The following is a 115,343-nucleotide window of genomic DNA, read 5'->3' as shown; positions in this document are numbered from 1 at the left end:
GCTGTCCACCACCGTCACGTTCTGGCAGGTGGCCGAGCCGCTCGAGCTCGTCCAGCAGCAGCTCGCGAAGATCGGTGTGGACCTCCAGCTCAAGCAGGTCACGGTCGCCGAGTCCACCGAGCTCAAGAAGTCCGGAGACTTCGACTTCGACTACTACAACCTGACGCGCTCGGACCCCGACGTGCTGCGCACGATCTTCTCGGCCAACGCGCGCAACATCAACAAGCGGGCACCCGAGGAAGTCGACGTGCTGCTCGATCGCTCGGCCGCGTCGACCGACCCGGCCGAGCGGCAGGAGCTCGTGACCCAGGCTGCGCGTCTCCTGGTGCAGGAGGGCCACGCGATCCCGGTCTACGAGCTCTCGACGACGATCGCGGCGGCCGACACGGTCCACGGCCTGGGCTTCGAGGCGTCGACCCGCCTCGACTTCTACGGCGCCTGGGTCCAGCAGGACTGAGGTAGCGGCTCGGCGGGACGCGTCGCGTGTCCCGCCGAGCCGGCGCTCCCGCGACCGATCCGTCCAACCGCGCGTCACGACCTGCACGTCACCACCCGAGAGGAGCCGACCATGGGCCGGTACATCGCCCGCCGCCTGGGGCAGGGAGGCTTCGTCCTCTGGGCGGCCTTCACGATCTCCTTCTTCCTGCTCTACGTCCTGCCGAGCGACGCGGCCTCGATCAAGGCCGCCGGAGCCGACGGCGATCTCTCGGACCCCGAGCTCGTCGCGCGCCTGCGTGCCGAGCAGGGGCTCGACCGCCCTGTCCTGGTCCAGTACGCGCACGGTCTCTGGGGCGCGCTGCACCTGGACTTCGGGCGCTCCTTCTCCTCGGGGGCGCCCGCCACGAAGCTCCTGGCCGAGGCCCTGCCCCCCACGCTGCAGCTCACGGCCCTCGCGCTGGGTCTCGCGCTCGCCGGGGGAGCGGCGCTCGCGCTCGCGAGCACCTACCCGCGTGCCCGCTGGCTCCGGCACACGCTCACGTCGCTGCCTGCCCTGGGCATCTCGTTGCCGACGTTCTGGGTGGGGCTGCTCCTGCTCCAGTGGTTCTCGTTCGAGCTGAGGCTGTTCCCCGCCATGGGGAACGAGGGCTTCGAAAGCCTCGTCCTGCCGGCGTTCACGCTCGCGATCCCCGCGAGCGCCGCGTTCGCGCAGGTTCTCTCGCGCAGCCTGCGCCAGACCCTGGCCGAGCCCTACGTCGAGACCGCCCGGGCCAAGGGGGCGGGGCGGGCCCGCGTGCACTTCGGTCACGCCCTGCGCAACGCCTCCATCCCGGCGCTCACGGTGCTCGGGGTGACGGTCGGGGGGCTCCTGGCCGGTGCGGTCGTGACCGAGACGGTCTTCTCCCGGGCCGGCGTCGGTCGGCTGACGGTGACCGCGGTCAACCAGCAGGACGTGCCCGTGGTCCAGGCGATCGTGGTCTTCTCGGCCGTGGTCTTCGTCGTCGTGACCCTGCTGGTGGACCTGCTCTACCCCGTGCTCGACCCCCGGATCACCACCCGCCAGCCCTCCGCCGCGGCGTGAGGGCACGGAGGAGGACATCATGACCGCACGACTCGACACCTACACCGTCCCGGAGACGCTGCCCCCGGACGTGTCCGCGCCGGACGGGCCGGACGCGCCGGCCGGGCCCGATGCGCCGCACGCGCATGCGGCCCTCGCCGGCCCGGCCCCGCTCGAGGCCGCGCACCGGCGTACCAGGGGAGTGCGCTCGTCGGCGCGCACGCTCGGCCGGTCGGGGCTCGCGGTGCTGCGCCGCCCCGGCCTGCTGCTCGCGGTGCTGTTCCTGCTGCTCGTGGTCGCGTGGGCGCTCGCGCCGGGCGTCTTCGCGGCCCAGGACCCGATCACGGGGGTCCCGACGGACCGCCTGCAGGCGCCGAGCGCGGAGCACCTGTTCGGCACGGACCACCTGGGTCGCGACGTGTACGCCCGGGTCGTGCACGGCTCGTGGCTGTCGCTGAGCGCGACCGTGATCGCGGTCGCACTGGGACTGTCGGTCGGCTCGTTGCTGGGCCTGCTCGCAGGCTTCCTGCGGGGGTGGGTCGACGACGTCGTGGGGCGTGTCGTCGACGTGCTGCTCGCGGTGCCGAGCCTGCTGCTCTCGCTCGCGATCATCACGGTGCTGGGGTTCGGCACGGTCAAGGTGGCGATCGCGGTCGGCATCACGACGATCGCGGCGTTCGCGCGCGTGATGCGTGCGGAGGCGCTGCGGACGTCGTCGACGACGTACGTCGAGGCCGCCCGTGCGTCGGGCGTGCGCTGGTACACGGTGCTGCGCCGTCACATCCTGCCCAACTCGGCGGGCCCGGTGGTCGCGCTGACCGCGCTCGAGCTGGGGTCGTCCGTCCTCGCGATCTCGGCCCTGAGCTTCCTGGGCTACGGGGCCGCGCCGCCGACCCCGGAGTGGGGCGCGCTGGTGTCCGGCGGCCGCGACTACCTCGCGTCCGCGTGGTGGCTCACGACGCTGCCGGGGCTCGTGATCGTCGCGGTCGTGCTGTCGGCCAACCGCATCTCCCGATCGCTCGAGAAGGACGGAGAGGACCGATGAGCGTCCCCGTGCACGACGACGTCCTGCTGGACGTCCAGGACCTGCGCGTCGGCTACCGCACGACGGCGGGAGGTGACGCGCCCGCCGTCGACGGGGTCTCGCTCCAGGTCCGTGCGGGCGAGGTCGTCGCGCTGGTGGGCGAGTCGGGGTCCGGCAAGAGCACCACGGCCCACGCGGTCGTCAACCTGCTGCCGCGCGGTGGTCGCCGCACGTCGGGCACGATCCGGTTCGGCGGCCAGGACCTGACCGGGCTGAGCGAGGGCGAGTGGCGCGAGGTGCGCGGGCGCAGGATCGGCCTGGTCCCGCAGGACCCGACCGTCTCGCTCAACCCGGTCCAGCGCGTGGGCGACCAGGTCGCGGAGGTCCTCGTGATCCACGGCCTCGCTCGTCGTCGCGAGGCGCGCAGGCGCGCGGTCGACCTCCTGGAGAAGGCGGGCCTCGACGACCCGGCCGCTCGCGCCAGGCAGTACCCGTCGCAGCTCTCGGGCGGCATGCGCCAGCGCGTCCTCATCGCGATCGCGATCGCCGCCGGGCCCGACCTGGTGATCGCCGACGAGCCCACGAGCGCGCTCGACGTCACGGTCCAGCGCCGCATCCTCGACCACATCGAGCTGCTGCGCTCGACGCTCGGCACGGCGGTGCTCCTCATCACGCACGACCTGGGGGTGGCCGCCGACCGCGCCGACCGCATCGTGGTCCTGCGGCACGGCCGGGTCGTGGAGGAGGGCCCCGCGCGCAGCGTCCTCACGGACCCGCAGCACCCGTACACGCGCGAGCTCATCGCGGCCGCGCCGAGCCTCGCGAGCACCCGCCTGGGGTCGGGGGCCGCCGTGCTTCCCACGTCACGGCCAGCCGCCGGGCCCGACGACGGCACGCAGGTCGCGTCGTCGGCCCCTCTGCTCGAGGCGCGGGGGCTGCGCAAGGAGTTCCCGCTGCCGCGCGGCGCCGCGGCGCGCTCGCTGGTCGCGGTCGACGACGTGAGCTTCGACCTGCACGCCGGGCAGACGTTCGCGCTCGTGGGCGAGTCGGGCTCGGGCAAGAGCACGACGGCGCGCCTGGTGCTGCGCCTCGAGCAGCCGACGGCCGGTTCGCTGTTGCTCGACGGGACCGATCTCACGGCGGCCCGCGGCGAGGAGCTGCGCAGGCTCCGTCGACGGTTCCAGGTCGTCTACCAGAGCCCGTACGCGTCGCTCGACCCGCGCTTTACGGTCGAGCAGATCGTCGAGGAGCCGCTGCGCGCGTACAAGGTGGGGGACGCCCGCGCGCGCCGGGCCCGGGTGCGCGAGCTCGTCGACCAGGTCGCGCTCCCGGCGACCGCGCTCGGACGGGGGCCGCGGGAGCTGTCGGGCGGGCAGCGTCAGCGGGTCGCGATCGCGCGCGCCCTGGCGCTGCGTCCCGACCTCGTGGTCCTCGACGAGCCGGTCTCGGCGCTCGACGTCTCGGTCCAGGCCCAGATCCTCGACCTGCTGAGCGCGCTCCAGGCCGAGCACGGGCTGGCGTACCTCTTCATCTCGCACGACCTCGCGGTGGTCCGGCAGGTCGCCGACCACGTGGGCGTGATGCACCGGGGGCGTCTCGTCGAGACGGGGACGGCCGACCGGATCCTCCTCGACCCGCGCGAGGAGTACACGCGCGAGCTCGTCGCGGCCATCCCCGGGCGACGCGCGCTCGCGGACGCCGGGACGCCGTGACCGCCGAACGCTCTCGAACCCCGCTCCAGACCCGTGTCCTGCTCGTCTGCCTGGCCACGGGCTTCACGACCCTCCTCGACTCCGCGGTCCTCACGGTCGCGGCGCCCGCGCTGCGCGACGGTCTCGGGGCGAGCACGGCCCAGCTCCAGTGGATCCTCGCGGGATACTCGCTGACGTTCGGGATCGCGCTGGTGCCTGCCGGGCGTCTGGGGGACCGGTACGGGCGCGCGTGGTTCCTCGTGACCGGGCTGGTCCTGTTCGCGCTCACGAGCGTCGTGAGCGCGAGCGCGCAGGACGCGGACGTGCTGGTCGTGGCCCGCCTGGTCCAGGGGATCGGGGCGGGCATGGCCAACCCGCAGGTGATCGGGCTCCTCCAGGACCACTTCGCGGGCCCCGCCCGTGCGCGCGCCCTGGGTGCCTATGCGTCGACCGGGGCGTTCGCGGCCGTGATCGCGCCGCTCGTCGGCGGGCTCGTGCTCGCCGTGGCGGGGCCGACGGGCTGGCGGGTCTCCCTGGTGCTCACGCTCCCGTTCGCGCTCGCCGCCGCGGCGCTGTGCGTGCGCTTCGTACCTCGCACCGGTCGACGGCCCGGAGGGGCTCCTGGGCTCGACCCCGTGGGCCTGGTGCTCCTCACCGTGACCGCGATCGGCCTGCTCGTGCCGTTCGTCCTGCCCGGTTCGTCGACGGCCCGCGCGCCCTGGGTGGGCGTGGCCGTCGTGGGTGCGGCAGCACTGTTCGGGTGGGAGAGACGGCACGCCCGCGCGGGCAGGAGCCCGGTGCTCTCGCCCGAGCTGCTCCGGGCGCCGGGGTTCGCGCTCGGCTGCCTCGTCGCGACGTGCACGTTCGGCTCGGCGCTCGGGTTCTCGGCCATCCTCATGATCTACCTCCAGGAAGGGGCGGGACTCACCCCGTTCGAGGCGGGGCTCGTCACGACCCCGGGCGCCCTCGCGTCGGTCGTCGCGGCGAACCTGTCGTGGCGGCTCGTGCGACGGTTCGGGCGGGCCGGCGTGAGCGGCGCGATCGCCGCCAAGGTCCCGGTCGCGGTCGCGATGTTCGTGGCCGTGCTGCTCCTGCCGGACCGGTTCGTGGTGGTGAGCCTCGTCGTCGGGCAGGTGCTGACCGGGGTCACCGGCGGCCTGAGCATGTCGACCAACCAGGCCCTGACGCTCGACCGGGCCCCCGCCGGGCAGCACGGCGTCGCCGCCGGGATGCTCCAGGTCTCCCAGCGGGTCTCGGCGACCGTGTGCATCGCCGGGATGACCGGGGCGTTCGTCGGGGGCGTCGCGACCCGGGGGTACGACGCGGCGCTCGCGGGCGCGATCGCGGCCACCGCGCTCCTCGCGGTGGCGGCCACGGCGTGCTCGGTGCTCGACGACGTGCTCGCGCGGCGCCGTCGGGCCGCGCCGTCGCCTGCCGAGGCCCCTGCGACCGAGGCCTCCTTCCAGCCTGCGTGACCCCGGCCCTCCTTCTCGCGATGTGAGAGAGGTGGGGAAAGGGGTTGCCACGGGGGCCGCGGGGTGATCGGGTGCGTGCCATGAGCCTTCCCACCCGCACCCTCGGCGGCGCTGCGCCCGCCGGCCCGCTCGTCGTCTCGGCGATCGGCTTCGGCGGCATGTCCGTGACCGACGCCTACGGTGCGGCCGACGAGCGCGAGGCGACCGACACCCTGCACGCGGCCCTCGACGCGGGTGTCACGCTGTTCGACACGGCCGACGTCTACGGTGACGGTCGCAACGAGGAGCTGCTCGGGCGGGTCCTCGGGCCGCACCGCGACGCCGTCGTGATCGCGTCCAAGCTGGGTCTCCCGCCTGCCGGTGGGCACCCCGACGGGCGGCCCGTCGACGGGCGTCCCGCCTACGTGCGCCGCGCGATCGACGCGAGCCTGAGCCGCCTCGGCACGGACCGGCTCGACCTCTACTACCTGCACCGCGTGGATCCCCAGATACCGGTCGAGGACACGATCGGTGCTCTCGCCGAGCTCGTCGCGGCGGGCAAGGTGCTCCACGTCGGGCTCTCGGAGGCCTCCGCCGAGACGGTCCGCCGCGCGCACGCGGTGCACCCCGTGACCGCGGTCCAGAGCGAGTACTCGCTGTGGACGCGCGACCCCGAGGACGAGGTGCTGCCCGCGCTCACCGAGCTCGGCGTCGGGTTCGTGCCGTTCTCGCCGCTGGGACGCGGCATCCTCACCGGGACGGTCGACGGGACAGAGGGCTTCGCGGCCGACGACGTCCGGCGAGCCCACGCTCGCTACCGCGGCGAGGACTTCGCGCACAACCGGTCGCTCGTCGCGCGCCTCGAGGAGGTCGCGGCGTCGCTCGAGGTGACGACGGCGCAGCTCGCCCTCGCGTGGCTCCTCGCGCAGGGGGAGCACGTCGTGCCCATCCCCGGGACCAAGCGCCGGACGTACCTCGAGCAGAACGTGGCCGCCGCGCGCGTACGCCTGAGCGCGGACCAGGTCGAGGCGATCGGCGCGCTCTGGCCGCGGGACGACGTCCGCGGGCAGCGGCACCCCCAGATGGAGCTGCTCGGCGGATGACCGCGGTCAGCCGTCGGACGCCGCAGACAGGCGCGGCGCGTGCGTCGTAGGCTCGTCGCATGACCGCGCTCAGCCCCGCCTCCGACCTCGACCAGCCCGCGACCACCGTCACGGGCGCCCCGCAGGCGAACGACCCCACGGCCCCCGCGCCGTCCGTCGCCCGCGACGTCGAGGACACGGCTCGTCGCGCCAAGACGGCCTCCCGCACGCTCGCGACCGCGACGCGAGCCACCAAGGACGCCGCGCTGCACGCGCTCGCCGACGCCCTGGTCGCGGCCACCGAGGAGATCGTCGCGGCCAACGCGGAGGACCTCGAACGCGGACGGGAGAACGGCACGTCCGCCGGGCTCCTCGACCGCCTCGCGCTCACGCCCGAGCGGATCGTCGCGATCGCCGACGCGTTGCGCGAGCTCGCCGCGCTGCCGGACCCGGTCGGCGAGGTCGTGCGCGGCTCGACGTTGCCCAACGGCCTGCGCCTGCGCCAGGTGCGTGTGCCCATGGGGGTCGTCGGCATGATCTACGAAGCACGCCCCAACGTGACCGTGGACGCCGCGGGCCTCGCGCTCAAGAGCGGCAACGCCGTCATCCTGCGCGGTGGCTCGGCCGCCGCACGTTCGAACGAGGTGATCGTCGAGGTCCTCGGGCGCGCGCTCGCGGCCCAGGGGCTGCCCGCGGACCTCGTCCAGTCGATCGACCGGCACGGGCGCCCCGGCGCTGTCGCGCTCATGCACGCGCGCGGCCTCGTCGACGTGCTCGTCCCGCGCGGGGGAGCGGACCTCATCCAGACGGTCGTGCGCGAGTCCACGGTGCCGGTGATCGAGACCGGCGTGGGCAACTGTCACGTGTACGTCGACGCGTCGGCCGACCAGGCCAGCGCGCTGGAGATCCTGCTCAACTCCAAGACCCAGCGCGTCGGGGTCTGCAACGCCGCCGAGACGCTGCTCGTCCACGCCGACGCCGCGCCGCAGTTCCTGCCCGCCGCGCTCACGGCCCTCGACGGGGCCGGTGTCGTGCTGCACGGCGACCCCCGGACGGCCGAGCTCGCCCCCGACGGCATCGAGATCCTCGCCGCGACCGACGACGACTGGGCCCGCGAGTACCTCGCGCCCGAGATCGCGGTGCGCGTCGTCCCGGACCTGGACGCCGCGCTCGAGCACATCCGGACCTGGACCTCGGGGCACACGGAGGCGATCGTGACCCGCGACCTGGCCTCCTCGGAGCGGTTCGTGGCCGAGCTCGACTCCGCGGCGATCATGGTCAACGCCTCGACCCGGTTCACCGACGGCGCGCAGTTCGGGCTCGGTGCCGAGATCGGCATCTCGACCCAGAAGCTCCACGCGCGCGGCCCCATGGGTCTCGCGGAGCTCACGACGACCAAGTGGGTCGTGCACGGCGACGGCCACGTGCGGCCCTGATCACATGCTGCTCACCGTCCTGCACGACCGTGAGAGACTGGACGACGATCAGCGCCCGGCGCCGATCACCCGCTGACCACGTACCACGCTCAAGAACCCGTAGGAGGACATCGTGCTCGCTGCTGCCGCACAGGTTGCCCAGGAGAACGCCGAAGCCGTCACCCACCTCCCGATCCCGCCCGTCGGGTTCGGTGTCGTCGCCTTCGGTGTGCTCGTCGGCCTGCTCCTCGTGACCTACGCCTTCCGTAGCGTCGGTACCCGCCACTGACCCCGGCCCTGGTGGATCCTTCGGAGATGACGGCGAGCAGGCGGCCCCGGCTCGGGGTGATGGGTGGCACGTTCGACCCCATCCACCACGGCCACCTCGTCGCTGCGAGCGAGGCCGCGGCCCGCTTCGAGCTCGACGAGGTCATCTTCGTCCCCACCGGCAAGCCCAGCTTCAAGCAGCACCAGAAGGTCACCGCACCCGAGCACCGTTACCTCATGACGGTCATCGCGACGGCCTCCAACCCGCGCTTCACCGTGAGCCGGGTCGACGTCGACCGCCCGGGGCTCACCTACACCGTGGACACGCTGCGCGACCTGCGTGAGCAGCGACCCGAGGCGGACCTCTACTTCATCTCCGGCGCCGACGCGATCGAGCAGATGCTGACCTGGAAGGATGCCGACGACCTCTGGAAGATGGCACACTTCGTGGCGGTCTCCCGTCCGGGGCACCGGCTCAGCGTCGACAGCCTGCCGCCCGGGGTCGTCTCCACGTTGGAGATCCCGGCGCTCGCCATCTCGTCGACCGACTGTCGGCAGCGGGCGGAGGCCGGCCAGCCGGTCTGGTACCTGGTGCCGGACGGAGTCGTCCAGTACATCGCGAAGCACGGCCTGTACAGAGGATCAGCATCATGAGTGATCAGCACGGGAGCATGCAGCCCGTCCGCCCGTTGACGCGCCGAGAGATCCGCGAGCGTGAAGCCGCGGCGGCCGAGCAGGCGGCAGGAGCTGCGCCGTCCGCACCAGGCGGCTACGCACCGCCGCCGGCCCAGGCCCAGGCCCCGGCAGGCCCACCGCCGTCGAGACGGTCGATGCGCGACGTGTCCGCACCGACGCCCGCCGACGGGCACGCGACGCAGGCGCCTGTCGTCCGACCGCCCTCGATGACGGGCGGCATGCGTGGCGTCGACGAGACCGGTCGGCTCACGCCGATCCAGGAGACGGCCGAGCGGGTCGCGATCCGCCCCGCGCAGACCCCGCCTCCCGGGATGACGCCCCCGGTCCGCCAGAGCATGCGGGCCCCGTCGACCTCCCCGTCGCCCTTCGCGACGTCGACGCGACCGCCGGTTCCGGAGCCGGCGCCCCAGAACGCGCCGGCGCCCTTCCCCCCGGCGCAGCCGTCCTCGCCCTTCCCGCCCGCGCGGGAGTCGGTGGCCTCGCGTACCCCGGCACCCGAGACGCCGCGTGCCGCCGCGACCCCGGCCCCCGCCCCCGCGGCGCTGCCCTGGGAGCAGAGCACGCCGAGCGGGCTCGCGCAGCAGTCCCCGGAGCCCACCCGCGCCGCCCTCCCGTGGGAGACGCAGGCGTCGGCCCCGAGCCAGCAGCCAGCACCGGCCTCCCCGTTCCCGGGGGCGCCGAGCGCCGGTTCCCAGGGACCTGACGAGGCCTCGCCGTTCCCCCTCGCCGGGAGCGCCCGCCAGAGCCCTGCGGCTCGTGGCGCGGACGACGACGAGGACGACGCGGTCGACGAGCGGCCTCCCGGGCACGCGTACACCTGGCTGCACTACCTGATCCTCATCGCCGTGGCCTTCGTCCTCGGACTGCTGATCTGGAAGCTCCTCCTGGGCGAAGGGCCGAGCATCGCCGAGCCCGCCGCCCCGGTCGGCATCGAGGCGCTGGCCTCGAGCCCCACGTACCACCACGGCCTGTCCTCCTGACAGGCCCCGAGACAAACACACGGAGAGTCGTGACTGCAACGGAACGCGCTGTCGAGCTTGCGGTGATCGCGGCTCGCGCCGCATCGGACCGCAAGGCCGAAGAGATCATCGCCCTGGACGTCAGTGAGCAGCTCGTGCTCACCGACGTCTTCCTGATCGCCTCGGGGACGAGCGAGCGGCAGGTGTCCGCGATCGTGGACGCCGTCGAGGAAGAGCTGCACAAGGTCGGGGTCAAGCCCATCCGCCGCGAGGGCAAGTCGGAGGCTCGCTGGGTCCTGCTCGACTTCGGCGACATCGTCGTGCACGTCCAGCACTCGGAGGACCGGGTCTACTACGCGCTCGAGCGCCTCTGGAAGGACTGCCCCGTCATCGAGCTGCCCGAGGACGCACGAGGCGGAGACGGGTCCTCGTCCGAGGACGCCGTGTCCGACGGCTCGATCCACCTCGCGGAGGACGCGCAGGCGTGAGCGCTCGTACCGTCGTCTTCCTGCGCCACGGGCGCACCGAGTACAACGCGGCCATGCGCCTCCAGGGGCAGGTCGACATCCCGCTGGACGCCGTGGGCCACTGGCAGGCCGAGCAGGGGGCACGGTCGCTCGCGGCCGCGCACGCTGCGACGGTCGTCGTCGCCTCGGACCTGACGCGGGCTGCCGAGACCGCTGGGTACTACGGGAAGGCGACGGGCCTGCCCGTCGCGCTCGACGAGCGTCTGCGCGAGCGCGGGTTCGGCGAGTGGGAGGGCATGACGGGCGAGGAGCTCGCCGAGCGCTGGCCCGACGAGTACGCGGCGTGGCGCCGAGGCGAGGAGCCGGCACGAGCGGGGGCCGAGTCACGGGCCGACGTCGCGGCCCGCATGGTCGAGGCCGTCGCCGAGCATGCCGACGCGCTGGGCGAGAAGGACACGCTCGTCGTCGTCTCGCACGGCGCGGCGATCACGTTGGCCATCACGGCCATGCTCGGTCTGGACCCGACGAGCTGGCGGGGGATCTCCGGGTTGAACAACGTCCACTGGTCGCAGCTCCAGCGCTCGGGGGCCAACGCGCACCCGGCGTGGAGGCTCGTCGCGCACAACGTCGGGGCCGACTTCTCGCTCGACGAGTGGGCGTCCGGACCCGATTGGATTTTCCAGCCGACTTCGGCATAAACTAGCGATGCTTCCGAGGGGGAAAACCTCACGGAAGCACGGGGCCAGCAATGGTTCTGGGGCTGTGGCGCAGCTGGTAGCGCACCTGCATGGCATGCAGGGGGTCAGGGGTTCGAGTCCCCTCAGCTCCACCCGACACGAAGGCCGTCTCCCACGAGGGAGGCGGCCTTCGTCGTTCCCCGGCGACTCTTTTCACCCGTTACAGGTCGAATGTGTCGCACGTCACCGGGTGGGTGATTCGCCCCCTCGCCGACCGTCCACGGGCTCACCGGTGCCGCAGAGGCGCGGAGGGACGGGCCGAGCAGGCTCTACCGGGTCACCGCCGTTCGTTGCCCCGACGGTAGTTCCCGGTCGCTCGCGCCAGGAGCTGCTGCGTCCGGTCCGCGTCGGCGGTCTCCAGAGCGGCGATCAGCCGTCCGGCCCGGGAGCCGGAGATCGTCGCCACCAGCCGCCCGCCCCGGTAGGCCAGGACGGTCCCGGACGCCGTGACCCGATGGTCGAAGGGGTCCTCGACGAGTCGCCCGCGTGCGTCGGGTGGGCCGGAGGCACTCATCTCGCGACCCTAGCCAGCAGCGAGCGGGAGGCGCCAGGTGATTGGCGCCGTCGGGCGGGGCGGCTGCGGCGCTGGTGAGACGGGTGCTCCCGTCCGAGACGGGTCTCCGGGCCGCCGGCGCACGCACCCGTCTCGCACCCCGGACCGTGATCCGCGTGGACGACATTCGTCCACGATGCGTGCCTTGCGGCGGATCCTTTGCCGTACCGATACCGTGCAGCCATCCGAGCAAGGAGGTCAGCATGCGCATCGGCGTGCCCAGAGAGACCCGTCCCGGCGAGCGGCTCGTCGCCGCGACGCCCCGTACGGTGGCCCAGCTCGTGGGCCTCGGGTACGACGTCGTGGTCGAGCACGGCGCCGGTGAGCGCGCGAGCTACCCCGACGAGGCGTACGCGGAGGCGGGCGCGAGCCTGGGCGACGCGACGCAGGCGTGGGGAGCGGACGTCGTCACGGCCGTCAACAGCCCGTCGGCCGAGCAGGTCGCCTCGCTGAGCGAGGGCGCGACGCTGGTCGCCATGCTGGCCCCCGGTGCGAACGAGGCCCTCGTCCAGGAGCTCGCGGACCACGGTGTCACCGCCCTGGCCCTTGACGCCGTGCCGCGCATCTCGCGCGCCCAGTCGCTCGACGTCCTCAGCGCGATGTCCAACGTCGCGGGGTACCGCGCGGTGATCGAGTCCGCGGAGGAGTACGGCGGCATGTTCGCCGGCCAGGTCACCGCGGCAGGCAAGACGGCGCCCGCGACCGTGTTCGTGATCGGTGCCGGCGTCGCAGGTCTCGCCGCGATCGGTACGGCCGCGAGCCTCGGCGCGCAGGTGCGCGCGTTCGACGTGCGGCCCGAGGTCGGCGAGCAGATCGAGTCGATGGGCGCCGAGTTCGTCCAGGCCGAGGGCGCGCGCCAGGAGGTCAGCACCGACGGCTACGCGAGCGCGCTGACCGCCGAGCAGGAGCGCCTGACGGCGCAGATGTACGCGGCCGAGACGGCGCGCGCCGACATCGTCGTCACGACGGCCCTGGTGCGGGGCCGCGCGCCGCGCACCATCAGCGCCGAGATGGTCGCTGCGATGCGGCCCGGCAGCGTGATCGTGGACCTCGCGGCCTCGGGCGGCGGGAACTGCGAGCTCACGGTGCCGGGGGAGCGCGTCGTCACCGAGAACGGCGTCGTGATCCTCGGGTACACCGACCTCACGAGCCGCATGCCCAAGCACACGTCGCAGCTCGTCGGGACGAACATCGTCAACCTGCTCAAGCTCCTGACCCCGGGCGGCGCCGGACAGGTCGTGCTCGACCTCGACGACGAGGTGCTGCGCGGCATGACGGTCGCGAGGGCCGGCGAGGTCCTGTGGCCCCCGCCTCCGGTCGCGGTCTCGGCCGCGGCCCCCGCGGCTCCGGCAGCAACGGTGGTCGACGAGGCCCAGGCCGCGCTCGACGCGGCGACCGCGCTGGACGCCGCCCGACGGCGTGGCACCCGCCGAGCGGTCGGCTACGCCCTGGCCGCGGTCCTGGCAGCGCTCGCCATCACGTTCTCGCCGCCCGCGTTCGTGGGGCACTTCACGGTGTTCGCGCTCGCGGTGGTCGTGGGCTACTACGTGATCTCGAACGTGAGCCACTCGCTGCACACCCCGCTCATGGCCCAGACGAACGCGATCTCCGGGATCATCCTGGTCGGCGCGCTCCTGCAGATCGGCGACTCGAGCTGGGTGGTCACCACGATCGCCTTCGTCGCGGCCGCCCTGGCCTCCATCAACATCTTCGGTGGGTTCCTCGTGGCCTACCGCATGATCGGCATGTTCCGGAAGGAGGCCTGACCCGTGCTGACCTCCCTGGTCCAGGCTGCATACGTCATCGCAGCCGTCCTGTTCATCCTCAGCCTCGCGGGCCTGTCCAAGCAGGAGACCGCCCGTCGCGGCAGCCTGCTCGGCATGACCGGCATGGGGCTGGCCCTCGTGGCCACGGTCGCGCTCGCGATGAAGGACAGCGAGCGTCCCGTCATGGTCACGCTGCTGCTCATCGCCATGGTGTTCCTGATCGGCGCGGTCGTCGGGACATGGCGGGCCCGCAGCGTCGAGATGACGCAGATGCCCGAGATGATCGCGCTCCTGCACAGCTTCGTGGGGCTCGCGGCGGTGCTCGTCGGCTTCAACTCGTACCTGACCGAGCAGGGTGACGTCGTGCATCTGGTCGAGGTCTTCCTCGGCGTGCTCATCGGCGCAGTGACCTTCACGGGCTCGATCGTGGCCTACCTCAAGCTGTCGGCTCGCATCCGGTCGAACCCGCTCATGCTGCCGGGGCGCAACTGGTGGAACCTCGGGGCCCTCGTCGCCTCGGGCGGCCTCATGGCCTGGTTCATCGCGGGTCACGGGCTGCTGCCGCTGATCCTCATGACGGTGGTCGCGCTCGCGCTCGGCTGGCACCTGGTCGCCTCGATCGGCGGCGGCGACATGCCGGTCGTCGTCTCGATGCTCAACTCGTACTCCGGGTGGGCCGCGGCCGCGGCGGGTTTCATGCTGAGCAACGACCTGCTCATCATCACCGGTGCCCTCGTCGGGTCCTCGGGTGCGATCCTCAGCTACATCATGTGCAAGGCCATGAACCGCTCGTTCGTGAGCGTGATCCTGGGCGGATTCGGTGCCGAGGGCGGCACGGTCGTCGCCTCGGACCAGGACTACGGCGAGCACCACGAGATCCAGGCGGCCGAGGTCGCGGACCTGCTCAAGCACGCCCGCTCGGTCGTGGTGACGCCCGGCTACGGCATGGCGGTGGCCAAGGCGCAGTACCCCGTCGCGGACCTGGTCCGCCGGCTGCGCGAGCGCGGCATCGAGGTCCGGTTCGGGGTGCACCCCGTCGCGGGGCGTCTGCCCGGGCACATGAACGTCCTGCTCGCCGAGGCCAAGGTGCCCTACGACATCGTCCTCGAGATGGACGAGATCAACGGGGACCTGTCGGAGACCGACGTCGTGCTCGTCATCGGGGCCAACGACACGGTCAACCCGGCCGCGCTCGACGACCCGGGCTCGCCCATCGCGGGCATGCCCGTGCTGGAGGTCTGGAACGCGAAGCAGGTGATCGTCTTCAAGCGGTCGATGGCCACGGGGTACGCGGGGGTCCAGAACCCGCTGTTCTTCAAGGACAACACCGCGATGCTCTTCGGAGACGCCAAGGATCAGGTGGAGAACATCATCCAGGCGCTCTGAGGCCCGGCGCGGGAGTGCGAACCCGCGCGGGGCGAGGGAGGCTGAGGAGGTGGGCGACGTCGTCAGGCAGAGCGACGTGGCTCACCTCCTCGTCGTCCGGGCCCGGCGGCGCCGCGCACCGCGCGCTCGGGGCGCCCTCGACCCGTCGTTCGTCTTGGAGGAACCCATGGACAAGGTCGACCTGCGCAAGGAGCACCGCGAGCTGTACGCGCCGCCCCGGGAGTTCTCACGGATCGTCGTGCCGCCGCTCGCGTACCTGCAGATCGACGGGGAGGGGGACCCGAACACGGCGCCGGCGTACACCGAGGCGGTCGAGGCGCTGTTCTCGCTCTCCTACGCCGTGAAGTTCGCGAGCAAGAAGGACCTGGGCAGGGACTACGTCGTCGGGCCGCTCGAAGGGTTGTGGACCGCGGAGGACCCCGCGGCGTTCGTGCGCCGCGACAAGGACGCGTGGAGCTGGACGCTCATGGTCCTGCAGCCCGACTGGCTCACCGACGCGTTCGTGGCCGACGTGGCCGAGGCGACGCGCCGCAAGAAGGCGCTGCCCGCGCTCGACCGGGCGCGCTTCGCGACGTACGACGAGGGGGACGCGGTGCAGGTCCTGCACGTCGGGTCCTACGACGACGAGGCGCCGACGCTCGCGCGGCTGCACGACGAGTACCTGCCCGAGCACGGGCTGACGTTCAACGGCCCGCACCACGAGATCTACCTCAGCGACGTTCGTCGGACGGCACCCGAGAAGCTGCGGACGGTGCTGCGTCAGCCGGTACGCGCGCTCGACGGGGCGGGGCCCGAGTGACCCGACGTGTCAGAACGAGCGTGACCTCTGCGTCACGCTGGCTCTGACAAGAGCGATGGCGAGAAGGCTCAGACCTTGCGGAGCTGGTTGAACATGGGGCAGTCGAACGGGTCGCGTGCCGCGAGGCCGACGCGGTTGAGGTAGCGCACGACGATCGCGTAGGACGCGAGCAGGTTGGTCTCGGTGTACGGCATGCCCAGGCGCGCGCAGTGCTCGCGGACCATGAGACGGGCCTTGGCGAGGTGGGGGCGGGGCATGCTCGGGAACAGGTGGTGCTCGATCTGGTAGTTGAGCCCGCCCATGAGGACGTTCATGACGCGGCCGCCCGTGATGTTGCGCGAGGTCAGGACCTGCTTGGACAGGAAGTCGAGCTTGCTGGTCGCGGGGATGATGGCCATGCCCTTGTGGTTGGGCGCGAACGAGGCGCCCATGTACACACCGAAGACCGCCAGCTGTACACCGAGGAACGCGAAGGCCATGCCCAGCGGGAGGAACCAGAACACGACGCCCACGTAGAGCGTGAGGCGAACGGCGATCGTCACGAGCTCCATGGTCCGCGCCCGGCTCTTCGCCGACGACAGCAGCGATCGGATCGAGATCATGTGCAGGTTGATGCCCTCGAGCGTCAGCAGCGGGAAGAACAACCAGCCCTGGTGGCGGGTGATGAGGGCGAGGAAGCCCTTCTGCTCGGCCGCGCTCTCCTCGAGGAACGAGATGGTGTCGGTCTCGATGTCCGGGTCCTTGCCGACGCGGTTCGGGTTCGCGTGGTGGCGCGTGTGCTTGTTCATCCACCACGAGTAGCTGATGCCGACGACACCGTTGGCGAGGAATCGCCCGACGCGGTCGTTCGCGGGACCCGACGAGAGGATCGTGCGGTGCGCGGCCTCGTGCGAGAGGAACGCGAACTGCGTGAGGATGAGCCCCAGCGCGCCCGCGATGAGGAGCTGGAACCAGGAGTCGCCCAGGAGCACGAAGCCGGCGACGGCACCTCCGAGGGCGAGCGTGAGGATCGCCGCGACCCAGCCGTAGTAGCCGTGCGTCCGCTCGAGCAGCCCGGCCTCGCGGATGCGCTTGGAGAGCTCGGTGTACGTGCTGGTGACGCTCGTCCCGTCACCGGTGCGCGGCTTCGTCGGGCGGAATCCAGGGCGGACTGCAGTGTCGGTCATACGTCCCTCACAGGGCTGGGTGTCGACTTCCCAGCCGCGGGGTGAGCGAGATGCCCGTTGTACAGATGGTCAGAGTCTACGTGTGACATCGCGATCGGCGTGGAGGAAGCAGGGAGGTTGGGTGCGGATTGGTCAGTAGTTAGGTTAGCCTGGCCTTCGTTCAAGCAGAGGAGAGTCGTGGCCGGGTTCCAGATGGTCAAGCCGTCCGTCGTGCAGGTCATCGCGGCCGAGGTGGTCGGATCGCGCAGGGTGAGCCCCTCGATGGTGCGGGTCACGGTCGGGGGCGACGGGATCGAGCATTTCGCTCCCATGGGTTTCGACCAGTGGTTCCGCCTGTTCCTGCCCCGCGACGAGCAGGAGTCGCTGCGACTGCCGACCGCGACGTCGGCGCTCTGGTACGTGCAGTACCTCGCGACGCCCAGGACGCGGCGGCCGTGGGTGCGCAACTACACGGTCCGCGACGTACGCCCGTCCGTGAGCGAGCTCGACATCGACTTCGTCGCGCACGAGGACGGCGGCCCCGCGTCGGCGTTCGCGCTCGGTGCGAGCGCCGGCCACCCCGTCGGGATCCTCGACCAGGGCGTCGGCTACAACCCGCGCGTCCCGCACGACTGGACGCTGCTCGTCGCGGACGAGACGGGTCTGCCCGCGGTCGCGGGCATCTGCGCCTCGCTGCCCGACGACGCCCGCGGGCTCGCGATCGTCGAGCTCCCGCACGCGGCCGACGCCCAGGAGTTCCGCGTCCCGGCCGGGGTCGAGCTCCGGTGGGTCGCGCGCGACGAGTGCGGCGGCGACCCGCACGCCGTCCCCGGGTGTCTCGCGCTCGACGCGCTGACCAGGGCCGACCTGCCGTCCGGCGAGGTCTACGCGTACGTCGTGGGGGAGTCGGGCCTGGTCACCGGGGCGCGCCGACACCTCGTGAACGAGCGCGGCGTCCCCAAGGCCAACGTCGACTTCATCGGCTACTGGCGGCACGGGCGCGCGGCGGGCTGAGGGCGGCCCGTCCGGCGTGCCCGGCCCGGGTCGGGCCTGCCCGAGTCCGGCCGTCCGAGCCCGCCCGGCCCGCGACCGCTCCGTTCAGTCCGTCCCCGCGTGCGGTGCCCCGAACGCCGTGTAGACCGCAGCGATGTCGTCGCCCCCGTGCCCGCGCGCGGACGCGCTCGCGTACAGGTTCGACAGCGCGTCGAGGAGAGCCGGGTCGAGCCCTGCCCCCTGGGCGGCCTGCGAGATGAGCCCGATGTCCTTGCGCAGCCCGTCGAGCGCGAACTGCGGCGCGAACCCGCCCGTGATCATCTCGGCGCCCTTGAGGTGGGCGTAGGGGGAGTCGGACGCTCCGCCCGCGATGGCGTCGAGGAACAGGTGCGGGTCGATGCCCTCGGCCCGGGCGAGCGCGATCGACTGGGCCGTCGCGGCCGTGATCGCGGCGAGCCACGCGTTGCACGCGAGCTTGAGCGCCGTGCCCTGCCCCACCTCGGTCCCGGCGACCACGACCTTCGCGGAGATCGCGTCGAGCACGGGGGAGATGCCGGCCAGGACGTCGGGGTCCCCGGCGGCGAGCACCGTGAGCAGCCCGTCCTCGGCCGGCTGCCTGGTGCCGAGCAGGTTGGCCTCGACCAGCGTCACGCCGAGCTGTCGGGCGCGCTCGACGATCCGGGCGGTGCCCTCGCGCCCGACCGTCGAGGCCTGGACCCACACGGCTCCGGTGCCCACCGAGGGGCCGGCCGCGTCCAGGACGTCGAGGACGGCGGCGGCGTCGAACAAGATGCTCAGGACGACGTCGGCCCCGTGCGCGGCCTGCGCCGCGGTCGGCGCGACGCGTGCCCCGGCGTCGGCGAGCGGGGCTGCGCGCGACGCGGTCCTGTTCCACACCGTGACCTCGAAGCCCTCGCGCAGGAGCGAGTGCGTGACGCCGGTGCCCATGGTGCCCGTGCCGAGGACGGTGACGGTCGGCAGGTCGCTCATCAGAACTCCTCGTGCTCGTCGGAGTCGCGCGCCGCGTCCTCGCCGCGGTCGAGGCTCGCGATCTGGGTCATGTCGTCGTCGGTGAGCTCGAAGTCGAAGATCTCGGCGTTCGCCCGCTGGCGTTCGGGGCTCGCCGACTTGGGGATGGTGACGATCCCCTGCTGCACGTGCCAGCGCAGCACGACCTGACCGACCGTCCGCCCGTGGGTCGCGGCGATCTCCTGGATCACCGGTTCGTCGAGCACGCCTTCCTCGTGCCCGAGCGGGCTCCAGCCCTCGACCGTGATCCCGCGCTCGGTGAGGAAACGTCGCAGGCCCGTGCGTGCCAGCGCGGGAGAGAGCTGGATCTGGTTCACGGCGGGGACGTGGCTCGTCTCGGCGATGAGCCGGTCGAGGTGGTGCTCGCGGAAGTTCGAGACGCCGACGCTGCGGATCAGGCCTTCGGCGGCCAGGTCGATCATCGCCCGGTAGGACTCGACGTAGCCGTCGAGGCGGGGCAGCGGCCAGTGGACGAGGTAGAGGTCCACGTAGTCGAGGCCCAGGCGGTCGAGGCTCCCGCGCAGGGCGTCGCGCGTCGTGTCGTACCCCTGGTCGTCGCCGCGGAGCTTGGTCGTGACGAACAGCTCGGCGCGGTCCACGCCCGATGCCGCGATGCCCTGCCCGACGCCGATCTCGTTCTCGTAGCGCGACGCCGTGTCGATCAGCCGGTACCCCAGCCCGATCGCGCCCGCCACGGCCTTCGCCGACGCGTGGTCGTCGAGGGGCCACGTCCCGAGGCCGAGGAGCGGCATCTCGTGGCCGGACGAGAGCAGGGTGGTGGGGATGGTCATGTGCGCACCTCACGTCGGACGGGACCTGACCCTCTCGACCCTAGGTGCGTGGCGCCGTCGTGCAACGTGACACGGCCCGACGGCGGAGCGCTGCGTCCCACCGGGGTGCGGGTCAGGACGCGTGCCGGAACGTCTGCCGGTAGTCCGTGGGCGGGACACCGACCGCGCGACGGAAGTGGTGCCGCAGCAGCGCGGCCGACCCGAACCCGCACAGCCGTGCGATCTCCTCGAGGTCGAGCCCCGACTCCTCGAGCAGGGTCCGCGCATGGTGCACGCGCTGGGTCGCGAGCCAGTGCATGGGCGTCGTGCCCGTCTCGGCGACGAACGTCCGCGCGAACGTGCGCGTCGACAGGTGTGCGCGCCGCGCGAGGTCCTCGACCGTCTGAGCCTCGTCGAGGTGCTCGCTCATCCACGCGAGCACGTCGCGGATGCTCTGCTCCTCGCACACCGGCACGGGGCGGTCGATGTACTGGCGCTGCCCGCCGTCGCGCTGGGGCGGGACGACCATGCGCCGCGCGATCGCGTTGGCGGCCGCGCTGCCGAACTCCTTGCGCACGATGTGCAGGCACGCGTCGATCCCGGCGGCCGTCCCCGCGCTCGTGACGATGTCGCCGTCGTCGACGAAGAGGACGTCCGGGTCCACGTCGACCTGCGGGAACCGCGCCCTGAGGTCCTCCGCGTGGCGCCAGTGCGTCGTGATGCGACGCCCGTCGACGAGCCCGGCAGCGGCGAGCAGGAACGCGCCCGAGCAGACGCTCAGCAGGACCGCGCCGCGGGCGTGGGCCGCGCGCAGGGCGTCGACGATCTCCGGCGGGTACTCGTCACGGATGGTGAGCGCGGGGATCGCGACCAGGTCGGCGTCCTCGAGCGCGTCGAGCCCGTGGTCGGGGACCAGGGAGGCGCCCATGCTGGTGCGGACCGGCTCGCCTGCGACCGGGCCGCAGACGCGGAAGTCGACCAGGGGGACGCCGTCGTCCGTGCGGTCGAGGCCGAAGACCTCGCAGACGACGCCGAACTCGAACGGGGCCAGTCCGTCGGCGACGACGGCCGCCACTGTGCGCAACATCCCTCGACGCTACGCCCGTGGCAGGATCTTGTCGACACCTGTCTCTCCTGCCACTCGTGCGTGTCGCCCGGTCGGACCACGCTGGAGGCATGGACATCGTGGAGCTCGTGATGAGGCTGGTCGTGATCGCGGCGCTCGTGGCGCCGCTCGTGGTGATGGCGTTGCGGCGCCCGCCAGCAGGGGGTCGGTTCCCCGCCGGGACGAACGACGGTTGGAGCCTGCCGCCGGCCGGGCGGGGAGACCCGCGGCGGCAGGCCGACCTGGTCGGTGCGCGAGGTCTTCGAGGATGAGACCAGAGCCGCGCCGACCGTCCGGCGTGGCGGGTCGTGCCGAATTGGTGAGGTACGGGAACATTTGCCCATGGCCTCCCGACGACGTGACCATGTCCCTGCCGTTGCCCTCCTGCTGACCGCCTCGCTGCTGGCTCTCGCAGGGTGCTCTGCGTCGCCCGAGCAGGAACCGGCGATCGAGGTCGCCCCGCAGGACGGGGCGTTCGACCCGCTCGCGATCACGCTGACCGGGCTCGGCGCGGGTCGCGAGGTGCGACTGGTCGCGACGACGGAGCTCGAGGGGAGCGCGATGTCGTCGCGTGCGACGTTCGTGGCGGACGAGGACGGACGGGTGGACCTCGCGACGACGGCACCGACCGAAGGGTCGTGGACCACGGCCGACGCGATGGGGCCGTTCTGGTCGATGACCGGTACCAGCCCGTCCAGCCCGGACGCCTTGTCGGTAGACCACGACGTCCGCCTCGTCGTGAGCGTCGACGACGACGTCCTCACCGAGGCCGTCGTCGAGCGGCGCGGCTACGGGGCCGACGTCGATGTCCAGGACGTGACCGACGACGGCATGGTCGCCGCCTACGCCGTGCCCACCGACTTCACCGCCGACGACCCCACGCCTGCCGTGCTCGTCTTCAGCGGGTCTGACGGCGGACTTGCCTATGCTCGTGCGGCGGCGACGCACCTCGCTGCGCTCGGCTACCCCGCCCTGGCGATCAGCTACTTCAAGAGCCCCGGGCAGCCGCCGCAGCTGGAGAACGTGCCCGTCGAGACGTTCCTCACCGGGCTGGCGTGGCTGCGGGCGCAGCCTGGCGTCGACCTCGCCCGGGTGTTCACGTTCGGCGTCTCACGCGGTGGGGAGATGGCACTGTGGCTCGCCGCCACCCGCCCTGACGAGGTGTACGGCGCCTTCGCGCCGACCGGGGCGGGCCGCCTGGGCTGCGGGTATCCGAACGGGCAGGTGTCGGCCTGGACTCTCGACGGTGTCGGCATGCCGTGCGCCGAGTACCGGCGGGACGTTGCGCCGCCTCCGGAGGCGCTCGTGGACGGCAGCACGATCGTCGGCCCGACGGTGCTCGCGTGCGGGACGGCGGACCCCGTGTGGGTAGCGTGCCCGTTGCTCACGGACGCGATGACCCGGTTCGGCGACCCGACGAGGGTTCGCTCGGTCGTGCAGGAGGACGCGGGACACTACATCGCCCTGGCGCCGTACCTGCCCGTGTCGCTGGACGAGTCGGGTGCGGTCCCGGCCGCGACGCACCAGGCCCGCGTCGAGTTCTGGAACGCCGTCGAGGAGGTGCTGGCGGAGGCGCATCACTAGCAGGGGCCCAGGCTCGGGCGGCTCGCGGCTCGCGACGTGCGGCTGCCCGCGGCGGCCTGCGGGACCCGACCCCGAGCGCAGCACGACGCCCCGGTCTCCACGAAGGAGACCGGGGCGCCGGTGCGTTGCGGGGGCGGGGTCAGCGGGCGCCGACCGCCTCCTCCGAGGGACCCGCGGAGGCGGAGAGCGAGTCGAGCTCGGTGGCCTCCCACGTGGCCTGGCCGAGGCTCGGGATCATGGCTCCGAGCGCGGGGCGCCACGTCGCGAACTGCTGCGGGAAGCAGCGCTCGAGGACGTCGATCATCGCGGGGACCGCGGTCGAGGCGCCCGGCGAGGCGCCGAGCAGGCCGGCGATCGAGCCGTCCGCGGCCGCGATGACCTCGGTGCCGAACTCGAGCACGCCGCCCTTGACCGGGTCCTTCTTGATGACCTGCACGCGCTGGCCCGCGGTGATCTTCTCCCAGTCCTTGGGGTGGGCCGTGGGCATGAACGCCTGGAGCGCCGTGAACTTGGCCTCGGGGCTCGCGACGAGCTGGCCGACCAGGTACTGCGTGAGGTCGATGTTCTTGAGGCCCGCGCCGAGCATGGACCCGATGTTGTGGGTCCGCAGCGACGTGAAGAGGTCGAGCAGCGACCCCTTCTTGAGGTACTTGGGGCTGAACCCGGCGTAGGGGCCGAACATCAGGTACGTCTTGCCGTCGACCACGCGCGTGTCGAGGTGCGGGACGGACATGGGCGGCGAGCCGACGTCGGCCTTGCCGTACACCTTGGCCTGGTGCTGGGCGACGATCTCCGGGTTGTCGGTGCGCAGGAACTCTCCGCTGATGGGGAAGCCGCCGTAGCCCTTGGCCTCCTTGATGCCGGCCTTCTGCAGCAGCGGCAGGGCGCCGCCGCCGGCGCCGACGAACACGAAGCGGGCGTTGACGGTGCGCGGCCCCTGCTTGGCGTTCCAGGACACGTCCTTGACGGTGACGTCCCAGGTGCCGTCCTTGCGCTTCTTGAGGCGGTTGACCTCGTGCTGGAGGTTGAGCTCGACGTCGTGGGCCGTGAGGAAGTCGAAGAGCTGCGCGGTGAGCGCACCGAAGTCGACGTCCGTGCCGCTCGTCGCGCGGGTCGCGGCGACGGCCTCGTCGCCGTCCCGGTCGAGGACCAGCAGGGGTGCCCACTGCGCGATGACCGCGGGGTCGTCGGTGAACTCGAGCTCGCTGAACAGCGGGTGGGCGCTCAGCGCGGTGAAGCGGCGCTTGAGGTAGTCCACGTTGGCCGCGCCGCGCACGAACGTCATGTGCGGGGTGTGGCTGATGAATCTCGCGGGCTCGGGCAGGTGGCCCCCGGTGAGCAGGTGGTGCCAGAACTCGCGCGACACCTCGAACTGCTCGTTGATCGCGACCGCCTTGGAGATCTCGACGGTCCCGTCGGCCTTCTCGGGGGTGTAGTTCAGCTCGCAGAGCGCAGCGTGGCCGGTGCCAGCGTTGTTCCACGGGTTGGAGGACTCCTGGGCTACCGCGTCGAGGCGCTCGAAGACCTTGATGGTCCACGTGGGCTCGAGGAGCTTCAGGAGGGCGCCGAGGGTCGCACTCATGATGCCGCCGCCGATGAGGGCTACGTCGATGGTGTTCTGACCCGTTGTCTTCTTAGTCGCCACCGCTCGATTTTACGCTTGTGAAGGAGTGCACATGCTGTGCCGTCCGTCACGGTCGTGCGTCACACTTTTTCGGGACCAAGGTCCCTGGACGTCGCGTCCTAGGTCCCCGCGACGCGCTGATCTGGTGTTTTGACCAGAAACCTCGTATCTATGCGCCAGGATGGTCCTGACGGTCGCACTCGCCCCCCGCGACCCGACTCGCCCCGTCCACGCCCGACCTTTCTCGTGAGGCCCCCCACATGAGCACTCCCACCCCCGGCCGCGTCGTGGTGGTCGGCGCCGGCATGGTCGCCCACCGGTTCGTGAGCCAGATGATCGCACGCTCTCCCGAGGGGGCGTGGCACGTGTCCGTCGTCGGGGACGAGGACCGGGCCCCGTACGACCGCGTGCACCTGTCCGAGTACTTCACGGGACGCTCGGCGGACGACCTGACGATGGAGCCCTCGGTCTGGGCGGACCCGCGCACCGAGCTCGTCACGGGCGACGCGGTCGCTGCCGTGGACCGCGAGACGCAGACCGTCACGACGAGGTCCGGGCGCGTGCTCGCCTACGACCACCTGGTCCTGGCCACGGGCTCCTGGGCCTGGACGCCCCGCACCGAGGGCACCGACCTGCCGGGCGTCTTCAGCTACCGCACCCTGGCCGACCTGGAGGGGCTGCGCGAGTACGTCGGGCTGCGCACCGCGCGCCTGGGGCGCCCGCTGCACGGCGTCGTGGTCGGGGGAGGCGTGCTGGGGCTCGAGGCCGCGGCCGCGCTCCAGACCCTCGGCGCGGCCGCGACGGTCGTCGAGTTCGCCGACCGGCTCATGAGCGTCCAGCTCGACGACGCGGGCGGCGAGGCGCTGCGCGTGCTCGTGACCGACCGTGGGATCGACGTCCGCACCTCGACCGGCGCCACGGGGCTCACCGCCGCGGGCGACGGCGCCGTGGGGGGCATGGACCTGTCGGACGGGTCGCGGGTCCCCGCCGACGTCGTGATCTTCTCGACGGGCATCCGGCCCCGGGACCGCGTCGCACGCGAGGCGGGCCTCGCGATCGGCGAGCGCGGCGGCGTCGTCGTCGGTGCGGCGTGCCACACCTCGGACCCGGCCGTGTGGGCCATCGGGGAGTGCGCGTCGTTCGAGGACCAGTGCGTGGGCCTGGTCGCACCGGGCAACGCCATGGCCGACGTCGTCGTCGACCGCCTGCTCGGCGGCAGCGCGACCTACTCTCCGGCGCCCGAGGGGACCAAGCTCAAGGGCGTCGACATCGAGGCGGCGAGCTTCGGCGACGTGTTCGGGCTGACGCCCGGCGCGCTCGAGGTCACGTTCGCCGACCCGGTCGCGCGGACCTACCGCAAGCTCGTCGTCTCGGACGACGCGCGGACCCTGCTCGGCGGCGTGTTCGTGGGCGACGCGGCCCTCTACTCGTCGCTGCGGCCCCTGCTGGGCCGCTCGCTGGGCGCCGACCCGTCGGCGTTCCTCGCCCCGGAGGGCGGCGCCCCGGCGCTCGGCGGCGACCTGCCCGACGACGTCGTGGTCTGCTCGTGCGCGAACGTCACCGCCGGGACGGTCCGAGGGGCGGTGACCGAGCACGGCTGCACGAGCCTGGGCGAGGTCAAGGCGTGCACCAAGGCCGGGACCGTGTGCGGGTCGTGCGTACCGGTGCTCACCAAGATCGTCAACACGTCGCTCGAGGCGGCCGGCGTCACGGTGTCGAACGCGATGTGCGAGCACTTCACGATGTCGCGCGCCGAACTCTTCGCGCTCGTGCGGCAGGACGGGCTGCGCACCTTCACCCAGATCGTCGCGGCGCACGGCACGGGCCGCGGCTGCGTGGTCTGCAAGCCGGTCGTCGCCTCGATCCTGGCGTCGCTGTGGGGCGGGTACATCCTCGACGGCGAGCAGGCCGCGCTCCAGGACACCAACGACCGCGCGCTGGCCAACCTGCAGAAGGACGGCACGTACTCGGTGGTCCCGCGCGTCCCCGCGGGGGAGATCACGCCCGAGAAGCTCATCGTGATCGGGCAGGTCGCGCAGGACTTCGGTCTGTACACGCGCGTGACGGGCGCCCAGCGCATCGGGCTCTTCGGGGCGCGGATCGACCAGCTCCCGGAGATCTGGCGTCGCCTGGTCGACGCGGGGATGGAGTCGGGGCAGGCGTACGGCAAGTCGTTGCGCGCGGTGAAGTCGTGCGTGGGGTCCTCGTGGTGCCGGTTCGGGGTGCAGGACTCGGTGGGCATGGCCGTGCGTCTCGAGCTCCGCTACCGGGGGCTGCGGTCGCCGCACAAGTTCAAGATCGGTGTCTCGGGCTGTGCGCGCGAGTGCGCCGAGGCGCGGGGCAAGGACGTGGGCGTGATCGCGACCGAGAAGGGCTGGAACGTGTACGTGGGCGGCAACGGCGGCTTCTCGCCCCGGCACGCCGAGCTGCTCGCGGAGGACCTCGACGACGAGACGCTCGTCGCGGTGGTCGACCGCTTCCTCGCGTACTACGTGCGGACCGCCGACCGCCTGCAGCGCACGGCCCCGTGGGTCGCGGACTTCCCTGGTGGGATCGTCGAGCTGCGCAAGGTCCTGGTCGAGGACTCGCTGGGCATCGCGGCCGACCTCGAGGCCGAGGTCGCGCGGCACGTCGAGTCGTACGTCGACGAGTGGGCGCAGACCCTCGACGACCCGGACCGTCTGTCGCGGTTCGTGTCGTTCGTCAACGCGCCCGACCAGCACGACCCCGACCTCGCCTACACAGGCGTGCGCGGACAGGTGCGACCGGCCCGCCCCGGCGAGCCCTCCGACAACAACCCGGTGATCGCCCGCACGGTGGAGGTCCGCAAGTGAGCGCGACGGCATGGACGACGGTCTGCCCCTTCGAGCGGCTCGTGCCCGAGCGCGGCGTCGCCGCGCTGGTCGACGGCACCCAGGTCGCCGTGTTCCGACTGGCCGACGACCGGCTGTTCGCGGTCCAGCAGCGCGACCCCTACTCGGGGGCCAACGTGCTCTCGCGCGGGATCGTCGGCTCGGCGGGCGAGACCCCGACCATCACCTCGCCCATGTACAAGCAGGTCTGGGACCTGACGACGGGGCGGTGCCTCGACCCGAGCGGCAAGGAGCCCGAGGCCCTCGTGACCTTCGAGGTCGCGGTCGAGGACGGGACGGTCCTGGTCAGGGCCTGACCGGCCCTCGGCGACGCACGGGGACTCCCGACGGCCACGGCGCGAGCGGGGGCAGGTCCACGGCGACCCCGCCCCGGTGTGCGACCGGGGCTGTGGGGGTCTCGCGTCCCGCGAGCCACGCGGCGACGTCCGCCGCGGAACCCGTCACGGTCGTGAGCGCGTCGTCGGCCCCCAGGACCGCGGCCCGCACGCCCTCGGGCCCGACGACCGAGCGGTCCTCGTCCTCGTCCCGCACCACGAGCACGGGCTCGGCCAGGCGCAGGCCCAGGAAGTCGAGCAGGTGGTCGGCGAAGGAGAGCCCCCAGGTCGCGGACGGCGTGAGGCCCTGGGCGGTACTGACCTCGCCCAGGTCGGTCGCGTGGATGCGGACCTCGCGCCACCAGCAGTCGAGGACGTCGGCGACCGTCCCGTCGCGATACGTCACGGGTGCGTCCCACCCTGTGCGGTCCGTCAGGTCCCAGGCCGCGTCGAGCCGCGCGCCTGCCGCCCCGAGCGCGTCGAGGTGCTCGTCGCGCGAGCGGGTCGCGCCGTTCTCGATCCCGGCCGCGCGGCCCTCGGCCCCACCCTCGTAGACCTCGGCCGTCTCGCCGCGGGCCGCGAGCTCGGCCTGGCGGGCGAGCGCGTCGCCGACCATCGCGACGTGGGAGAGCACGTGCCCGACGGTCCACCCGTCGAGCGCGCTGGGGGAGCGGAGGGCATCGTCGTCGAGCGTGCGGACGGCCTCGACGAGCCGGTGCAGCGCGGCGCCCGCGTCGGTGCGCGCGGCGCCCGTCGCGTCGGTGGCGGCGTGCGTGCCGGTGGTGTCCGTGCCGGTGTCCTGCGTGGTCCTCGTCATGGCCAGAGCAGCCCCTTCTCCCAGTCGTGGCCGACGGCGCGGTAGCGCAGCCGGGTCTGTCCGCGGTCGTCCGACGCCTGCCAGAACTCGACCGACGTCGGCGCGAGCGCGTACGCGGTCCAGGCGGGCTCGACCAGCGTCGGGTCGCGCTGCACGCGGGCGAGCGCGCCCGCGAAGGCGTCCCGGTACTCCTGCCGGGACGCGAGCGCCTCGCTCTGGTGTCCCACGAGCGCGGCGGCCCGCGATCCCTCCGAGCGGGCGAGGAAGTCCGCCGTGCTCGTCGCCGGGGCGGCGGGCGCCACGGGGCCGATCACCCGGACCTGGCGTCCGAGCGGGGGCCAGAGGAACGTGAGGGCGGCGTACGGGTTCTCGGCGAGGTCACGGCCCTTGGGGCTCGACGAGCCGGTCGCGAACCACCATCCCGAGGGGTCGACGTCCTTGAGGATCACGGTGCGTGCCTGCACCTCGCCCGAGGCCCCGGCGGTCGCCAGGGTCATGGCGTGGGGGAGCGGCACCCCGGCGTCGATCGCCTCCTCGATCCAGGTGCGGAACAGCGTCACGGGATCCGACGGCGCCGCGCCAGGGTCGAGGACCGGCAGGCCCGGGGCGAAGGTCGGCAGGGCGCGGAGCCGGTCGCGGAGGGACGAGGACTCGTCGGTCCGATCGTTCCCTGCATGGGAGGCAGGGCTGTCGGCACGGCCCGCCCCGGCGCTCATCGGCGTGCCGCCGTGCTCGGGTCCAGCGCCGGTTCGAGCATCGACACGAACCCCTCGACCGCGGCGCTCATGGCCGCCGCGTCGTCGAGGGCACGCGCGAGCACGTACCCGCCCTGGACGATCGCGACCGCCGCGTACGCGCGGTCGTGAGCGGCGTCGTCGGGCAGGCCGGTCTCCTCGAAGACCGCCTGGACCCGCGCGACCAGGCCCACGAAGTAGTCGCGGACGGGACCGCGCAGCTCCTCGTCCGACATGACCGAGGGGTCGCTCGTCAGGCGCCCGACCTTGCAGCCCGCGAGCGCCGGCCGGGGGCGTTCGAGGTAGGCCACGAGCCGTTCGGTGGGTGAGCGGTCGGCGTCCTCGAGGTCGGTCGCGACGGACGAGAGGGCCTCGCGGGTGGTCGCGCTGATCGCGGCGAGCGAGAGGTCGTGCTTGGTGGGGAAGTGGTGGTAGAGGCTGCCCTGCCCGACGCCGCTCGCCTCGAGGACCTGGCGCGGGCTCGTGCCCTCGACGCCCTGGGCCCAGAACAGGTCGCGGGCCGCCCGGACGAGGCGCTCGCGGCTCGGAAGGTCGGTGTCGCTCATGCCGACACCATACCTACCTCTAGGTATGGTGTCGAGACCTCGGCGGTCGCCAACGTGCGGGCGACGCCCTTGGAGGAACCCCACGACGAGCTGTGGCCCGGTGACAAGGCGAGGCGGCTCGCCTTGTCAGGACAGGCCGGGGAGGGGGAGCGGGCGCGCGAGAAGGATCGTGGTCGTGAACCCCTCCTCCGACCATGACGGCACAGGCCCTGCCGACGTCCGCGACCTCCTGGACACCCTCGTCGCCCGCGGCCTCGCCGGCACGGCCCCGACACGCGCCGAGGCGGTGGCCGTCCTGCGGACGGGCGACGACGACCTGCTCGACGTCGTCGCCGCGGCCGGGCGAGTGCGTCGCCACCGGTTCGGCCGACGCGTGCGGCTCAACTACCTGGTCAACCTCAAGTCGGGCCTGTGCCCCGAGGACTGCACGTACTGCTCGCAGCGCCTCGGCTCGACCGCCCAGGTCCTGAAGTACTCGTGGCTGAGCACCGAGGACGCGGTCGCCGCCGCCCGGGCCGGGGTCGACGGCGGTGCCCGCCGCGTCTGCCTCGTCGCGAGCGGGCGCGGACCGAGCGACCGCGACGTGGTGCGGGTGTCCGCGATGGTCGACGGGATCAAGCGCGAGCACCCCGACGTCGAGGTCTGCGCGTGCCTCGGCCTGCTCCGTGACGGCCAGGCCGAGCGGCTGGCCGCCGCGGGAGCCGACGCCTACAACCACAACCTCAACACGTCCGAGGCGACGTACGCCGACATCTGCACCACGCACGAGTACGCGGACCGTGTCCAGACCGTGGCACGGGCGAAGGGCGCCGGACTCTCGCCCTGCTCCGGGCTGATCGCGGGCATGGGGGAGAGCGACCAGGACCTCGTCGACGTGGCGTTCGCGCTGCGCGACCTCGGGGCCGACTCCGTGCCCGTCAACTTCCTCGTCCCGTTCGACGGGACGCCCCTCGCGGGGACGTGGGACCTCACGCCCCAGCAGTGCCTGCGCATCCTCGCGATGGTGCGCTTCGTCTGCCCCACGGCCGAGCTCCGCCTCGCGGCCGGTCGCGAGGTGCACCTGCGCTCGCTCCAACCCCTCGCGCTGGAGATGGTGAGCTCGATCTTCCTGGGCGACTACCTCACGAGCGAGGGGCAGGCCGCGCGTGCGGACCTCGACATGCTCGCCGACGGAGGGTTCGAGGTCGAAGGGGCTCGCGGTGCCGCCGGGGCACGCGTCACGCCGGGCGACCGGTCCGAGGTCCGTGCCCCCTCCGGCGTCCCGTCGAGCGAGCCCGGTGTGACGGTCCGTCGCCGTGGCCCCGGGACGGCCGTGGCGCCCAACGCCTGAGGCCCCGTCGTCCCCGGACAGGCCCGTCGGCCCCGGAGGATGGCCGTCCACGCACCGATGAGTTCGGGCGATCGCGCGGGTCGGAGAGGGACGGTGTGGTGACGGAGCCACCCGAGAGACGGAGGACCTCCCATGGCCGCAGAACCCGCCCAGCCCACCGGCGATCCCGTCGAGCCCATCGAGGAGGCCGGCGCGCCCGCCGGAGTCCTCATGACGGACTTCTCGTCCCCCGGCTCCGCGCCCACCCCGTGGGCCGACGCCCAGACCGTGCTCCAGGGTGCCGAGATCTTCTGGCTGTCCACGGTCCGCCCCGACGGTCGCCCGCACGTCACGCCGCTCATCACCGTCTGGGCCGACGGTGCGCTCCACTTCTGCACGGGCCGCACCGAGCGCAAGGCACGCAACCTCGCGGCGAACCCCGGGTGCGTCCTGACCACCGGGACCAACCTCATGACCGAGGGGCTCGACGTCGTGCTCGAAGGGGCCGCCGAGCGGGTCACCGAGGACCACACGCTGCGGCGGCTCGCGGACCGGTGGGCGTGCAAGTACGACTGGCACTTCGACGTGCGCGACGGCGCCTTCTGGGACAGCGAGGCGCCCTCGGACGGCTCGGACCCCGGGGAGCAGGCCACCGTCGAGGCGTACGTCTTCCAGGTGCAGCCCACGACCATCTACGCGTACGGGCGCGGCGAGGACTACACCGCGACCCGGTGGAGGTTCGAGGACGGGGCTAGCGTGGAGGCGTGACACCCGCCCAGCGCCGTGTGCTGCTCGTCGCGATCCTCGCCTCGTTCGTGTCGTTCCTCGACGGGACGGTGGTCAACGTCGCACTGCCCGCCATCGCGGACGAGCTGGCCGGGGGAGTGCTCGACGGGCTCGCGCTCCAGCAGTGGGTCGTCGACGCCTACCTCATCACCCTCGGTTCGCTCATCCTCGTGGCGGGTTCGCTGTCCGACGTCCACGGGCGCCGCCGCGTCATGTGGTGGGGGCTCGTCGGGTTCGCGCTCACGTCGGTGCTGTGCGCCCTGGCCCCCACGGGCGTCGTGCTCGTGGTCGCGCGCGGGCTCCAGGGCATCGCGGGCGCGCTGCTCGTGCCGAGCTCGCTCGCGATGATCATCTCGTCGTTCAGCGGCGCCGCGCAGGCCAAGGCGATCGGCACCTGGACCGCGTGGACCGGTACCGCGATGATCGCCGGCCCCCTGCTCGGAGGGGTGCTCGTCGACACCCTGTCGTGGCGCTGGGTGTTCGGGATCAACCTCCTGCCCGTCGCGGTGACGCTGTGGATCCTGCGCGGCATGGAGGAAGGCGACACCGAGACCGGTCGGCGCATCGACGTGCGCGGCGCCGTGCTCGCGGCCGTCGGGCTCGCCGGGCCCGTCTTCGCGCTCATCGAGCACGGGCGCTTCGGGTGGTCGAGCCCGGTCGTGTGGGTGCCGCTCGTCGTCGGGATCGCGTCTCTCGGGGCGTTCCTCGCCTGGGAGCGGCGCGCCCCCGACCCCATGCTGCCGCTGTCCCTGTTCTCGGTGCGCAACTTCGCCGCGGGCAACGTCGCCACGGCCGCGATCTACGGGGCGCTCGCGTTCGGCGGGTTCGCCGTCACCCTGTTCGTGCAACAGGTCGCCGGGTACAGCGCGACCCTCGCGGGCCTCGCCCTGCTGCCCGTCACGCTGCTCATGCTGTTCCTGTCCTCGCGCTTCGGGGCGCTCGCGGGCCGGTACGGGCCGCGCCTGTTCATGACGGTGGGCCCCCTGATCGCGGGCTGCGGGTACCTGCTCATGCTCACCACGACCGCCGAGGCGAGCTACTTCACGCAGCTCCTCCCAGGGATCCTGCTGTTCGGCCTGGGGCTCGCGGTCACGGTGGCGCCGCTGACCGCGGCCATCCTCGGGTCGATCCCGGCCGCGGACGCGGGCATCGGGTCGGCCGTGAACAACGCGGTCTCGCGCATCGCGGGCCTCGTGGTCATCGCGTGCGCGGGGATCGTCATCGGACCCGTGCTCGACGTCGCCGGGTTCCACCGGGCGCTCGTCGTCACCGCTGCGCTTCTCATCGCGGGCGGCCTCGTGAGCTGGGCGGGCATCCGCAACGAGCAGGTCGTGGCGGCGGGGGCGGGTCCTGCGGAGAACGCGGACGCGGCCGAGGCGTGACGCGGCGGGGCTGAGGCGGCCGGGGGCTGGCTGTGCGGCTCGGCGAGCGGTGCTCGCACGTGGTCAGCCTGTGGGGTTCCGACGGCCCGCCGGCGTCACGCGGAGGCGTCGTGTCCTGCGGCGTGGGAGTCGTCGCCGTGTGGCGCGTCCGACGCGTCGACGGGGCGTCCCACGGCCGCGAGCAGCCCGTGCAGGAGCTCGACCTCGAGGAGCAGGGCCTGCCTGCCCCGGGGGGTGATGCGGGCCCAGGTGCGTGCCCGGCGTCCGTCGCTGCCTTTGCGGAGCTCGACGTACCCACTCGTGACGAGGACCTCGAGGTGTCGTCCGAGATTGCCGTCAGTGAGGCCCAGTGCGCGCTTGAGGTGTGCGAAGTCGGCGTCGCGCGTCTCGGCGAGGATCGCGAGGATGCCGAGGCGTGCGCGTTGATGGACCGTCTCGTCGAGCCGTGAGAGGGGGTGCTGCTCGGGCGGCGTGCTCACGCGGCGACCGCCTGCGTGACCTTTCGCTCGCGCACGAACGCGGCGACGGTGAGGACGAGCAGGACGACCGTGACGAGGACCAGGCCGCCCTCGCGGCCGCCCAGGACGGGGGCGAGGCTCTCGAACGGGCTGTGCGTGACGAGCGGGCTGACGACCAGGAGCCCGAGCCCCGGTGCCAGGAGCCACAGGTCTCGGGCACGCCAGCCGAGCGCGACGAGCCCGACGCCGAGGAGGAAGCCCGCCCCCACGAAGATCGAGAGGATGGGTCCCGGGAGGAAGGTCAGGGCGAGCATGGCGAGCGCGAGCAGTCCGTACCGGTCGCGGCCCGTGCCGACCCCGAGTGCCTGCCGCTGGACCCGCATGCCGATGAAGAGGGCCCCGAAGGAGGCCGCCGGGACGAGCACCTGCGGGAAGATCCACCAGTCGGTGGCGATCTCGCAGTAGGCCAGGAACCCCAGGCCGAGAGTCGTCACGAAGAGCGGGAGCGATGCCGCATGGCGCAGGGCACGTTGCTGGGCCTGGAGGTCGGCGACGTACTGGGCTGTGGTCGTCATGCATGAACTCTGTCAGGCAGAGTAAACGGGGTCAACCTCTACCTGCAGCGGGGACGCTTCCGTCCACCATCCCGGCGGCGAGGGGGGTTCCGAGCAGGACCAGGACCGCCGTCGTGAGCACGCTCGCCGCGACGAGCACCGCGCACCCCGCGACGACCCGCGGGGCGGGCACGGAGGTGCGCCCGGCGTGCGCGACGAACCGGAACACTGCAGCGGCGACCAGGAGTGCGAGGAGGAACCCGGTGCCGGCGACGAGGAGTGCGCGCTCGCGCTCGCCGTCGAGCAGACCGCTCGACGCGCCGGCCCAGCTCTCGACGTAGCGGTACCGGGCCATGGACAGGCCGATCGCGAGGGCGGGGACGGTGCCGACGAGCGTCGCGCCCACGGTCGCGATCGCGCACACCGCGAGCCCGCGTCGCACGCTGCTCGTGCCCCGGTCCGTGTCGGTCGGTGCCTCCGCGCTCATGCGACGAACCTAGCGGGTGCACGTGCGCTGCGGACCACCCGTCCGCCCGGCCTTCGCGGGGCGGCCTACTCGACCACGTGCAGGTCGTGCGGTGCGTCGTTGAGGCGGCGTGCGCCGTCGGGCACGTCGTCCGGGAACGCGACCACGATGTCCTCGATGCGGACGCCGAAGTTCCCCGACAGGTAGATCCCGGGCTCGACCGAGAAGCACATGCCGGAGACGATGGGCTGCTCCTCGCCCTCGATCATGTAGGGCGGCTCGTGCGTCGTGAGCCCGATCCCGTGGCCCGTCCGGTGGATGAACTGCTCGCCGTACCCGGCCTCGGTGATGACGGCGCGCGCGGCGCGGTCGACGTCCTGGCACGTCGCGCCGGGCCGGACCGCGTCGACCCCGGCCTGCTGTGCGGCACGGACGACCTCGAAGACCTCGCGCTGCTGGTCCGTCACGTCGCCCCCGACGTGCACCATGCGCGTCATGTCCGAGCCGTAGCCGTCCTTGAGGCCGCCGAAGTCGAGCACGACCATGTCGCCCTCCTGGATGACCCGGTCGCCCGCCTCATGGTGCGGGTTGGCGCCGTTGGGCCCTGAGCCGACGACCGTGAAGTCGACCTGCGAGTGTCCGTGGTCGCGCAGGAAGCCCGCGAGGTCCGCCGCGACGTCGAGCTCGCGGCGCCCGCTGAAGCGGATCTCGACGATGTCGGCGAACGTCGCGTCGTTCGCCGCTCCCGCGGCCGCGAGGCGCTCGAGCTCGTCGGGCCCCTTGACCGCGCGCAGCATGGGCAGGGCCTGCGTCATCGCCGAGTACGACGAGCCCGGCAGCGTGCGCTGGAGCCCCAGCAGGTGCATGGCCCAGGCCGAGTCGGAGATCGCGTAGCGCCCGGCGGCGTCGAGCAGGTCGGCCGTGACCGCGTACTCGTCGACGCCGTCCGTCCACGCCGTGACGTGCAGGGCCGCGGCGCCGGCCGCGCGGTCGAGGTCAGGGCGTTCCAGGACGGGCACCACGATCGACGCCTCGCCGTCGGCCGGGACCACGAGCAGCGTGATGCGCTCGGTCATGGCCGTGGGGGTGTACCCCGTGAAGTACGTCATGTCGGGCCCGGGGGTGACGAGCACCCCGGCGAGCCCGGCGTCCCGGGCCTGGGCGGCCGCGCGGTCGATGCGCGCGGCGAAGTCCTGTGCGGTGAACTCCCTCATGGGGCCAGCCTGCCACCGCTCTCGCCGGTGCGCCGGGCGAGGCGCCCGACGGCGGAGCCCGTCCCGGGTGCGCGGCTCGCCGTTGGGCGGTGCAGGCACTCAGGCCTTGCGGTGCTCCGCGACCCCGCGCAGGGCCTCGCGGCGGGTCCGCAGCTCCTCGCGGCCCTCGCGGGTGATCTGTGCCCAGTTCCGGTTCTTCGTGATCCGGGCATGGACCAGGCTCGCCTCGGTGAGGTCGTGGAGGCGGGCCGCGAGGTTGCGCTCCTCGATGCCTGTGAGGCGGGCGAGCGCGGGCTGGTCGGCCTCGTCGGCGTCACCGAGCACCGCGAGGACCCGCAGGTTGTCGGTCGCGGGGTCGCCGATGCTCAGGGCGCCGTCGCCGGCCGCGAGGGTCTGCCGCTCGCCGCGCAGGGCGACCAGCGCGGCTGCCAGCAGGGCGAGGCCCAGAGCGATCGTTCCCACGAGGTGCAGCACCGACGACGCGCCGCCCGAGCCGCTGACGGTCACGAGTGCCAAGGACGCGGTCATCGTCACGAGCCCGGCCACCCACAGGAAGCGGTCCGAGGCGCGCAGGCCCAGGACGACGAGCCCGAGGCCCAGGACGAAGGGCACGCCCGTCGCGAGGAGGATCCAGGGGAAGAGGAAGGCGACCAGTGCGCTCAGGACGAGCGCGATCCCGTACCCGTCGCTCCCGACACCCACCCCCGAGGGCAGCCGCAGGGCGAAGGCCGTGACGTACGTCGCGAGGAAGGCCGCGACCGGTACGAGTACGAGGAGCCAGAACTGGTTCCCCTCGAACCAGTCCGCCCCCGTGAGGACGAGGACCAGGACCGCCAGCCCGCAGACGGCGAGCGGGAGCGAGCGGGCATGTCGTGCGGCGCGGGTCCGCAGGCGTGCGGAGTCGGCTGCGACGAGGGCGGGGACGGTGGCGGACATGGGCTTCACGGTACGTCACCGACCGGCCGCGGGGCGCGGACCCCTGGTGCGCGACGCGCAGCGCGTCGCGCGGGGAACCGCGCCCCGTGGGAGCGGGACAGACGGCTCAGACCGTGATGACGACCTTGCCGCGCACGTGCCCGGTCCGGCTCGCCTCGTGGGCCTTCGCGGTGTCGGCCAGGTCGTAGACCTCGGCGACGTCGACCGTGAGCTGCCCGGCGTCGGCGAGGCGGGCCAGCTCGGTCAGCCCCTCGACGTCGGGGCGGACCCACACGTAGTGCCCGCCGAGCTCGTCGCGGGCCGCCGCGTCGACGACCGAGGCGACCGTGCCGCCGTCGCGCAGCACGTCCGGCGTGGTGGCGAGGGCCTCGCCACCGATGTAGTCGAGCACGACGTCGACGCCCTCGGGCGCGAGGGCGCGCACGCGCTCGGCGAGGCCGTCGCCGTAGGTCACGGGCTCGGCGCCCAGCGAGCGCAGGTACTCGTGGTTGCGCTCGGAGGCGGTGCCGATCACGCGCGCGCCGCGGGCGACCGCGATCTGCACGGCCATCGACCCGACGCCCCCCGCGGCCGCGTGCACGAGCACGGTCTGACCGCTGCTCACCCCGGCGCGGTCGATCGTCTGCAGGGCGGTGAGCCCCGCGAGCGGCGCGCCGGCGGCCTGCTCCCACGTCCACGCCGCGGGCTTGCGGGCCAGCGTGCGGACGGGGGCCGCGACGAGCTCGGCGGTCGTGCCGCCGGAGACGACGTCCTTGCGCACGTACCCGAAGACCTCGTCGCCGACCGAGAGCTCGGGTGTGTCCAGGCCGACCTGCTCGACGACGCCCGCGACGTCCCAGCCGGGCACGACCGGGAACGTGGCGTCCATGATCGCGTCGAGGTAGCCCTCGCGGACCTTCCAGTCCACGGGGTTGACGCTCGTGGCCTTGACCCGGACCAGGACGGTGTCCGGCCCGACCTTGGGCGTGGGGAGCTCGCTGAGCTCGAGGACGTCGGCTCCGCCGTAGCGGGAGTAGGTGATGGCTCGCATGAAGGCGGCAACGGGCGGCGGCGCCGAGGCATTCCCCGGCGCCGCCGCCCGTCGTGTCCCGGCAGGTCAGCCGTCGATCGCGCTCGGGTCCATGTACATGACCTCCCACAGGTGTCCGTCGAGGTCGGAGAAGCTGCGCGAGTACATGAAGCCCTCGTCCTGGGGCGGGTTGGTCTGCGACCCGCCCGCGGCGAGCGCCCGGTCGGCGAGCTCGTCGACACCCGGGCGGGACTCGGCGCTGATCGCGTTGATGGTCTCGGTCGCGCTCTGGGCGTCGACGATGTCCTTCGACGTGAACCGGCGGAAGAAGTCGCGCGTCAGGAGCATGACGTAGATCGTGTCGCTGATGACGACGCACGACGCGTTCTCGTCGGTGAACTGCTCGTTGATCGTGAACCCGAGCTGCGTGTAGAACGCCTTGGACCTGTCGAGGTCGGCCACGGGCAGGTTGACGAAGATCTGGGTTCCGGTCATGAGGAGCTCCTTCGGACGTACCGCCGCGGTGCTCCGCGGCGAGGACGGGTGTCGTCGGTGTAGACCGGCGGTCCTCGGAGAACTCATCGGCCTGTCAGACCAGGACCTCCCCGTCGCGGGCCACGACCTGGCCGCCGGCCACGACGAGCGCGCGGCCCGGCGCCCGGACCACGGCGTCCATGGTGTTCTCGGCGTCGACCAGCACGACGTCGGCGCGCGCACCCTCGACGAGGTCGTGCACCGGGCGTCCCACGAAGTGCGCGGCGTCGCTCGTCGCGAGCCGGGCTGCGCGCACGATGTCCTCGTCGTGGCGGAAGCGCGCGAGCTGGGACAGGCGGGTCGTGAGTGCGAGCAGGTCGCCCGTGCCGTACGGCGCCCACAGGTCGCGGATGCCGTCGGTGCCCAGGCCCACGCGCACGCCGTGCGCGCGCAGCAGGTCGAGCGGGAGCGGGGTGGCGCCGATCGGGGCGACGGTCGTCATGCTGATGCCCGCGTCGCCCATGGCCTCGACGAGGTCGGCCATGCGGGTCGGCGGGAGCTGCCCGACCGCGAAGCCGTGCGCGACGTTGACCTTGCCCTGCAGGCCCGCGCGGATCGTGCGCTCGATCATGAGCTCGATCTGGAACGCGCCGAGCTCGCCGCCGTCGTGGAGGTGGACGTCGACGCCGACGCCGCGTCGCTCGGCGATCTCGAACAGCCCGTCGAGCTGCGTCACGGGGTCGCGGTCGATCGAGGCGGGGTCGAGCCCGCCGATGTGCTCGGCCCCGGCGGCCGCTGCGGCGTCGAGCAGCTCGAGCACACCGGGTCGGCGCAGGACGCCGTCCTGGGGGAACGCGACGATCTCGGCGTCGACCGCGCCGCCGAGGACGAACAGGGACTCGCGGACCACGTCGATACCGCGCAGCCCGAGGCCCAGGTCGACGTCCACGTGGGTGCGGATCGCCGTCGTGCCGTGGCGCAGGAACTCGCGCAGGACGGCGACCGTGACGTCGACCCCGGGGATGCCGAGCTCGTCACGGTGCTCGCGCTCGTGCGCGATGCGTCCCTGCGTGGTGGCCTCGCCGCCGTAGCTGACCCACGGCTTGCCCCACCAGCTCTTGTCGACGTGCGCGTGCGCGTTGACGAACCCGGGCAGGGCCAGGAGGCCACGCCCGTCGACCTCGCCCGGGGCGGGCACGCTGCCCGACGGCGCAGCCTCCGCGGGGGAGTGCGGCGTCACCCGGGTGATGTGCCCGTCCGCGACGTGGAGGTCGACGGGGTCGGTGCCCCATGGCCTGACGTTGCGCAGCACCGACACGGCGACCTGGGGGGAGCTGGGGAACGGGGGCATCTGAGGTCCTTCTTCCGGTGGTGCTGGCTGGCCTGGTGCAGGACCCACCCCCAGGGGCTCTCACCGTCGGCAAATGGTATACCATTTCTCGCCGGGGCTTCCGGGAGGATGGGCGCATGAGCGCAGACCAGTCGTTCGAGCCCGAGGCGGACCGGGTCGCCCGGATCGTGCGCGAGCAGATCATCGACGGCGACCGTGCGCCGGGCGACCGGCTCGTCGAGCGCGACCTCGGGGCCGAGCTCGGGGTGAGCCGCGTCCCCGTCCGCGACGCCCTCAAGGCGCTCATCGCCGAGGGGCTCGTGACCCCGCGCCCCAGGACGTGGGCCGTCGTGCGGACCTTCACCGACGCCGACGTCGACGACCTGATCGAGGTGCGCTCGGCGCTCGAGACCCTGACCTTCCGCCTCGCCGCCGAACGCAGGACCCCCGACGAGGTCGCCGCGCTCGAGGCCGTCCTCGACCGCGAGGCCCGGGCCGCGCGCGACCACGACGCGAAGGCCGCCCACCGTGCCGGCGCCGACTTCCACGAGCTCGTCGCGACGACCGCCGCGAGCCCCCTCCTCGACGAGATCGGCGCGATCACCGCGAGCCGCCTGCGCTGGCTCCTCGGGCAGCACGTCGACCTCCAGGAGATGGTCGACGAGCACCGCGGTCTCCTGGCCGCGATCCGCGCGGGCGACGGGCAGGAGGCGGCGCGGCTCGCCGTCGGGCACGTGCAGACCAGCCGCGACGCCGCGCGCACCCGGCATGCCCGGGCCGCACCGCGGCACTGAGGTCTCACCCCTCCCGGCGCACGTCCTCGGGCGACTTGTCGGGCCGCCAGCCCCGCCACACCGCGTGCCGCAGCTTGCCGTCGCCCTCCGGGGCGCTCGTCCAGTCCGCGTAGTCGACCTCGCCGACCAGGTGCGGCGTGACCCAGCGGGCGTCCGAGGCGTCCGCGGCCGGGACGTCGAGAGCCGGGTTCGTGACCCGTTCGATCCGGCCGAGCCGTGTCACGAGGTCGCGCCGGTCCTTCTCGGTGAAGCCCGACCCGACGCGGCCCACGTAGCGCAGCCCCTCGTCGTCGGGCACGGCGAGCAGCAACGAGCCGACCAGGTGCGACCTGTCCCCGTGCCCCGGGCGCCAACCGACCACCACGACCTCCTGGCTGTGCGAGTGCTTGATCTTGATCCAGCTCCGCGAGCGTCGCCCGGCCGTGTACGTGCTCGTGCGGCGCTTGGCCACCACGCCCTCCAGGGCGAGCTGCCTGCTCGTCGCGACGGCCCCCGCGAGGTCGCCGTCGAACGCGGGCGGCACGTGCACGATCCCCGACCCGTCGACCAGGCCCTCGAGGATCTCGCGGCGCTCGTCGTAGGTGCGCCGGACGAGCGAGCGGCCAGCGACGGACAGGACGTCGAAGAGCATGAGCTCGACCCCGACCTTCGCGCGCGCCGCCGCGACGTCCCCCGCCCTGGTGAGGTTGGCGCGCTGCTGGAGCCGCCGGAAGCTCGGGCGACCGCGGGCGTCGAGCGCCACGATCTCGCCGTCCACGACCACGGGCAGGTCCTGGGCGCGGACGCGGGACGCGAGGTCCGCGAGCTCGGGGTAGGTCACGGTCATGTCCTTGCCGCTGCGGCTCACGAGGCGGACGGTCGGGGCACCGGTGCTGCCGGTGACCTGCGCGACCACCCGGAAGCCGTCCCACTTCATCTCGTAGGCCCAGTCCTCGGGGTCGCCCTCGGCCGTGAGCGTCTCGACCGTCCCGGCGGTCGCGAGCATGGGGCGGGGCAGGGCGGTGCCCGCGGGCTCGTCGTCGGGCTCGGTGGGCTGTCCGGAAGCCTTGCCGCGGGGCGCGGCGTGCTGTGTCGCGCGCTGTGGCGCCGGCCCCTCGTCGCGCGGGGCCATGAGGTGGATGAGCCAGTTGTTCTCCTCGGCTCTGCCTGATGCGCCGGAGGAGCCGTGCTGCTGATGGCCCCCCGTGTGGATGAGTGCGAGCCGCCGCGTCCCGTGCTGCTCGCCGTGCAGCGTGACGATGACCTCCTCGTCGTCGCGCCACTTCTCGAGCTCGTACGTGCCCGCGTCCCAGATGGTCACCTCGCCGCCGCCGTACTCGCCCGCCGGGATGGTCCCCTCGAACGAGCCGTACGCGAGCGGGTGGTCCTCGGTCTGGACCGCGAGATGGTTCTGCTTCGTGTCGGTCGGCTCCCCGCGCGGCAGGGCCCAGCTCACGAGGACGCCGTCGTGCTCCAGGCGGAAGTCCCAGTGCAGGCGGCGCGCGTGGTGCTCCTGGATGACGAAGCTGTTGCCCGCTGGTGACCCGTCGGGCGGCTCGCCCGATCCCGGGACCGGCTCGGGCGTCCGGGAGGCGTCGCGCTTGGCGCGGTAGGTCTCGAGGCGGTCGCGGCGGGGTGCGTCTCCTGGTGTGCTGTCGCGCCCGTCGTCGTCCGTGCTCCCGCCGCCCGACGGCGCCGCGCCCTTGCGCGCGAACGTCGCCATGCGCTCGGGCGTGGGTTCGAGAGAGGCCAGGTGGCCGGCAGTGAGCGCCGCGAGCGGGTCGCCCATGTTTTGGACCCGCTCCACGACCTGGTCCTTGTCGAGGTGCGCGAGGTCGGGGTCGTCGAGCTCCTCCCACGTGCGCGGGGCCGCGACGGTCGGGTGGGCACGGCCACGCAGCGAGTAGGGCGCGATGGTGGTCTTGTTGCCGTTGTTCTGGCTCCAGTCGACGAGCACCTTGCCGCCGCGCAGCGCCTTCTTCATGTCGCTCACGACGAGGTCGGGGTGCTCGGCCTCGAGGTAGCGCGCGAGCTCGTGCGCTACCGCGCTGACCTCGTCGGTGGTCTGGTGGCCGTCGAGCGCGGCGTACAGGTGGATGCCCTTGGACCCGCTCGTCACGGGCAGGGGGTTCAGGCCCATGCCGCGCAGCACCTCGCGGGCAAGGCGCGCGACCTCGGCGCACTCGGGCAGGCCCGCGCCCTCGCCGGGGTCGAGGTCGAGGACCAGCCGGTCGGGGTTCTTCTGGACGCCGGTCCGCCCGAACTGCCACTGCGGCACGTGGATCTCCAGGGCGGCGACCTGCCCGAGCCACGTGAGCGTCGCGAGGTCGTTGACGAGCGGGTACTCGTTCGCGTGGTCCTTGTGCTGGATCGTGCGACGCCGGACCCAGGTGGGCGTGCCGGCGTCGAGGTTCTTCTGGAAGAACACCGGCCCCTCGACGCCGTTGGGCCAGCGCTTGCGCGTGGCCGGGCGGTTCGAGGCGTGGGGGAGCAGGACGTCCGCGACCGCTGCGAGGTAGGCCAGGACCTCGCCCTTGGTCGTGCCCGTGGCCGGGTACAGGACCTTGTCCAGGTTGGTGAGCTTGAGGCGGTGACCGCCGACGCTCACGGTCTGTGCCGCCGTCGAGGTGGCCATGGGTCCATGGTTGCCCGGGGCGGGTGGTTGCGCTCGGTGGGCGAGGCGGAGCCTGGCGGTCGGGTGACTCGTCGAGCGTGCAGTTCGGGCTGTTCTCCGGCTCGCCGGACCGCCCGAACTGCACACTCGGCGGGCGGAGCGCGGGCGTGACCCGGGCTCGCTCCCGGCCCAGCCCGCGGTAAACGTGCAGTTGTGCAATCTTTGCAGTTATGCATACAGTGCAGTCATGCAGACCGCTCCGACGTCCCTCCGCGAACGCAAGCGCGCCGAGACCTGGCTCACGATCCACCAGGCGGCCGCCGCGCTGGTGCGCGAGAAGGGGCTCCACCACGCGACCGTCGAGGAGATCGCCGCCGCGGCGGGAGTCTCGCCGCGGACCTTCTTCAACTACTTCACGACCAAGGAGGAGGCGATCCTGGGGCTCGTGCCCCCGACCGTCTCCGACGAGGCGCTCGCGGCCTTCCGTGCCGAGACCGAGGGGCCCGCGTTCGAGCGGGTCGTGCGGTTCCTGCTCTCGATCCTGCGCTCGACGCTCCACCCCGGCGTCCCGTTCGCCGAGCGCAAGGCGCTCGTGCGGGAGCACCCCGAGCTGCGCAAGCACGCCATGGGCTACGTCTCCCAGGTCGAGGGGCTGGTCAACGACCTGCTGTCCGACCGGGCCGAGGACGGGACGGGGTTCAGCGAGCTCGCGTCGTTGGGCCTTCCCGACAGCCCCGACACCGCGCGAGCGCTCCTCATGCTCGCCGGCACCATCATGCGCTTCGCGTACTCGCGCAACCCCGGCGCCGCCCTGAGCGACGCCGACGCCGAGGCCGACATCGGCGAAGCGATCACCATCTTCCGAGAAGTCTTCGAGGCCACGCTATGACCACCACCCCCCGAGCCGGCAGCACGCCGGCGCCCACCCGGGGCGCGACGACCACCCGAGGTACCGCGCCCGCCCAACCGTCATCCCCGGGCGCCCCGGCGGCGTCCCAGAAGGACCGCGGGATCGTCCTGCTCTTCCTGGGCCTCATGGTCACGATGCTGCTCGCGTCCCTCAACCAGACCGTGCTGTCGAGCGCGCTGCCCACCATCGTGGGCGAGCTCGACGGCGTCGAGCACATGAGCTGGGTCATCACGGCCTTCATCCTCGCCTCGACCATCACCATGCCGATCTACGGCAAGGTCTCCGACGTCCTGGGACGCAAGCCCCTGCTGCTGACCGCGATCCTGCTCTTCATGGCGGGCTCGGTCATCGGCGCCCTCGCGGGCGACATGAACCTGCTCATCGTGGGCCGCACGGTCCAGGGCCTCGGCGGCGGCGGGCTCATGATCCTGTCGCAGGCCGCGATCGCCGACGTCATCCCCGCCCGCGAGCGCGGCAAGTACATGGGCATCATGGGTGCCGTCTTCGCGGTCTCCTCGGTCGCGGGACCGCTGCTCGGCGGCTGGTTCACCGAGGGTCCTGGCTGGCGCTGGGTCTTCTGGATCAACATCCCGCTGGGCGTCGTCGCGGCGCTCGCCGCGATCTTCCTCCTGCACCTGCCCAAGAAGGCGCGCAGCGCCGAGCGCGTGCGCCACGACTACCTCGGCATGGCCCTCATGGCCGTCGCGACCACGGCGCTCGTCCTGGTCGGGACGTGGGGCGGCTCGCAGTACGAGTGGGGCTCGGCCACGATCCTCGGTCTGATCGCCCTCGCGGTCGTGGCGGCCGTCGCGTTCGTGCTCGTCGAGAAGCGTGCCGACGAGCCGATCATCCCGCTGCACCTGTTCGCGGACCGCAACTTCACAGTCACGACCATCGCGGCCCTCGCGACGGGCATCGCGATGTTCGGAGCGATCGGCTACATGCCGACCTACCTGCAGATGGCGACCGGGGCCAGCGCGACCGCCGCGGGCCTGCTCATGATCCCCATGATGGGTTCGCTGCTCGTCACCTCCGTCATCACGGGGCAGATGGTCTCGCGCACCGGGAAGTACAAGGTCACGCCGATCGTCGGTTCGCTGGTCCTGGGCGTGGGCCTGGCCCTGCTCTCGACCGTCGAGGCGGACACCGCGACGCCCATGATCTGCGTGTTCCTCGCGGTGATCGGCATCGGCCTGGGCGGGAGCATGCAGATCCTCACGCTCATCGTGCAGAACTCGTTCCCGCTGCGCGAGGTCGGGACCGCGACCGCCGCCAACAACTACTTCCGCCAGGTCGGGGCCACCCTCGGCTCGGCCGTGGTCGGCAGCGTCTTCATCGCCCGCCTGACCAACCTCCTCGCGGAGAAGTTCCCGCAGGGCACGGGGTCGGCGGGCGGGACGGGGTCGCTCACCCCGGACCTGGTCCAGTCCCTGCCCGACGGCGTGCGCGCCCTCGTGATCGAGTCCTACAACGAGGCGCTGGTGCCGCTCTTCCTCTACATGGTGCCGCTCGCGATCATCGCGGCCATCGCCCTGTGCTTCGTCCACGAGAAGCCGCTCGCGACCTCCGTCGAGCACGAGATCGCCGCGGAGGCCCTGGCCGAGGGTCAGCTCCTGGTGACCGACGCCGACCCCGACGCCGACCCCGACGCCGACCCCGACGCCGCCCCCGACGCCGATCCCGACGCCGATCCCGACGAGGCGAGCGACGCCGTCGGGCGGGGCGAGAGCGTGAGCGCCGGGGCGCGCCCCGAGCGGTAGCACTCCCGTTGAACGCGACGAAGGGTCGCCCGACACCGTGTCGGGCGACCCTTCGTCGTGGTCGGAGCCGTCAGGCGGTCGTGGTGCCCGCGGTGGCGAGCTCCGGACGGTCCTTCGCGAGCTCCTGGTAGGACTTGTGGTCCGTGAACAGCTCGTCGCGCAGCGGGTTGCGGCGCTTGGTCACGATCACCTTGACCTGGTAGACGGCGACAGCGACGTTGGCGAGCAGCGAGATCAGGCTGACCACGAACAGCGCCTTCGGGTCGTGCGAGGAGTCGACGGCGAACGACGAGTCGGAGACGAACGTCGGCACGGCCATCGTGAACATCATCCAGAACGCGAGCGTGTGCGCACGGTGCTGGAGCCAGGCGCCCTTGCGCAGGAAGAACGCCGGGATCGTGCAGCTGATGAGCAGCGCAGCACCCGCGTAGAACGCGTGGTCGCCCACGCAGTTGTAGACGTACGCGAAGTTCCACAGGTCGTACGCGATGATCCAGAACCACATCATGTCTGGCCAGACCATGTCCTTGAAGCGGTCGCGCGTGATGTAGATGCCGGCCCAGCCGCAGATCGTCAGCAGGTTCAGGATGCCCGCGATGCCGTTCATGACGTTCCACGAACCGCCGACCATGAACACGCCGTCGACCATGCCGTCCATGCCGGAGACCTGGAAGTCGCGGATCACGGCCTCGGCGATGTTGAGCGCGAGGATCGCCGGGGGGAAGAGCAGGGCGTACTTCATCTGCCCGATGCGGGGGAAGTACCGGATGAGCATGAAGCCGATACAGCCCGCGAGGGCCGAGTACACCTTGACCCAGTGGAACCAGGTGCCGGTCGAGGACCCGGCGCCTGCGGTGTAGGGCCAGACGAAGATCGTCAGCACGACGGGCAGGACGATGAAGATCCCGATCGCGGCGGTCTTCGACCAGCGGACGAGCTCGTTGAGGCCGACGAGGGCCGCGAGCACCACGAACCACATGACGGCTGCTTGCCAGGGGATGGAGTCGAACAGGAACACGTCGCTCCCTTTCTCAGGGACGGCTGGACGGCGGGTGCCGTCCGGGGGGTGGGGGATGGTGCGGCAGGTGAGCGAGCGCGGTCCCGGCGCACCGTCGGGATCCGGGCCGTCGCGTCACTCGGTGTCGGAACGCGCCTCCTCCAGGTGCAGCACCTGCCGCACGATCGTCACGAGCACGGTGTCGTCGACCTCCGGGGTGTTCCGGGCCAGGCCGACGAGGCCGTAGACGAGGACGTAGAACGTCTCCGGGACGTGCTCGATGCCGATGTGGTGCCGGGCCGCGTACGCCTCGACCGTCGTGGCGCCGATGCACTCGACCACGGCCCGCACGGCCCGGTCGAGGAAGCGGTTGTACAGCCCTGCGCTCTCGGTGCGCTGCATGTCGTCGCGCAGCGGGGCGACCGCCCGCAGGTGCGTGCGGAACATCGCGATGCAGTCGACGAGGGCCTTGTCGATGTTCCCGGGCTCGCGCGCCGCGTCCCACGCGCGCACGGCCTCCACGAACTCGCCGACGTAGCCCTCGAGCACCGCGTCGACGAGAGCGTCCTTGTCGGGGAAGTAGTAGTAGACGAGGCCCCGTGCGACCCCCGCGCGCTCCGCGACCTCCTTGGTCGAGGTGCGGGCGATGCCCTGCTCCGCGAACAGCCCGCGGGCGGCGTGCACGATCTCCTCGGCACGTACCTCGGGTGCTGAACGTCGCCGCCTCGGCGTCGTCGCGTCGGTCATCGGAGCCCCTTCCTGAGCTGATACCTGGACGCTAGATCCGCTATTGACACGGCGTCAACAGTGTTCGACCAGGTCAGGACGTAGGTCCCGACGGTCGGGGTCCTACGGCCCGTCGACCAGGGCGGGCGGGGCCACGACCTGAGACGGGCCGTGGCCAGCGGCGGACGAGGGCGTCCTGCGGACCGCCGGTGTGCGACGGTGGAGGATCGACGTCGGCACGATCAGCGAGGAATCCATGAGCGGTGAACCCCAGGTCGGGGCAGAGCTGAGGGCCCTGCGGGAGCACTTCACGCGGCTGATGATGACGTACCGGTTCGGCATGGACGAGGTGATGACGAAGATCACCATCCTGCGCGACGAGTTCGCCTACGCCCACGAGTACAACCCGATCGAGCACGTGTCCTCACGCCTCAAGTCGCCCGAGTCCTTGCTCGCCAAGGCCCGCCGCAAGGGCGTGGACCTGACGATCGAGGCCCTGCGCGCGGAGATCTTCGACATCGCGGGCGTGCGCGTCACGTGCAGCTTCGTGTCCGACATCTACACGGTGCGCGACATGATCGCTGCCCAGCGCGACGTCGTCGTCCTCGAGGAGCGCGACTACATCGCGCACCCCAAGGGCAACGGGTACAAGAGCCTGCACCTGATCGTCGAGGTGCCCGTGTTCCTGTCCGACCGGGTGCAGCCCGTGGTCGTCGAGATCCAGATCCGGACCATCGCCATGGACTTCTGGGCCAGCCTCGAGCACAAGATCTACTACAAGTACGACAAGGCCGTGCCGCAGCGGCTCCTCGACGAGCTCAAGGAGGCCTCGCTCGCGGCCTCCGAGCTCGACGCCAAGATGGAGCGCCTGCACGAGGAGGTGCTCCAGCACTCGCGCGACACCGCGGACCGTCGCCCCGGGGCGGAGAAGATGGCAGGGCCGTTCACGCCGTCGTGGGAGCTGCTCGACTCGTACCTGCGTGGCAGACCGGGCGCGGGCGGCGCGGAGCCGGCGGGCTAGATCAGCGTCTCGACCGCGATCCGCACGGTGTCGCCCACGTCGACGCCCTCGGCCCGGCGTACCGCGGCCTTGACGGGCAGGACGAACGTCTTGCGCCCGGCGTCGGGGAAGACCGACGTGGACCAGTGCGACCCGCCGATCGTGACCTCGACCTTGACCGACCCGAACCCGGCCGGGGGGAGCGGTGAGTCGGCGATCTCGTCGCTCACGTCGGTGGGCAGGGCGGCGAAGACCCACGAGTCCGTGCGCGCCGTCCAGCGCCACAGCTCCGCCTCGAACTCGTACCTGGTGCCGGCCATGCGCCCATGATGCCTGGCGGTACCCACAGGCGTCGGGCCGCGCTCCGGCCCCGGCGCCCTGCCGGTCCGCCGAAGCGCCGGACACCCACGCCCCTGGCCGGGGCGTCTGCGCCAAGATGGTCCCCGTGACCGAACCCGTGCCTCACGTCGTGGCTGTGGCGTTCAGCCTGACCCACGGCTTCAGCAAGGACCGACAGCCCAGCGTGCAGATCGTCGAAGGGCTGGGCGTCGTCGGCGACGCGCACGCCGGCCAGACCGTGAAGCACCGCAGCCGGGTGCGGGCCGACCCGTCGCAGCCCAACCTGCGCCAGGTCCACCTCATGCACGCCGAGCTGTTCGACGAGCTCGCCGAGGCGGGGTTCGACGTCGGGCCCGCCGACCTGGGCGAGAACGTGACGACGTACGGCGTCGACCTGCTGGGCCTGCCGCGCGGCACCCGCCTGCACCTCGGCGCCGAGGTGGTCCTCGAGGTCACCGGGCTGCGCAACCCGTGCCAGCAGATCAACGACTTCCGGCCGGGCCTGCTCAAGCGGCTCGTCCTGCCCGACGGCGCGGGCGACGTGATCCGCAAGGCCGGGATCATGACCGTGGTCGCCCGCGGCGGGTCGGTCGCGGTCGGGGACGTCATCGAGGTCGACCTCCCCGCGGGCCCGCACCACCGGCTCCAGATGGTCTGACGACTCGCCAGGCCCCGCGCCCGGGCGCACCATGGAACGATGAGGGCCATCTGGAAGGGTGCCATCACGTTCGGTCTCGTCAACGTGCCGATCAAGGTGTACTCGGCGACCGAGGACCACGACGTGCCGCTGCACCAGGTGCACGACAAGGACGGCGGCCGGATCCGCTACCAGCGACGGTGCGAGGTCTGCGGCGAGGTCGTGGCGTACGAGCACATCGACAAGGCGTACGACGACGGTGAACGCACGGTCGTGCTCACGGCCGAGGACCTGGGGTCGCTGCCCGCCGAGCGCAGCCGCGAGGTCGAGGTCGTCGAGTTCGTGCCCAACGACCAGATCGACCCCATGCTCCTGGACCGCAGCTACTACCTCGAGCCCGACTCGTCGTCGAACAAGGCGTACGTGCTGCTGCGCCGCACGCTCGAGGAGACCGACCGCACCGCGATCGTGAAGTTCGCGCTGCGCCAGCGCACGCGGCTCGCGGCGCTGCGCGTGCGCGACGACGTGCTGGTCCTGCAGACGCTCCTGTGGGCCGACGAGGTGCGCGAGGCCGCGTTCCCGACGCTCGACGAGCCCGCGAAGGTCAGCGCCAAGGAGCTCGCGATGTCGTCGCAGCTCGTCGAGTCCTTCGCGGCCGACTTCACGCCCGAGGAGTACCAGGACGACTACCAGGCCCAGCTCCGCCAGCTCATCGAGGCCAAGATCGAAGCAGGCGACACGTTCAGCACGGAAGGGACCTTCGGCGAGCAGGAGGAGAAGGGCGGCGAGGGCGCCGAGGTCATCGACCTCATGGAGGCCCTGCGGCGCAGCGTCGAGAGCTCGCACGGCAAGAAGCCCGGCGACGCGAAGGGCGACGAGCCCGCGAAGGAGGCGGCGCCGTCGGGCGGCACGAAGAAGGGCGCCGCAGGGACGAAGGAGAGCAAGGGCACGACGGCGGCGCGCGCCTCGAGCGGCAAGGCCGCCTCGAGCACGGCGGAGGCCACGACGAAGAAGCCCGCGAAGAAGACGACGCGCAAGAAGGCCTCGGCATGAGCGTTCGCGGCGTGCCAGGCTGACGCCATGACCCACGACCAGCCCGAGAGCCCCGACCTCGCCCGCACCGCCCGCTTCATCGCGGAGGCCGAGCAGCACGAACGCGACCTCGTGCTCACGCGCTTCACGCACGACGACGCGTGGCGGCTCGGCTGCCTGCTCGTCGAGCTCGCGGCCGAGCGGTCGCTGACGATCACGATCGACGTGCGCCGCGGACCGCAGCAGGTCTTCCACGCCGCGACCGAGGGGACCACGCCCGACAACGACACGTGGGTCCAGCGCAAGGTGCGCGTGGTCGAGAGGTTCGGTGCGTCGTCGTACCTCATGGGCCTGCGGGCCAAGGCCAAGGGGACGACGTTCACCGCGCAGCACGAGCTGTCGCTCCAGGAGTACGCGGCCCACGGCGGGGCGTTCCCGCTGCGGGTCGAGGGCGTCGGGGTGATCGGCGTCGTGACGGTGTCCGGCCTGGCGCAGCGCGACGACCACCTGCTCGTGGTCGAGGCGCTGGGGACGTTCCTGCGGACGGCTGCCTGACGCGCCCCACGGCCGGTGTGCCCGACCGGGCGCGCCGACCGATGAGTTCGCCGGCCCCGGCCGGTCGGACCAGAAGAGCGCGACGCACCGCGCGCCGCGCGGGAGGAGGAGAACGATGCGACCGATCGTCCCGAGCCTGTGGTTCAACGGAGGACTCGAGGAGGCCGTGGCCTTCTACACGTCGGTGTTCCCCGACAGCACCGTCGGCGACGCCCTGAAGATGCCCGACGGCACCCTCGTCACCATCGACTTCACGTTGCAGGGCCAGCCCTTCAACCTCATCAACGGCGGCCCCGACCACCTGTTCCCGTTCAGCGAGGCCGTCTCGTTCATCGTGCGCTGCGAGGACGAGGCGGAGGTCGACCGCTACTGGGACGCCCTGCTCTCGGGCGGCGGCACCGAGTCGCAGTGCGGCTGGCTCAAGGACCGCTACGGGCTGTCGTGGCAGGTCGTGCCCGTCGAGTTCGAGGAGCTCGCGCAGTCCGACGACCAGCAGGCCGTGGCGCGCATGATGGGCGCCATGATGCAGATGATCAAGCTCGAGATGCCCGCGCTGCGGGCCGCTTTCGAGGGGAAGCAGCCCGCGGACGCCTGAGGCCGTCGGGGGAGACGGTGCTCGGCCCCCGCCCCCACCGGCACGGGGACGAGGGCCGAGGGTGCGTCAGCCGCGGATCAGCACGACGTCGCGTCGTAGGGCGCGGCGAGGGTCGTCGTCGCGCCGGCGGCGGTCACGTCGAACGAGACCTGCCCGGCCGCCACGGAGGCGGAACGGGTCGCGAACCGCTGCGACGCGCTGCGCCCGGGGGCGAGCCCCGCGAACGCCTTGGTGCCGGCGGTCGAGCGGATCGTGACGTCGAGCGCCTCGTCCCCGGCGTTGACCGCGCGACCCGTGAGCTGGACCTTGCCCGCGACGCACTGGGCGCTCGCGGTCACCTCGACCGGGACGACGGGCTGCGCGGGCAGCTCGTAGGGCGCCACCTCGACCTGTCCGGTCACGGCGAGCTTGCCGTTCGCGGCGTCCACCGTGACGGTCCGGCCCGCGAGCGAGCCCGCCGCGACGTCGGCCGCGGAGAGCGTGCGGCGCACGGTGCCGCACGGGGCCTCGGCGCCCGCCGCGAGCTCGGGCAGCGTGCACAGGCCCGCGGCCCCGACGCCCGTGAGCCGCACGTTGCCCGTGTTGCGGACCGTGATCTGGTTGGCCACGACGTCGCCCGCGTTCACCGAGCCGTTCGCGTCGGTGTCCTCGACCGTGGCCCCTCCGGCCGTGACGGCGAGCGAGGGGCGGCGGTCGACCAGGTCGACGGGCTCGCCCGTGAGCGCGACCGACGAGGCCTGGTCCGCGTTCATGGACCAGCGGGTCTCGGGGACGAAGAATCCGTCCGCCAGGTCGCCCGCCGTCACGACGCGGTACGCGAGCGCGCACAGGTAGGTGCCACCTGCGGGCAGGCTGCTCCAGTTGCACCCCGGGGACAGGTTCGTCAGGTTGCCGGTCGCCGTCGAGCGGTAGGCCGTGGTGCCGGTGTTGTAGACGCGGAACGAGTAGGGCACGCGCTCGCCCACGGCGTACGGCTGGGCCGCGACGTCACGCTCGGTCGTGTACTTCCCGAACACCGCGAGGGACGTCACGGGCCCCGCGGGGCCGCCGGTCACGGTCACGTAGCCGTATGCGCGCGCCTGGGTGCCGTCGGCCGCGGTCAGGACGCTCTGGACCCGTACGGGGTTGGCGGACGTGGTCGCCGCAGCGGTCGCGGACGCCGTGAGCGCGACCTGGACCGTGGCGGTCTGGCCGACGGCGAGCGCCGGCACGTCGGTCGTCGTGGCGCTCCAGCCCACGGGGGCGTCGATCGTCAGGCGTGAGGCGGCGAGCGGCGCCTGGTTCTGGTTGGTGACCTTGACGGGGACCTGCACGGTGCCGCCCGTCGCGACGGTCGTGTCCGGCACGACCGTCGAGGCGCACGTGGCGTTGAGCCACTCCTGGTCGAAGCTCGCGAACGAGATCGCGTTCATTCCCTGCGTCTCGTACAGGAGCCCGAAGCGCCCGTCGCCGATCGGCGAGAGCGTCGAGTACGCGCCCGAGCCGGGGTTGACGACCCGGAAGCCGGGCCAGGTCGCGCCGTCGTCGCACGAGAGGCGCACGGTCACGTTCTCGCGGCCCGTGGTGCTGTTGGAGTTGCTGAACAGCAGCATTCTCGCCTCGGCCGAGCCCTCGGGGGCGTCGGGGTACAGGCGTGAGACCGACCCGTTGTTGGTCGGGTCGGGGAGCTGGCGGTCGAGCGAGACGGGGCCGTAGGTGTGCCCGCCGTCGGTCGAGTAGGCGATCTTGCGGTACTTGCTGCCCGCCGAGTCGCGCGAGTTCATCATGACGCGACCGTCGGAGAGCTCGACCGACTTGTTCTCGTCCATGCCCGTGCCGAACGCCTCGCCGTGCGCCCACGTGGCGCCGTGGTCGTCGGAGTAGACGCTGTAGGCCTTGTAGGTCCCGCCTGTACGGGCCGTGAACTGCTGGACCAGGCGTCCGGCGTGCTCGCCGTAGCGCAGCTGGATGCCCTCGCCCGAGGCCGCGAAGATGCCGGCCCACGACGGGTCCTTGGCGCCCTCGGTGATGACGCGGCCCTCCCAGGTCTCGCCCCCGTCCTCGGAGACGCTGACCGCGGCGTGCAGGATCTGCCGGTTGGTCGGGTCGACGCCGGTGGCCGAGCCGCCGAAGCCCTGGTCGAAGGACTTCACGTGGAAGTTGAAGATCGTGCCCGTCTCGCGGTCCACGACGTAGCTGGGGTCCGAGAACCCGTACTTGTCGGGGGACGAGCTCGTCCCGTACCCGGCGGCCACGACGGTCGTGGGCTCCCACGTCGCGCCGCCGTCCCGGCTCGCACGCTGCAGGATCGAGTTGGGCTGCGGGGCGTCGCCCGCGTTGAACGGGCGCCCGTCGTACGACGCGAGGATCGTCCCGTCGTTCGTCGTGGTGAGGGCGGGGATGCGGTAGTTCGCGTAGCCGCCCGTACCGCCGACCGCGAGGGTCTGCTCGGAGAACGTCCCCGGCCCGTCGGTCGCGGCGGGAGGGAACGGGTCGAACGCCTGGGCGCTCGCGGCCGGGGCCACGAGGAGCAGGGACAGTCCGGCGGCGAGCGCGGCGCGCGACCGGCGGCGGGCGCACGGCGGCGCGGCGCTGGGCGGGGTGGGTGGGTGCAGTGGCATCAGATACTCCTGGCTTCGTCGGGTCAGAGCTCTTGCTGTCGTGCTGCACGGTGCGGTCCTGCGGGGGCCGTGCCCGCCCCGGGCGCGGGGCGGGCACGGCGCGGACCTCCGCCTCGGCACCGAGTCGGGTGCGGGGGTCCGGACTGTGGGGCTCCAGGTGCGAGGTGCCCGACGGCGGAGCGGGCGTCGGGCGGACAGGTGCGGGACCGTCGTGGTCCGGCGTTGCGGGGCCGGGTCGTCCGCGGCGGTGCGGGCGGTCCGGGGTGGGGCTGGGCCGGGGTGAGCCGGGGTGGGTCGATCGCGGTCGGGCGGGTCGAGTCAGGGGCTGAGAAGTGCTGAGGGGATGGCGGTGGGCGTCAGGCGGTGAGGGCGTCGACGAACCAGCCGGTGATGCTCGTGGGGTGGGTGATCGCGGTCCCGACGACGACCGCCCACGCGCCGGCGTCGAGCGCGGCGCGCGCCTGGGCGGGGGAGTGGACGCGGCCCTCGGCGATCACGGGGACGTCGAGGCGGTCGACGAGCTGGGCGAGCAGCTCGAGGTCCGGCCCGTCGGTGCACGGTCGTTCGCCTGTGTACCCCGACAGCGTCGTCCCGACGACGTCGACCCCGGCGTCGCGGGCCGCGAGCGCGTCGTCGAGGCTCCCGCAGTCCGCCATGACCAGGGCGGACGACTGCTCGCGCAGGCCCGCGACGGTCTGCGCGAGGCTCAGGCCGTCGGGGCGCGGGCGCCGGGTCCCGTCGATCGCGACGATCGTCGCCCCGGCGTGGGCGACGGCCGCCGCGTGGCGCAGGGTCGGGGTGATGAAGACGCCGTCGGTCCCGTCCTTCCAGAGCCCCGTGACGGGCGCCGTGATCCCGAGCTCGGCGAACGCGTGCGTGACGTGCTCGACGTCCGCGACGCCCTGGACACGGATGCCCACCGCGCCGCCGCGGACCGCGGCGAGCGCGACCTGGGTCATGGTCCGCGGGTCCCGCATGGCCTCGCCGGGGTAGGCCTGGCACGAGACGACGAGGCCGCCGCGCAGCGCGACGAGCGGGTCGGGGGGCACCGGTCCCGCGGTGGGCGCGGGGGCGGTCGACGGACGGTCGGTCACGGGATCCTCCGGGAGGCGAGGGGGGACGGTTGTCACGAGGTCACGAGGTCACGAGGTCACGAGGTCACGAGGTCACGAGGTCACGAGGGGGTACGGGGGCACCAGGTCACGGGGTTGCGAGCGAGGCGAGCGGTGCGACGGCCTCGGCCGTGCCGTGGTGGACGGGCGCGTCCGGCACGACGGACGTCCCTCGCGCCTCGTGCGCGACGAACGCGAGCCGGGCCGCTCCCAGGACGGCCGCGTCGCCGCCGAGCGTCGCGGTCACGACGGGCAGGCCGTCGAGCGCGGGCATGAGCTCGGACGCGACCGAGGCGGACAGGGTGTCCCACCACAGGCTCCCGGCTCCCGCGAGCCCGCCGCTGATCACGACGACCTCGGGGTCGAGCATGTTCGCGACGCCGCCCACCGTCCGGCCCAGGGCCGTGGCCGCGAGGACCACGGCCTGGTGCGCGACCGGGTCGACGTCGGTGAGCTGGCACACGACCCGAGCGGTCTCGACCGTGGGGTCGCCGCCGAGCCGCAGGTACAGGGCGTGCAGCGCGGGCCCCGACGCGATCGCCTCGAGGTGACCCGAGCGCGAGCACGTGCACAGCAGGCCCGCCGCCTCGGCCGCGGGCAGGTGGCCCAGGTGCCCGGCCACGTGGCGTGCGCCGTGCTGGGGCGTGCCGTCGAGCAGGAGCGTCGCCCCGACCCCGGTGCCGGCCGCGACGACGAGGGCCGTCCGCGTCCCCGCGCACGCCCCCAGCCAGTGCTCGCCCAGCGCGTGCGCGTGCACGTCGTTGTCGGTGTGCACGGGCAGGCCCGCCGCGGGTCCGCCCGTTGCCGCGAGGCGGGCGGCGGTCCCGCCCGCGAGGTCGGCGCCGGCCCACCCCGTCAGGGCGTCGGTCGCCGCCACGACGCGGCCGCGGCCCGAGTCGATGACCCCGGCCGAGCCGATGCCCACCCCGACCAGGACGTCGGGCGAGCCGGAGACCCCGGGGGCGTCGGCGCCGTCGGGCAGGAGGAGCGCGACCAGGCGAGCGACCGCGTCGAGGATCGCGTCCGCCCCCTCCCGGGCCGGGGTGGGGACCCCGGCCCGGGCGAGGACCGTGCCGTCGTCGCGGACGAGACCCGCGGCGATCTTCGTGCCGCCCAGGTCGATCCCGACGGCGGTGCGGTGGGTCGGGACGCTCACAGCAGCCCGGCCTCCGCGAGGATCACCTTGATCTGGTCCACGACCTCGCCCTCCAGAGCGGGGGCCGGGGTCGTCATGACGTTGGACCCGATCACGCCGAGGAGCTGCAGCGAAGTCTTGAACGCGCCCAGGCCGCTCGCGCCGCCGCTGTAGCCGCGGGGCTGGAAGACGATCTCGAACAGGGACGCGAGGCGGTCCTGCTCGTCGCGGGCCCGGGCCCAGTCGCCCGCCTGCGCCGCGTCCCACAGGCGCACGTAGCCCGCCGGGTCGACGTTGCCGAGGCCCGGCACGACGCCGTCGGCGCCGAGCAGGAGCATGCCGTCGACGACGACCTCGTGACCCGTGAACAGGCGCAGCGGGCTGCCCGCCGCACGGTTCGCCGCGACCAGGCGACGGAAGCCGACGTCGTCACCGCTCGAGTCCTTGACCCCTGCGATGACGCCCTCCGAGCCCAGGCGGACCAGCATGCCCAGGTCGAGCTTCGAGTGCACGCACACGGGCACGTCGTACGCGAACAGCGGCAGGTCGCTCGCCGCGGCGACGCCACGGAAATGACGCTCGATCTCGTCGTCGTTGGTGCGGATGTACAGGGGAGCCGTCGCGACGACCGCGTCGACGCCCGCGTCCTGCGCACGTCGGACCTGGTCCGCGACGCGGCGCGTCGTCAGGTCGATCACGCCCGCCATGACGGGCACGCGGCCCGCGGTGATCTCGACCGCCGCCTCCATGACCTGGGAGCGGCGGGCGTCGTCGAGGTACGCGACCTCACCCGACGAGCCGAGCACGAACAGGCCGTGCACGCCCGCGTCGAGCTGGCTCGTGATGAGGCGCTCGAACGACGCGCGGTCGAGCTCGCCGTCGGCCGTGAGCGGGGTGACGACGGGAGGGATGACACCGGAGAAGGTGGTCGTGGTGGGCACAGCGGACTCCAAGGATGGTGCGGTGGTGGGGGGGGGGGCGGGGGCGGCCCCCCCCCCCCCCCCGGGGGATGGGGGAACCGTCAGAGCAGGGTCGGCGCGGCGCCGAGCAGGGTCCGGGTGTAGTCGTTCGTCGGGCGGTCGAAGACCTCCTCGGCCGTGCCCTCCTCGACGACCTTCCCGAAGTACATGACCGCGATCCGGTCCGAGACGTACCGGACGGTCTGGATGTCGTGCGAGATGAACACGAGCCCGAGGTTCAGGCGCGCCTTGAGGTCCGTCAGGAGGTTGAGGACCTGGGCGCGCACCGAGACGTCGAGCGCCGACGTGGGCTCGTCCGCGACGATCACGTCCGGGTCGAGCGCCAGGGCGCGGGCGATCGCCACACGCTGGCGCTGACCGCCCGAGACCTGGCTGGGCAGCACGTCGAGGGCCGACTGCGGCAGGCCCACGAGGTCGAGGAGCTCGCTCACGCGGCGCTCACGGTCCCGGGGCGAGCCGATCTGGTGCACGTCGAGCGGGTCGCGCAGGATGTCGCGCACCAGCATGCGGCCGTTGAGGGCCGTCGACGGGTCCTGGAACACGATCGAGATCGCGCGCCCGAACTCCTTGCGGGTGCGGGCGTTGCGCTTGAGCACGCTGCGCCCGTCGAACACGACGTCGCCGCTCGTGGGGGCCTGGAGGCCCACCATGACCTTGGCGAGCGTCGACTTGCCGCAGCCCGACTCGCCCACGATCCCGATGGTCTCGCCGCGGCGCACGGCCATGTCGACCCCGGCGACCGCGTGGACGCGGTCCGGACGGAAGAGCTTGCCCGTGCGGGCCTTGTGCACCACGTGCACGTCCTTGAGCTCCAGGACAGGAGCGTCGTCGCTCATCGGGCACCTTCCTGGACCAGCAGTCCGCTGTCGGTCGACTCGGTGTGGCTGGCGTATCGGTGGTCGGTCCCCGGCAGCGTGCGCAGCGGGGGACGGGGCACGAACGCGTCCTGCGGCCGGGAGGACCGGGGAGCGAAGCGGTCGCCCGTCGCGAAGTCGCGCGGCGAGGGGACCGTGCCGGGGATCTGGTGCAGGCGCTCCGCGCCCGACTCGATCGACAGCACCGCCCCGAGCAGCCCGCGCGTGTACTCGTGCTGCGGGTTCATGAGCAGGCTCGGCACGGGGGCCGACTCGACGACCTGGCCCGCGTACATGACCGTCACGCGGTGTGCGAGCGACGCGACGAGCGCCAGGTCGTGGCTCACGAAGACCATCGCGAACCCGAGCTCCTCGCGGAGCTCGTTGAGCAGGTCCACGACCTGCTTCTGGACCGTGACGTCGAGGGCCGTGGTCGGCTCGTCGGCGACGACCAGTCGCGGGTCGCGCGTGAGCGCCATGGCGATGAGCACGCGCTGGCGCTGCCCGCCCGAGAGCTCGTGCGGGTAGCTCTTGAGCGTGCGCTGGGCGTCGAGGCCCACGAGCTCGAGGAGCTCGACCGCGGTGCGCGTCCCGCCCCTCTTGACGAGCTGGGCCATCTGGGTGCGGATCAGCATCGACGGGTTGAGCGAGCTGAGCGCGTCCTGGTAGACCATGGCCATCTCGTGGCCGCGCAGCGCGTTGCGGCGGGCCGGGGTCGCGGTGAGCAGGTCCACGCCGTCGAGCAGGATCTCTCCCGTGACCTGGGCGGACGCGGGCAGCAGGCCCATGACCGCGAGGCTCGTGAGCGACTTGCCGCAGCCCGACTCGCCGACCAGCGCCATGGTCTCGCCGGGACGCACCGCGAAGCTGATGTCGTCCACGACGGCCACGTCGCCGTGCCGCTCGGGGAACCTGATCGAGAGGTTCTTGACCTCGAGCAGGGGAGCGGCGTCACCGGTGTAGACCAGGCGGTCGGTGCGGTGGCGCTCGGCCACCCGCAGGCGGTCGAGCTGGACCGCGAGGGCCTCGCGCTGGACGGCGGCCGCCGCGACCGCGAGCTCCGGGTCGGGGACGACCGAGGTGTCCGCGACGAGCTCGTCGAGCACGCGCGGCTCGCGCAGGTCGGCGCCGCCCGTGTACTCGAGGGGGGCGTCGGCGTCGGGCTCGGTGAGCGGGTCCGTGGCGTGCGCGGCGTCCTCGGCAGCTGCGGCGCGGGCCTCGGCCGGTCTGCGGGCCGCGGGCCGGACCATCGCGTCCGTGAGGCCCTCGGACAGGACGTTGAGGGAGAGGACCGTGAGGAGGATCGCCATGCCGGGGAAGAAGGTCGCCCACCAGCCGCCGTTGAGGAGCAGGTTGCGGCCGTAGGCGATGACGTTGCCCCACGAGGGCTCGGGGTCCTGGACGCCTGCGCCGATGAACGACAGGCTCGCCTCGAACACGATCGCGTCGGCGACCAGGACGGTCGCGAAGACCATGATCGGGGCGAGGCAGTTGCGGGCCACGTGCTTCATCAGGATCAGCGACGTCCGCGCGCCGATGACCTTCTCGGCCGACACGTAGTCCTCGCCGAACTGGCTGAGCACGTTGGCGCGGACGATGCGGGCGATCTGCGGGGTGTAGAGGAACGCGATCGTGAAGATGAGGACCGGCAGGGACTTGCCCCACACGGCCACGAAGACCACGGCCAGGGCGATGCCCGGGAAGGCCATGATGATGTCGAGGATCCGCATGAGGGTCTCGCTCACGGCCTTGTGGGCCGTCGCGGCGACCGAGCCGAGGATCGCGCCCGCGACCAGGGCGACCGCGGTGGCTCCCAGGCCGATCACGAGCGAGTAGCGGGCACCGTAGACGATGCGCGAGAAGATGTCGCGACCCGTGCGGTCCGTGCCGAACCAGTGCTCGCCCGACGGCGGCTGGGCCGGCGTGCCGGACTGCAGCGGGTCGTAGGCCGCGACGAGCGGGGCGAAGATCGCCAGGAGCGCGACCAGGAGCACGAAACCGAGGGCGATCTTGGAGCCCAGGGGGAGGGCCGCGAGGCGCAGGCCCGGGCGGGACAGTCGTTCTGTCAGCTTCCGACGCATGTCACACCGTCCGGATTCGAGGGTTGACGACGAGGTAGAGGAGGTCGACCAGGATGTTGACGACCACGAAGGTCAGGGCGACGGTCAGCGTCACTCCCTGCACCAGGGCGGTGTCGCTCGCGGTCACGCCGTTGAGGATGAGCTTGCCCATGCCGGGCAGGTCGAAGATGACCTCGATGATGACCGCGCCGCCCATGAGGTAGCCGACGCGCAGGCCGAGCACCGTGATGGGTGTGATGAGCGCGTTGCGCAGGACGTTGCGCCCGACGACCACGCCGCGGGGCAGGCCCGAGCCGATCGCGGTGCGCACGTAGTCGCGGTCGAGCTCCTCGACCATCGCGGTGCGGACCACGCGGGTCAGCGACGCGGCGACGGGGATGGCGAGCGAGAGCGCGGGCAGGAACATCGAGGCGAGGAACATCCCGAAGTCGTCCGAGGGGTTCGTGTACCCGCCCGAGGGGAACCAGTCCAGGCGCAGCGAGAACTGCTGGATGAGGAGGATGGCGAGCCAGAACGACGGCGTCGCGACGCCCGCGATCGACAGGACGCGGATGGCCTGGTCAGGCCAGCGGTCACGGTAGAGGGCGGCGGTCACGCCGAGCACGAGCGAGAGCACGACGGCGATCGCCAGGCCCATGAACGTGAGCTGGAGCGTGAGCGGGAACGCGTTGGCGATGAGCTCGTTCACGGGCTGGGAGGGCGGGACGGTCATGCCCATGTCGCCGCGCACGAGGCCGGCCAGGAAGTTGCCGTACTGCACGAGCATCGGGTCGTTGAGCCCGTTCGCCGCCCGGTAGGCCTCCTTGGCCGCGTCCGTGGCGGACTCGCCGAGGGCGTTGGTCGCCTGGTCGCTGGGCGCGAACTGCATGACGACGAAGACGAGCAGGGTGATGCCCAGGATCATGACGGGCAGGGCGAGCAGGCGTCGTCCGGTCAGTCGTAGGAGCGCGGTCACGCGGTACTCCTCGGGGTCGGGGTGGGTGGCGGGGGGGCCCGGGCCCCCCCCCCCCCGCCCACCGGGGCGGGAGGCGGGGGGGGGGTACGGCCGGAAGGGAAAGGCCCGTGACGGGGAGGGGCTTGAACCCGTCGAGCGCCGAGTCCTCCCACGCGCTGGGCAGCTTGCGGTGCAGCAGCGGGTACAGCGGGACCTCGTCGGAGAGGATGTCGTACACCTCGCCCCAGGTCTTCTTCTGCTTGGCGGCGTCCGGCTCGGCGGCGCCCTGGTCGAGCAGGCGCGTGACCTCCGCGAACTCGGGCGTGCTCGCCCAGCGGTAGCGCTTGACCGGCCAGACCGAGCCCGAGTACCACCAGCGCAGCAGCAGGTCGGGGTCGTTGCCGAAGACCGACGGGTCGCCGGGGGCCACCATGACCTCGAGCCCGCCGTCGTCGACCTTCTTGTACTGCCCGCCGGACTGGCCGATGTCCAGGGTCGTGGAGATCCCGACCGCGTCGAGGTCCTCCTTGATGAGCGGGGCGACGTCCTTGACCCAGCTCGTGTCGGTCGTCAGCAGCGTGATCGCCAGGCTGCTCACGCCCGCGTCGGCGAGGAGCTTCTTGGCCTTGGCGGGGTCGTGCGAGTAGACCGTCGAGGCCTTGACGTACGACGGGTGCTCCTTGTGCAGGAAGCTGGTCGCCGCGGTCGCGTTGCCGAGCAGGCCCGTGCTGATGATCTTGTCCATGTCGAGCGCGTGGAAGAACGCCTGACGCACGCGCTTGTCGGTGAACGGCGCCTTGGAGCAGTCGAACATCATGAACAGCAGGCCGAACGACTGGACGGACTCGACGGTCACGGCGTTCGCGAGCCGGTCGGCGTCGAGGTAGGGCACGTCCTCGATGGCCTGGACGCGGCCCGACTCGACCGCGGTCACGCGGGCGGCGGCGTCGGAGAGCAGGTTCCACGTCATGGCCTTGGCGAGCGCCGGGCGGGAGCCGTTGTAGGCGTCGAAGCGCTCGAACGTGATCTTGTCGTCGACCGTCGCGCTCGTGAGCTTGTACGGACCAGAGCCCACGGGCAGCGAGTCGTAGGCCTTGGGGTCGGCCTCGACGATCGCCTTCGGGACGATCTTGACGACCGAGACGCGGTCGACGAACAGCCCGAACGGGTAGTTGAGCGTGAACGTGACGGTCTTGTCGTCCTTGGCGGTGACCGAGGCGAGGAACGGCAGGAACTGCGAGTAGAGCGAGGCGTTCGCCGGGTCGAGGACGCGGTTGAAGCTGAACACCACGTCGTCGGTCGTGACGGGGGAGCCGTCGTGGAACGTCGCGCCGTCGCGCAGCGTGACCTCCCAGGTGGTCTCGTCGATCTTCTTGGGCAGCTCCTTGCCGAGCGCGGCGTAGGGCGTGCGGGCTGCGGGGTCGAGCTCGACGAGGCCCTCGAGGACGTGCCAGTTGGCGGCCATGGTCACGGCGCCGGACGTCGTCATGGGGTCGAAGCCGGTCGACAGGGCGTAGGAGATGCCCGCCTCGATCGTGCCGTCGAGGTTGGGCTTGGCCCCGCCACCGGCGGGGGTGGTCTGCGGGTCGGCCGAGGTGGACGCGGGTCCGCCGCAGGCAGCGATCGTGCCTGCGATCACCGCTCCTGCGCCGATCACGCCGGCGAGCTTGAGGAAGCTCCGGCGAGAGGTGTCGGTCGCGTTCGTGCTAGTCGCCATCGAGGTAGCCATGAACTCTCCAGATATAGGACGTCTGATGTCTGACGCTGGTAGGGTTGAACCGTAGAGGCAATTTCTGAGGAGGTCAAGGCGCATGACAGCTACCGAGCCCGGGGGACATCTGGGCTTCGGAGGTCAGGGGGTGCGTCCCCCGACGACTACCGAACAGATCAAGGAATACATCCTGCGGGCACATCTGCGGCCCGGAGACCTGCTGCCGACCGAGGCCGAGCTCTGCTCGCTCCTCGGGGTCAGCAGGTCGAACGTCCGTGAGGCGATCAGGACGCTCGCGGCCCTCGACATCGTCGAGGTGCGGCACGGCTACGGCACCTACGTGGGCCAGCTCTCGCTCAAGCCGCTCGTCGAGGGACTCGTGTTCCGCGGGGTGCTGATCCCGGGCGACGACTTCTCGGCGCTGCGCGAGGTGGTCGAGGTGCGTCAGGCGCTCGACCTGTCGATGGCCGAGCAGATCGTCACCGAGATGGCCGGGACGTCGAACCCCGACCTCGAGAACCTCGTCGCCGCGATGGAGCGCAAGGCGCAGAAGGGTGAGGACTTCTTCGAGGAGGACCGGGAGTTCCACTCGCACCTGCTCGCGCACCTCGACAACTTCCTCGTCGCGCAGCTCGGCACCGCGTTCTGGGACGTGCACCAGGTGGTCTCGCCCAAGCTGGGCCTGCCGGCGCCCGAGCAGATCGACCTCACGGCGAAGGCGCACGGGGCGATGCTGCGGGCGGCCGAGGCGGGGGACGCCGACGCCTACCGGGCCGCGGTCGTCGCGCACTACGCACCGCTCCAGGACGCGCTCCGTCACGTTGCCGCCACGGTCGAGGCCGAGCGGGCCGCGACCGCGACGGTGACGGGGCGGGGCGAACGTCCCGTCGCGGCCGTCGAGGCGGGCACGGCGTGAGGCGCGCGGTGCTGGCGCCGGGGTCGCGGGCCGTCCTGATCGGCGACTCGATCACGGACGCCGGGCGGCTCGCGGAGGGGGAGTTCGGTCTCGGGCACGGCTATGCGTCCCGGGTCGCCGGCGTGTGCGGGCGTCACGGCGTCGAGGTGCTCAACCGTGGCGTGAGCGGTCACCGGGTCGTGGACCTCCGAGCCAGGTGGGACGCGGACGTCCTCGCGCTCGAGCCCGACCTCGTGTCGATCAAGATCGGGATCAACGACACGTGGCGCCGGTACGACGCCGGGGACGTGACGAGCGCCGAGGCGTTCGAGGCCGGCTACCGCGACCTGCTCGACCGCACGAGGGTCGGTGCGCCGCGGGCGTCGATCGTCCTGGTCGAGCCCTTCCTGGTGCCGGTCCGCGCGGAGCAGTGGGGCTGGCGCGAGGACCTCGACCCCAAGATCCAGGTCGTGCGGCGGCTCGCGGGGGAGTACGGGCTGCCGCTCGTGGCGACCGACGGGCCGTTCGCGCAGGCCGTCGCGACGAGCGGGCTCGGCCCGCAGGCCTGGGCGTACGACGGTGTGCACCCCACCCCGGCGGGTCACGACCTGCTCGCGGAGGCGTGGACCGGCGTGGTGCGGCTGGGGTGAGGCTGTCGCCCGGCCCCCGGGACGTCGTCGTGCCGCGGTCGGGAGAGGCGCCTCCTGCACCCGGACGTGTGCAGTGCGCAACACGGCCGGCGTCCGGTCTGGCGAAGGCGCGGCCGAGGGGGGACACTGGTCCGTGAGTGTCCCTGGGGCACTCCCTGACCGTCGTCTTCCCGGACGCGCCCACGCTACGGACCGTGGGACCGGGACGAGGTACGGGATTTCCCCGCGCTGCTCGCAGGGCGGGGGGACCGCATGAGGTGTGCGGGAGGAAAGGGGCGTCGGTTGCCACTGGGGGCGGCCGACGCCTCCCGCACGTCCGGGGTCGTCCGGCGCGGTCGGTCACGGTCCGGATCCTGCGCGGTGCCCGACGGCGTCGCACCGGTTCGCGCACCTGGCAGCGGTCGGGCGGGCGCGACGGGAGTCAGCGCCGGGTGCGCAGCGTGACCATCTCGTCGATCAGGCCGAGGAGCTCGTCGATCGAGCCGGCCCGGTCCTGGCTCGCGGCCGAGGGGGCCTCGCCGCTCGCGAAGTGCTCGCTGGCCTGGGCGTACAGGCCGTCGCCGATGAGCATGATCGCCCGGGTGAGGACGGGGTCGCCGACGACCTCGAGCACTGCGCCGGTCCAGGCGTCGTGGGCGTCGTCGAGCGCGGCACGGGCCTGCGGGTAGCTGCCCTGGGCCAGCCGTGAGACGGCGACGTAGACGAGCTCGAAGCCGCTGTCCGAGTCGGCGGACGTCCGGATGAAGTAGTCGACGGGGCCGGCCGGCCACGAGCGCATGGTCTCGACGTCCGCAGCGGTCAGCTCGCGCAGGAGCCCCATGAGCCCTTCGGCGAGCGCGATCTTGGAACCGAAGTGATAGAGCAGGCCACCCTTGGAGACGCCGGCCTCCGCGGCGACGGCGTCGAGCGTGGCCGCGCGTTCTCCCTGAGTGACGAGAAGGGTGGCGAATGCCTCGAGGACCTTGGCGCGAGCGGCAGGGGGCGGCGGCATCTTGAAAGTGTACCGTCCGGTCGGTTACTGTACCGTCTGGACGGTTGGCAGTCCGGCGCCACAGCGCCGCCCCGACCGTCCTCGTACGTGAAAGGACTGCTCCCGTGACTCTCGTCCAGGACAACCGGACGCCCCGGGACCCGAACGGCCCCCAGGGCGCCTCGACCAACCCCGCGACCTCCGGTACGCCGCTGACCCGCAACCGCCGGTGGATCGCGCTCGCCGTGCTCATGCTCCCCGTGCTGCTCGTCTCGATCGACAACACGGTCCTCACCTTCGCGCTGCCGCAGATCTCCGAGGCGCTGCGCCCCACGGGGACCCAGCTCCTGTGGATGATCGACATCTACCCGCTCGTGCTCGCCGGGCTGCTCGTCTCGATGGGCTCGTTCGCCGACCGCATCGGGCGGCGCAGGCTGCTGCTGGTCGGAGCCGTCGGCTTCGCCGCGATCTCGGTCGTCGCGGCCTACGCGCCCAGCGCCGAGGCGCTCGTCGCGTCGCGCGCCGGGCTCGGGTTCTTCGGCGCCATGATCATGCCGCCGACGCTCTCGCTGCTGCGCAACATCTTCACCGACCGCGAGGAGCGCCGGCTCGCGATCGCGATCTGGGCCGCGGGCTTCGCGGCCGGCAACGCGATCGGCCCGATCGCGGGCGGCTTCCTGCTCGAGCACTCGTGGTGGGGCTCGGTCTTCCTGCTCGCCGTCCCCGTGCTGCTGCTCCTCCTGGTCCTGGCACCGATCTTCGTGCCCGAGTCGAAGGACGCGAACCCCGGCCGGGTCGACGTCCTGTCGATCGTGCTCTCGATGGCGACCATGGCGCCGATCGTGCTCGGCATCAAGACGCTCGCCAAGTCCGGGCCCAGCGCGCTCGCCGTGGGTGCGCTCGTCCTCGGGGTCGTCGCCGGGTGGGTGTTCGTGCGTCGCCAGCTCGGGCGGCCCGACCCCATGATCGACGTGCGCCTGTTCCGCCGGGGCGAGTTCTCGGGAGCGGTCGTGATCAACCTGCTGTCCGTGTTCTCGCTCGTGGGTTTCCTGTTCTTCGTGTCGCAGGACGTCCAGCTCGTGATCGGACTGAGCCCCATGAAGGCCGGCTACGCGCTGCTGCCGGGGCTGGCCGCGATGATCGTCGCGGGCCTGCTCGTCGTGCGGGTCGTGCGCCGGGTCCGACCGTCGTACGTGGTCGCGGTCGCGCTGCTGTTCGCCGCGGCGGGCTACGCGATCGTGGCCCTGAGCGCGGGTGCGAGCACGCTCATGGTGCTCGTCGTCGCGTTCGTGGTCCTCGCGATCGGGATCGGCGCGGCCGAGACCGTGTCGAACGATCTGATCGTCTCGGCCGTCCCGGCCGACAAGGCCGGGGCCGCCTCGGCGATCTCGGAGACCGCGTACGAGGTCGGCGCCGTGCTGGGCACGGCCGTCCTCGGCAGCATCCTCACGGCGTCCTACCACCGCAACGTCGTCGTGCCCGACGGCGTACCGGTCGCGGACGCGACCGCAGCCGCCGAGACCCTCGGGGGCGCGACGCAGGTCGCCGAGACACTGCCGGCCGACCAGGCCCAGGCTCTGCTGGCCTCGGCGCACGAGGCCTTCGGCAGCGGCGTGGGGACGACGTCGTGGATCGGTTTCGGCCTCATGCTCGTGGCGGCCACGATCGCCCTCGTGGCGCTGCGCTCCGCGCGGGCGTGACATTCACCCGGATGCCGGCGAGCGTGCCCGCTGGCATCCGGGTGGCGGATCGGGAAGGGTGAGAGGTGATGAATCGCCCCCGTATCACCCCGCCCCGCTGGGTCCGACGCACGCTGGTCGGGCTCGCGCTCCTCGTCCCCTGCGTCGTCTTCGGCGTGACCACCGCGACGGCCGACCTCAGCCTGGGTCCTCACGAGGCGCGGTACGAGGTGACGACCGACAGCCTCGTCGTGGTCGACCTGGGGCCGCTCGGCACGCTCGAGATCGACTCGCCGCTGCCGGCCGGGCTGGGAGCCCGGATCACGGTCCAGGAGATCCCTGCGGACCTCACGGCGTTCGACCAGGCCACCACGATCGCCGCGCTCAGCCAGGACCTGCAGGGGTACCTGCAGTTCTTCAGCGGCCCGCAGACCACGATCGACCAGGTCGCCCGTGCGCTCGTGGTCGACGCGCTGGCCCGCACGGGCCTGGCGGTGCTCGTCGTCGCAGCGGGCGGTGCCGGTCTCTACCTCCTGCTCGGTCGCGGCCGACGCGTCGAGATATCCGACGCCCTCGCCCCGCGGACCTGGGAGCTCACCGCGGGCGTCCTCGTCGTCTCGCTCGTCGTCGGCGTGGTCTCGGCGTCGGGCGAGGAGACCGCGCAGACGGACTCGCGTCCCGCGTCCGCGGTCTTCGAAGGCACCCCGCTCGAGGGTGCCCGGATCACGGGGCGGCTCGCCGGCGTCGTCGACACCTACGGCGGCCAGCTCCTGAACGCCTACCGTGACAACGAGAAGTTCTACGCGGGGGCGAACGACGCGCTCGTGGCCGCGTGGGACGAGCGGGACGCGCTCGAGGAGGCTGCGGCCGCCCAGGCGGAGGCCGAGGCGCAGGCCGCGCGGGACGCGGCTGCCGAGCCCCCGGCGGAAGGGGGCCTCGGGGTGGACGGCCTCCCGGACGACCCTGCCGGCGCGGAGGGCGAGGGTGCGGACCCGACCGGGGAGACGCCGTCGGGCAGCGCAGCCGAAGCGACCGCCGGGGAGACCGACGACCCGGCACGCCGCGCCGGCACCCCCGGGCCGACCGAGGCGCCGTCCGCGACCCCCGAGGACGAGCTCGTCTCGATGCTGGTCGTCTCCGACCTGCACTGCAACACCGGCATGACCCCGCTCATCAAGACCGCGGGTGTCCGGTCGGGGGCGGACATCGTTCTCAACGCGGGCGACACGACCATGAACGGGACGAGCGTCGAGCAGTTCTGCGTGAACTCCTTCATCTCCGCCGTGCCCGACGGCGCCACGATGGTCGTCGCGGACGGGAACCACGACAGCGTCGAGACCTCGGCGCAGGAGCGCCGGCGAGGGGTCAAGATCCTCGACGGCGACGTGATCGAGGTCGACGGCGTCCGCATCCTCGGCGACCGCGACGCGCTCGAGACGCGGATCGGGGCGGGCTCCAAGGCGTCCCGGCCCGAGACCCCGACCGAGCAGGCGGAGCGGCTCGCCGAGACCGCGTGCTCGGCGAAGGACGGCGTCGACCTGCTCCTGATCCACACCCCGCGCATCGGGAACGAGTCGCTCGAGTCGGGGTGCGTCCCGCTCCAGGTCTCGGGCCACACGCACCGGCGCAAGGGGCCCGAGCAGTTCGGGCTCGGCATCCGCTACGTCAACGCGAGCACCGCGGGTGCAGAGTCCGGCGAGCCGACGGTCGGGCCCCTCAAGGGAGTCGCCGAGATGACGGTCCTGCGCTTCGACCCGGTCGCCCGGGAGTTCGTCGACTGGCAGCTCGTGCAGGTCTTCCCCGACGGCAGCGCCCAGGTCTCGGCGCGCGAGCCGTTCCCCGTGCCGGCGACCGAGGAGGTCCTCGAGGGGGTCGACGGCACCGAGGGCACCGACGGGGACGTCGTCCCCGACGGCACCGAGGAGGGGGACGGGTCGGGCGACGGGAGCGGGGGTGAGGGCGCCGGGGAGCCCGAGCAGGACCAGGGCGCCGTCGTGCCGGACGCCCTGATCGTCGGTGCCGGGTCCTCGGCGAGCGGGAGGAGGTGAGGGACCCGTGAGCGATCCCGCCGGACCGGGTGAATCGGACCCTCGAGGTCCGGACGGTCGTGAGCGGCACGGCAGAATACGGGGCATGAGCAGAGGTGCCCGGTGGATCCTCGTCGCGGTCGTCGCGGCGCTGGCGATCGTGCTCGCCGGGCCGTACGTCGTGACGCGCATCTCCGCGGGCAACCCGCCGCCTCCGCTGGGCCTGCAGACGCCGGGGGAGAGCGCGCCGCCGTCGGAGTCGCCCGATCCGGGGCCCTTCGACCCTGACGGCACGTGGGTCGTGAGTCCCGGCTCGCAGGCCGGGTACCGGGTCGACGAGGTTCTCAGCGGTGAGAAGGGCACGGTCGTGGGCCGTACCGAGGCGGTCGGCGGCTCGCTCGTGGTCACCGACGGCGAGCTCGTCCGGGCCGACGTCACGGTGGACACGGCATCGATCGCGAGCGACAGCGTGGTGCGTGACGACGCGTTCCGGCGCCTCCTCGAGACCGACGTCTTCCCCAACGCGGTGTTCATCCTCACCGAGCCGGTCGACCTCGCGGGGATCGAGAACCGGGGCGAGCCCCTGACGGTCAAGGCCCGGGGAACCCTCACGATCCGCGACGTGACCGAACCCGTGACCGTGACGCTCGAGGCGCGGCGCTCGGGCGACGGGGTCCAGGTGAGCGGGGCCATCCCGGTGACGTTCGCCGACTACGGCGTGCACGTGCCGGAGCTGCCGTTCGTGACGCTCGACCCGACGGGCACCGTCGAGATGCTGCTCCAGCTCGAACGCGGTGCGCCCGCGCAGACCCCCGCGCCCTGAACCGCCTCCTGGACTCGCCCGGCCGGGCGTCCCCGCGCATCCCGCGGGAAGCGGATCCGGGCTCGAACGTCAGCCCCCGGTACTCGACGCGGAGCCCCGTCCACGGTTAAAGTTCGGTATGCCGAACTTTCAACTTCGCACAGGGGTGAAACCCTTTCTCGGAGGACTCGTCGCACTGCTCCTCGCCACGGGCTGCGCGGTCGACCCCGCCCAGGGCGAGCCTGGCCCCGAGGAGAGCCTCGTCGCGGGGGCGAGCGACGCCGTCGGGCGGCTGCAGGTGCTGACCACCTTCACCGTCCTGGCCGACATGGCCCGCGAGGTCGGCGGGGACCAGGTCGAGGTCGCGTCCCTGACCAAGGTCGGCGCCGAGATCCACGGCTACGAGCCCACGCCCGCGGACCTGCGCCGCGCCGCGAGCGCGGACCTGGTCCTCGACAACGGGCTCGGGCTCGAGAAGTGGTTCGAGCCCTTCGTCGCGCGGCTCGACGCCCCGCACGTCACGGTCTCCGAAGGCGTCGACGTGATCGAGATCGGCTCCGGGGCGTACGACGGGCGCCCCAACCCGCACGCCTGGATGTCACCCGTCAACGGCGCGATCTACGCGCACAACATCGGCGAGGCCTTCGCGACGGCAGACCCGGCGAACGCGGCCGACTACCGCGCGAACGCCGCCGACTATGCCGAGCGCATCGAGGCCGTGGGTCGCGAGCTCGCGACCGAGGTCGACCAGGTCCCGGCCGGCTCCCGCGCGCTCGTCACGTGCGAGGGGGCCTTCTCCTACCTGGCGCGCGACGTCGGGCTCGACGAGAGGTTCCTGTGGCCCGTCAACGCCGACCAGCAGGGCACGCCGCAGCAGGTCGCGCGCGTCATCGACTACGTCCGCGAGAACGACGTGCGCGCCGTGTTCTGCGAGACCACGGTCTCGGCCGCAGCCCAGCGGCAGGTCGCGGCGGAGACGGGCGCGACGTACGCGGGCACGCTCTACGTCGACTCGCTGTCCCGGCCCGACGGCGCCGTCCCCACCTATCTCGACCTGCTCGCCCACGACGCGCGCGTCATCAGCGCGGGGCTGCGGGGCGGGTCGTGACGACCGCTCGCCGGGCGACCGTGGGGGAGACCCCCGGTCCGGCCACCAGCCGGCCCACCACCCGACCCGACACCCGACCCGACACCCGACCCGACACCCCGGAGCCGCACATGGACCCCACTCCCGCCCTCGCCGTCCGCGGTCTCAGCGTCCGGTACCGCGAGGTCCTCGCGCTCGAGGACGTCGGCCTGTCGCTCGCTCCCGGCACCGTGACCGGGCTGATCGGGGCGAACGGCTCGGGCAAGTCGACGCTGTTCCGTTCCGTCATGGGCATGACGCGCGGCAACGGCGTGACCCAGGCCGGGGACGTGCGGATCTACGGCACGGACGCGGACGCGGCGCGCAAGGACGGGCTCGTCGGCTACGTTCCGCAGTCCGAGGACGTCGACTGGGCGTTCCCGGTCGACGTGCGCGACGTCGTGACCATGGGGCGCTACGGAGGGCTCGGGCCGACGCGTCGGGCGCGGGCCGAGGACCGCCGGGCCGTGGCCGACGCCCTGGAGCGCGTGGGGCTCGCGGACCTCGCGCACCGTCAGATCGGTCGGCTGTCCGGGGGGCAGCGCAAGCGGGTCTTCGTCGCCCGCGCGATCGCCCAGGGTGCGCGGCTGCTGCTGCTCGACGAGCCGTTCGCCGGCGTCGACAAGGTCTCGGAGGCGCAGATCACCGCGGTCCTGCGGAGCCTGGCGTCGGCCGGCTGCGCCGTCCTGGTCTCGACGCACGACCTGTCCTCCCTGCCGGACCTCGTCGACGACGCGATCCTGCTCCAGCGCCGCGTCATCATGACCGGTCCGCCCGACGTGGTGCTGCGCCCCGAGAACCTGGCCCGCACGTTCGGGATCGACCCGCTCGCGGCGAGCCGGGGCTCCGCGACGACCGAAGGAGCCACCCGATGAACCCGCTGGACCTGCTCGCTGCGGCGGGGACGTGGCTCGCTGCGCCCCTCGAGTACGAGTTCGTGCAGCGCGCGCTGCTCGTCGCGGTCGTCGCGAGCATCGTGTGCGCGCTCCTGAGCTGCTGGCTCATCATGATCGGCTGGTCGCTGCTCGGGGACGCGGTCTCGCACGCCGTGCTGCCGGGCGTCGTGCTGTCCTACATCGTCGGGGTGCCGTTCGCGGTGGGCGCGCTCGTGTTCGGGATCGGTGCGGTCGCGCTGATCGGCACGGTCCGGGACACGAGCAGGCTCAAGGAGGACGCGGCGATCGGCGTGGTCTTCACGACGCTGTTCGCGATCGGGATCGTGCTCGTCTCGGTCACACCGAGCCAGATCGACCTGGGCCACATCCTGTTCGGCAACATGCTCGGCATCACCGACACGGACCTGTGGCAGGTCGTGGTGCTCGGCGTGCTGACGACCGTGGTGCTCGTGCTCAAGCGGCGGGACCTGACGCTCTTCGCGTTCGACCCCGTGCACGCGCACGCGGTCGGCATCTCGCCGCGTCGCCTGTCGGCGCTGCTGCTGGGCTCGCTCGCGCTGACCGTGGTGGTCGCGCTCCAGGCGGTCGGCGTCGTCCTCGTCGTGGCCCTGGTCATCACGCCGGGGGCCACGGCCTACCTCCTGGTCGACCGCATGTCCCGCATGCTCGTGGTCGCGCCGCTCGTCGCGGTGGGCTGCGCGGTCGTCGGGATCTACGCGAGCTACTACCTCGACACCGCGAGCGCCGCGACGATCGTCGTGGCACAGGGTGTCGTGTTCGCGGTCGCGTACGTGGTGCACCTGGCGCGCCGCCCGCGCGTGCAGGCCGCGGGCCCGACGGCGGAGAGCGAGCCCGCGGAGGTGGTCGCCGGGTGAGGGGCCGGGCCGGTTGCACCGGGCCGGGGGCCGGAGCGTGCGCAGGCGTCCGGACCTCGGTCCGCCCGGCCCCGCGGAGGGCCGTGAAATAGAGTGAGCGCCGTGGACCATCCCCTCGACCTGACCTCCGTCGCCCAGGACTACCTCAAGGTGGTGTGGTCGGCGCAGGAGTGGTCCGACGAGCCCGTGACCACGAAGCTCCTCGCGGACCGCCTCGGCGTCGGGGCCTCGACCGTCTCGGAGACCGTGCGCCGCCTGTCCTCGCAGGGCCTGTTGGTGCACGCGCGCTACGGCGCGATCGAGCTCACGGACCTGGGTCGTTCGCACGCGGTCGCGATGGTGCGGCGGCACCGCATCCTCGAGACGTACCTGGTCTCGGAGCTGGGGTACTCGTGGGACGAGGTCCACGACGAGGCCGAGGTCCTGGAGCATGCGGTGTCGGACCTCATGCTCGACCGCATCGACGCGTTGCTCGGCCACCCGACGCGCGACCCGCACGGTGACCCGATCCCGACCGCCGCGGGACACGTCCCGCGACCGGCGGCGGTCCGGCTCTCGGAGCTCGACGCGGGGGCGTGCGCGGTCGTCGCGCGGATCTCCGACTCGGACCCGGACGTGCTGCGGTACCTCGCCGAGCTGGGTCTGGGGCTCGACGCCGAGGTCTGCGTGCAGGAGCGGCGCGAGTACGCGGGCACCATGGCCATCACGTGGGGGAGCGACGGGAGCCCGGTGCACCTGGGGCTGCCGGCGGCGTCCCGCGTGTGGGTCGTGCCGCAGGCCCTCGCCGCGGGACGCACCCCGGTCTAGACTGGCGTTCTTCCCGCATCATGCTGCCGACGGCGTCAGCGAACGGCTCGAATCGATTCGATCCGCAGCAACCTGCCCGTGAACACCCTCGAAGGGGTCCCGCCTTGACCGTCGACAGCACCAGCGCGCCCGGCCCGACCGACACTCTCGACGCGCCCGCCCCGGGCGGCGTGCGACGTCGTCGGGCGGGCGGCGCACGCCGTGGTCCCCGGACGGCCGGGCTCGCGCTGCTCGCGCTCGCCGCGGGCGGCTTCACGATCGGCACGACCGAGTTCGCGACCATGGGCCTCCTGCCCGACATCGCCGCAGACCTCGGTGCGACCATCCCGGTCACCGGGCACGCCATCACGGCCTACGCCGCTGGCGTCGTGGTCGGCGCGCCCCTGCTCACCGTGCTCGCCGCGCGCGTCTCGCGCAAGAGGCTGCTCATCGCGCTCATGCTCGCCTACACGCTCGGCAACGTGCTCTCGGCCGCGGCCCCCAGCATCGAGTGGCTCATCGCGGGCCGCTTCCTCGCGGGACTGCCCCACGGCGCGTTCTTCGGGGTCGGGGCCGCCGTCGGCGCCGCCGTCGCCGGACCTGGGCGGCGCGGCCACGCCGTGGCCATGATGATGACCGGCCTCACCATCGCGAACGTCGTCGGCGTGCCGCTGTCGACGTTCGCGGGCCAGCAGCTCGGCTGGCGTGCGGCGTTCGTCCTCATCGGCGTCCTGGGCGGCATCACGCTCGCGGCCCTGTGGCGCTGGGTCCCCGCCGGCGCGGGCGACACCGGGTCGAGCGTGAGCCAGGAGGTCGCCGCGCTGAGGAACGGCCCGCTGTGGATCAGCTTCGTGGGCGGCGCGATCGGCTTCGGCGGCATGTTCGCCGTCTACTCCTACGTCGCACCCACCATGACCGAGGTCACGGGTCTTGCGCTCGGAGTCGTGCCCGTGGTCCTCGCGATCTTCGGCCTCGGCATGACGCTCGGGACGATCGTCGGCGGACGGCTCGCCGACAAGGACGTGCTGCGGACCGTGTGGATCGGCTTCGGCTCGACGGCCGCGGCTCTCGTCGCGTTCGCGCTCACGGGCCAGAGCCCGGTCCCGGCCGTCGCGTCCCTGTTCCTGCTGGGCGTGACGTCGCAGATCCTGGGTCTCGCGCTCCAGACCCGGCTCATGGACCTCTCGCCCGGCGCCCCGTCGCTCGGGGCCGCGCTGTGCCACTCGGCTCTCAACGTCGGCAACGCCAACGGCGCGTTCCTCGGCGGCCTCGTCATCGCCGCGGGCTGGGGCTACCTCGACCTCGCGTGGACCGGCCTCGTGCTCACCCTCGCCGGCCTCGCGATCATCGCCCTGTTCGGGCGTCAGCGCGTCGTGCACGTCCGCGAGGACGCGCACGCGGAGCCGTCGCAGGCCGACAGCGCCTGATCCGGCTCGACCCTCCGCGGAGGGTCGAGCCGTCGCTCACCCGTGGGGGACGCCTCAGCCGTTGAGGCCCAGCCCCTTGCGGCCCTTCGCGAAGTAGGCGATCGGACCCACCCAGTTCGCGAGCATCGCCACGCCCCATGCGAGCTTCGAGCCCTCGACCTCGTCCGCGGACCGCCTGGCCAGGTCGCGGTAGCCCGCGACCGTGAGCGTGACCTGCACGATCGAGGCCACCACCATCACAGCCCTCTTGCGACCGCTGAACTCGCTCCACGACTTCTTGTGCGCCATGAGCACCCCTCCCGTGTCGGTACGTCGACCTGTGCCCACGACGCTACGCGTGCTCGACCCGACGCGCTCGGTGCGGGGCAGCGGGCGCGCGTGTACGTGGTGCGTTCAGCCAAGCCACAGAGATCGCCGGTACCTTGGGCCCACCTGTGTGCCGGAAGTGCACGCGCAGACCCTTCAGGAGCGGTTCGTGAGCGAGAGCCCCACCCGTCCTTCCCGTACCGGGCGCACCCCGGGCGCCACCGGCGAGTCCGCCGACCTCCTCAGCCCGGACGAGGGGGGAGGCCACCCGGTCCCCGACGGTGACCCCAAGAACCTCACCCCCCGCGCGTTCGGGTGGGTGCTCCTGGTCGCCGGCGCGGTCGGGCTGGTCGGCGCGGCCTGGCTCGCGATCGAGCGCTACCTCAAGCTCATCGACCCGAACCACGTCGCGGCGTGCTCCCTCAACCCGTTCCTCGACTGCGGCCCCGCGATGGCCTCGTGGCAGGGGGCGCTCCTCGGGTTCCCCAACCCGTTCCTCGGCGTCGCGGCCTTCCCCGTCGTCATGACGATCGGCGTCGTGGTCCTCACCGGCGCCCGCCTGCCCCGCTGGTTCTGGCTCACCATGCTCGCCGTCACGACCGTCGCGATGGGCCTCATCGTCTTCCTGGTGTGGACCAGCCTGTACGTGCTCGTCGTGCTCTGCCCGTTCTGCATGGTCGTGTGGGCCGCGACGCTGCCGATCTTCTGGTTCCAGGTGGTGCACGCCGTCCAGGAGGGGTACCTCAAGGTCTCCGAGGGGGTGCGCCGCGTGATCGTCGACAACAAGGGGACGCTCCTCGCTGTGCTCTACGTGCTCCTCGTGGCCTGGGTCTTCCTCGAGATGGGCCCCACGATCGTCGAGTACCTCCAGACGGTCTGACCGGCAACCACCGGTGCCCACCCGCCCCGTCCGCCCGGACACCCCGGGCGGACGGAGCCCCCGGCGCCGCAGGTGAGCGGCGCCGTCGGGCCGGGTGGGACGTGGGCGTCCAGCCCGTGCCCGCCTGCCGGACGACGCCGCGCCGAACGGTAAACTCGCGGGGTGAGCACGCCTGAGAACCCCGCCCCCGAGAACCCCGCCGAGTCCGTGCACGACGCCCCCGCGTCCTCGCTCGAGACGACCTCCCACCGCTACACGCCCGCCCTCGCGCAGGACATCGAGCTCCGGTGGCAGGACGCGTGGGAGGAGCGCGGCACGTTCTGGGCGGCCAACCCCTCGGGGCACCTCACCGACGGCGACGGCAAGCACGCCGACGGGCGCTCGCCCTACTTCATCATGGACATGTTCCCGTACCCCTCGGGCGCGGGGCTGCACGTGGGGCACCCGCTCGGGTACATCGCGACCGACGTCGTCGGGCGCTTCCGGCGCATGTGCGGCGACAACGTCCTGCACGCCCTCGGCTACGACGCGTTCGGCCTGCCCGCCGAGCAGTTCGCGGTGCAGACCGGCCAGCACCCGCGCGTCACGACCGAGGCCAACATGGCCAACATGAAGCGCCAGCTGCGCCGCCTGGGACTGGGGCACGACTCGCGCCGGTCGTTCGCGACGATCGACCCGGAGTACGTCCGCTGGACCCAGTGGATCTTCCTGCAGATCTTCGAGGCCTGGTACGACGAGGACGCCGTGCGTCCCGACGGCGGCACGGGCCGCGCGCGCCCCATCACCGAGCTCGAGGCCGAGTACGCCACCGGCACGCGGGCCGTCCCCGGCCACCCCGAGGGCACCCGCTGGGCGGACCTCGACCGCGCAGCGCAGCGCGCCGTGATCGACCCGCAGCGCCTGGCCTACGTGTCCGAGTCGCCCGTGAACTGGGCGCCGGGCCTGGGCACCGTGCTCGCCAACGAGGAGGTCACGTCCGACGGTCGCTCCGAGCGCGGCAACTTCCCCGTCTTCCAGCGCAGCCTGCGCCAGTGGAACATGCGCATCACCGCGTACGCCGACCGCCTGGCCGACGACCTGGACCTCATCGACTGGCCCGAGAAGGTCAAGTCGATGCAGCGCAACTGGATCGGTCGCAGCGAGGGCGCGAACGTGCGCTTCGCGATCGACGGTGCGATCGGCGGGAGCAGCTCCGTCGGTGACGTCGAGGTCTTCACCACGCGCCCCGACACCCTGTTCGGCGCGACCTTCATGGTCGTCTCGCCCGAGCACCCCCTGCTCGACGAGGTCCCGGCCGAGTGGCCCGACGGCACGCGCGCCGTCTGGACCGGCGGTCACACGACCCCGATCGACGCCGTCGCCGCCTACCGCAAGGAGGCCGCGGCCAAGACTGCGGTCGAGCGCCAGGCCGACGCGGGCAAGAAGACGGGCGTGTTCACGGGCCACCTGGCCGTGAACCCCGTCAACGGCACGCTCATCCCCGTGTTCACCGCGGACTACGTCCTCATGGGCTACGGCACGGGCGCCATCATGGCCGTCCCCGGCGGCGACGAGCGCGACCACGCGTTCGCCGAGGCCTTCGAGCTGCCCGTGATCCGCACGGTCGCGGCCCCCGAGGACCACGAGGGCGCCTGGACCGGCGACGGCGACATCGTCAACTCGTCCAACGACGAGATCTCGCTCGACGGTCTGAGCGTGCCCGACGCCAAGCGCGCCATGATCGAGTGGCTCGAGGCCAAGAGCATCGGCACCGGCACCATCACCTACCGCCTGCGCGACTGGCTCTTCAGCCGCCAGCGCTACTGGGGCGAGCCGTTCCCCATCGTCTACGACGAGAACGACCAGCCCATCGCGCTGCCCGACTCGCTGCTGCCCGTCAACCTGCCCGAGGTCCCGGACTACTCGCCGCGCACCTACGAGCCCGACGATGCCGACTCCTCGCCCGAGCCGCCGCTGGGCCGCAACGAGGACTGGGTCAACGTCACGCTCGACCTGGGCGACGGCCCCAAGTCCTACCGCCGCGACACCAACACCATGCCCAACTGGGCCGGGTCGTGCTGGTACTACCTGCGCTACCTCGACCCGGCGGACACCGAGCACATGGCCTCCCCGGAGCTCGAGAAGTACTGGACCGGCCCCGGGCACAACGCCACGGCCGGGCCCGCGGGCGGCGTCGACCTGTACGTGGGCGGCGTCGAGCACGCCGTGCTGCACCTGCTCTACGCGCGCTTCTGGCACAAGGTGCTCCTGGACCTCGGGCACGTGACCAGCACCGAGCCGTTCCACAAGCTCTTCAACCAGGGCTACGTGCAGGCCTACGCCTACACCGACTCGCGTGGTGCGTACGTGCCCGCGGAAGAGGTCGTCGAGGAGAGCAGCGGCGACGAGGTCCGGTACCTGTGGAAGGGCGAGCCCGTCAACCGTGAGTACGGGAAGATGGGCAAGTCGCTCAAGAACGTCGTGACGCCCGACGACATGTACGAGGCCTACGGCGCCGACACGTTCCGCGTGTACGAGATGTCCATGGGACCGCTCGACCTGTCGCGCCCCTGGGACACGCGCGCCGTCGTCGGCTCGCAGCGCTTCCTGCAGCGGCTGTGGCGCAACGTCGTGTCCGAGGACTCGGGCGAGACGACGGTCTCGGAGGAGCCCGCGGAGGTCGCGACCCTGCGCCTTGTCCACCGCACCGTCGCCGACGTGCGCGTCGAGATGGAGCACATGCGCTCCAACACGGCGATCGCCAAGCTCATCGCGCTCAACAACCACCTCACGGGGCTGGACCGCGTGCCGCGCGAGGCGATCGAGCCGCTGATCCTCATGGTGGCGCCCATCGCCCCGCACATCGCGGAGGAGTTGTGGTCGCGGCTCGGCCACCCGCGGTCGCTGGCTCACGAGCCCTTCCCGGTCGCGCTCGACGAGTACCTGGTCGAGGACACCGTGACGTGCGTCGTGCAGGTTCAGGGCAAGGTGCGCAGCCGGCTCGAGGTCCCGCCGTCGATCGGTGACGACGAGCTGCGTGAGCTGGCCCTGGCCGACGCGAACGTCCAGCGCACGCTCGACGGGCGGGGGATCCGCACGGTGATCGTGCGCGCGCCGAAGCTGGTGAACGTGGTTCCTGCCTGACGTCGTCCGCGTACCGCCACTGAGGGCGGAGCTCCAGCGAGAGCTCCGCCCTCAGGCGTGACCGGGCCAGGTCGTCAGCGGACGACCGTCCACTCGCTGATCTGCGAGACACCTCCACCGACCGGCTCCAGCCGGAGAGGTCCCGTCAGTGCGACACTCCCAGGGGTCCGGAGAGACACGTAGGTCCAACCGCTCGTCGCCGAACGCCCGTCGATCGTCCCCAGGCGCGTGCTGCCCAGATGGACGGCCATGACACCCACCGTCGGCCCGGTCTTCACCCGGAGGCGGACGATGCGCCCGGTCTGCACCTCGTACGACCGTGCCGGCATGCCGCCCTGGTAGATCGACGCGACGATCTGCGGCCCCGACGTCCCGGTCGCACCGGACCTGATGTCGGCGTGGAGGAACTGCACGCTCGACGCGACGTTGGTGCACACCATGGTCGACCACGCGCCGACGTTCCCGGCCTTGTCACGCGCTCGGACGCGGAAGCACGCCTGGTCGCCGAGCAGCAGGTCCACCTGCAGCCGCGTCGCCGTCGTGGTCTTCCAGGACGGACCAGGGCTGGTCCAACTGGACAGGGCGCCGTCCCGGCCGAGGGTGCGGCGCAGCTGAACCTCGTACGACGCGACGCCCACGTCGTCGGTGCCGGCGAAGGAGAAGGCCACCGGAACCGTGGCGTCGACCGCGGCGGACGCGTTCTGTGCGGCGGAGACCGAGAAGTACCGGGGCACGGTCGCGGACGTGATCGTGGGGAGCGTGCCGTCGACGAGCGAGCAGCGCGAGGAGGAGTACGCGCTCAGGTTCCCCGCCAGGTCGCGCACCCGCACGGCGAAGCACACCGTGTCCCCGGACGCGGCGGAGACCGCGAAGGTGGTCGCCGTGGTCCGCTGACCGTCCCGGGGGTACTGGTACGGGCCGGGCACCCCGCCACGTGGGGTGACCCGGTAGCGCACGTCGGACGATCCGATGCCCCCCGCGTCGGTGGCGCTCCAGGTGAGGGCCGGCCTCCCCGTGCCCTCGACGGCACGGACCGTCGCCGGCGCGGACGCCTTGACCACCGGTGCCGTGCCGTCCACGTCGGCGCACTGCTCGGCCGACCACGCGCCGACGTTGCCCGCACGGTCGACGGCGCGCGCCGAGAAGCACGTGCGCGAACCTGCGAGAGCCGTCACGGTCCGGCTCGTCCCGGTGTTCCCGCTGTTCTCGGCCAGGTAGGTGCCGAAAGTGGTGGAGCCGGCCGGTCGTGAGCGGTATCGCACCTCGTACCGGGCGATCCCGCTCGCCAGGAACACGGGGTCGGTGTCAGGGTCGACGCTGGTGAGATGGACCGTCACCTCCAGGGTCGCGGAGACCGCGTCGGTGCTCACGGTCGTCGTGGGAGCGGTGACGTCCGTCCGGGTTGCTCCTTCCGCGGTCCACTGCGTGAAGTCGACGACGCGTACGGTGCCCGAACCGTCGACGTAGGCCGCAGCGCGTCGGGAGTCGTCGAGGTCGATCCCGGGGAGGCTGCTCGTCCCGAGGACCCGACGGGAGCCGTCGAGGATCGAGATCGCGACGAGATCGCTCGTCTCGGCGCCAGGGTGTCGTTCGAGGCCGAGGACGAGCCCGGCTGCGGCCGACGGGTCGGTGAGCGGAGCGGGCCCGGCAGCGAGCCGCACGGGGCGGTACGCATCGGCCTGGTCGAGTGCGTAGACACCCTCCGGGCACGTCACGACCAACCACCGCCCGCCGAGGTCGTCGGTGACCGCTGCTTCCGGTTGGTCGCACGTGATACCGCGCCCGAGGGTGTCCGTCCACGGGTCGACGTCCGACACGACCTTGTATCCCCCCAGCAGCCTGGCTGCTCGCGTGCCGTCGACGACGAGGGTGGTCGCCGGCCTCCCCGTCAGCACCAGCGAGACGGCGGCGCCGCTGACCGACTTCTGGACCTGCACCCCGGAGGGGGCCGCGGGAACCGACACGAACGAGCCGGAGCCGCCGAGCCGGGAACCCGCAGGGACGTCGCGCTTCCCGCCGCCGTCCGCACGCCAGGTGAGGACGTCCACCCCTCGTGCGGGGTCGTGGGTGTGGACGACGTCTCCCTCGGCGGCGACGAGCGACCCGGTCAAGGACTGGGATCCCCACGCCTCCGACCAGGTCGGCGGGGTCCCTGCCGGGACCCGCGGGGCCGTCAGGATCTTCGGACCGGTCGGGCTCTGCACCTCGACGACGACCGAGGTGTCCGTCAGGGCGACGCGTCGCACCGGGCCGGGGAGGCCCGGTACGCTCTCGTCGCTCGGTGCGGCGCCGACGGTCACCGGGTCCGGGACGGGGGGTGCGGCCACGGCGGGCGCACCGGCCGGTGAGATGAGCGCCAGGGCGAGCGACACGGTGACGAGCCGTTGCCGTACCCGGCGGGCCGAGGGCGAAAGGTGTGACGACAAGGTGCTCCCCAGATGGAATCCACGTCGAGCGTCCTCGCGCGACGCGCCAGAGTGTAGTACCTCGTCGAGGGCACACCGCCCGGTGCCGGGCGGGTCAGCGTCGCCGCGTCCCGAACACCGTCCGCGTGATCTCCCGACCGAGCTGCGTCGCCATCGACCCCAGGAGCTTGTCGAGGCTAGAGGACGTGGTCGACCGCCGTGCCGTGCCGGTCCGCGAGCCGCCCCCTGAGCCACCTCCCGAGCGGGCCGCGTCCCGTTCGAGCGTGGCGCGCATCCTCTCGAGCTCGTCGGCCTGCTTCTTGGCAGCCTTGTCGGCCTCCTTCTGTGCCGCCTCCTGCTCCTTGGCCTGCTTCTCGGCGAGCTCCGCCTGCTCGGCCGCGGCGTGCTGCGCGGCGATGCGCGCGGTGAGCAGCTCGTACGCCGACTCGTTGTCGACCGCCACGCCGTATCGCGCGGCGAGCGGCGAGCCCGCGACGATCCCGTCGATCACGGCCTCGGGTGCGGGTTCCATCGACGACTGCGGCGCGCGGACCCGCGTCCACGCGACCGGTGTCGGGGCGCCCTTCTCGGTCAGCACCGTGACGACGGCCTCGCCCGTCCCGAGCGACTGCAGCAGCTGCTCCAGGTCGTAGGGCGACCGCGGGAACGTCCGCACGGCCGCGCGGAGGGCGGCGGCGTCGTCGGGCGTGAAGGCGCGCAGCGCGTGCTGGACCCGGTTGCCGAGCTGGGCCAGGACGTCGGCGGGCACGTCCTTGGGGCTCTGCGTCACGAAGAACACGCCCACGCCCTTGGACCGGATGAGCCGCACGGTCTGCACGACCTGCGCCACGAACTCCTTCGTCGCGCCCGTGAACAGCAGGTGCGCCTCGTCGAAGAAGAACACGAGCCGGGGCTTGTCGAGGTCGCCGACCTCGGGCAGGTCCTGGTACAGGTCGGCGAGCAGCCACATGAGGAACGTCGAGAAGAGCGCGGGACGGTCCTGGACGGCGGGCAGCTCGAGCGCCGAGATCGTGCCGCGCCCGTCGGCCGCGACGCGCAGCAGCTCGGTCGTGTCGAACGCGGGCTCGCCGAAGAACACGTCCGCTCCTTGCGCCTGGAGCGTCACGATCTCGCGCAGGACGACACCTGCCGTGGCGGCGGACAGCCCGCCGATGCCCTTGAGCTCGGCCTTGCCCTCGTCCGAGGTGAGGTACGCGATGGTCGACTGCAGGTCCTTGAGGTCGAGCAGCGCGAGTCCCTGCGTGTCGGCCCAGTGGAAGATGAGCCCCAGGCTCGACTCCTGCGTGTCGTTGAGCCCCAGCACCTTGGAGAGCAGCAGCGGCCCGAAGTCGCTCACGGTCGTGCGGATCGGGACGCCCTTGCCGAGCCCGCCGAGCGAGTAGAACTCGACCGGGTACGTGGTCGGCTCCCAGTCCTGCCCGATGCTCGCGGTGCGCTCGAGGATCTTCTCCCCGCTCGCGCCAGGTACTGCGAGCCCCGACAGGTCGCCCTTGATGTCCGCGACGAACGTCGGCACGCCCGCGTCCGAGAGTCCCTCGGCCATGCCCTGCAGCGTCTTGGTCTTGCCCGTCCCGGTGGCCCCGGCGACCAGCCCGTGCCGGTTGAGCATGGCGAGCGAGAACCCGACCTGGACGTCGGCGCTCGGCACGGGGTCGCCGCCTGCCGTGCCCGGCGCCTCGAGCAGCGCACCGAGCGCGAGCGTGCCGCCGCGGTAGGCGTAGCCTGCGGCGACCTCGGCGGGGTAGCCGTCCAGAGGGCCCGACGGAGGAACCTGCGCGGGAGGTGCGGCTGCCGGAGCAGGGGTGGCAGGGTCTGGCGTGCCCGACGGCGCCGCGTCGGCGGGTGCGCCGCGCACCTCTGCGCCGGGCCCGGCGGGCGAACCTGCGACGGAGTCCCCGGCCGTCGCGGCCTCGGCGGCCTCGAGCGCGGCCTGCGCCGCGGCGGCCCTGGCCTCGGCCGCCTCGGCGGCCGCCTGCGCGGCGGCTGCCTTCAGGGCGGCGAGCTCTGCGGGGGAGGGGGCTGCGTCGTCGGGCATGTCTCGGATACTAGGGCGGTGTCCCGGTGAGCGCGCGGCGCAGGATGCGACGTCCTGCGCACGCCACGTAAGGTGTCCCGAAGATGAGTCCTGCGAAGCCTCCGGCCGTCCACGTCGTCACGGACTCGACCGCCTCCCTCCCCTCCGGTGACCTCCCGGCGCTGTCCGTGGTGCCCCTGCACGTGCTCGCCGGGGACGAGGTGTTCCTCGAGGGGATCGACGTGTCGCCCGACGACGTCGCGCACCGGATCGGTGCGGGCGAGCGGGTGACGACGTCGCAGCCGACACCGCACGCCCTGGTCACGGCCTACGAGGCGGCGGCGCGGGCCGGTGCGCGGTCGATCGTCTCGATCCACCTGTCGGGCGACCTGTCGGGCACGGTGCACGCGGCCGCGCTCGCGGCGACGCGCTCCCCGGTGCCGGTGCGGGTCGTGGACTCGCGGACCGTCGCGATGGGCCTCGGGTTCGCCGCGCTCGCGGCGGCCGGCGTCGCGGTGTCCGGCGGGACTGTCGACGAGGTGGCCCGCCGCGCGATCGCGGTCGCGGACTCGAGCCGCGCGATCTTCATGGTCGAGTCGCTCGACCACCTGCGCCGCGGGGGCCGCCTGGGCGTGGCGGCCGCGACGCTCGGCTCGGTGCTCGGCGTGCGGCCGCTGCTCGCGGTGCGCGACGGGCGTATCGAGGTGATCCAGAAGGTCCGGACCCGCGGTGCGGCGGTCGACCGGCTGATCCAGGTGGCGGTCGACTCGGTCGAGCGTCGGTCCGATCCCGAGCTCGCGGTGCACTACCTGGGCGACGACGGCGCGGCGAGGGACGTGGCCGACCGGCTGTGGGACGAGACCGGCGTGCGGGCGGCGGTCACGCCCGTGAGCGCGGTCGTCGGGGCCCATGCGGGACCGGGTGTGCTGGCGATCGTCGTGGCGGACCGCGCACCGTAGGTCGTTCCTCATGGCTGGCCGTGCACAGGTCGACCCGCGGTGCGTCGTGTCCACAGCGTCGGCCCGCTGCTCCGCGGGTGGCGTGGACAGGCGCATAGCGTGCCCGCGTGACCTTCTCCCGGACGCGCCCGCCGACCGCCGACGACGACCTGCCCCGCCCCGGCGGAGGGGATCGTCTGCGGCGGTTGCGAAGCGTCGACCCGACCCTCGACCCGGGGTCGAGCGACGACGCCCTGCAGCCCTCGACCTCACGTCCAGGGTCGCCCGTCGCGGGGGAGGAAGGCCTGTCGGACGAGCCGGCGCCACGGCACGGTCTGCTGCACGCGGTCGCCGAGGCGTACACGGCGGCGAACGGTCACCCGACGACGCACTCGGGGTTCGAACACGTGCCCGACGGCGGCCCGCGCCGCTGGTCCGTCGGGGCCAGGACCGCGGTGGTCGCCGCGGTCACGGTGCTGCTGCTCGCGACGGGCACGGGGGTGTGGACCCTCGCCGACGGTGACGACCTGCGTCCGGTGGCGGCCCTCGGTGCCGCGATCCCCGGTGCAGGGGCCGGCGACTCCCGGGGTGACGGCGACGGCCCTGCAGCGCCTGCGGACAAGGACCCCGCCGGAGCCGGCCCCGGCACCGCTCCCGGAGCCGCGGACCCTGCGCCGACGGTGAGCGACGTCGTCGTGCACGTGGTCGGGGCCGTGGCCGCGCCCGGGCTCGTGAGCGTGCCCGAGGGCTCCCGTGTCGCGGACGCGCTCACCGCGGCCGGGGACGCCACGCCGGACGCCGACCTCGCAGGGGTCAACCTGGCCCGCGAGGTCGTGGACGGCGAACAGATCGTCGTGCCGAGGCCGGGCGAGGCCGTGGTCGCCGCCCCGGAACCGGCGACCGGGGGCGGGACGTCGAACGGCCCGGTCGACCTCAACGCGGCCGACGAGGCCGCGCTCGACGGACTGTCCGGGATCGGTCCTGTGCTCGCGGCCCGCATCGTCGAGTGGCGCGAGGCGAACGGCCCGTTCACGACCGTCGAGGAGCTGGGGGAGGTGAGCGGGATCGGGGACGCGCTGCTCGCCAGGCTGCGCGACCAGGTGAAGGTCTGAGACGGTGCGCGACGACGCGGGTTTCCCGGCTGTCCCGTCGGCCGGGCGGTCCTCCGGTCCGTCCGACCCACCGTCGCCGGGCGACCCGGTGCGTCCCCCACGGGCGACCGCGACGGACCTCCGGCTCGTGCCCGCGGCTCTGGCAGCCTGGGGGAGCGCGTGGTGGCTCACGGCGACCGAGCCCGGGGCCGCCCTGGCGGGGACCGTCGTCGGCACGGCACTGATGGCTCTTCTCGGGGCGCTGCTGCTCGTCGACCGTCGCCCGCGCCGAGGCCCTGCCACCCGCGTCCCGGCGCTCGGTCCCCCGAAGCCCCGAACCCCGGAACCCCGAACCCCGGGACGCCGGTGGCTCGCCCAGTGCGCCCTGATCGTGGCCTGCGTGCTGGCCGTGCTGGTCGCCGGGACGGTGCACCTCGTCGCACGGGACCGGGGAGGTGCCGCCGACCTCGCCGCCCAGGGCGCGACGGTCGAGGTCGTGGGGCGAATCGTCGGCGAACCGGTGACGGTCACGAACCCGTGGTCAGGGGCGGCGGACTCGGTCCGCACCACGCTGGCCCTGGACGCGCTCGAAGGTCGCGGCGCCGCGGCCCCCGCTGGAGGACGGATCGACGTCCTCGCAGGCCTTGCCTGGGGTGACCTGGCCTACGGGAGCGAGGTCCGGGCGTCAGGCAGGCTGCTGCCTGCCGACCCCGGGGACAAGACCGTGGCGACGCTCGTCGCGGCCGGGCCCCCCACGGTCACGGGCGCACCCGTCCCCGTGCTGGGCGTCGTCAACACCTTGCGGGCCGACCTCCTCACGGCCTCCGACGGGCTGCCTGCCGATGCGCGGGCGCTGCTTCCCGGCGTCGCGGTCGGCGACACCTCGCGCATCGACGACGAGCTCGACGAAGCACTCAAGGCCACGGGGCTGACCCACGTGACCGCGGTCTCGGGCGGCCATTTCGCGATCGTCGTCGCGACCGTGACGGCGCTGTGCGCCACGGCCCGCGCGCCGCGTCAGGTGCGCGTGGTCGTGACGGGCGTGGTCATGGCGGGGTTCGTGCTCCTGGTCCACCCCGACCCGAGCGTGCTGCGCGCGGCGACGATGGGCGCGGTCGGGCTCGTGGGGATCGGGCTGGGTCGGCCGTCAAGGGCTCTCCCGGCGCTCGCGGCCGTCGTCGTGGTGCTGCTCGTGCTGGACCCGTGGCTCGCGCGGTCGTACGGGTTCGTGCTGTCGAGCGTCGCGACGGCCGCCCTGGTCCTCGGGACCCAGCCCGTCGCGCGGCGCCTCACGCCGTGGATCGGCAAGGTGCCCGCGTTCGCGCTCGCCGTCCCGCTGACGGCGCAGCTCGCGTGCGCGCCGGTCCTCGTCCTGCTGGACCCGTCGGTCGCGACCTACGCGGTACCGGCCAACCTGGTCGCCGCCCCGGCGCTCGTCCCGGCGACCGTGCTCGGGGTGCTCGCGACCCTCGTGGCGCCGTGGTTCCCGGGGGCCGGGGTCGTGCTGGCGTGGCCCGCGGGGTTGGCGTCGTGGTGGATCGCCGCGGTGGCGCGGTTCTTCGCCGACCTCCCCGGGGCGCGGCTGCCGTGGCCGGGCGGGGCCGGTGGCGCGGCGGCGCTCGCGGTGCTGACCGTCGGCGGGCTGGTCCTGGTGTGGCGCTGGCGGTGGGTCGCCGGCCTGGTCGGGGTACGGGTTCCGTGGAGCCGCGGGAGCGGGTGGCCGCACACGTGGCGCACGGCCGTGCGAGCGAACGTGCGGGAGGCCTTCGTTGCCCGACGGCGCCGCGCGACCCTGCGCCTCCTGGTGGCCTGGGCGGTGCTCGCCGCCCTGGCCGCCGGATGCGTGGTGTACGCGTGGCCGCGGTGGATCGCCCCCGCAGGTCGTGACGTGCCGGCCGACTGGGCGGTCGTGGCGTGCGACGTCGGCCAGGGCGACGGGCTGGTCGTCCGCACCGGTGCCGGGCGCGGCCTCATGGTCGACGTCGGGCCCGCAGGGGACGCCGCGGGGACCTGCCTCGACGAGCTCGGGATAGAGCGCCTCGACCTGCTCGTGCTCACGCACTTCCACGCCGACCACGTCGGCGGGCTCGACGCCGTGCTCGACGGGCGCCAGGTCGCCCGGGCGCTCGTGACCGGCCTCGGTGACCCCGCCGACCAGGCCAGGTGGGTCCTCGACGACCTGAGCGACCGAGGGGTACCCGTCGAGGTCGCCGGGGCCGGGACCGGCGGCGTGCTCGGCGACGTGTCGTGGGAGGTGCTGCAGGCCGGGCAGGGCAAGGTTGCACCGTCCACCCAGCGAGGGCGCCCCGCCCTGGCCGAGGCCGACGGGGGAGCGAACGACGCGAGCATCGCCCTGCTCGTCACGACTCCTCAGCTCACGCTCGTCGCGCTCGGCGACCTCGAGGACGGTGGGCAGGAGGCCCTCGACCGAACCCTGCGGTCCCGCGCCGGCGGTGCCGAGGTCGACGTCGTCAAGGTCGCGCACCACGGGTCCCGCGTCCAGTCGATCGGGCTCGCGGCGACCCTGAGCCCCACGGTCGCGATCGTGAGCTCGGGCGAGAACACCTACGGCCACCCGACCGACACCGCGCTCGACCTCTACGAGAGCGTCGGCGCAGCAGTCCTGCGCACCGACTGGTGCGGGACGTTCGCGCTCGTCGTGCGCGACCGGGCGCTCGCCGTCGCGGGCTGCGAGGACGGCTGACGGGACGGGCTGAGCCGCTCGGGTTGCGGACCATGCGGTTGCCGCTGCTCGACCATGCGGTTGTCGTCCGGCCTCCGGCCGATCGCGACGCCAACCGCATGCTCGGCACCGGGATGTGCCCCGGGTGGGTGGGCCGTGGGATCGTTGTGCCCATGGCTGCCGCTCCTTCCCGCACCTCCGCCCGCCCGTCCGCGACGCTCGCCTGGAACGCGGTCGAGCTCGCGCCCGTGGTGCTGGTGCAGGGGCCCGAGGGGCTCCTCGCGGAGCGCGCCGTCGACTCGTTGCTCGAGCTCGCCCGCGCCCGCGACCCGGAGGCGGAGAAGTCGGAGATCGAGGCGGCGACCTACGAGTCCGGCATGCTGACGGTCGCGGCGAGCCCGTCGCTCTTCGGCGAGCCCAAGTTCGTGGTCGTGCGGGGCGCGGAGGCCGCGGCGGATGCGCTCATCCCGGACGTCGTGGACTACGTGGCCTCGCCGGACCCGGACACGACCGTCGTGGTCGTGCACGGCGGCGGGGTGCGGGGAAAGAAGATGCTCGACGCGATCCGGGCGTGCGGAGCCCCCGTCGTGGCGTGCGAGGCCATCAAGAAGGACGCCGACAAGCTCTCGTTCGTCGCCGCGGAGTTCAAGGCCGCGGGGCGTCGGGCGGACGCCGGCGCGGTCAAGGCGCTCGTCGAGGCGCTCGGCAACGACCTGCGCGAGCTCGCGAGCGCCTGCGCCCAGCTCGTCGCCGACACGACGGGCACCATCAGCGCCGCGACGGTCGACCGGTACTACGGCGGCAGGGTCGAGGCCACGGGGTTCCGGGTCGCCGACGCCGCCGTCGCGGGCAAGGCCGGCGAGGCCGTGTCGTTGCTGCGGCACGCGCTCGCGACCGGGGTGGACCCGGTGCCGCTCGTCGCGGTGCTCGCGATCAAGCTCCGCACGCTCGCCAAGGTCGCCGCGATGCGCGGCCGCGGGGGAGTCTCGGCCAAGGACCTGGGCCTCGCCCCCTGGCAGATCGACCGTGCGAAGAAGGACCTGTCGAGCTGGACCCCTGAGGGGCTCGCGGCCGCGATCACGGCGGTCGCACAGGCCGACGCCGAGGTCAAGGGCGGTGGCCGTGACCCGGTGTTCGCGGTCGAGCGTGCGGTGCTGACGATCGCCGGGGCGCACGGCTCGGGACGGTGAGCGCCCAGGGACGCGCGGTGCCGGGCCAGGACACGGGCACTGGCGTGCGGGTCCGGCGCGCGACCCAGGAGGACCTGGAAGCGGTCGCCCGGATCGAGAGTCGCGCCCGTCGTGGCACGGACCGGGACCAGCTCGTGCTCGCCCTGACCGACCCGGAACGGGTCGTGCTCGTCGCGACCGTGGACGACGAGGTCGTCGGTTGGGGCAAGACCCACTGGTGGTCGTACGCGGACGGGCCGGCACCGGTCGGCCACTACCTCGGGGGCGTCACTGTCGACCCGAGTTCTCGCCGTGGTGGCGTCGGGCGCGCGTTGACCCGGGCACGCATGGACTGGGTCGCCGAACGTGCGAGCTTCGTCTGCTGCGTCGTGAACGCGACCAACGTCGCCTCGCTCGCGCTCCACGAGGGCGCCGGCTTCCGTGAGGTGGCGCGGGCGGCGTCGTTCCACACGATCCGCTTCACGGGCGGCAGCGGAGTGCTCCTGCGCGCCGAGCTGGGCGCGGGCCGCGCCTGACGGCACCGACCCGCCCCGTCCCCGGACGCACGAGAGGCGCTGCCCCGTGGAGGGAGCAGCGCCTCTCGACGTTCACCGTGCGGCCCGAGGTGGATCAGGGGCGACGCACAAGGTCACGCGTGGAAGGGAGTGTCACGCTCAGAGAGCGTTGACGGCCTTCGACAGAGCCGACTTGCGGTTCGCAGCCTGGTTCTGGTGGATGACACCCTTGGAGACTGCCTTGTCGAGCTTCTTCGACGCGGTGGCGAGGGCGCTGGCAGCGGCCTCCTTGTCACCGGCGGCGACGGCCTCGCGAACGCGGCGAACGTTCGTCTTGAGCTCCGACTTGACGGCCTTGTTGCGCAGACGAGCCTTCTCGTTCGTCTTGATGCGCTTGATCTGAGACTTGATGTTTGCCACGTGTGGACTTTCTGGTGTGTTCGCCGAAGCGATCGAATAGGTCGTAGAGGGCGATTCCAGCTCCGGGACTGGGGGTGGGGAACCCTTGGAGAGGAGCTGGAACTGTGCCCGCCGACCTGGGCGGACACGCAGCCACCAAGACTACCAGCCGACCGTGAGATCGGCCAGAATGCTCACCTCCGGCCCGGCACGGCTCGTCATCGCCCGTCATCCCGCCCGTACAGGTGACCACGAGGACCGCCTGCGCGAACGGGCTCAGCCCTGGATCCGGCCCATCTCGCGGACGATCGTCTCGAACGTGCGGCGGTCCATGACGGCGCCCTCGCGGCGCACCGCGCCGGGGTCGACGCGGATCACCCGGTCGAGGCGCACCTCGCTGTCGCGGCCGCGGGAGTCCCACGGGCCCGAGCCGATGTCGAGCCAGCGCCGCCCCCAGCGTGCCTCGTCGGCGGCGTCGCGCGAGTGGTCCTTGCTCGAGAGCATGGTCGCGAGCAGCCAGTTGCCGTCGCGCCCGACGAGCAGCACGGGCCGGTCCTTGCCCTGGGAGAAGTCCTCCTCGTAGGGCACCCAGGTCCACACGATCTCGCCGGGGTCCGGGTCGCCGTCGAGCTGGGGGGAGTACTCGGCCCGCACGCGGCCCGTGAAGTCGCCGGGGTAGGTGTCCGTGGGCTGGGGTCCGCGCGCGGTCGCGGTGGCCGCGGCGCTGCCAGGCCTGCGGGTGCCGGCCTGCGGTCCGGGCTTCGGCGAGCGGGTGCCCGACGCCGTCGCTCCCGTCCGCGGACGCGGCGCCACCCCGCGCGGGGTGCCCGCCGCCGTCGGGCCGGAGGACTTGCGGGGGGACTCTCGGACGTCCGCCCCGCCGGCCGGGCGGGACGAGCCGCCGAGCGCGCCGAGGATCGCGCGCGCCGCGTCCGTGAGCAGGGAGATCCACTTGTTCTGAGCCACGCCCGCAATCTACCCGGACCGGCCGCGGCCGGTCCGGGGTGCGGGCCCTGCGGGTCCGGCCGCCCGGGGCGGGTGAGCCGCGCGCGTGCGGGGTCGTGGGACAATGGTGGTTGCTGTCCGACCCTGCGTGCGACGACCAGCGACCTGCCGGGCGCGTCCCGGCGGCTCACGCTCCGTCGTCGAGCACCGATCCGCAGGGGCGGGCGCCGTCCGCCGCCCCGTCTTGACCCACCACAGGAGCGCACCCCAGTTGTCCCCGATCCCCAGCGCCCAGCTGAGCACCCGCATCCAGCCCGCGGCGACGCCGCCCGAGCTGCTGCGCAACTTCTGCATCATCGCGCACATCGACCACGGCAAGTCCACGCTGGCCGACCGCATGCTCCAGCTCACCGGCGTCGTCGACGCGCGCGCCATGCGTGCGCAGTACCTCGACCGCATGGACATCGAGCGCGAGCGCGGCATCACGATCAAGTCGCAGGCCGTGCGCATGCCGTGGGCCGTGCGCGAGGGTGACGACCCGGACGACCAGTCGGCCCCGCTGGTGCCCTACGCCCTGAACATGATCGACACGCCCGGGCACGTCGACTTCACGTACGAGGTGTCGCGCTCGCTCGCCGCGTGCGAGGGGGCCGTGCTGCTCGTGGACGCGGCGCAGGGCATCGAGGCGCAGACCCTCGCGAACCTGTACCTCGCGATGGAGAACGACCTCGCGATCATCCCCGTGCTCAACAAGATCGACCTGCCGGCCGCGCAGCCCGAGAAGTACGCCGAGGAGATCGCGGGCCTCGTGGGCGTCGACCCGTCGACCGTCCTGAAGGTCTCGGGCAAGACGGGCATGGGCGTGACCGAGCTGCTCGACCGCATCGTCCAGGAGGTGCCGGCCCCTCAGGGGGACGCCGACGCCCCGGCGCGCGCCATGATCTTCGACTCGGTCTACGACACCTACCGCGGCGTCGTGACCTACGTCCGTGTGGTCGACGGCAGCCTGAACCCGCGCGAGAAGATCGTCATGATGTCGACGCGCGCGACGCACGAGCTCCTCGAGATCGGCGTGAGCGCGCCCGAGCCGCACCCCACCAAGGGGCTCGGCGTGGGCGAGGTCGGCTACCTCATCACGGGCGTCAAGGACGTGCGCCAGTCCAAGGTCGGTGACACCGTCACGAACGCGGCCAAGCCTGCGGAGGACGCGCTCGGCGGCTACAGCGACCCCAAGCCCATGGTGTTCTCGGGCCTGTACCCGATCGACGGTTCGGACTACCCGGTCCTGCGCGACGCCCTGGACAAGCTCAAGCTCAACGATGCGGCGCTGAACTACGAGCCCGAGACCTCGGTCGCGCTCGGCTTCGGGTTCCGTGTGGGCTTCCTGGGTCTGCTGCACCTCGAGATCGTGCGCGAGCGCCTCGAGCGCGAGTTCGACCTCGAGCTCATCTCGACCGCCCCGAACGTCGTCTACGAGGTGACCCTCGAGGACCGCTCGGTCATCACGGTCACCAACCCGAGCGAGTTCCCGGGTGGCAAGATCGGCGAGATCCGTGAGCCGATCGTCAAGGCCACGATCCTGTGCCCCACCGAGTTCATCGGTGCGGTCATGGAGCTGTGCCAGGGCAAGCGTGGCGTGCTGGGCGGCATGGACCACCTCTCGCAGGACCGCGTCGAGCTGCGGTACACGCTGCCCCTCGCGGAGATCGTGTTCGACTTCTTCGACCAGCTCAAGTCCAAGACGCGCGGCTACGCGTCGCTCGACTACGAGCTCTCGGGCGAGCAGGCGGCGGACCTGGTGAAGGTCGACATCCTGCTCCAGGGCCAGACGGTCGACGCGTTCAGCGCGATCGTGCACAAGGACAAGGCGTACTCGTACGGCGTCATGATGACGGAGAAGCTCAAGGAGCTCATCCCGCGTCAGCAGTTCGAGGTCCCCATCCAGGCGGCCGTGGGTGCTCGCGTGATCGCGCGCGAGACCATCCGTGCGATCCGCAAGGACGTGCTCGCCAAGTGCTACGGCGGTGACATCAGCCGTAAGCGCAAGCTGCTCGAGAAGCAGAAGGAGGGCAAGAAGCGCATGAAGACGATCGGTACGGTCGAGGTCCCCAAGGACGCCTTCATCGCGGCGCTGTCCTCCGACGGTGCGGGCAGCAGCGGCGGCAAGGACGCGAAGGACAAGTCCAAGAAGTGATGTGCTGCTCTTCTCGTGAGCGCGTGGCCCTCGATGTGCTGGGGGCCGCGCGCTCCGCGGCGTCCGGGGTGCGGGCATGAGCCCGGCTCTCCCGGACGGCATCCCCGTGCCCGACGACGGCGCTCTCCCTGCGTGGGTGGGTGCTGGTCCTGCTGGGGCGGTGCCGGACGACCACGCGGGTCGTGACTTCGGCGTGTACCTGCACGTGCCGTTCTGCACCGTGCGATGCGGCTACTGCGACTTCAACACGTACACGGCGTCCGAGCTGGGCGGTGGCGCGAGCCAGGCGTCCTACGCGGACACGGCGCTGCGGGAGATCGACCTCGCGGCGCGGGTCATGGAGCGTGCCGGGTTGGCCTCGCGCCCGGTCTCTACCGTGTTCGTGGGCGGCGGCACCCCGACGCTGCTGCCGGCCGGCGACCTGGCGCGCATGCTCGCGGGCGTGCGCGACGCGTGGGGTCTTGCCCCGGGCGCCGAGGTCACGACCGAGGCGAACCCCGACTCGGTGACCCCGGAGTCGCTCGCCGAGCTCGCGGCGGCGGGCTTCACGCGGGTGTCGTTCGGCATGCAGTCGGCCGTGCCGCGCGTGCTCGCGACGCTCGAGCGCACGCACGACCCGCGCCGCATCCCCGACGTGGTGCGCTGGGCGCGCGACGCGGGGCTCGCGGTGTCGCTCGACCTGATCTACGGGACGCCTGGCGAGAGCCTGGACGACTGGCGGACGAGCCTCGAGGCCGCGCTCGCGACGGGCGTCGACCACGTCTCGGCGTACGCGCTCGTCGTGGAGCAGGGGACGAAGATGGCCGCGCAGGTGCGCCGTGGGGACATCTCCCTGCCGAGCGAGGACGACCAGGCCGAGAAGTACGAGCTCGCGGACGAGCTGCTCACCGCGGCCGGGCTGGAGTGGTACGAGGTCAGCAACTGGGCCCGGCGGGCACCGACCGGCGACGGCTCCGTGCCGGGCGAGGCGGTGGCGGACCCGGCGTTCGTGTGCCGTCACAACCTGGCGTACTGGCGGGGCGAGGACTGGTGGGGGATCGGCCCCGGGGCGCACTCGTACATCGGAGGGGCCTCGAACCGTACAGACGATCCGGAGGATTCCGCGGACATCTCCGACGGCGTCTCCGACACGGCCGACGACGCGGCCGCGCCTGCGCCGGGCGGCCGTGAGGGCGTGCGATGGTGGAACGTGAAGCACCCGCGACGCTACGCGGCGATGCTCGAGGCGGGCGGCAGCCCGGCGGCCGGACGTGAGCTCCTGACCGTCTCGGAGGCTCACCTCGAGCGCGTCATGCTCGGTGTGCGACTGCGTGAAGGACTGGACCTGAGCGTCCTTACCGAGGTGGGTCGGCGCAACGTGGCCGGCATGGTCGCGGCGGGCCTCCTCGACGGAAGAGCGGCGATCCGAGGCCGCGGGGTGCTGACCCTGCGGGGACGGTTGCTGGCGGACACGGTGGTACGGGAGCTGACTGACGGGTGACGACGGTAGGACAGTCGGCTCGGGCGCAGGCCGGAGCAGCCAGGACCTCGACCGACCGCGTCGACGTGTGGCAGCGACTGCGACCTGCTGACCTCGACCTCGACTCGCCGGACAGGTCCCTCGTCGGGCCCCCGCCGCAGAGCCCACCGGCTCCCGGTGGGTACCGTCCGTCACGACCGGTGCGACCGACCGTCCGGTACCGGCGGATCGCCGGGCTCGACGGGTTGCGTGCGCTGGCCGTGCTCTCGGTCATGGTCTTCCACTTCGCCCCGCAGGTCCTCCCCGGCGGGTACGTGGGCGTCGACATCTTCTTCGTGCTCTCCGGGTTCCTCATCACGACGCTCCTGGTCCGCGAGTTCCGGGCGCGGCGGGCCGTGTCCCTGTCCCGGTTCTGGGTCCGACGAGCCCGCAGGCTCCTGCCGGCGCTGGGCCTGGTCGTGCTCGTGTGCACGGCCGCCGCGGGGCTGGTCGGGGGCGATCTCCTGGTGGGGATCGGGGCGCAGGTGGCAGGGGCCGCCACGTTCACGAGCAACTGGGTCTACATCGCCCAGGGCAGCACGTACTCCGGGGGACTGGCGCCCCAGATCTTCGCGAACCTGTGGTCGCTCGCCGTCGAGGAGCAGTTCTACCTGGTGTGGCCGCTCGTGGTCCTCGCGGTGCTCGCGCTGCGGATCACCCGGCGCCGGGCTCTGGTCCTGGCGGGGGTGCTCGCCGTCGGGTCCGCCGTCGCGATGGCGGTCCTGTACTCGCCCGGCACGGACCCGACCCGGGTCTACTTCGGCACCGACACCCACCTGTTCGGGCTCATGATCGGTGCCTTCCTCTCGTTCTGGCACCTGCGCACGGGGCGTCCGACGCTCGTCCGCGAGGCGCCGCGGACCACGACCCGCAGGGGAACCCTGTTCGTCGTGGGCGCGGGGATCGCGGGCGCGGCCGTCCTGGTCGTCGCGATGCTCTGGATGCCGTGGGACGACGGCATCACCTACCGGGGTGGACTGTTCGTCGTGTCGCTCGCGACGGCCGGGGTCGTCAACCTCGTGCTGCACGCACCGGGCCTCGGCAAGCAGCTGGACCGGGGGCCGGTGGGCTGGGTGGGCGCGCGCTCGTACGGCCTGTACCTGTGGCACTGGCCCGTCTTCGTCCTGGCCGCAGCGCTCGCCGGAGGCGGCGGGCTGTACGCGAGCCCCGGACCGTGGGTCGCGCTCGCCGCGACCGTCGTGACGTTCGGTGCCGCAGCGCTGTCGTACCGGTACGTCGAGCGTCCCGTCATGGGGCGAGGCCTCGGGGGGTACGTGCGGACCGTCGTGGCGTGGCTCCGCCGGGGTGCGTCGGGCCGCAACCCGTTGCCGGTCCGCGGGTGGCTCACGGTCGGCGGGGTCGTGGTGGTCGTCGGGCTCGCGGTCACGGGCTTCGTGCGCGCCCCGGCGATCTCCTCGGTCGAGGCGCAGATCCGCGCGGGCGCGGAGGTCGCCGCGCTGACCCAGCAGCCTGCCGGTGAGGCGCCTGCGGCACCGGCTCCCGACGCGGCGCCCGTGCCCGCGGAGCCCGCGCCGGAGACCCCGGCCGTGGCCCCGACGCCTCCACCCGGCGACCAGGTCACGATCATCGGCGACTCGGTGACGTTGGCGAGCGCGCCCGCGCTGACGGCGGCCCTTCCCGGCGTGCTGATCGACGGTGCCGTGGCCCGGCAGATGAAGGACGCCGTCGGCCTCGTCGAGGCCGTCCGCGCGGCCGGGAACCTCCGGCCCTACGTCGTGCTCTCGCTCGGGACGAACAGCACGGTCGACGCCGCGATGATGGACAAGGTCCTCGCCGCGATCGGTCCAGACCACACGGTCGTGCTCGTCACGGGGTACGCCGACCGGTCGTGGGTGCCGGTCACGAACGCCGAGCTGGTCGGCGCGGCCCAGCGCCACGGGAACGTCGTGATCGCGGACTGGAGCGGCGCGATCTCGTCCCAGCCCGCGCTGCTCGGACCCGACGGCGTGCACCCGACCTCCGAGGGGACGTCGCTCTACGCGGGGGTCGTCTCGGGTGGTCTCGCGCAGGCGGTCGCGCTCCGCGGACCCTGACGTCTCACCGGTGTCGTCCGAGGAGGTTTCGGGCGTTCCACGCTTCCTGTGGCGGGAATGGCCCGAACGCCCCATCGTGGAGGGTGATCTGTGAAATGTTCGATCGTCACAGTCCGTTCACAGTGTGGCTTGCCGCACCCCGCCGACCCGAGGGATCACGATGAGCGACAACACCGCAGGCGGGCCGCCGCCGGAAGAGAACGAGCCGACCCCGCAGAACCCCTCCGCGAGCACACCGGACCCCGGTGCCGCCGCGCAACCGCCCTCCGAGCCCGTCCCCCCGAGCCAGCCCCCGGCTCAGCCGCCGGTGACGCCGCCCACGCAGCCCCCGGCCCAGCCGACGCCGCCCGCGCAGCCCGGGCCTCCGGTCGCGCCGCCGTACGGCGCCCCGACCCCGCCCCCCGCGCAGCCCTACGGCGCTCCCGCCGGTGGGCAGCAGCCTCCGTACCCGCCTCCGGCAGGCGCCTACCCGCCGCCGGCCGGCGCGTACCCGCCTCCCGGCCAGCCTGCGTACGCGGGGGCCGCGGCGTTCTCGGTGGGTGACGCGATCGGCTTCGGGTGGAAGAAGTTCTGGGCGAACCCGGGACCGTGGATCCTCGCGGCCCTGATCTTCCTGGTGATCAACGCGATCTTCAGCTGGATCTCCGGCGGCTTCGACAACTTCACGGACTACCGCACCGACGGGTTCTCGGACACCAACATGGCCGAGGCGCTGGGGCTGAGCTTCGTCAGCGTCCTGCTGACGATCGTCGGCGTGATCATCAGCTACCTCGTCGCCGCGTTCTACTCCCGCGGTGCTCTCGACGAGACGCAGGGGCGCAAGCCCGACGTCTCGGCGTTCTTCCGGATCGCCAACGTGGGCAACGTCCTGCTGGCCGCCTTCCTCGTGGCCGTCATGACGATCATCGGCACGATCCTGTGCATCCTGCCCGGCATCGCGGTCGCGATCTTCTCGGCGTTCGTCTACTACTTCACCCTCGACAAGGAGCAGGACGCGATCACCGCGATCAAGTCCAGCTGGTCGCTCGTCGCGAAGAACTTCGGGTCGGTCTTCCTGCTGCTCCTGGCGCTCTTCGGGATCAACATCCTGGGCTTCCTGGTCTGCTTCGTCGGCCTGCTGGTCACGATCCCGCTGTCCTACATCGCGGTCGCGTACGCCTACCGCCGTCTGGTGGACGAGCAGCCCGTCTGACCTCCGCACAGGTCCCGACGACGGGCCGTGCCGCACCTCCACCTCGGGTGTGCGGGACGGCCCGTCGTCGTCTGCGCACGTGCCGTGCTGGCTGTGCGCCGGGTGCCGGCCAGGTGAATCGGCCCGCTCGGGGGACGGGCACGGTGGCCGCAGGTGTGCCGGACCGGCTAGCGTGAAGCGCCCGGTCCGTCCTGAACGGTCCGGTCCGTCCGTAGAGAGGCCCCGATGAGCAGCCAGAACCCTTCCGACCAGGTCCCTGACTACGGGCAGTACGTGCCCCCGACGGACCAGCACGGCACGCCCGGAGCCCAGCACGGGCAGCCGGGCCAGCCCGGCCAGCAGGGGTGGCCCGGTCAGCAGCCCCCCTACGGTCCTCCCGCGGGTCAACAGGGTCCGTACCCGCCCCAGGGCCAGTACCCGCCGCCGGGCTACCAGGGCGGCCCGGCCGCCCCGCTGTCGCCCGCCGACACGAAGACCTGGGCGAGCCTGTCCCACCTCCTGGGTGGGATCCTCGGGTTCCTCGCACCGCTCGTGATCTGGCTCGTCTTCCGCGAGCGCAGCCACGTCGTCGACGCCGAGGCCAAGAAGGCGCTCAACTTCCAGATCCCCGTGGCCCTCGTCCTGCTCGCCGCGAACTGGGTGCTCCCGGGCTTCCTGTCCGGCCTGGTCGTCCTCGGCGTCTGGGTGGCGTCGCTCGTGCTCGGCATCATCGCGTTCCAGGCCGTCAGCAACGGCCGTCCGACCAGCTACCCGATCGACGTGAAGATCGTGAAGTAGCGCACGTCGCCGCACGTCGAGAGGGGGCGTCCCAGGCAGACCTGGGCCGCCCCCTCTCGGCGCGTCACCGCGGGCGCCGGACCCTCAGTCGGCCGTCACGAAGTCGATGAGCTCCTCGACGCGGCCGAGCAGCGACGGTTCGAGGTCGGCATAGGTACGCACGGTCCCGAGGATCCGCTGCCAGCCGCGGGCCACGTCGGCCTGCTCGCTCGCCGGCCACCCGAGCTCGCGCAGGATGCCGCGCTTCCACTCGGTGCCGCGCTCGATCACGGGCCACGCGTCGAGGCCGACGCGCTCGGGCCGCACGGCCTGCCACACGTCGACGTAGGGGTGACCCAGCACCATGACCGTGCCGGGGCGCACGCCTCGCAGGGCCTCCGCGACCAGGCGCGTCTCCTTGCTGCCGGGGACCAGGTGGTCGACCAGGACGCCCACCTTGCGCTCCGCCGTCGGGCCGAAGTCCTCGAGGGCTTCGCTGAGGTTGTCGACGCCGTCGAGCAGCTCGACCACGACCCCCTCGATGCGCAGGTCGTCGCCCCACACCTTCTCGACGAGCTCGGCGTCGTGCTTGCCCTCGACCCAGATGCGGCTGCCGCGTGCGACGCGCGCCCGGACGTTCGCGACCGCGCGCGAGCCCGAGGCGGTGCGCGTCGGGGCGGCGGGCGCCGTCGAGGTCACCGGGGCGGTCAGCTCGACGGGCTCGCCGTCGACCCAGAAGCCCGGGCCGAGCGGGAAGGTGCGCGTGCGACGCGCGCGGTCCTCGAGGACGACGACGTGCATGCCGCCGGACTTCTCGACCCGCACCACGGCGCCGACCCAGCCGGTCTCGACGTCCTCGACGACGAGCCCGCGCTCGGCGGGCTGCGGGCGGGAGACCGGGCGCCGGCGGTGGGGGACCGGGGCGGGGGTCGCGCTGGACAGGACGTCGGAACCGTAGCGATCGAAGCTCACCGACGTCACCCTAGGCGCTCGTCGCCCTCTCGCCCGGAAGGGGCGCGCGGTGACCCGTGAGGTCGTCACGGGCCGGTCCGGGCGAGGTCGCTCGCCGGGTGCGGGCCCACGTGCCGTGGTACGACTGGCCGGTGAGCACTTCGAACGGCCCCGCCGCGCCCGACGCCCAGCGGTGGCGCGTCCTGGGGCTGTGCCTCGCGGTCGGTTTCATCACGATGCTCGACGTGTCGATCGTCAACGTCGCGCTCCCGTCGATCGAGAGGGCGCTCGACGCGGGCCCGACCGAGCTGCAGCTCATCGTCGCGGGCTACACCCTCGCGTTCGGGCTCGCGCTCGTCCCGGCCGGCCGCCTGGGCGACGCGGGCGGGCGTCGCACGTTGTTCATCGTCGGCCTCGTGGGCTTCGCGCTCACGAGCCTCGCGGCGGGCCTGGCACCGAACGACGAGTGGCTCGCGATCGCCCGGCTCCTGCAGGGCGTGAGCGCGGGCATGCTCAACCCGCAGGTCATCGGGCTCATCCAGCAGATGTTCTCGGGGTACGAGCGCGGCAAGGCGTTCGGCATGTTCGGTGCGACGATCGGCGTCTCGACGGCGCTGGGTCCGCTCCTGGGCGGGCTGATCCTCCAGGTCGTGGGCGAGGAGAACGGGTGGCGGTGGATCTTCGGGATCAACGTCCCGATCATCGCGGTCGTGCTGCCCCTGGCGATCAGGTTCCTGCCCGTGACGGTGCGCAGGCCCGGCCCGCGCAGGCTCGACCCCGTGGGCCTCGTCCTCATCGCGGTCGCGACGGTCGCGGTCATGCTGCCGTTCGTCACGACGTCGGGCCAGGACGACGACCCCGGCCGCTGGTGGTGGCTCGCGCTCGGGGCGGTCGCGGTCGTCGCCGCGGTGTTCTGGGAACGGCGCTACCAGCGCACCACGGGCGCCCCGGTCCTGGACCCGCGAGTCCTGTCGCTCACGTCGTTCCGCAACGGCACGCTGCTCGGCATCACGTACTTCGCGGGGTTCACGGGCATCTTCCTCGTCGCGACGCTGTACCTGCAGAACGACCTGCACTTCACGCCGCTGCACGCGGGGCTCATCGGGATGCCGTTCGCGATCGCGTCGGGCGTGGCGTCGTGGCTCGCGGGCCGCGGGGTCGCGCGCTGGGGCCGACCGCTCGTGGTCGCGGGCCTCGTGGTGGTCCTCGTCGGGCTCGGGGGCGTGATCCTCGCGATCCGCGCCACGGGGGACGACTCGTCGGCCGCGGGCTGGGGCATCGCCCTGACCATGATGATCACGGGGATCGGCAGCGGGACCGTCATCTCCCCGAACCAGACCCTGACCCTGGCCCGCGTCCCGGTCGAGCTCGCGGGCGTCGCGGGCAGCATGCTCCAGCTCGGGCAGCGAGTGGGATCGGCCATGGGCATCGCCGTGGTCCTCTCGACGTACTACTCGCTCAAGGCGGGCGGATCGACGGGAGCCGTCGCGGCGAGCACCGCGATGCTCATCACGGTCGCCCTGGTCGCGGTCTCGCTCGTGGTCGCGGTCGTGGACCTTCGGTCGCGGCACGCGCACGCCACGCCCGCAAGGTGACGTCCACGACGTGAGCGGCGCCGTCGGGCACCGTGCCGGGGCGGCGGCGGGGGTGAGGCCCGGCGAGAGCCTCGGGCCCGACGGCGGAGCGCGGGCCGCGTCGCGGCGTGTTCTTGAACGTCCGGACGACGACCAGTGTCGTCGACTGCCTCACTTCCGGAGTCGTCGTGGGGATCTTGGGGCTTGAGAGAATCCTTCATCAGTGGGTGAAGTTGCGGCGTTCTTACTGCTCGGAAATGTCGTCCCCGCTAGGCTGCGGCCACCACACACTATGTCGAAACGGGTGATTCGGGTGGAAATTGCGGAGCGGCTAGCCTCGCTGGCGACCAAGGTGCGACAACAGAAGGCCACGATCCAGACGGAGGAAGCGACCAAGAACGCGTTCGTCATGCCGTTCATCTCGCTCGTCCTCGGGTACGACGTGTTCAACCCGAACGAGGTCGTACCCGAGTTCACCGCGGATGTTGGCACGAAGAAGGGGGAGAAGATCGACTATGCGATCGTCAAGGACGGCGAGGTTCAGATTCTCATCGAGGCAAAGACCGTCGGCAGCCCGCTGGGAATCAACCATGCGTCCCAGCTCTTTCGGTACTTCGCAACGACGAACGCACGGATCGCGGTACTGACCAACGGCGAGCACTACCACTTCTTCACGGATCTCGACCGGCCGAACAGGATGGACGACAAGCCGTTCCTGCAGCTCGACCTCTCCGACCTCGACGACTCACTCGTGCCAGAGATCCAGAAGCTCACGAGGGACTCCTTCGATCTCGAGTCCGTGGTGAGTGCCGCCGAAGAACTGAAGTACATCGGAGCCCTCAAGCGTGTGCTGGGTGCCCAGTTCCGTGAACCAGACGCCGAGTGGGTGAAGGCGCTCACTGGCCGTGTCTACGAAGGCCCGATCACGCAGAAGGTGCGTGAGCAATTCCGAACGCTCGTGACGAAGGCGATGAAGCAGTTCCTAGCGGATCAGGTCAACGACCGGCTCAAGGCGGCGCTTGGCGGGCAGGGGTACGCGGAGTCCACTGCTCCGCTGACCGGTGAGTCGGCCGCCCGCGAGAGCGTTGCGGAGGCTGTCGAAGAGGCGGACCGCGGGATCGTGACGACGTTCGAGGAGCTCGAGGGCTTCCAGATCGTCCGAGCGATCGCTTGCAGCGAGGTCCCGCCGAGCCGGATCGTCCACCGGGACACGAAGAGCTACATGGGCATCCTGTTGGACGACAACAACCGCAAGCCGCTCGCCCGCCTTCACTTCAACACAGGGCAGAAGTACGTCGGCTTGTTCGACGAGGAGAAGACCGAGACTCGTCACGCGATCGAGACTCCGGAGGAGATCTACAACTTCGCTGAGCACATCCGCAAGAGCGTGCATTACTACGAGTGACTGGCGGAGCGGGCCGTCGTTGCTGACGGCCCGCTCTCGATGGACTGTTCGTGGCTGATGCATCGGCTGTCGAAGCAGGCCGTGTCGCGGTGCTGGTCGTTGAGCCCACCCGCCCCCGGCCCTGGCCAGGGCGCGGTCGGGAAGACCCCGTGAGGACCCTGTGCACGTCGCGCCCCACGCCTCCCGCGACCGCGTAGAATTAGCACTCGACGGTGGAGAGTGCGAGAACGCGCGACGATCGGGAGGTGGCCATGAGCGAGGAACGACGGCTCGACGTGCTGCGTGCGATCGTCGAGGACTACGTCCTGACGAGGGAGCCGGTGGGATCCCGGGTCCTGGCCGAGCGGCACCGCCTGGGCGTGTCCCCGGCGACGATCCGCAACGACATGGCCGCGCTCGAGGAGGACGGGTACATCGCCCAGCCCCACACCTCGGCCGGGCGCATCCCCACGGACAAGGGCTACCGCCTGTTCGTGGACAGGCTCTCGACGGTCAAGCCCCTGTCCTCGCCCGAGCGGCGGGCGATCGAGACGTTCCTGTCGGAGGCCGTCGACCTCGACGACGTCGTGGCCCGCGCGGGGCGTCTGCTCGCTCAGCTCACGGGCCAGGTCGCCGTGGTGCAGTACCCGTCGCTGCGCCGTTCGGGCCTGCGGCACCTCGAGCTGGTGCCGGTCGGCGACCGACGGCTGCTCGTGGTCATCATCACGGACACGGGCCGCGTCGAGCAGCGCACCCTCGAGGTCGCGCAGGCACCGGACGAGGCCACGCTCGCCGAGCTGCGCTCGCGGCTCAACGCCGTGGCGGCGGGCAAGCGTCTCGCGGAGCTCGGCAAGGGCTTCGCCGACGTCGCGCAGGAGTTCCGCCCCGAGCACCAGGACCTCGCGCGCTCGCTCGCGCTGCTCGTCGAGGAGACGCTGTCCGAGGAGTCGGAGGAGCGCATCGTGCTCGCCGGCACCGCCAACCTGGCCCGGGTCGGCATGAGGTTCGAGCACGCGCTGCGACCGGTCCTCGAGGCGCTCGAGGAACAAGTCGTGCTGCTCGGGTTGTTGACCGAGATGGCCGCGGAGACCGGGGTGAGCGTGCGCATCGGTCACGAGACGCAGCTCGAGGGGCTCGCGGAAACCTCGGTCGTGACGAGCGGATACGGTAACGAGGGGGACTCGGTCGCGCTGATCGGCTCGATCGGACCGACCCGCATGGACTATCCCGGGACGATCGCCTCGGTCCGCGCGGTCGCGCGGTACCTGTCGCGCGTCCTGACCGCATGAGTTCGGTTCTTGCGCCGGCGGGCGCCGCGCCGGGTCCTTCGACCCTGGTCGTCACCGCACGGTGTTGTCGGAAGTCGCCGATCCTGGATCGGCGTGCGCTAGTAGAGAGTGACCTGTGAGCGACTACTACGAGATCCTGGGCGTGCCCCGGGACGCGAGCCAGGACCAGATCAAGAAGGCCTACCGCAAGCTGGCCCGCGAGCTGCACCCTGACGTCGCGGGCGAGGCCGCCGAGGACAAGTTCAAGGACGTGTCCCGCGCCTACGAGGTGCTGTCCAGCCCGGACAAGCGCCAGCAGTACGACCTCGGCTCGGACCCGTCGGCCGCCGGCGGGGGCATGGGCGGAGGCTTCGGCTTCCAGGACATCTTCGAGACGTTCTTCGGGGGAGGCCAGGCGCAGTCGGGACCCATCCCGCGCGCACGCCGCGGCCAGGACGCCCTGGTGCGTCTCGACATCGACCTCTCGGAGGCGACCTTCGGGGCGCGCCGCGAGCTCCAGGTCGACACCGCGGTGATCTGCGGGACCTGTTCCGGCTCGTGCTGTCGCCCCGGCACGTCGCCCCGCACGTGCGACGTGTGCAACGGCCGTGGCACGGTCCAGCGCGTGGCGCGTTCGTTCCTCGGCCAGGTCATGACGACCGCCCCCTGTGCCGCGTGCCAGGGCTTCGGCACCGTGATCCCCGAGCCGTGCGCCGAGTGCGCGGGCGAGGGTCGCGTGCGCAGCCGTCGCACCCTGACCGTGAACGTCCCCGCGGGCGTCGACACGGGCACCCGCATCAAGCTCACGTCGCAGGGCGAGGTCGGCCCGGCCGGTGGCCCCGCGGGCGACCTGTACGTCGAGATCCGCGAGCGCAACCACGAGGTCTTCGTGCGTCGCGGCGACGACCTGCACTGCACGCTCCAGGTGCCCATGACGGCTGCGGCCCTCGGGACGGTCCTGGAGCTCGAGACCCTCGACGGCCCGCAGGAGATCGACCTGCGCCCCGGGACCCAGCCCGGGCAGATCGTCACGCTCAAGAACCTCGGCGTCGGCCACCTGCACACCGGTGGTCGCGGTGACCTCAACGTGCACGTCGAGGTCCAGGTCCCGACGGGCCTCGACGAGGAGCAGGAGGAGCTGCTGCGCTCGCTCGCGAAGGCCCGCGGCGAGGAGCGTCCGGACCCGCGCCTGTCCGCCGCGCACCCGGGAGTGTTCTCCCGCCTGCGCGACAAGCTCTCGGGGCGCTGACATGAGCGCGCCGGTCTTCCTCGCGGAGGCGAGCAGCTCGTCGGAGAGCGGGGCCGCGGGTGGCCTCGCGGGCTTCCCGGCGGGTTCGCTCTACGTGCTCGACGGCGCCGAGGGGCGCCACGCGGGCGTCGTCCAGCGGCGCGGGGTCGGGGAGGCGGTCGACGTCGTCGACGGCGAGGGCCTGCGCCTGCGGTGCAGCATCGAAGGTGTCGAGCCCTCCGGGGTCCACCTGCGCGTCCGTGAGGTCGTCGAGGAGCCCGCACCCGACGTCGTGGTGACGCTGGTCCAGGCCCTCGCGAAGGGCGACCGCGACGAGATGGCGATCGAGGCGGCGACCGAGGTCGGCGCCGACGCCGTGGTCCCGTGGCAGGCCGAGCGGTCGATCGTGGTGTGGCGTGGCGACCGCGCGGCCAAGTCGCGCGCCCGCTGGCTCGCGACCGTGCGCGCCGCGACCAAGCAGGCGCGGCGTGCCCGCCTTCCCCGGGTGGACCTCGCGATCGACACGCGCGGGCTCGTCGAGCGCACGCGCCAGGTCGTCGACGCGGGCGGTGCCGTCATCGTGCTGCACGAGGAGGCCGTCGTCCCGCTCGCCGAGGTGGCCCTGCCCGTCCCCGCGTCCCAGGACGTGGCCGCGGCGGGACGAGCGCCCGAGGTGCTCGTCGTCGTCGGGCCGGAGGGCGGGATCTCCGAGAAGGAGGTCGAGGCCCTGACCGGTGCCGGTGCACGCACCGCGCGCCTCGGCCCGCACGTGCTGCGGACCTCGACGGCGGGCCCGGTCGCGATCGCGATGCTCGTCCAACGGCTCGGCCGGTGGGGCGCGGCGGACGACGAGCGGTGACCCCGCACGTGGTGGGGGCGCACCGTCCGCCTCCCGGGCCGTGCCGGCGAGCCGGGGGTAGCCTGCCGTCATGACCAGCAACGACACCTCGCGCCCGACCGACCCGGACTGCCTGTTCTGCAAGATCGTCGCAGGCGAGATCCCCGCGACGATCGTGGCGACCACGGACCAGGCCGTGGCGTTCAAGGACATCAACCCGCAGGCCCCGCTCCACGTCCTCGTGGTGCCCCGCGCGCACCACGGCGACATCGCGCAGCTCGCCGCCGCCGACCCGGACCTCCTCGCGGGGGTCGTGGCCCTGGCCGACGAGGTCGCGAGCGAGCAGGCCGACGGGCAGTTCCGGCTCATCTTCAACTCGGGACCGCGCGCCGGGCAGAGCGTGTTCCACGTCCACGGGCACGTCATCGGCGGCACCGCGCTGGGGTGGAACCCGGCCTGACCGCAAGGACGCTCGTCCGCCCGGTCCTGCGGGCCGCCCGGTGCGCCCGGTATTCGCCCTGACCCCGGCGGACACGCTCGATATCATGGACGCACCACGAACGACCAGACCTGCTGAAGGAGTGCCGCGGCGCAAGCCGGCTCATGCCATCTTCGACACCACCCACACCGAACGGCCCGGCGGCCGCGCACCCCTCCGGGACCCGGGTCGAGCACCGTATCGTCGTGCCGTCCCACGTGCCGATGGTGGACCTGCTCGGCAGCGGTGACGTGGTCCTGCGAGCCATCGAGTCCGGGTTCCCCACGATCGACGTCCATGCCCGCGGGAACGAGATCGCGGTCACCGGCCCCGTCGGCGACGTCGCGCTCGCCTCCCGGCTGCTCGACGAGCTCGTCGAGGTCGTCGAGTCCGGCACCCGCCTCACGCCCGACGTCGTGACGCGCTCCGTCGCGATGCTCACCGCGGCGACCGCGGCCCGCCCGGCCGAGGTCCTGACGTTCAACATCCTCTCCAGCCGTGGCCGGACGATCCGTCCCAAGACGGTCGGGCAGAAGCGCTACGTCGACGCGATCGACGCGAGCACCGTGACGTTCGGGATCGGCCCCGCCGGGACCGGAAAGACGTACCTCGCGATGGCCAAGGCCGTCCAGGCGCTCCAGGCCAAGCAGGTCAGCCGGATCGTGCTGACCCGTCCGGCCGTCGAGGCGGGGGAGCGGCTCGGGTTCCTGCCCGGCTCGCTCTCCGAGAAGATCGACCCGTACCTGCGCCCCCTGTACGACGCGCTGCACGACATGATCGACCCCGAGTCGATCCCCAAGCTCATCGAGGCCGGGACCATCGAGGTGGCGCCGCTGGCATACATGCGCGGTCGCACGCTGAACGACGCGTTCATCATCCTCGACGAGGCGCAGAACACCTCGACCGAGCAGATGAAGATGTTCCTGACCCGTCTCGGCTTCGGTTCCAAGATGGTCATCACGGGCGACGTGACGCAGGTCGACCTGCCGGGTGGGACGCCGTCCGGGCTGCGGGTCATCGAGGACGTCCTGACCGGGGTCGACGACGTCGAGTTCTGCCGGCTGACCTCGACGGACGTCGTACGGCACCGCCTCGTGAGCGACATCATCGACGCCTACGCGCGCTGGGACGTGAGCACCGCGCGCGACGGCGGAGGCCACGCGCACGGCGCCGGGCGCGGCGGCACGGCGCGCCGTGAGCGACCACGAGACACACGAGACCAACGAGAGCAAGGGGCACGCTGATGAGCGTCGAGATCAACAACGAGTCCGGCTACGAGGTCGACGAGGCGGAGTTCGCGGCCCTCGCGCGCTACGTCCTGGACTCGATGCACGTCCACCCCCAGAGCGAGCTCGGCATCCGGTTCGTCGAGTCCGACGTCATGGCCGAGCTGCACGTGCGCTGGATGGACGAGCCCGGCCCCACGGACGTCCTGTCGTTCCCCATGGACGAGCTCCGTCCCGGGCGCGACGGGGACGTGACCCCTGCGGGCGAGCTGGGCGACATCGTGCTGTGCCCCGAGGTCGCCGCGCAGCAGGCGGTCACGGCCGGCCACTCGACGGCCGAGGAGATGCTCCTGCTCACGACGCACGGCATCCTCCACCTGCTCGGCTACGACCACGCCGAGCCCGAGGAGGAGAAGGAGATGTTCGCGCTGCAGCGCAAGCTGCTCCTGACCTTCCTCGCCAGCCGATGACCGAGGTCCCCGTCGCGCTGCTGCTGGTCCTCGCGGTCGTCGGAGTCCTCCTCGCGGGGGCGCTCGGCGCGGGCGAGGCGGCGGTCATGCGTGTCACGCGTGCCGCGGTGGGCGAGGCGGCCGCGGAGGTCGAGGGTGCCACCACCGGCACGAACGGCGGTGGGGCGGGCGGCCCGCTGCCGCCGCGCGTGGTCCGGGTGCGCAGGGTCCAGGCGCTGACCGAGGACCCTCCGCACACCGCGGCGTCGCTCGCGTTCCTGCGCGTCGTCGCCGAGATGCTGGCAGCCTCCTGCGTGACGCTGCTCGTCCTGGCGTGGCTCGACGACTGGTGGCAGGCGCTGCTCGTGGCCCTGCTGTTCGCAGTCCTCGTCGCGCTGGGCTTCGCCCGGGTCGCGCCGCGCGCCCTCGGGCGCCAGCACCCGGTGCGGGTGCTCGTGGCCCTGCCGGGGATCCTGACCCCCGCGGTCGCCCTGACGGGCTGGCTGGTGCGGGTCACGGCATCGCGGGACGAGGCCGACGGGCCGTACGAGCGCGAGCTGCGGGACATGGTCGACCGCGTCAACGAGTCCGAGATCATCGAGGAGGAGGAGCGCGAGATGATCCGCTCCGTCTTCGAGCTCGGTGACACCCTCACGCGCGAGGTCATGGTGCCCCGCACCGACATGATCACGACCCCGGCGTCGACGCCCCTGTCGAAGGCGCTCGCCCTGTTCCTGCGCTCCGGGTTCTCGCGGCTGCCGGTCACGGGGACGTCGGTCGACGACCTCGTGGGCGTCGTCTACTTCAAGGACGTCGTCAAGGTCGTGCACGCCTCGCCCGAGGCGGCGTCGCGCCGCGTCGAGGACGTCGCCCGTCCGGCGATCTTCGTGCCGGAGTCCAAGCCGGTCGACGACCTCCTGCGCGAGATGCAGGCCTCGGCGTCGCACATCGCGATGGTGGTCGACGAGTACGGCGGCGTCGCGGGCCTCGTGACGATCGAGGACGCTCTCGAGGAGATCGTCGGGGAGCTGACCGACGAGCACGACCGGTCCGGCCCCGAGATCGAGGACCTGGGGGACGGGACGTTCCGGGTGCCCGCCCGCCTGCCTCTCGACGAGCTCGGAGAGCTCTTCGACCGCGACATCGAGGACGACGACGTCGACACCGTCGGGGGCCTGCTGTCCAAGGCGCTCGGCAAGGTCCCGCTGCCCGGGTCGGCCGCGGAGGCCCAGGGCGTGCACATGACGGGTGAACGCGTCGAGGGGCGCCGCAAGCAGCTCGCGACCGTGCTCGTGAGCGCCGTCGTCGCCGACCGCGAGGACCCGGACGCCCCGGGGGCGTCGTCGAGCAACGAGGTGCGCGAGCGCACCGAGCCGCGCGAGCGCGGCCACCGAGACCACCAGACGACCCCCGAGCGCGCCGAGCGTGCCGGGCGGACCAGTGACACCCCGCGTCGAGCGGGAGAGTCGAACGAGAGAGAAGCACACCGGTGACCCAGAACGACCACGCAGCAGCAGAGCACAAGGCCGGCTTCGCGTGCTTCGTCGGACGGCCCAACGCGGGCAAGTCCACGCTCACGAACGCCCTGGTCGGGCAGAAGGTCGCGATCACCTCCGGGCGACCGCAGACGACCCGTCACACGATCCGCGGCATCGTGCACCGCCCCGACGCACAGCTCATCCTCGTGGACACGCCCGGGCTGCACCGTCCGCGCACGCTCCTCGGCGAGCGGCTCAACGACCTGGTCCGTGAGACCCTCGCCCAGGTCGACGTCATCGCGTTCTGCCTCCCGGCGGACCAGAAGGTGGGGCCGGGGGACAAGTACATCGCGGCCCAGCTCGCGGAGCTCATGAAGGGCCGCCGCCCGACCCCGGTCGTCGCCGTCGTGACCAAGGCCGACCTCGTCGACCGCGAGACCCTGACGAAGCACCTCCTCGCGGTGGACCAGCTCGGCGAGTGGCAGGACATCGTGCCGGTCTCGGCCAAGGACGGTTTCCAGGTCGAGACCCTCGAGGAGGTGCTGATCAAGCACCTGCCGCCGGGCCCTGAGCTGTACCCCGGTGGCGAGCTGACCGACGAGCCCGAGGCCGTGATGGTCGCCGAGCTCGTCCGCGAGGCGGCCCTGGAGGGCGTGCGCGACGAGCTCCCGCACAGCCTTGCCGTGGTCGTCGACGAGATCGTGCCGCGGGAAGGTTCGGGGAACCCGGAGACGGGTCGGCCGCCGCTCCTGGACGTCCGGGTCAACCTCTTCGTGGAGCGTGACAGCCAGAAGGCGATCATCATCGGGCGTGGCGGTTCGCGCCTGCGCCACGTCGGGACCGAGGCCCGCAAGGGCATCGAGGCGCTGCTCGGCGCGCGCGTGTACCTCGACCTGCACGTCAAGGTCGCCAAGGACTGGCAGCGCGACCCCAAGCAGCTGCGCCGGCTCGGGTTCTAGGGTGTACCCCCGTCCCACGTCGGGCCGTTCCCAGGGCGGGTGGCCCCGCTCGCGCGAGACGATGCCGTCGTGATCTTCCGTACCGCGGCGACGAGCGCCGCCCTCGCGATCGGCCTGGCCCTGGTGGGGGCCGTCACCGGACCCCAGTGGTCGCCCGTGCCGGTCACCGACCATCTCGAACCCACGACGTCGGACACGACGATCGGTGGTCAGGGGCCCGACGTCCAGCCGGTGGGGACGTACGAGGTCACGGAGACCCCGGTCGTCATCCGGCTCGACGGGACGAGTGTCGACGGGATCGTGCGCGAGCCGGTCGACGCCCCCGAGGGGCGCCCCGGGGTGGTGTTCCTCCACGGTGCGGGGACGGGGGCTGCGGACGAGGCGTTCGTCGACGTCGCGACCCAGATGGCGAGCGCCGGCGTCGTGACGCTCGTGCCCTCCAAGCGGCTCGACACGTACACGACGCGGCACCGCGACTACGTCGGCATGGCGGCGGACTACCAGCGCTCGGTGGACCTCCTGCGCACCCGGCCCTCGGTCGACCCCGAGCGGGTGGGGCTCTACGCCGAGTCGGAGGGCACGTGGATCGCACCGGTGCTGGTGGACCAGGACCCGGACGTCTCGTTCCTGGTCATGGTCTCGGCGCCCGTGGTGCCGCCGCGGCAGCAGGCGGGCTTCGCGGTCGACTCCTACCTGCGCAACACGGGGGTGCCGCAGGGAGTCTTCCGGGCGATCCCCCGAGCCGTGGGCATGGAGATGCCGGGCGGAGGGTTCGAGTACGCCGACTTCGACGTCACGCCCTACCTTGCGCGCCTCGACGTGCCGACCCTCGTGGTCTACGGCACGGCGGACCCGTCGATGCCGGTCGAGCAGGGCGCGCTGCGCATCATCGCGGAGGCCGGTGCGAACGGGAACCACGACGTGACGGTGCGCTACTACGAGGGCGCGAACCACGGGATCAAGATCGACGACGTCCTCGTGCCGGAGTTCGCGCGCGACGTCTCGGCGTGGGTCCAGGGACTCATGGGCACGGCGGGCGCCGCCCCGACCGTGGCGGGCGGCCAGCCGAACCAGCTCTACCTCGCGTCCGCCGTGCCCAACCCCCGGTGGTACGGGAACGGTGACATCGTCATCGGGTTCGTGATCGTGGGTGGTGTGCTCCTCGTGGTCGGTCCGCTCATGTGGCTCGTGACGGGCGTGGCACGCAGGCTGCGCCGCACGCCGCGTCCGGCAGGACGGCTCGCCGCGGGTCTTCGATGGCCGCTCGTGGGTCTCGCGGCGGGGTCCGTCGCGACGATGGTGGGCCTCGTCGTCTACCTGGTCTCGGTCGCGAGGCTCGCGCTGGACTACCGGACGGACGCGTGGGTGGTCCAGGGCGGATGGGTCGCGGTGCGTCTGCTGGGCCTGGCGACCGTCGTGGCGGCGGCGTTCATCATCAACCGCCTGTCGGACCTGCGGACGGCGCGCAAGGCGGTCGACGCCTCGGGCGGGGGCGTCGTGGTGCGCCCGGCGACCGGCGTCGGCGCCCGCACGACGCTGTGGGCGACCGTCGCGGGGTCGACGATCCTGCTCGTGACGCTGGCCTACTGGGGCGTGTACCAGCTGGGCATCTGATTCTCGGTCGTCGGCGCCTGGGGTCGTCCCGGCGCTTAGGGTCGTCCCATGGGACGACGTTCGCGGGGCACGGCCAGGTCGAGCGTGCGCGTCTTCGCGATCGAGGAGGTCGACGAGGACCTGAGCGGGCTGGACGGGCCCGGCCCGCGGTCGCACGGCGACGTGCCCGACGGTGCGTCGCCCGTCCAGGGGGCGGCCGTCGGCCGGGTGTCGCAGGTCGGCGCCGGTGACGAACCGCGCGTCGGCGAGCGGCCCGCCCGTCGAAGGTGGTCGCGCAGGGCACGCCTCCTCGTGGGGGCAGGGGCGTCTGTCGTCGCCCTCCTCGCTGTCGGAGGGGTCGTCCGTGGCGAGATGAACGAGTCTGCGCGCGTCGAGCGGGTGGTCGCCGCCGGGGGGATCAGACCGCTGGGCCCGGAGGTGGGAGTCCGGTGGCGGATCGAGCCGAGGTCCTCGGGCGACGACGGCTCGGGATGGTGGTTGTCACCCGTCGTGGTGGACGGGACGCTCGTCGCGCCCGGTAGCCCTGCGGTCGGGTACGACCCGACGACCGGGCGGGAGCTGTGGCGCGGTGCGCCCCGGCCGGCGTCGGACACGGCGCGGGTCACGACCGGGTGCACCGGCACCGGGACGTGGGAGGCGCAGGAGGACCCGTTGGTCTGTACGACGTTCGAGCTCCGGTCGGTCCCCACGGACGGGGCGACGTTCGAGCAGTCCCTCCCGGTGCGCATCGACGTCATGGTCGCCGCGACGGGGGAGCTCACGGGCTCTCGCACGTTCCGCGAGGGGACGCAGGGGGCGGCCGTCTTCGACGACGGCGTCGCCTCGGTCAGGTGGGGGGACGGCGGGCACGTGGTCGTCGACCTGGAGGACCTCGCCACGGGAGAGCTGCGGTGGTCGCGGGAGATCGACGAGGACCGCGGGAGCGGCCCGGGTGAGGACTACCTGGGACTGCAGGACGGTGGGTCGGTGCTCATGGTCGCGGTCGCGGGCCGCCTCGTGACGCTGGACGCGCAGGGCCGGACCGTGGACGAGGCCGAGGACTCGTGGACCAGCCCGTTGCGGGGAGGGCTCGCCGTCGTCCAGCATCCCGACGGCGCCTCGACCGTCCTCGATCCCGACGGGGCGGAGCTCTTCCGCACCCGGGGCACCGTCCAGGAGTTCGCCGTGACGGACGGAGGACCGTCGCGGGTGTTCCTCGTCACGGAGGGCGGCGGTCTCATGGACGAGTCCGGGAACATCGAGCCGCCGCGCACGACCGCCCTCGATGCGGCGACCGGACGGACCCGGTGGAGCGTCGACGGGGTCAGTGCCCCGGTCGCCCAGGTGGGCGAGGTCGGGATCCTGTCGGAGGCAGGTCGGCTGCGGGGGGTGGACCTGGGCTCCGGGAGACGGTTGTGGGAGTCCTCCGACCTCCTGGCCTACTCGTCGGCGTACACCGACGGGACGGACCTGTACCTCGTGGGGACGAGCGCGGGGGGCGGGACCCGGATCACGGCGGTCTCCGTGGACTCCGGGCAGGAACTGTGGTCGAGCCACCTCACCGATCTCTTCGTGTGGGGGGCCAGCGCGCGTGGGACGCTCGTCGTCGCGACCGACGACGGCACCCTGCTGGGCATCGGCTGACGGCCCGCCGGAGCTCCAGGTCGCGCGGACGGTCCGGCGCCATGTCGTGGCGCACCGCCGAGGTGGCGGCACCCCGCCCCGCCCGGTCGACGCATCGGGACTACCGTGGAGAGGTGGCTCCACGACGTCGTGAGCATGATGCCCACGCCGTCGAGCTGGTCGAGGTGGCCGAGCTCGACGACGACTTCGACGCGGGGCCGGCAGGGGCCACCGGACGGACGACGGGGAGCGGCGGAGCGCACCCGGGAGGCACCGCTGCCGGAAGGGCGGGGGCAGGCTCGTCGTCGGTCGGCGCCGGGCGGCCGCCGGGGGGAGCCGACATACCCGGCGCGCACGGCAGGACGAGGGGCCGGCCCGTCCGCGTGGTCCTCGCCGTGGTCCTCCTGGGCTGCGGCGTGGGGGCCTCGCTCGCGGTCGGGGCGGTACTGGAACGGGCGCGGGCGGACCGGGTGGCCGCGCAGGCCGGAGGGCTCTGGCCCGTCGCCTCCGAGCCTGCGAGCCTGTGGCGGGCCTCGACCGGTGAGGGGCTCCCCGCGGCCGTCGACGGGCAGGTGGTGCTCACCGGAGCGGAGGGGGCGGTGACTGCCCGGGACGTCACCACGGGCGACGAGCTGTGGACCGTCCACCTGCCGCCCGGGCCCACGACGTGCGGGCCAGATCTCCTCGACCCTGCCGTGCAGGGTTCGCCGCTCGTGTGCGTCACGGACCGGGGGGCGCCGGTCGGTGCCGGTCGGAGCGACGACGGGTTCCCGTTCCTCGTCTCGGTACTGGACCGGACCGGGCAGGTCGTCGGGTCCCGGGCGCTGACCGCCGGCGTCGAGGCGGCCGCACCGCTCGCGGGAGGGCGCGTCGCGACCGCTGCTCGTGGGGCGGACGGCGTCGTCGTGACGTGGGAGGGCGCGCTCGACGGTGCCGTCGAGCGGGTCCGCACCGTCGGTGTGGCGCCGGCTCCCGTGGACGCGGTCGGGTCCACGGGGGCCGAAGGGACCTCCACGGCAGACGCGCCCGTCGCGGACGTCGGCCTGGTCGTGGCGCGCGGTCTGCTGCACGTCCGTTCCGGCGACGTGTCGGAGACCTTCGACGCTGCGGGGGACCCGTCGGCAGAGTTCTCCAGCGCGCAGGCGCGCGGATGGTTGCGGGAGCGCGGCCTCCCAGGAGGCTCGTCGGCCAGGGTGGTCGACGACCGCCGGACCGGGCAGGAGGACCGCGTGGACGTGGTCGGGCCCGACGGTCGGCAGAGGTTCAGCGTGGCCGGGGAGCCGTTCGTGCCCCAGGTCACCGACGGCGGCCCTCCCCAGGTGCTCGTGGTCCGGATGCCCGGGTTCACGGGGTACGACGCGACCACG

The 115,343-nt window shown here is 72.7% G+C and carries 101 protein-coding genes, 1 tRNA gene and 1 pseudogene (2 of these 103 running past the window's edge); 67 read left to right on the top strand and 36 right to left on the bottom strand.

Annotated elements, in window-relative coordinates; genetic code table 11:
* The 13 genes from WFH32_RS04215 to WFH32_RS04155 form a co-directional block, all read left to right on the top strand.
* On the top strand, positions 1-457 hold the 3' end of the coding sequence (locus WFH32_RS04215) for an ABC transporter substrate-binding protein (RefSeq protein WP_336706307.1). The gene continues 1,196 nt to the left of window position 1, outside the view; only the last 457 of its 1,653 coding nucleotides appear in the window; its start codon lies beyond the left edge, outside the window; its stop codon occupies positions 455-457.
* 111 nt (positions 458-568) lie between these two features.
* Entirely contained in the window at positions 569-1,519 is a 951-nt protein-coding gene (locus WFH32_RS04210; RefSeq protein WP_191794325.1) for an ABC transporter permease, read from the top strand.
* A gap of 19 nt (positions 1,520-1,538) precedes the next feature.
* On the top strand, positions 1,539-2,543 hold the full coding sequence (locus WFH32_RS04205) for an ABC transporter permease (RefSeq protein WP_191794324.1): 1,005 nt from the start codon (positions 1,539-1,541) through the stop codon (positions 2,541-2,543).
* Positions 2,540-4,234, top strand: a complete 1,695-nt coding sequence (locus WFH32_RS04200) for a dipeptide ABC transporter ATP-binding protein (RefSeq protein WP_191794323.1) — start codon at positions 2,540-2,542, stop codon at positions 4,232-4,234. The genes WFH32_RS04205 and WFH32_RS04200 overlap by 4 nt, the downstream gene beginning before the upstream one ends.
* The gene (locus WFH32_RS04195) at positions 4,231-5,688 is read left to right on the top strand and encodes an MFS transporter (protein WP_336706306.1); all 1,458 of its coding nucleotides are present in this window, start codon (positions 4,231-4,233) and stop codon (positions 5,686-5,688) included. Before WFH32_RS04200 ends, WFH32_RS04195 begins: the two co-directional genes overlap by 4 nt.
* Before the next feature lie 80 nt (positions 5,689-5,768).
* Positions 5,769-6,770, top strand: a complete 1,002-nt coding sequence (locus WFH32_RS04190; protein ID WP_191794321.1) for an aldo/keto reductase — start codon at positions 5,769-5,771, stop codon at positions 6,768-6,770.
* A gap of 59 nt (positions 6,771-6,829) precedes the next feature.
* Positions 6,830-8,185 (top strand): glutamate-5-semialdehyde dehydrogenase, encoded by a 1,356-nt coding sequence (locus WFH32_RS04185; RefSeq protein WP_336706305.1) that lies wholly within the window; start codon positions 6,830-6,832, stop codon positions 8,183-8,185.
* A 112-nt stretch (positions 8,186-8,297) separates the two neighbouring features.
* A complete protein-coding gene (locus WFH32_RS04180) occupies positions 8,298-8,453 on the top strand; it encodes a hypothetical protein (protein ID WP_164984101.1) in 156 nt (51 codons plus the stop codon).
* A gap of 26 nt (positions 8,454-8,479) precedes the next feature.
* On the top strand, positions 8,480-9,085 hold the full coding sequence (gene nadD, locus WFH32_RS04175; protein WP_191794319.1) for a nicotinate-nucleotide adenylyltransferase: 606 nt from the start codon (positions 8,480-8,482) through the stop codon (positions 9,083-9,085).
* Positions 9,082-10,107, top strand: coding sequence for a hypothetical protein (locus WFH32_RS04170; RefSeq protein WP_336706304.1), 1,026 nt, complete (start codon positions 9,082-9,084; stop codon positions 10,105-10,107). The genes nadD and WFH32_RS04170 overlap by 4 nt, the downstream gene beginning before the upstream one ends.
* A 29-nt stretch (positions 10,108-10,136) precedes the next feature.
* On the top strand, positions 10,137-10,574 hold the full coding sequence (rsfS, locus tag WFH32_RS04165; protein WP_138824025.1) for a ribosome silencing factor: 438 nt from the start codon (positions 10,137-10,139) through the stop codon (positions 10,572-10,574).
* A complete protein-coding gene (locus tag WFH32_RS04160) occupies positions 10,571-11,251 on the top strand; it encodes a histidine phosphatase family protein (protein ID WP_191794317.1) in 681 nt (226 codons plus the stop codon). Before rsfS ends, WFH32_RS04160 begins: the two co-directional genes overlap by 4 nt.
* Positions 11,252-11,309: 58 nt before the next feature.
* Positions 11,310-11,382 (top strand) — tRNA-Ala (locus tag WFH32_RS04155).
* Between the two features lie 185 nt (positions 11,383-11,567).
* On the opposite strand, the gene WFH32_RS04150 is transcribed toward WFH32_RS04155, so the two are convergent.
* Positions 11,568-11,804: a hypothetical protein gene (locus WFH32_RS04150; protein WP_191794316.1), complete on the bottom strand. Its 237-nt coding sequence runs from the start codon at positions 11,802-11,804 to the stop codon at positions 11,568-11,570.
* A gap of 242 nt (positions 11,805-12,046) precedes the next feature.
* Between WFH32_RS04150 and WFH32_RS04145 the strand changes: the two genes are divergently transcribed.
* The 3 genes from WFH32_RS04145 (at position 12,047) to WFH32_RS04135 (ending at position 15,794) form a co-directional block, all read left to right on the top strand.
* Complete coding sequence (locus WFH32_RS04145) at positions 12,047-13,609, top strand: Re/Si-specific NAD(P)(+) transhydrogenase subunit alpha (RefSeq protein WP_191794315.1); 1,563 nt, start codon at positions 12,047-12,049, stop codon at positions 13,607-13,609.
* Positions 13,610-13,612: 3 nt separating this feature from the next.
* Positions 13,613-14,995: a Re/Si-specific NAD(P)(+) transhydrogenase subunit beta gene (pntB, locus tag WFH32_RS04140; protein WP_336706303.1), complete on the top strand. Its 1,383-nt coding sequence runs from the start codon at positions 13,613-13,615 to the stop codon at positions 14,993-14,995.
* Positions 14,996-15,161: 166 nt separating this feature from the next.
* Positions 15,162-15,794, top strand: coding sequence for a GyrI-like domain-containing protein (locus WFH32_RS04135; RefSeq protein WP_191794313.1), 633 nt, complete (start codon positions 15,162-15,164; stop codon positions 15,792-15,794).
* Positions 15,795-15,862: 68 nt separating this feature from the next.
* On the opposite strand, the gene WFH32_RS04130 is transcribed toward WFH32_RS04135, so the two are convergent.
* Positions 15,863-16,960: a fatty acid desaturase family protein gene (locus tag WFH32_RS04130; RefSeq protein ID WP_336706302.1), complete on the bottom strand. Its 1,098-nt coding sequence runs from the start codon at positions 16,958-16,960 to the stop codon at positions 15,863-15,865.
* A gap of 177 nt (positions 16,961-17,137) precedes the next feature.
* Between WFH32_RS04130 and WFH32_RS04125 the strand changes: the two genes are divergently transcribed.
* Positions 17,138-17,953 carry a siderophore-interacting protein gene (locus tag WFH32_RS04125; RefSeq protein WP_336706301.1) on the top strand — a complete coding sequence of 272 codons (816 nt, stop codon included), beginning with the start codon at positions 17,138-17,140 and terminating at the stop codon, positions 17,951-17,953.
* Between the two features lie 84 nt (positions 17,954-18,037).
* Here WFH32_RS04125 and WFH32_RS04120 read toward each other — a convergent pair whose 3' ends face one another.
* The 3 genes from WFH32_RS04120 to WFH32_RS04110 form a co-directional block, all read right to left on the bottom strand.
* On the bottom strand, positions 18,038-18,922 hold the full coding sequence (locus WFH32_RS04120) for an NAD(P)-dependent oxidoreductase (RefSeq protein WP_191794311.1): 885 nt from the start codon (positions 18,920-18,922) through the stop codon (positions 18,038-18,040).
* Positions 18,922-19,752: an aldo/keto reductase gene (locus tag WFH32_RS04115; RefSeq protein WP_336706300.1), complete on the bottom strand. Its 831-nt coding sequence runs from the start codon at positions 19,750-19,752 to the stop codon at positions 18,922-18,924. The genes WFH32_RS04120 and WFH32_RS04115 overlap by 1 nt, the downstream gene beginning before the upstream one ends.
* A gap of 112 nt (positions 19,753-19,864) precedes the next feature.
* Positions 19,865-20,818 (bottom strand): helix-turn-helix domain-containing protein, encoded by a 954-nt coding sequence (locus tag WFH32_RS04110; protein ID WP_336706299.1) that lies wholly within the window; start codon positions 20,816-20,818, stop codon positions 19,865-19,867.
* An 89-nt stretch (positions 20,819-20,907) separates the two neighbouring features.
* On the opposite strand from WFH32_RS04110, the gene WFH32_RS04105 reads away from it, so the two are divergent.
* Together WFH32_RS04105 and WFH32_RS04100 are read left to right on the top strand one after the other, a co-directional pair.
* Positions 20,908-21,108, top strand: a complete 201-nt coding sequence (locus WFH32_RS04105; RefSeq protein WP_191794308.1) for a hypothetical protein — start codon at positions 20,908-20,910, stop codon at positions 21,106-21,108.
* A 70-nt stretch (positions 21,109-21,178) separates the two neighbouring features.
* Positions 21,179-22,420 (top strand): acyl-CoA thioesterase/bile acid-CoA:amino acid N-acyltransferase family protein, encoded by a 1,242-nt coding sequence (locus WFH32_RS04100; RefSeq protein ID WP_191794307.1) that lies wholly within the window; start codon positions 21,179-21,181, stop codon positions 22,418-22,420.
* 139 nt (positions 22,421-22,559) lie between these two features.
* On the opposite strand, the gene mqo is transcribed toward WFH32_RS04100, so the two are convergent.
* A complete protein-coding gene (gene mqo, locus WFH32_RS04095; protein WP_336706298.1) occupies positions 22,560-24,065 on the bottom strand; it encodes a malate dehydrogenase (quinone) in 1,506 nt (501 codons plus the stop codon).
* Between the two features lie 239 nt (positions 24,066-24,304).
* Here mqo and nirB point away from each other — a divergent pair, with 239 nt between their 5' ends.
* Positions 24,305-26,878 carry a nitrite reductase large subunit NirB gene (nirB, locus tag WFH32_RS04090; RefSeq protein ID WP_336706297.1) on the top strand — a complete coding sequence of 858 codons (2,574 nt, stop codon included), beginning with the start codon at positions 24,305-24,307 and terminating at the stop codon, positions 26,876-26,878.
* Positions 26,875-27,213 carry a nitrite reductase small subunit NirD gene (gene nirD / locus WFH32_RS04085; RefSeq protein WP_138824054.1) on the top strand — a complete coding sequence of 113 codons (339 nt, stop codon included), beginning with the start codon at positions 26,875-26,877 and terminating at the stop codon, positions 27,211-27,213. Before nirB ends, nirD begins: the two co-directional genes overlap by 4 nt.
* On the opposite strand, the gene WFH32_RS04080 is transcribed toward nirD, so the two are convergent.
* The 3 genes from WFH32_RS04080 to WFH32_RS04070 are packed head-to-tail and all read right to left on the bottom strand — an operon-like array spanning position 27,203 to position 29,348.
* Entirely contained in the window at positions 27,203-28,048 is an 846-nt protein-coding gene (locus WFH32_RS04080; RefSeq protein WP_336706296.1) for a maleylpyruvate isomerase family mycothiol-dependent enzyme, read from the bottom strand. The two genes, nirD and WFH32_RS04080, sit on opposite strands and share 11 nt — an antisense overlap.
* Positions 28,045-28,764 carry a pyridoxine/pyridoxamine 5'-phosphate oxidase gene (locus WFH32_RS04075; protein ID WP_336706295.1) on the bottom strand — a complete coding sequence of 240 codons (720 nt, stop codon included), beginning with the start codon at positions 28,762-28,764 and terminating at the stop codon, positions 28,045-28,047. The genes WFH32_RS04080 and WFH32_RS04075 overlap by 4 nt, the downstream gene beginning before the upstream one ends.
* Positions 28,761-29,348, bottom strand: a complete 588-nt coding sequence (locus WFH32_RS04070) for a TetR/AcrR family transcriptional regulator (RefSeq protein WP_336706294.1) — start codon at positions 29,346-29,348, stop codon at positions 28,761-28,763. Before WFH32_RS04070 ends, WFH32_RS04075 begins: the two co-directional genes overlap by 4 nt.
* Positions 29,349-29,523: 175 nt before the next feature.
* On the opposite strand from WFH32_RS04070, the gene bioB reads away from it, so the two are divergent.
* The 3 genes from bioB to WFH32_RS04055 all read left to right on the top strand — a co-directional run bounded on the left by bioB (position 29,524) and on the right by WFH32_RS04055 (position 32,825).
* Entirely contained in the window at positions 29,524-30,678 is a 1,155-nt protein-coding gene (gene bioB / locus WFH32_RS04065; RefSeq protein WP_442946298.1) for a biotin synthase BioB, read from the top strand.
* 132 nt (positions 30,679-30,810) lie between these two features.
* Entirely contained in the window at positions 30,811-31,425 is a 615-nt protein-coding gene (locus WFH32_RS04060; RefSeq protein WP_336706293.1) for a pyridoxamine 5'-phosphate oxidase family protein, read from the top strand.
* Positions 31,422-32,825, top strand: coding sequence for an MFS transporter (locus WFH32_RS04055; protein ID WP_191794299.1), 1,404 nt, complete (start codon positions 31,422-31,424; stop codon positions 32,823-32,825). The genes WFH32_RS04060 and WFH32_RS04055 overlap by 4 nt, the downstream gene beginning before the upstream one ends.
* Positions 32,826-32,920: 95 nt before the next feature.
* On the opposite strand, the gene WFH32_RS04050 is transcribed toward WFH32_RS04055, so the two are convergent.
* The 8 genes from WFH32_RS04050 to WFH32_RS04015 all read right to left on the bottom strand — a co-directional run bounded on the left by WFH32_RS04050 (position 32,921) and on the right by WFH32_RS04015 (position 39,287).
* Positions 32,921-33,304 carry a transcriptional regulator gene (locus tag WFH32_RS04050; RefSeq protein ID WP_336706292.1) on the bottom strand — a complete coding sequence of 128 codons (384 nt, stop codon included), beginning with the start codon at positions 33,302-33,304 and terminating at the stop codon, positions 32,921-32,923.
* Positions 33,301-33,858 carry a hypothetical protein gene (locus WFH32_RS04045; RefSeq protein WP_336706291.1) on the bottom strand — a complete coding sequence of 186 codons (558 nt, stop codon included), beginning with the start codon at positions 33,856-33,858 and terminating at the stop codon, positions 33,301-33,303. The genes WFH32_RS04050 and WFH32_RS04045 overlap by 4 nt, the downstream gene beginning before the upstream one ends.
* 31 nt (positions 33,859-33,889) lie before the next feature.
* On the bottom strand, positions 33,890-34,324 hold the full coding sequence (locus WFH32_RS04040; protein ID WP_336706290.1) for a hypothetical protein: 435 nt from the start codon (positions 34,322-34,324) through the stop codon (positions 33,890-33,892).
* Between the two features lie 65 nt (positions 34,325-34,389).
* On the bottom strand, positions 34,390-35,517 hold the full coding sequence (locus WFH32_RS04035; protein ID WP_191794298.1) for an aminopeptidase P family protein: 1,128 nt from the start codon (positions 35,515-35,517) through the stop codon (positions 34,390-34,392).
* 99 nt (positions 35,518-35,616) lie between these two features.
* On the bottom strand, positions 35,617-36,453 hold the full coding sequence (locus WFH32_RS04030; RefSeq protein WP_191794297.1) for a hypothetical protein: 837 nt from the start codon (positions 36,451-36,453) through the stop codon (positions 35,617-35,619).
* A 106-nt stretch (positions 36,454-36,559) separates the two neighbouring features.
* Positions 36,560-37,483, bottom strand: a complete 924-nt coding sequence (locus WFH32_RS04025) for an NADP-dependent oxidoreductase (RefSeq protein ID WP_336706289.1) — start codon at positions 37,481-37,483, stop codon at positions 36,560-36,562.
* Positions 37,484-37,549: 66 nt separating this feature from the next.
* Positions 37,550-37,957 carry a VOC family protein gene (locus tag WFH32_RS04020; protein ID WP_336706288.1) on the bottom strand — a complete coding sequence of 136 codons (408 nt, stop codon included), beginning with the start codon at positions 37,955-37,957 and terminating at the stop codon, positions 37,550-37,552.
* Positions 37,958-38,051: 94 nt separating this feature from the next.
* Positions 38,052-39,287 (bottom strand): amidohydrolase family protein, encoded by a 1,236-nt coding sequence (locus tag WFH32_RS04015; RefSeq protein WP_336706287.1) that lies wholly within the window; start codon positions 39,285-39,287, stop codon positions 38,052-38,054.
* A gap of 116 nt (positions 39,288-39,403) precedes the next feature.
* Between WFH32_RS04015 and WFH32_RS04010 the strand changes: the two genes are divergently transcribed.
* Complete coding sequence (locus WFH32_RS04010; RefSeq protein ID WP_336706286.1) at positions 39,404-40,060, top strand: GntR family transcriptional regulator; 657 nt, start codon at positions 39,404-39,406, stop codon at positions 40,058-40,060.
* A gap of 4 nt (positions 40,061-40,064) precedes the next feature.
* On the opposite strand, the gene WFH32_RS04005 is transcribed toward WFH32_RS04010, so the two are convergent.
* Entirely contained in the window at positions 40,065-42,674 is a 2,610-nt protein-coding gene (locus WFH32_RS04005; protein WP_336706285.1) for an ATP-dependent DNA ligase, read from the bottom strand.
* Positions 42,675-42,900: 226 nt separating this feature from the next.
* Here WFH32_RS04005 and WFH32_RS04000 point away from each other — a divergent pair, with 226 nt between their 5' ends.
* Positions 42,901-43,542 carry a TetR/AcrR family transcriptional regulator gene (locus tag WFH32_RS04000; RefSeq protein ID WP_225227573.1) on the top strand — a complete coding sequence of 214 codons (642 nt, stop codon included), beginning with the start codon at positions 42,901-42,903 and terminating at the stop codon, positions 43,540-43,542.
* Positions 43,539-45,323: an MDR family MFS transporter gene (locus WFH32_RS03995; RefSeq protein WP_336706284.1), complete on the top strand. Its 1,785-nt coding sequence runs from the start codon at positions 43,539-43,541 to the stop codon at positions 45,321-45,323. Before WFH32_RS04000 ends, WFH32_RS03995 begins: the two co-directional genes overlap by 4 nt.
* A 70-nt stretch (positions 45,324-45,393) precedes the next feature.
* Here the strand turns inward: WFH32_RS03995 and WFH32_RS03990 are convergent, their stop codons facing one another.
* Both WFH32_RS03990 and WFH32_RS03985 read right to left on the bottom strand, forming a co-directional pair.
* Entirely contained in the window at positions 45,394-46,341 is a 948-nt protein-coding gene (locus WFH32_RS03990) for a DUF5692 family protein (RefSeq protein WP_191794291.1), read from the bottom strand.
* Between the two features lie 114 nt (positions 46,342-46,455).
* Entirely contained in the window at positions 46,456-47,067 is a 612-nt protein-coding gene (locus tag WFH32_RS03985; RefSeq protein ID WP_191794290.1) for a TetR/AcrR family transcriptional regulator, read from the bottom strand.
* Positions 47,068-47,302: 235 nt separating this feature from the next.
* On the opposite strand from WFH32_RS03985, the gene WFH32_RS03980 reads away from it, so the two are divergent.
* A complete protein-coding gene (locus tag WFH32_RS03980) occupies positions 47,303-48,067 on the top strand; it encodes a GTP pyrophosphokinase (protein ID WP_191794289.1) in 765 nt (254 codons plus the stop codon).
* On the opposite strand, the gene WFH32_RS03975 is transcribed toward WFH32_RS03980, so the two are convergent.
* Positions 48,064-48,366 carry a DUF1905 domain-containing protein gene (locus WFH32_RS03975; protein WP_191794288.1) on the bottom strand — a complete coding sequence of 101 codons (303 nt, stop codon included), beginning with the start codon at positions 48,364-48,366 and terminating at the stop codon, positions 48,064-48,066. The two genes, WFH32_RS03980 and WFH32_RS03975, sit on opposite strands and share 4 nt — an antisense overlap.
* Positions 48,367-48,491: 125 nt before the next feature.
* Here WFH32_RS03975 and WFH32_RS03970 point away from each other — a divergent pair, with 125 nt between their 5' ends.
* The 4 genes from WFH32_RS03970 (at position 48,492) to WFH32_RS03955 (ending at position 51,204) form a co-directional block, all read left to right on the top strand.
* Positions 48,492-49,043 carry an MOSC domain-containing protein gene (locus tag WFH32_RS03970; protein ID WP_318243930.1) on the top strand — a complete coding sequence of 184 codons (552 nt, stop codon included), beginning with the start codon at positions 48,492-48,494 and terminating at the stop codon, positions 49,041-49,043.
* Between the two features lie 39 nt (positions 49,044-49,082).
* Positions 49,083-50,075: a non-homologous end joining protein Ku gene (gene ku / locus WFH32_RS03965; RefSeq protein WP_191794286.1), complete on the top strand. Its 993-nt coding sequence runs from the start codon at positions 49,083-49,085 to the stop codon at positions 50,073-50,075.
* Between the two features lie 27 nt (positions 50,076-50,102).
* Positions 50,103-50,609, top strand: coding sequence for a heme-degrading domain-containing protein (locus tag WFH32_RS03960; RefSeq protein ID WP_336706283.1), 507 nt, complete (start codon positions 50,103-50,105; stop codon positions 50,607-50,609).
* Between the two features lie 115 nt (positions 50,610-50,724).
* The gene (locus WFH32_RS03955) at positions 50,725-51,204 is read left to right on the top strand and encodes a VOC family protein (protein ID WP_191794284.1); all 480 of its coding nucleotides are present in this window, start codon (positions 50,725-50,727) and stop codon (positions 51,202-51,204) included.
* Between the two features lie 77 nt (positions 51,205-51,281).
* Here WFH32_RS03955 and WFH32_RS03950 read toward each other — a convergent pair whose 3' ends face one another.
* The 8 genes and pseudogenes from WFH32_RS03950 to WFH32_RS03915 all read right to left on the bottom strand — a co-directional run.
* Positions 51,282-53,804 carry a sialidase family protein gene (locus tag WFH32_RS03950; protein WP_336706282.1) on the bottom strand — a complete coding sequence of 841 codons (2,523 nt, stop codon included), beginning with the start codon at positions 53,802-53,804 and terminating at the stop codon, positions 51,282-51,284.
* Between the two features lie 356 nt (positions 53,805-54,160).
* The gene (locus tag WFH32_RS03945) at positions 54,161-54,898 is read right to left on the bottom strand and encodes an N-acetylmannosamine-6-phosphate 2-epimerase (RefSeq protein WP_336706281.1); all 738 of its coding nucleotides are present in this window, start codon (positions 54,896-54,898) and stop codon (positions 54,161-54,163) included.
* A gap of 106 nt (positions 54,899-55,004) precedes the next feature.
* Positions 55,005-56,072: an ROK family protein gene (locus WFH32_RS03940; protein ID WP_336706280.1), complete on the bottom strand. Its 1,068-nt coding sequence runs from the start codon at positions 56,070-56,072 to the stop codon at positions 55,005-55,007.
* Complete coding sequence (locus tag WFH32_RS03935) at positions 56,069-56,992, bottom strand: dihydrodipicolinate synthase family protein (RefSeq protein WP_138824079.1); 924 nt, start codon at positions 56,990-56,992, stop codon at positions 56,069-56,071. The genes WFH32_RS03940 and WFH32_RS03935 overlap by 4 nt, the downstream gene beginning before the upstream one ends.
* 80 nt (positions 56,993-57,072) lie before the next feature.
* Positions 57,073-57,867 (bottom strand): ATP-binding cassette domain-containing protein, encoded by a 795-nt coding sequence (locus WFH32_RS03930; protein ID WP_191795356.1) that lies wholly within the window; start codon positions 57,865-57,867, stop codon positions 57,073-57,075.
* Positions 57,864-59,966: a dipeptide/oligopeptide/nickel ABC transporter permease/ATP-binding protein gene (locus WFH32_RS03925; RefSeq protein ID WP_336706279.1), complete on the bottom strand. Its 2,103-nt coding sequence runs from the start codon at positions 59,964-59,966 to the stop codon at positions 57,864-57,866. The genes WFH32_RS03930 and WFH32_RS03925 overlap by 4 nt, the downstream gene beginning before the upstream one ends.
* Position 59,967: 1 nt before the next feature.
* Positions 59,968-60,870, bottom strand: a complete 903-nt coding sequence (locus tag WFH32_RS03920; protein WP_051703016.1) for an ABC transporter permease subunit — start codon at positions 60,868-60,870, stop codon at positions 59,968-59,970.
* A gap of 403 nt (positions 60,871-61,273) precedes the next feature.
* Positions 61,274-62,617 (bottom strand): annotated as a pseudogene (locus WFH32_RS03915) (ABC transporter substrate-binding protein); the annotation flags it as partial.
* 94 nt (positions 62,618-62,711) lie between these two features.
* Between WFH32_RS03915 and WFH32_RS03910 the strand changes: the two are divergent.
* Together WFH32_RS03910 and WFH32_RS03905 are read left to right on the top strand one after the other, a co-directional pair.
* Positions 62,712-63,527: a FadR/GntR family transcriptional regulator gene (locus WFH32_RS03910; RefSeq protein WP_336706278.1), complete on the top strand. Its 816-nt coding sequence runs from the start codon at positions 62,712-62,714 to the stop codon at positions 63,525-63,527.
* The gene (locus WFH32_RS03905; RefSeq protein ID WP_318243993.1) at positions 63,524-64,156 is read left to right on the top strand and encodes an SGNH/GDSL hydrolase family protein; all 633 of its coding nucleotides are present in this window, start codon (positions 63,524-63,526) and stop codon (positions 64,154-64,156) included. The genes WFH32_RS03910 and WFH32_RS03905 overlap by 4 nt, the downstream gene beginning before the upstream one ends.
* A 421-nt stretch (positions 64,157-64,577) precedes the next feature.
* Here WFH32_RS03905 and WFH32_RS03900 read toward each other — a convergent pair whose 3' ends face one another.
* Complete coding sequence (locus WFH32_RS03900) at positions 64,578-65,147, bottom strand: TetR/AcrR family transcriptional regulator (RefSeq protein ID WP_191795360.1); 570 nt, start codon at positions 65,145-65,147, stop codon at positions 64,578-64,580.
* A gap of 104 nt (positions 65,148-65,251) precedes the next feature.
* Between WFH32_RS03900 and WFH32_RS03895 the strand changes: the two genes are divergently transcribed.
* The 8 genes from WFH32_RS03895 (at position 65,252) to WFH32_RS03860 (ending at position 74,744) form a co-directional block, all read left to right on the top strand.
* Positions 65,252-66,826, top strand: a complete 1,575-nt coding sequence (locus WFH32_RS03895; RefSeq protein ID WP_404821997.1) for an MFS transporter — start codon at positions 65,252-65,254, stop codon at positions 66,824-66,826.
* A 68-nt stretch (positions 66,827-66,894) separates the two neighbouring features.
* Positions 66,895-68,853 (top strand): metallophosphoesterase family protein, encoded by a 1,959-nt coding sequence (locus WFH32_RS03890; RefSeq protein WP_191795361.1) that lies wholly within the window; start codon positions 66,895-66,897, stop codon positions 68,851-68,853.
* An 85-nt stretch (positions 68,854-68,938) separates the two neighbouring features.
* Complete coding sequence (locus WFH32_RS03885) at positions 68,939-69,655, top strand: YceI family protein (protein WP_191795362.1); 717 nt, start codon at positions 68,939-68,941, stop codon at positions 69,653-69,655.
* A gap of 145 nt (positions 69,656-69,800) precedes the next feature.
* Positions 69,801-70,742 carry a metal ABC transporter substrate-binding protein gene (locus WFH32_RS03880; protein ID WP_336706277.1) on the top strand — a complete coding sequence of 314 codons (942 nt, stop codon included), beginning with the start codon at positions 69,801-69,803 and terminating at the stop codon, positions 70,740-70,742.
* A 110-nt stretch (positions 70,743-70,852) separates the two neighbouring features.
* Complete coding sequence (locus WFH32_RS03875; protein WP_336706276.1) at positions 70,853-71,635, top strand: metal ABC transporter ATP-binding protein; 783 nt, start codon at positions 70,853-70,855, stop codon at positions 71,633-71,635.
* Entirely contained in the window at positions 71,632-72,531 is a 900-nt protein-coding gene (locus tag WFH32_RS03870; RefSeq protein ID WP_336706275.1) for a metal ABC transporter permease, read from the top strand. Before WFH32_RS03875 ends, WFH32_RS03870 begins: the two co-directional genes overlap by 4 nt.
* Before the next feature lie 102 nt (positions 72,532-72,633).
* On the top strand, positions 72,634-73,338 hold the full coding sequence (locus tag WFH32_RS03865; protein ID WP_318243995.1) for a metal-dependent transcriptional regulator: 705 nt from the start codon (positions 72,634-72,636) through the stop codon (positions 73,336-73,338).
* Between the two features lie 170 nt (positions 73,339-73,508).
* On the top strand, positions 73,509-74,744 hold the full coding sequence (locus tag WFH32_RS03860; RefSeq protein WP_336706368.1) for an MFS transporter: 1,236 nt from the start codon (positions 73,509-73,511) through the stop codon (positions 74,742-74,744).
* A 54-nt stretch (positions 74,745-74,798) separates the two neighbouring features.
* Here the strand turns inward: WFH32_RS03860 and WFH32_RS03855 are convergent, their stop codons facing one another.
* The gene (locus WFH32_RS03855; RefSeq protein ID WP_191795368.1) at positions 74,799-75,032 is read right to left on the bottom strand and encodes a PLDc N-terminal domain-containing protein; all 234 of its coding nucleotides are present in this window, start codon (positions 75,030-75,032) and stop codon (positions 74,799-74,801) included.
* 187 nt (positions 75,033-75,219) lie between these two features.
* On the opposite strand from WFH32_RS03855, the gene WFH32_RS03850 reads away from it, so the two are divergent.
* Both WFH32_RS03850 and leuS read left to right on the top strand, forming a co-directional pair.
* On the top strand, positions 75,220-75,930 hold the full coding sequence (locus WFH32_RS03850; protein ID WP_191795369.1) for a vitamin K epoxide reductase family protein: 711 nt from the start codon (positions 75,220-75,222) through the stop codon (positions 75,928-75,930).
* Between the two features lie 207 nt (positions 75,931-76,137).
* Positions 76,138-79,053, top strand: a complete 2,916-nt coding sequence (leuS, locus tag WFH32_RS03845; RefSeq protein WP_336706367.1) for a leucine--tRNA ligase — start codon at positions 76,138-76,140, stop codon at positions 79,051-79,053.
* 74 nt (positions 79,054-79,127) lie between these two features.
* Here the strand turns inward: leuS and WFH32_RS03840 are convergent, their stop codons facing one another.
* Positions 79,128-81,425, bottom strand: a complete 2,298-nt coding sequence (locus WFH32_RS03840; RefSeq protein WP_336706274.1) for a hypothetical protein — start codon at positions 81,423-81,425, stop codon at positions 79,128-79,130.
* A gap of 148 nt (positions 81,426-81,573) precedes the next feature.
* Positions 81,574-83,514: a helicase HerA-like domain-containing protein gene (locus WFH32_RS03835; protein WP_336706273.1), complete on the bottom strand. Its 1,941-nt coding sequence runs from the start codon at positions 83,512-83,514 to the stop codon at positions 81,574-81,576.
* An 83-nt stretch (positions 83,515-83,597) separates the two neighbouring features.
* Here WFH32_RS03835 and WFH32_RS03830 point away from each other — a divergent pair, with 83 nt between their 5' ends.
* The 5 genes from WFH32_RS03830 (at position 83,598) to WFH32_RS03810 (ending at position 89,910) form a co-directional block, all read left to right on the top strand.
* Positions 83,598-84,452: a DegV family protein gene (locus WFH32_RS03830; protein WP_191795372.1), complete on the top strand. Its 855-nt coding sequence runs from the start codon at positions 83,598-83,600 to the stop codon at positions 84,450-84,452.
* 107 nt (positions 84,453-84,559) lie between these two features.
* Positions 84,560-85,543: a helix-hairpin-helix domain-containing protein gene (locus tag WFH32_RS03825; protein ID WP_336706272.1), complete on the top strand. Its 984-nt coding sequence runs from the start codon at positions 84,560-84,562 to the stop codon at positions 85,541-85,543.
* Positions 85,544-85,670: 127 nt separating this feature from the next.
* Positions 85,671-88,226 carry a ComEC/Rec2 family competence protein gene (locus WFH32_RS03820; protein WP_336706271.1) on the top strand — a complete coding sequence of 852 codons (2,556 nt, stop codon included), beginning with the start codon at positions 85,671-85,673 and terminating at the stop codon, positions 88,224-88,226.
* 152 nt (positions 88,227-88,378) lie between these two features.
* Positions 88,379-89,395 (top strand): DNA polymerase III subunit delta, encoded by a 1,017-nt coding sequence (gene holA, locus WFH32_RS03815; protein ID WP_191795374.1) that lies wholly within the window; start codon positions 88,379-88,381, stop codon positions 89,393-89,395.
* Positions 89,392-89,910, top strand: a complete 519-nt coding sequence (locus WFH32_RS03810) for a GNAT family N-acetyltransferase (protein ID WP_336706270.1) — start codon at positions 89,392-89,394, stop codon at positions 89,908-89,910. Before holA ends, WFH32_RS03810 begins: the two co-directional genes overlap by 4 nt.
* 138 nt (positions 89,911-90,048) lie before the next feature.
* Here the strand turns inward: WFH32_RS03810 and rpsT are convergent, their stop codons facing one another.
* Entirely contained in the window at positions 90,049-90,309 is a 261-nt protein-coding gene (gene rpsT / locus WFH32_RS03805; RefSeq protein ID WP_191788967.1) for a 30S ribosomal protein S20, read from the bottom strand.
* A 255-nt stretch (positions 90,310-90,564) separates the two neighbouring features.
* A complete protein-coding gene (locus WFH32_RS03800) occupies positions 90,565-91,254 on the bottom strand; it encodes a type II toxin-antitoxin system PemK/MazF family toxin (protein ID WP_336706269.1) in 690 nt (229 codons plus the stop codon).
* A gap of 250 nt (positions 91,255-91,504) precedes the next feature.
* On the opposite strand from WFH32_RS03800, the gene lepA reads away from it, so the two are divergent.
* The 5 genes from lepA (at position 91,505) to WFH32_RS03775 (ending at position 98,948) form a co-directional block, all read left to right on the top strand.
* Positions 91,505-93,427, top strand: coding sequence for a translation elongation factor 4 (lepA, locus tag WFH32_RS03795; protein ID WP_138824100.1), 1,923 nt, complete (start codon positions 91,505-91,507; stop codon positions 93,425-93,427).
* Positions 93,428-93,503: 76 nt separating this feature from the next.
* The gene (hemW, locus tag WFH32_RS03790; protein WP_336706268.1) at positions 93,504-94,907 is read left to right on the top strand and encodes a radical SAM family heme chaperone HemW; all 1,404 of its coding nucleotides are present in this window, start codon (positions 93,504-93,506) and stop codon (positions 94,905-94,907) included.
* Positions 94,908-95,086: 179 nt separating this feature from the next.
* Positions 95,087-96,979: an acyltransferase family protein gene (locus WFH32_RS03785; RefSeq protein ID WP_336706267.1), complete on the top strand. Its 1,893-nt coding sequence runs from the start codon at positions 95,087-95,089 to the stop codon at positions 96,977-96,979.
* Positions 96,980-97,139: 160 nt separating this feature from the next.
* Positions 97,140-98,171, top strand: a complete 1,032-nt coding sequence (locus WFH32_RS03780) for a hypothetical protein (RefSeq protein WP_336706266.1) — start codon at positions 97,140-97,142, stop codon at positions 98,169-98,171.
* A 225-nt stretch (positions 98,172-98,396) separates the two neighbouring features.
* Positions 98,397-98,948: a DUF4870 domain-containing protein gene (locus WFH32_RS03775; RefSeq protein WP_191795380.1), complete on the top strand. Its 552-nt coding sequence runs from the start codon at positions 98,397-98,399 to the stop codon at positions 98,946-98,948.
* An 84-nt stretch (positions 98,949-99,032) separates the two neighbouring features.
* On the opposite strand, the gene WFH32_RS03770 is transcribed toward WFH32_RS03775, so the two are convergent.
* The gene (locus tag WFH32_RS03770) at positions 99,033-99,899 is read right to left on the bottom strand and encodes a DUF3097 domain-containing protein (protein WP_336706265.1); all 867 of its coding nucleotides are present in this window, start codon (positions 99,897-99,899) and stop codon (positions 99,033-99,035) included.
* Between the two features lie 131 nt (positions 99,900-100,030).
* On the opposite strand from WFH32_RS03770, the gene WFH32_RS03765 reads away from it, so the two are divergent.
* The 13 genes from WFH32_RS03765 to WFH32_RS03705 form a co-directional block, all read left to right on the top strand.
* On the top strand, positions 100,031-101,473 hold the full coding sequence (locus tag WFH32_RS03765) for an MFS transporter (protein ID WP_336706264.1): 1,443 nt from the start codon (positions 100,031-100,033) through the stop codon (positions 101,471-101,473).
* A gap of 292 nt (positions 101,474-101,765) precedes the next feature.
* Positions 101,766-102,857 (top strand): type I restriction endonuclease, encoded by a 1,092-nt coding sequence (locus WFH32_RS03760; RefSeq protein WP_336706366.1) that lies wholly within the window; start codon positions 101,766-101,768, stop codon positions 102,855-102,857.
* Positions 102,858-103,108: 251 nt separating this feature from the next.
* Positions 103,109-104,125 carry a heat-inducible transcriptional repressor HrcA gene (gene hrcA, locus WFH32_RS03755; protein ID WP_191795382.1) on the top strand — a complete coding sequence of 339 codons (1,017 nt, stop codon included), beginning with the start codon at positions 103,109-103,111 and terminating at the stop codon, positions 104,123-104,125.
* Between the two features lie 115 nt (positions 104,126-104,240).
* Positions 104,241-105,353 carry a molecular chaperone DnaJ gene (gene dnaJ / locus WFH32_RS03750; RefSeq protein ID WP_030151645.1) on the top strand — a complete coding sequence of 371 codons (1,113 nt, stop codon included), beginning with the start codon at positions 104,241-104,243 and terminating at the stop codon, positions 105,351-105,353.
* Between the two features lies 1 nt (position 105,354).
* A complete protein-coding gene (locus WFH32_RS03745) occupies positions 105,355-106,191 on the top strand; it encodes a 16S rRNA (uracil(1498)-N(3))-methyltransferase (RefSeq protein ID WP_336706263.1) in 837 nt (278 codons plus the stop codon).
* Between the two features lie 70 nt (positions 106,192-106,261).
* Positions 106,262-106,630, top strand: coding sequence for a histidine triad nucleotide-binding protein (locus tag WFH32_RS03740; RefSeq protein ID WP_030151647.1), 369 nt, complete (start codon positions 106,262-106,264; stop codon positions 106,628-106,630).
* A gap of 143 nt (positions 106,631-106,773) precedes the next feature.
* Positions 106,774-107,892 carry a PhoH family protein gene (locus WFH32_RS03735; RefSeq protein ID WP_191795384.1) on the top strand — a complete coding sequence of 373 codons (1,119 nt, stop codon included), beginning with the start codon at positions 106,774-106,776 and terminating at the stop codon, positions 107,890-107,892.
* A complete protein-coding gene (gene ybeY, locus WFH32_RS03730; RefSeq protein ID WP_336706262.1) occupies positions 107,892-108,344 on the top strand; it encodes an rRNA maturation RNase YbeY in 453 nt (150 codons plus the stop codon). The genes WFH32_RS03735 and ybeY overlap by 1 nt, the downstream gene beginning before the upstream one ends.
* Complete coding sequence (locus tag WFH32_RS03725; protein ID WP_336706261.1) at positions 108,341-109,816, top strand: hemolysin family protein; 1,476 nt, start codon at positions 108,341-108,343, stop codon at positions 109,814-109,816. Before ybeY ends, WFH32_RS03725 begins: the two co-directional genes overlap by 4 nt.
* Positions 109,813-110,760: a GTPase Era gene (gene era, locus WFH32_RS03720; protein WP_191795386.1), complete on the top strand. Its 948-nt coding sequence runs from the start codon at positions 109,813-109,815 to the stop codon at positions 110,758-110,760. Before WFH32_RS03725 ends, era begins: the two co-directional genes overlap by 4 nt.
* 69 nt (positions 110,761-110,829) lie before the next feature.
* The gene (locus WFH32_RS03715) at positions 110,830-112,374 is read left to right on the top strand and encodes an alpha/beta hydrolase family protein (protein ID WP_191795387.1); all 1,545 of its coding nucleotides are present in this window, start codon (positions 110,830-110,832) and stop codon (positions 112,372-112,374) included.
* A gap of 48 nt (positions 112,375-112,422) precedes the next feature.
* Positions 112,423-113,997: an outer membrane protein assembly factor BamB family protein gene (locus WFH32_RS03710; RefSeq protein WP_191795388.1), complete on the top strand. Its 1,575-nt coding sequence runs from the start codon at positions 112,423-112,425 to the stop codon at positions 113,995-113,997.
* 113 nt (positions 113,998-114,110) lie between these two features.
* Positions 114,111-115,343: the 5' portion of an outer membrane protein assembly factor BamB family protein gene (locus tag WFH32_RS03705; RefSeq protein ID WP_336706260.1), read on the top strand. The gene runs 408 nt beyond the window's last position; the window shows 1,233 of its 1,641 coding nt (coding positions 1-1,233); it begins with the start codon at positions 114,111-114,113; the stop codon falls past the right edge of the window.

Source organism: Oerskovia sp. USHLN155 (assembly GCF_037145535.1).
Classification (GTDB): Bacteria; Actinomycetota; Actinomycetes; order Actinomycetales; family Cellulomonadaceae; genus Oerskovia; species Oerskovia rustica.
The sequence above is the reverse complement of the archived record's forward strand: the minus strand, read 5'-3'. Positions and strand labels throughout refer to the sequence as shown.

Coding starts and splice junctions, on each gene's coding strand:
- WFH32_RS03725 (WP_336706261.1), top strand. CDS start 108,341: ATGACCGAGGTCCCCGTCGCGCTGCTGCTGGTCCTCGCGGTCGTCGGA.
- nadD (WP_191794319.1), top strand. CDS start 8,480: ATGACGGCGAGCAGGCGGCCCCGGCTCGGGGTGATGGGTGGCACGTTC.
- WFH32_RS04135 (WP_191794313.1), top strand. CDS start 15,162: ATGGACAAGGTCGACCTGCGCAAGGAGCACCGCGAGCTGTACGCGCCG.
- holA (WP_191795374.1), top strand. CDS start 88,379: ATGGCTGCCGCTCCTTCCCGCACCTCCGCCCGCCCGTCCGCGACGCTC.
- WFH32_RS04100 (WP_191794307.1), top strand. CDS start 21,179: ATGGCCTCCCGACGACGTGACCATGTCCCTGCCGTTGCCCTCCTGCTG.
- WFH32_RS03830 (WP_191795372.1), top strand. CDS start 83,598: ATGAGTCCTGCGAAGCCTCCGGCCGTCCACGTCGTCACGGACTCGACC.
- WFH32_RS04170 (WP_336706304.1), top strand. CDS start 9,082: ATGAGTGATCAGCACGGGAGCATGCAGCCCGTCCGCCCGTTGACGCGC.
- WFH32_RS04010 (WP_336706286.1), top strand. CDS start 39,404: ATGAGCGCAGACCAGTCGTTCGAGCCCGAGGCGGACCGGGTCGCCCGG.
- WFH32_RS04070 (WP_336706294.1), bottom strand. CDS start 29,348: ATGAGCGACACCGACCTTCCGAGCCGCGAGCGCCTCGTCCGGGCGGCC.
- WFH32_RS04025 (WP_336706289.1), bottom strand. CDS start 37,483: ATGCGAGCCATCACCTACTCCCGCTACGGCGGAGCCGACGTCCTCGAG.
- WFH32_RS04060 (WP_336706293.1), top strand. CDS start 30,811: ATGGCCGCAGAACCCGCCCAGCCCACCGGCGATCCCGTCGAGCCCATC.
- hemW (WP_336706268.1), top strand. CDS start 93,504: ATGAGCCCGGCTCTCCCGGACGGCATCCCCGTGCCCGACGACGGCGCT.
- WFH32_RS04190 (WP_191794321.1), top strand. CDS start 5,769: ATGAGCCTTCCCACCCGCACCCTCGGCGGCGCTGCGCCCGCCGGCCCG.
- WFH32_RS04115 (WP_336706300.1), bottom strand. CDS start 19,752: ATGACCATCCCCACCACCCTGCTCTCGTCCGGCCACGAGATGCCGCTC.
- WFH32_RS04110 (WP_336706299.1), bottom strand. CDS start 20,818: ATGTTGCGCACAGTGGCGGCCGTCGTCGCCGACGGACTGGCCCCGTTC.
- WFH32_RS03995 (WP_336706284.1), top strand. CDS start 43,539: ATGACCACCACCCCCCGAGCCGGCAGCACGCCGGCGCCCACCCGGGGC.
- WFH32_RS04030 (WP_191794297.1), bottom strand. CDS start 36,453: ATGTCCGCCACCGTCCCCGCCCTCGTCGCAGCCGACTCCGCACGCCTG.
- ku (WP_191794286.1), top strand. CDS start 49,083: ATGAGGGCCATCTGGAAGGGTGCCATCACGTTCGGTCTCGTCAACGTG.
- WFH32_RS03780 (WP_336706266.1), top strand. CDS start 97,140: ATGAGCGACAACACCGCAGGCGGGCCGCCGCCGGAAGAGAACGAGCCG.
- WFH32_RS03775 (WP_191795380.1), top strand. CDS start 98,397: ATGAGCAGCCAGAACCCTTCCGACCAGGTCCCTGACTACGGGCAGTAC.
- WFH32_RS04150 (WP_191794316.1), bottom strand. CDS start 11,804: ATGAGTGCCTCCGGCCCACCCGACGCACGCGGGCGACTCGTCGAGGAC.
- WFH32_RS03735 (WP_191795384.1), top strand. CDS start 106,774: ATGCCATCTTCGACACCACCCACACCGAACGGCCCGGCGGCCGCGCAC.
- WFH32_RS03955 (WP_191794284.1), top strand. CDS start 50,725: ATGCGACCGATCGTCCCGAGCCTGTGGTTCAACGGAGGACTCGAGGAG.
- nirB (WP_336706297.1), top strand. CDS start 24,305: ATGAGCACTCCCACCCCCGGCCGCGTCGTGGTGGTCGGCGCCGGCATG.
- hrcA (WP_191795382.1), top strand. CDS start 103,109: ATGAGCGAGGAACGACGGCTCGACGTGCTGCGTGCGATCGTCGAGGAC.
- WFH32_RS03875 (WP_336706276.1), top strand. CDS start 70,853: ATGGACCCCACTCCCGCCCTCGCCGTCCGCGGTCTCAGCGTCCGGTAC.
- WFH32_RS04020 (WP_336706288.1), bottom strand. CDS start 37,957: ATGACCGGAACCCAGATCTTCGTCAACCTGCCCGTGGCCGACCTCGAC.
- WFH32_RS03835 (WP_336706273.1), bottom strand. CDS start 83,514: ATGCCCGACGACGCAGCCCCCTCCCCCGCAGAGCTCGCCGCCCTGAAG.
- WFH32_RS04045 (WP_336706291.1), bottom strand. CDS start 33,858: ATGACGACCACAGCCCAGTACGTCGCCGACCTCCAGGCCCAGCAACGT.
- WFH32_RS03890 (WP_191795361.1), top strand. CDS start 66,895: ATGAATCGCCCCCGTATCACCCCGCCCCGCTGGGTCCGACGCACGCTG.
- WFH32_RS03985 (WP_191794290.1), bottom strand. CDS start 47,067: ATGACCGACGCGACGACGCCGAGGCGGCGACGTTCAGCACCCGAGGTA.
- WFH32_RS04075 (WP_336706295.1), bottom strand. CDS start 28,764: ATGAGCGCCGGGGCGGGCCGTGCCGACAGCCCTGCCTCCCATGCAGGG.
- WFH32_RS03885 (WP_191795362.1), top strand. CDS start 68,939: ATGAGCAGAGGTGCCCGGTGGATCCTCGTCGCGGTCGTCGCGGCGCTG.
- WFH32_RS04015 (WP_336706287.1), bottom strand. CDS start 39,287: ATGCCCCCGTTCCCCAGCTCCCCCCAGGTCGCCGTGTCGGTGCTGCGC.
- WFH32_RS03925 (WP_336706279.1), bottom strand. CDS start 59,966: ATGCGTCGGAAGCTGACAGAACGACTGTCCCGCCCGGGCCTGCGCCTC.
- WFH32_RS03975 (WP_191794288.1), bottom strand. CDS start 48,366: ATGGCCGGCACCAGGTACGAGTTCGAGGCGGAGCTGTGGCGCTGGACG.
- WFH32_RS03920 (WP_051703016.1), bottom strand. CDS start 60,870: ATGATCCTGGGCATCACCCTGCTCGTCTTCGTCGTCATGCAGTTCGCG.
- WFH32_RS03910 (WP_336706278.1), top strand. CDS start 62,712: ATGACAGCTACCGAGCCCGGGGGACATCTGGGCTTCGGAGGTCAGGGG.
- WFH32_RS03960 (WP_336706283.1), top strand. CDS start 50,103: ATGACCCACGACCAGCCCGAGAGCCCCGACCTCGCCCGCACCGCCCGC.
- WFH32_RS04205 (WP_191794324.1), top strand. CDS start 1,539: ATGACCGCACGACTCGACACCTACACCGTCCCGGAGACGCTGCCCCCG.
- WFH32_RS04130 (WP_336706302.1), bottom strand. CDS start 16,960: ATGACCGACACTGCAGTCCGCCCTGGATTCCGCCCGACGAAGCCGCGC.
- WFH32_RS03855 (WP_191795368.1), bottom strand. CDS start 75,032: ATGGCGCACAAGAAGTCGTGGAGCGAGTTCAGCGGTCGCAAGAGGGCT.
- WFH32_RS03900 (WP_191795360.1), bottom strand. CDS start 65,147: ATGCCGCCGCCCCCTGCCGCTCGCGCCAAGGTCCTCGAGGCATTCGCC.
- WFH32_RS04145 (WP_191794315.1), top strand. CDS start 12,047: ATGCGCATCGGCGTGCCCAGAGAGACCCGTCCCGGCGAGCGGCTCGTC.
- WFH32_RS04120 (WP_191794311.1), bottom strand. CDS start 18,922: ATGAGCGACCTGCCGACCGTCACCGTCCTCGGCACGGGCACCATGGGC.
- WFH32_RS03950 (WP_336706282.1), bottom strand. CDS start 53,804: ATGCCACTGCACCCACCCACCCCGCCCAGCGCCGCGCCGCCGTGCGCC.
- WFH32_RS03745 (WP_336706263.1), top strand. CDS start 105,355: ATGAGCGCGCCGGTCTTCCTCGCGGAGGCGAGCAGCTCGTCGGAGAGC.
- WFH32_RS03930 (WP_191795356.1), bottom strand. CDS start 57,867: ATGAGCGACGACGCTCCTGTCCTGGAGCTCAAGGACGTGCACGTGGTG.
- WFH32_RS04080 (WP_336706296.1), bottom strand. CDS start 28,048: ATGACGAGGACCACGCAGGACACCGGCACGGACACCACCGGCACGCAC.
- WFH32_RS03710 (WP_191795388.1), top strand. CDS start 112,423: ATGGGACGACGTTCGCGGGGCACGGCCAGGTCGAGCGTGCGCGTCTTC.
- WFH32_RS03980 (WP_191794289.1), top strand. CDS start 47,303: ATGAGCGGTGAACCCCAGGTCGGGGCAGAGCTGAGGGCCCTGCGGGAG.
- WFH32_RS04040 (WP_336706290.1), bottom strand. CDS start 34,324: ATGAGCGCGGAGGCACCGACCGACACGGACCGGGGCACGAGCAGCGTG.
- WFH32_RS03870 (WP_336706275.1), top strand. CDS start 71,632: ATGAACCCGCTGGACCTGCTCGCTGCGGCGGGGACGTGGCTCGCTGCG.
- WFH32_RS04185 (WP_336706305.1), top strand. CDS start 6,830: ATGACCGCGCTCAGCCCCGCCTCCGACCTCGACCAGCCCGCGACCACC.
- WFH32_RS03740 (WP_030151647.1), top strand. CDS start 106,262: ATGACCAGCAACGACACCTCGCGCCCGACCGACCCGGACTGCCTGTTC.
- WFH32_RS04210 (WP_191794325.1), top strand. CDS start 569: ATGGGCCGGTACATCGCCCGCCGCCTGGGGCAGGGAGGCTTCGTCCTC.
- ybeY (WP_336706262.1), top strand. CDS start 107,892: ATGAGCGTCGAGATCAACAACGAGTCCGGCTACGAGGTCGACGAGGCG.
- WFH32_RS04200 (WP_191794323.1), top strand. CDS start 2,540: ATGAGCGTCCCCGTGCACGACGACGTCCTGCTGGACGTCCAGGACCTG.
- WFH32_RS04000 (WP_225227573.1), top strand. CDS start 42,901: ATGCAGACCGCTCCGACGTCCCTCCGCGAACGCAAGCGCGCCGAGACC.
- WFH32_RS04005 (WP_336706285.1), bottom strand. CDS start 42,674: ATGGCCACCTCGACGGCGGCACAGACCGTGAGCGTCGGCGGTCACCGC.
- WFH32_RS04035 (WP_191794298.1), bottom strand. CDS start 35,517: ATGAGGGAGTTCACCGCACAGGACTTCGCCGCGCGCATCGACCGCGCG.
- WFH32_RS04105 (WP_191794308.1), top strand. CDS start 20,908: ATGGACATCGTGGAGCTCGTGATGAGGCTGGTCGTGATCGCGGCGCTC.